112 protein-coding genes and 4 tRNA genes (1 of these 116 only partly in view) are annotated in these 112885 nt (G+C 70.5%); 47 read left to right on the plus strand and 69 right to left on the minus strand.

Annotated elements, in window-relative coordinates; genetic code table 11:
* Positions 1–340 precede the first annotated feature (340 nt).
* From ACZ7CF_RS13500 to ACZ7CF_RS13530, 7 genes are all read right to left on the minus strand, one after another.
* Positions 341–413 (minus strand) — tRNA-Arg (locus ACZ7CF_RS13500).
* A gap of 41 nt (positions 414–454) precedes the next feature.
* A tRNA-Ser gene (locus tag ACZ7CF_RS13505) sits at positions 455–544 on the minus strand.
* A 155-nt stretch (positions 545–699) separates the two neighbouring features.
* Positions 700–2643: an acetoacetate--CoA ligase gene (locus tag ACZ7CF_RS13510; RefSeq protein ID WP_470369697.1), complete on the minus strand. Its 1944-nt coding sequence runs from the start codon at positions 2641–2643 to the stop codon at positions 700–702.
* 77 nt (positions 2644–2720) lie between these two features.
* Positions 2721–3473, minus strand: a complete 753-nt coding sequence (locus ACZ7CF_RS13515) for an ESX secretion-associated protein EspG (protein ID WP_360396931.1) — start codon at positions 3471–3473, stop codon at positions 2721–2723.
* Positions 3470–4774 (minus strand): PPE domain-containing protein, encoded by a 1305-nt coding sequence (locus tag ACZ7CF_RS13520; RefSeq protein WP_360396932.1) that lies wholly within the window; start codon positions 4772–4774, stop codon positions 3470–3472. Before ACZ7CF_RS13520 ends, ACZ7CF_RS13515 begins: the two co-directional genes overlap by 4 nt.
* The gene (locus ACZ7CF_RS13525; protein ID WP_360396933.1) at positions 4768–5280 is read right to left on the minus strand and encodes a hypothetical protein; all 513 of its coding nucleotides are present in this window, start codon (positions 5278–5280) and stop codon (positions 4768–4770) included. The genes ACZ7CF_RS13520 and ACZ7CF_RS13525 overlap by 7 nt, the downstream gene beginning before the upstream one ends.
* 134 nt (positions 5281–5414) lie before the next feature.
* Entirely contained in the window at positions 5415–6056 is a 642-nt protein-coding gene (locus ACZ7CF_RS13530) for a dienelactone hydrolase family protein (protein ID WP_360396934.1), read from the minus strand.
* 75 nt (positions 6057–6131) lie between these two features.
* Between ACZ7CF_RS13530 and hisC the strand changes: the two genes are divergently transcribed.
* Entirely contained in the window at positions 6132–7199 is a 1068-nt protein-coding gene (gene hisC, locus ACZ7CF_RS13535; protein WP_470369698.1) for a histidinol-phosphate transaminase, read from the plus strand.
* 53 nt (positions 7200–7252) lie between these two features.
* Here the strand turns inward: hisC and ACZ7CF_RS13540 are convergent, their stop codons facing one another.
* Together ACZ7CF_RS13540 and ACZ7CF_RS13545 are read right to left on the minus strand one after the other, a co-directional pair.
* On the minus strand, positions 7253–8002 hold the full coding sequence (locus tag ACZ7CF_RS13540) for a sulfite exporter TauE/SafE family protein (RefSeq protein ID WP_470369699.1): 750 nt from the start codon (positions 8000–8002) through the stop codon (positions 7253–7255).
* Positions 8003–8131: 129 nt separating this feature from the next.
* A complete protein-coding gene (locus tag ACZ7CF_RS13545) occupies positions 8132–11305 on the minus strand; it encodes a hypothetical protein (RefSeq protein WP_470369700.1) in 3174 nt (1057 codons plus the stop codon).
* Positions 11306–11624: 319 nt separating this feature from the next.
* Here ACZ7CF_RS13545 and ACZ7CF_RS13550 point away from each other — a divergent pair, with 319 nt between their 5' ends.
* Positions 11625–12335 carry a class I SAM-dependent methyltransferase gene (locus tag ACZ7CF_RS13550; RefSeq protein ID WP_360396938.1) on the plus strand — a complete coding sequence of 237 codons (711 nt, stop codon included), beginning with the start codon at positions 11625–11627 and terminating at the stop codon, positions 12333–12335.
* A gap of 18 nt (positions 12336–12353) precedes the next feature.
* Here the strand turns inward: ACZ7CF_RS13550 and ACZ7CF_RS13555 are convergent, their stop codons facing one another.
* The 3 genes from ACZ7CF_RS13555 to ACZ7CF_RS13565 all read right to left on the minus strand — a co-directional run bounded on the left by ACZ7CF_RS13555 (position 12354) and on the right by ACZ7CF_RS13565 (position 16145).
* Positions 12354–12866 carry a hypothetical protein gene (locus ACZ7CF_RS13555; protein WP_360396939.1) on the minus strand — a complete coding sequence of 171 codons (513 nt, stop codon included), beginning with the start codon at positions 12864–12866 and terminating at the stop codon, positions 12354–12356.
* A gap of 3 nt (positions 12867–12869) precedes the next feature.
* Positions 12870–13772, minus strand: a complete 903-nt coding sequence (ypfJ, locus tag ACZ7CF_RS13560) for a KPN_02809 family neutral zinc metallopeptidase (RefSeq protein ID WP_360396940.1) — start codon at positions 13770–13772, stop codon at positions 12870–12872.
* Positions 13773–14429: 657 nt separating this feature from the next.
* Positions 14430–16145: a bifunctional metallophosphatase/5'-nucleotidase gene (locus ACZ7CF_RS13565; protein WP_470369701.1), complete on the minus strand. Its 1716-nt coding sequence runs from the start codon at positions 16143–16145 to the stop codon at positions 14430–14432.
* Between the two features lie 166 nt (positions 16146–16311).
* Here ACZ7CF_RS13565 and ACZ7CF_RS13570 point away from each other — a divergent pair, with 166 nt between their 5' ends.
* Positions 16312–16743, plus strand: coding sequence for a MarR family winged helix-turn-helix transcriptional regulator (locus ACZ7CF_RS13570; protein WP_360397101.1), 432 nt, complete (start codon positions 16312–16314; stop codon positions 16741–16743).
* Between the two features lie 51 nt (positions 16744–16794).
* Positions 16795–16879 (plus strand) — tRNA-Ser (locus ACZ7CF_RS13575).
* A 308-nt stretch (positions 16880–17187) separates the two neighbouring features.
* Here the strand turns inward: ACZ7CF_RS13575 and ACZ7CF_RS13580 are convergent.
* Positions 17188–18708 (minus strand): M28 family metallopeptidase, encoded by a 1521-nt coding sequence (locus tag ACZ7CF_RS13580; protein WP_470369702.1) that lies wholly within the window; start codon positions 18706–18708, stop codon positions 17188–17190.
* A 77-nt stretch (positions 18709–18785) separates the two neighbouring features.
* Positions 18786–19418: a GNAT family N-acetyltransferase gene (locus tag ACZ7CF_RS13585; RefSeq protein ID WP_360396946.1), complete on the minus strand. Its 633-nt coding sequence runs from the start codon at positions 19416–19418 to the stop codon at positions 18786–18788.
* Positions 19419–19463: 45 nt separating this feature from the next.
* Between ACZ7CF_RS13585 and ACZ7CF_RS13590 the strand changes: the two genes are divergently transcribed.
* Entirely contained in the window at positions 19464–20429 is a 966-nt protein-coding gene (locus ACZ7CF_RS13590; RefSeq protein WP_458429747.1) for an NAD(P)H-quinone oxidoreductase, read from the plus strand.
* On the opposite strand, the gene ACZ7CF_RS13595 is transcribed toward ACZ7CF_RS13590, so the two are convergent.
* Together ACZ7CF_RS13595 and ACZ7CF_RS13600 are read right to left on the minus strand one after the other, a co-directional pair.
* Positions 20413–21063, minus strand: a complete 651-nt coding sequence (locus tag ACZ7CF_RS13595; protein ID WP_360396948.1) for a class I SAM-dependent methyltransferase — start codon at positions 21061–21063, stop codon at positions 20413–20415. The genes ACZ7CF_RS13590 and ACZ7CF_RS13595 overlap by 17 nt on opposite strands.
* A gap of 18 nt (positions 21064–21081) precedes the next feature.
* A complete protein-coding gene (locus ACZ7CF_RS13600) occupies positions 21082–22281 on the minus strand; it encodes a cysteine desulfurase-like protein (RefSeq protein ID WP_360396949.1) in 1200 nt (399 codons plus the stop codon).
* A gap of 91 nt (positions 22282–22372) precedes the next feature.
* Between ACZ7CF_RS13600 and ACZ7CF_RS13605 the strand changes: the two genes are divergently transcribed.
* The 8 genes from ACZ7CF_RS13605 (at position 22373) to ACZ7CF_RS13640 (ending at position 30583) form a co-directional block, all read left to right on the plus strand.
* Positions 22373–22858 carry a bacterial proteasome activator family protein gene (locus ACZ7CF_RS13605; RefSeq protein ID WP_458429749.1) on the plus strand — a complete coding sequence of 162 codons (486 nt, stop codon included), beginning with the start codon at positions 22373–22375 and terminating at the stop codon, positions 22856–22858.
* A 102-nt stretch (positions 22859–22960) separates the two neighbouring features.
* Positions 22961–23881 carry a galactan export ABC transporter permease subunit Wzm/RfbD gene (gene wzm, locus ACZ7CF_RS13610; RefSeq protein ID WP_470369703.1) on the plus strand — a complete coding sequence of 307 codons (921 nt, stop codon included), beginning with the start codon at positions 22961–22963 and terminating at the stop codon, positions 23879–23881.
* Between the two features lie 15 nt (positions 23882–23896).
* Positions 23897–24703, plus strand: a complete 807-nt coding sequence (gene wzt, locus ACZ7CF_RS13615; protein WP_360396951.1) for a galactan export ABC transporter ATP-binding subunit Wzt/RfbE — start codon at positions 23897–23899, stop codon at positions 24701–24703.
* A complete protein-coding gene (gene glfT1, locus ACZ7CF_RS13620; RefSeq protein ID WP_360396952.1) occupies positions 24700–25602 on the plus strand; it encodes a galactofuranosyltransferase GlfT1 in 903 nt (300 codons plus the stop codon). Before wzt ends, glfT1 begins: the two co-directional genes overlap by 4 nt.
* A gap of 41 nt (positions 25603–25643) precedes the next feature.
* On the plus strand, positions 25644–27584 hold the full coding sequence (locus tag ACZ7CF_RS13625) for a DUF6541 family protein (RefSeq protein ID WP_470369704.1): 1941 nt from the start codon (positions 25644–25646) through the stop codon (positions 27582–27584).
* Positions 27585–27690: 106 nt separating this feature from the next.
* Complete coding sequence (locus ACZ7CF_RS13630; protein WP_458434267.1) at positions 27691–28899, plus strand: ABC transporter substrate-binding protein; 1209 nt, start codon at positions 27691–27693, stop codon at positions 28897–28899.
* On the plus strand, positions 28896–29774 hold the full coding sequence (locus ACZ7CF_RS13635) for a carbohydrate ABC transporter permease (RefSeq protein WP_360396955.1): 879 nt from the start codon (positions 28896–28898) through the stop codon (positions 29772–29774). Before ACZ7CF_RS13630 ends, ACZ7CF_RS13635 begins: the two co-directional genes overlap by 4 nt.
* A complete protein-coding gene (locus ACZ7CF_RS13640) occupies positions 29771–30583 on the plus strand; it encodes a carbohydrate ABC transporter permease (RefSeq protein WP_470369705.1) in 813 nt (270 codons plus the stop codon). Before ACZ7CF_RS13635 ends, ACZ7CF_RS13640 begins: the two co-directional genes overlap by 4 nt.
* A gap of 53 nt (positions 30584–30636) precedes the next feature.
* On the opposite strand, the gene ACZ7CF_RS13645 is transcribed toward ACZ7CF_RS13640, so the two are convergent.
* Both ACZ7CF_RS13645 and glf read right to left on the minus strand, forming a co-directional pair.
* Positions 30637–32538 carry a glycosyltransferase gene (locus ACZ7CF_RS13645; protein WP_458429752.1) on the minus strand — a complete coding sequence of 634 codons (1902 nt, stop codon included), beginning with the start codon at positions 32536–32538 and terminating at the stop codon, positions 30637–30639.
* 184 nt (positions 32539–32722) lie between these two features.
* Positions 32723–33910, minus strand: a complete 1188-nt coding sequence (gene glf, locus ACZ7CF_RS13650) for a UDP-galactopyranose mutase (protein WP_360396958.1) — start codon at positions 33908–33910, stop codon at positions 32723–32725.
* 97 nt (positions 33911–34007) lie between these two features.
* Here glf and ACZ7CF_RS13655 point away from each other — a divergent pair, with 97 nt between their 5' ends.
* On the plus strand, positions 34008–35306 hold the full coding sequence (locus ACZ7CF_RS13655) for a hypothetical protein (RefSeq protein ID WP_470369706.1): 1299 nt from the start codon (positions 34008–34010) through the stop codon (positions 35304–35306).
* A gap of 70 nt (positions 35307–35376) precedes the next feature.
* Here the strand turns inward: ACZ7CF_RS13655 and ACZ7CF_RS13660 are convergent, their stop codons facing one another.
* Genes ACZ7CF_RS13660 through ACZ7CF_RS13670 form a run of 3 tightly spaced genes read right to left on the minus strand, consistent with a single transcriptional unit; the run spans position 35377 to position 37306 of the window.
* On the minus strand, positions 35377–36264 hold the full coding sequence (locus ACZ7CF_RS13660; RefSeq protein ID WP_360396960.1) for a glycosyltransferase family 2 protein: 888 nt from the start codon (positions 36262–36264) through the stop codon (positions 35377–35379).
* Between the two features lie 3 nt (positions 36265–36267).
* Positions 36268–36615, minus strand: a complete 348-nt coding sequence (locus ACZ7CF_RS13665) for a DUF2304 domain-containing protein (RefSeq protein WP_360396961.1) — start codon at positions 36613–36615, stop codon at positions 36268–36270.
* 1 nt (position 36616) lies between these two features.
* Positions 36617–37306, minus strand: coding sequence for a glycosyltransferase family 2 protein (locus tag ACZ7CF_RS13670; RefSeq protein ID WP_360396962.1), 690 nt, complete (start codon positions 37304–37306; stop codon positions 36617–36619).
* A gap of 195 nt (positions 37307–37501) precedes the next feature.
* Between ACZ7CF_RS13670 and ACZ7CF_RS13675 the strand changes: the two genes are divergently transcribed.
* Genes ACZ7CF_RS13675 through ACZ7CF_RS13710 form a run of 8 tightly spaced genes read left to right on the plus strand, consistent with a single transcriptional unit; the run spans position 37502 to position 45982 of the window.
* Complete coding sequence (locus tag ACZ7CF_RS13675) at positions 37502–38512, plus strand: Gfo/Idh/MocA family protein (protein WP_470369707.1); 1011 nt, start codon at positions 37502–37504, stop codon at positions 38510–38512.
* Positions 38513–38528: 16 nt separating this feature from the next.
* Positions 38529–39500: an SDR family NAD(P)-dependent oxidoreductase gene (locus ACZ7CF_RS13680; protein ID WP_458429755.1), complete on the plus strand. Its 972-nt coding sequence runs from the start codon at positions 38529–38531 to the stop codon at positions 39498–39500.
* On the plus strand, positions 39500–40633 hold the full coding sequence (locus tag ACZ7CF_RS13685; RefSeq protein WP_360396965.1) for a DegT/DnrJ/EryC1/StrS family aminotransferase: 1134 nt from the start codon (positions 39500–39502) through the stop codon (positions 40631–40633). The genes ACZ7CF_RS13680 and ACZ7CF_RS13685 overlap by 1 nt, the downstream gene beginning before the upstream one ends.
* Positions 40630–41322: an acetyltransferase gene (locus ACZ7CF_RS13690; protein ID WP_360396966.1), complete on the plus strand. Its 693-nt coding sequence runs from the start codon at positions 40630–40632 to the stop codon at positions 41320–41322. Before ACZ7CF_RS13685 ends, ACZ7CF_RS13690 begins: the two co-directional genes overlap by 4 nt.
* A complete protein-coding gene (locus tag ACZ7CF_RS13695; protein ID WP_360396967.1) occupies positions 41319–42410 on the plus strand; it encodes a DegT/DnrJ/EryC1/StrS family aminotransferase in 1092 nt (363 codons plus the stop codon). The genes ACZ7CF_RS13690 and ACZ7CF_RS13695 overlap by 4 nt, the downstream gene beginning before the upstream one ends.
* The gene (locus tag ACZ7CF_RS13700) at positions 42407–42994 is read left to right on the plus strand and encodes an acyltransferase (RefSeq protein WP_360396968.1); all 588 of its coding nucleotides are present in this window, start codon (positions 42407–42409) and stop codon (positions 42992–42994) included. The genes ACZ7CF_RS13695 and ACZ7CF_RS13700 overlap by 4 nt, the downstream gene beginning before the upstream one ends.
* Entirely contained in the window at positions 42991–44508 is a 1518-nt protein-coding gene (locus tag ACZ7CF_RS13705; protein ID WP_360396969.1) for a DUF2142 domain-containing protein, read from the plus strand. Before ACZ7CF_RS13700 ends, ACZ7CF_RS13705 begins: the two co-directional genes overlap by 4 nt.
* On the plus strand, positions 44492–45982 hold the full coding sequence (locus ACZ7CF_RS13710) for a DUF2142 domain-containing protein (RefSeq protein ID WP_458429758.1): 1491 nt from the start codon (positions 44492–44494) through the stop codon (positions 45980–45982). Before ACZ7CF_RS13705 ends, ACZ7CF_RS13710 begins: the two co-directional genes overlap by 17 nt.
* Positions 45983–46056: 74 nt before the next feature.
* On the opposite strand, the gene ACZ7CF_RS13715 is transcribed toward ACZ7CF_RS13710, so the two are convergent.
* A complete protein-coding gene (locus tag ACZ7CF_RS13715; RefSeq protein ID WP_360397102.1) occupies positions 46057–47142 on the minus strand; it encodes a class I SAM-dependent methyltransferase in 1086 nt (361 codons plus the stop codon).
* Entirely contained in the window at positions 47142–49787 is a 2646-nt protein-coding gene (locus tag ACZ7CF_RS13720; RefSeq protein WP_470369708.1) for an HAD family hydrolase, read from the minus strand. Before ACZ7CF_RS13720 ends, ACZ7CF_RS13715 begins: the two co-directional genes overlap by 1 nt.
* A gap of 206 nt (positions 49788–49993) precedes the next feature.
* On the opposite strand from ACZ7CF_RS13720, the gene lhgO reads away from it, so the two are divergent.
* Positions 49994–51181: an L-2-hydroxyglutarate oxidase gene (gene lhgO, locus ACZ7CF_RS13725; protein ID WP_360396972.1), complete on the plus strand. Its 1188-nt coding sequence runs from the start codon at positions 49994–49996 to the stop codon at positions 51179–51181.
* A gap of 42 nt (positions 51182–51223) precedes the next feature.
* Here the strand turns inward: lhgO and ACZ7CF_RS13730 are convergent, their stop codons facing one another.
* Positions 51224–52156, minus strand: a complete 933-nt coding sequence (locus ACZ7CF_RS13730; protein WP_360396973.1) for an NAD-dependent epimerase/dehydratase family protein — start codon at positions 52154–52156, stop codon at positions 51224–51226.
* Positions 52157–52173: 17 nt separating this feature from the next.
* On the minus strand, positions 52174–52977 hold the full coding sequence (locus ACZ7CF_RS13735; RefSeq protein WP_360396974.1) for an HAD family hydrolase: 804 nt from the start codon (positions 52975–52977) through the stop codon (positions 52174–52176).
* Positions 52978–53037: 60 nt separating this feature from the next.
* On the opposite strand from ACZ7CF_RS13735, the gene ACZ7CF_RS13740 reads away from it, so the two are divergent.
* A complete protein-coding gene (locus tag ACZ7CF_RS13740; RefSeq protein WP_360396975.1) occupies positions 53038–53910 on the plus strand; it encodes an LLM class flavin-dependent oxidoreductase in 873 nt (290 codons plus the stop codon).
* Here ACZ7CF_RS13740 and serS read toward each other — a convergent pair.
* From serS to ACZ7CF_RS13760, 4 genes are all read right to left on the minus strand, one after another.
* Entirely contained in the window at positions 53907–55163 is a 1257-nt protein-coding gene (serS, locus tag ACZ7CF_RS13745) for a serine--tRNA ligase (RefSeq protein WP_360396976.1), read from the minus strand. The genes ACZ7CF_RS13740 and serS overlap by 4 nt on opposite strands.
* A 142-nt stretch (positions 55164–55305) precedes the next feature.
* Positions 55306–55758: a DUF350 domain-containing protein gene (locus ACZ7CF_RS13750; RefSeq protein ID WP_360397103.1), complete on the minus strand. Its 453-nt coding sequence runs from the start codon at positions 55756–55758 to the stop codon at positions 55306–55308.
* A 23-nt stretch (positions 55759–55781) separates the two neighbouring features.
* Positions 55782–56945, minus strand: coding sequence for a glutathionylspermidine synthase family protein (locus ACZ7CF_RS13755; protein WP_360396977.1), 1164 nt, complete (start codon positions 56943–56945; stop codon positions 55782–55784).
* Between the two features lie 3 nt (positions 56946–56948).
* Positions 56949–57614 carry a hypothetical protein gene (locus ACZ7CF_RS13760; protein WP_360396978.1) on the minus strand — a complete coding sequence of 222 codons (666 nt, stop codon included), beginning with the start codon at positions 57612–57614 and terminating at the stop codon, positions 56949–56951.
* Between the two features lie 141 nt (positions 57615–57755).
* Between ACZ7CF_RS13760 and ACZ7CF_RS13765 the strand changes: the two genes are divergently transcribed.
* Both ACZ7CF_RS13765 and ACZ7CF_RS13770 read left to right on the plus strand, forming a co-directional pair.
* Complete coding sequence (locus ACZ7CF_RS13765; protein WP_458429763.1) at positions 57756–58838, plus strand: septum formation family protein; 1083 nt, start codon at positions 57756–57758, stop codon at positions 58836–58838.
* Positions 58835–59185 carry a metallopeptidase family protein gene (locus ACZ7CF_RS13770; RefSeq protein ID WP_360396980.1) on the plus strand — a complete coding sequence of 117 codons (351 nt, stop codon included), beginning with the start codon at positions 58835–58837 and terminating at the stop codon, positions 59183–59185. Before ACZ7CF_RS13765 ends, ACZ7CF_RS13770 begins: the two co-directional genes overlap by 4 nt.
* Before the next feature lie 51 nt (positions 59186–59236).
* Here ACZ7CF_RS13770 and ACZ7CF_RS13775 read toward each other — a convergent pair whose 3' ends face one another.
* Positions 59237–59833, minus strand: coding sequence for a histidine phosphatase family protein (locus ACZ7CF_RS13775; RefSeq protein WP_470369709.1), 597 nt, complete (start codon positions 59831–59833; stop codon positions 59237–59239).
* Positions 59830–60720: a prephenate dehydratase gene (gene pheA, locus ACZ7CF_RS13780; protein ID WP_360396982.1), complete on the minus strand. Its 891-nt coding sequence runs from the start codon at positions 60718–60720 to the stop codon at positions 59830–59832. The genes ACZ7CF_RS13775 and pheA overlap by 4 nt, the downstream gene beginning before the upstream one ends.
* Positions 60721–60855: 135 nt before the next feature.
* Between pheA and ACZ7CF_RS13785 the strand changes: the two genes are divergently transcribed.
* Positions 60856–61374, plus strand: a complete 519-nt coding sequence (locus tag ACZ7CF_RS13785; protein WP_360397104.1) for a macro domain-containing protein — start codon at positions 60856–60858, stop codon at positions 61372–61374.
* Between the two features lie 46 nt (positions 61375–61420).
* Here the strand turns inward: ACZ7CF_RS13785 and ACZ7CF_RS13790 are convergent, their stop codons facing one another.
* A complete protein-coding gene (locus tag ACZ7CF_RS13790; protein WP_458429765.1) occupies positions 61421–61855 on the minus strand; it encodes a GNAT family N-acetyltransferase in 435 nt (144 codons plus the stop codon).
* Positions 61856–61976: 121 nt separating this feature from the next.
* Between ACZ7CF_RS13790 and ACZ7CF_RS13795 the strand changes: the two genes are divergently transcribed.
* On the plus strand, positions 61977–62594 hold the full coding sequence (locus tag ACZ7CF_RS13795; protein WP_360397105.1) for a response regulator transcription factor: 618 nt from the start codon (positions 61977–61979) through the stop codon (positions 62592–62594).
* On the opposite strand, the gene ACZ7CF_RS13800 is transcribed toward ACZ7CF_RS13795, so the two are convergent.
* Genes ACZ7CF_RS13800 through ACZ7CF_RS13815 form a run of 4 tightly spaced genes read right to left on the minus strand, consistent with a single transcriptional unit; the run spans position 62572 to position 69178 of the window.
* Positions 62572–63678: a GAF domain-containing sensor histidine kinase gene (locus tag ACZ7CF_RS13800; protein WP_360396984.1), complete on the minus strand. Its 1107-nt coding sequence runs from the start codon at positions 63676–63678 to the stop codon at positions 62572–62574. The two genes, ACZ7CF_RS13795 and ACZ7CF_RS13800, sit on opposite strands and share 23 nt — an antisense overlap.
* Before the next feature lie 5 nt (positions 63679–63683).
* Positions 63684–66740 carry a thiol reductant ABC exporter subunit CydD gene (gene cydD / locus ACZ7CF_RS13805; RefSeq protein ID WP_470369710.1) on the minus strand — a complete coding sequence of 1019 codons (3057 nt, stop codon included), beginning with the start codon at positions 66738–66740 and terminating at the stop codon, positions 63684–63686.
* On the minus strand, positions 66740–67711 hold the full coding sequence (gene cydB, locus ACZ7CF_RS13810; protein WP_360396986.1) for a cytochrome d ubiquinol oxidase subunit II: 972 nt from the start codon (positions 67709–67711) through the stop codon (positions 66740–66742). The genes cydD and cydB overlap by 1 nt, the downstream gene beginning before the upstream one ends.
* 12 nt (positions 67712–67723) lie before the next feature.
* Positions 67724–69178: a cytochrome ubiquinol oxidase subunit I gene (locus ACZ7CF_RS13815; protein WP_470369711.1), complete on the minus strand. Its 1455-nt coding sequence runs from the start codon at positions 69176–69178 to the stop codon at positions 67724–67726.
* 330 nt (positions 69179–69508) lie between these two features.
* On the opposite strand from ACZ7CF_RS13815, the gene ACZ7CF_RS13820 reads away from it, so the two are divergent.
* Positions 69509–70087, plus strand: a complete 579-nt coding sequence (locus tag ACZ7CF_RS13820; protein ID WP_360397106.1) for a TMEM165/GDT1 family protein — start codon at positions 69509–69511, stop codon at positions 70085–70087.
* A gap of 1 nt (position 70088) precedes the next feature.
* On the opposite strand, the gene ACZ7CF_RS13825 is transcribed toward ACZ7CF_RS13820, so the two are convergent.
* Positions 70089–70538 carry a MarR family winged helix-turn-helix transcriptional regulator gene (locus ACZ7CF_RS13825; RefSeq protein ID WP_470369712.1) on the minus strand — a complete coding sequence of 150 codons (450 nt, stop codon included), beginning with the start codon at positions 70536–70538 and terminating at the stop codon, positions 70089–70091.
* 76 nt (positions 70539–70614) lie between these two features.
* Between ACZ7CF_RS13825 and ACZ7CF_RS13830 the strand changes: the two genes are divergently transcribed.
* Positions 70615–70965 (plus strand): cupin domain-containing protein, encoded by a 351-nt coding sequence (locus ACZ7CF_RS13830; protein ID WP_360396989.1) that lies wholly within the window; start codon positions 70615–70617, stop codon positions 70963–70965.
* A gap of 11 nt (positions 70966–70976) precedes the next feature.
* Here ACZ7CF_RS13830 and ACZ7CF_RS13835 read toward each other — a convergent pair whose 3' ends face one another.
* The 7 genes from ACZ7CF_RS13835 to ACZ7CF_RS13865 are packed head-to-tail and all read right to left on the minus strand — an operon-like array spanning position 70977 to position 78719.
* A complete protein-coding gene (locus ACZ7CF_RS13835; RefSeq protein WP_360396990.1) occupies positions 70977–71120 on the minus strand; it encodes a hypothetical protein in 144 nt (47 codons plus the stop codon).
* Between the two features lie 29 nt (positions 71121–71149).
* Entirely contained in the window at positions 71150–73282 is a 2133-nt protein-coding gene (locus ACZ7CF_RS13840) for a DUF5682 family protein (protein WP_470369713.1), read from the minus strand.
* Positions 73275–74360 (minus strand): ATP-binding protein, encoded by a 1086-nt coding sequence (locus ACZ7CF_RS13845; protein ID WP_470369714.1) that lies wholly within the window; start codon positions 74358–74360, stop codon positions 73275–73277. The genes ACZ7CF_RS13840 and ACZ7CF_RS13845 overlap by 8 nt, the downstream gene beginning before the upstream one ends.
* Complete coding sequence (locus ACZ7CF_RS13850) at positions 74357–75781, minus strand: DUF5691 domain-containing protein (RefSeq protein ID WP_470369715.1); 1425 nt, start codon at positions 75779–75781, stop codon at positions 74357–74359. Before ACZ7CF_RS13850 ends, ACZ7CF_RS13845 begins: the two co-directional genes overlap by 4 nt.
* Positions 75778–76353 carry a hypothetical protein gene (locus ACZ7CF_RS13855; RefSeq protein ID WP_470369716.1) on the minus strand — a complete coding sequence of 192 codons (576 nt, stop codon included), beginning with the start codon at positions 76351–76353 and terminating at the stop codon, positions 75778–75780. Before ACZ7CF_RS13855 ends, ACZ7CF_RS13850 begins: the two co-directional genes overlap by 4 nt.
* Positions 76350–77513, minus strand: coding sequence for an SWIM zinc finger family protein (locus ACZ7CF_RS13860; RefSeq protein ID WP_470369717.1), 1164 nt, complete (start codon positions 77511–77513; stop codon positions 76350–76352). The genes ACZ7CF_RS13855 and ACZ7CF_RS13860 overlap by 4 nt, the downstream gene beginning before the upstream one ends.
* A 33-nt stretch (positions 77514–77546) precedes the next feature.
* On the minus strand, positions 77547–78719 hold the full coding sequence (locus ACZ7CF_RS13865; RefSeq protein ID WP_360396996.1) for a homogentisate 1,2-dioxygenase: 1173 nt from the start codon (positions 78717–78719) through the stop codon (positions 77547–77549).
* A gap of 70 nt (positions 78720–78789) precedes the next feature.
* Between ACZ7CF_RS13865 and ACZ7CF_RS13870 the strand changes: the two genes are divergently transcribed.
* Genes ACZ7CF_RS13870 through ACZ7CF_RS13885 form a run of 4 tightly spaced genes read left to right on the plus strand, consistent with a single transcriptional unit; the run spans position 78790 to position 82584 of the window.
* Positions 78790–79653 (plus strand): hypothetical protein, encoded by an 864-nt coding sequence (locus ACZ7CF_RS13870; RefSeq protein WP_470369718.1) that lies wholly within the window; start codon positions 78790–78792, stop codon positions 79651–79653.
* Positions 79650–80813, plus strand: a complete 1164-nt coding sequence (locus ACZ7CF_RS13875; protein ID WP_458429783.1) for a fumarylacetoacetate hydrolase family protein — start codon at positions 79650–79652, stop codon at positions 80811–80813. Before ACZ7CF_RS13870 ends, ACZ7CF_RS13875 begins: the two co-directional genes overlap by 4 nt.
* A complete protein-coding gene (locus tag ACZ7CF_RS13880; protein ID WP_360396999.1) occupies positions 80813–81445 on the plus strand; it encodes an IclR family transcriptional regulator in 633 nt (210 codons plus the stop codon). Before ACZ7CF_RS13875 ends, ACZ7CF_RS13880 begins: the two co-directional genes overlap by 1 nt.
* A complete protein-coding gene (locus ACZ7CF_RS13885) occupies positions 81442–82584 on the plus strand; it encodes a VWA domain-containing protein (RefSeq protein ID WP_458429784.1) in 1143 nt (380 codons plus the stop codon). The genes ACZ7CF_RS13880 and ACZ7CF_RS13885 overlap by 4 nt, the downstream gene beginning before the upstream one ends.
* A 4-nt stretch (positions 82585–82588) precedes the next feature.
* Here the strand turns inward: ACZ7CF_RS13885 and ACZ7CF_RS13890 are convergent, their stop codons facing one another.
* Positions 82589–83041: a hypothetical protein gene (locus ACZ7CF_RS13890; RefSeq protein ID WP_360397001.1), complete on the minus strand. Its 453-nt coding sequence runs from the start codon at positions 83039–83041 to the stop codon at positions 82589–82591.
* Positions 83038–83502, minus strand: a complete 465-nt coding sequence (locus ACZ7CF_RS13895; protein WP_360397002.1) for a hypothetical protein — start codon at positions 83500–83502, stop codon at positions 83038–83040. Before ACZ7CF_RS13895 ends, ACZ7CF_RS13890 begins: the two co-directional genes overlap by 4 nt.
* A gap of 78 nt (positions 83503–83580) precedes the next feature.
* On the opposite strand from ACZ7CF_RS13895, the gene ACZ7CF_RS13900 reads away from it, so the two are divergent.
* The 4 genes from ACZ7CF_RS13900 (at position 83581) to ACZ7CF_RS13915 (ending at position 87137) form a co-directional block, all read left to right on the plus strand.
* A complete protein-coding gene (locus ACZ7CF_RS13900) occupies positions 83581–84345 on the plus strand; it encodes a DUF2470 domain-containing protein (RefSeq protein ID WP_470369719.1) in 765 nt (254 codons plus the stop codon).
* Positions 84346–84439: 94 nt separating this feature from the next.
* Positions 84440–85138 carry a CPBP family intramembrane glutamic endopeptidase gene (locus ACZ7CF_RS13905; RefSeq protein WP_458434269.1) on the plus strand — a complete coding sequence of 233 codons (699 nt, stop codon included), beginning with the start codon at positions 84440–84442 and terminating at the stop codon, positions 85136–85138.
* Positions 85139–85285: 147 nt separating this feature from the next.
* On the plus strand, positions 85286–86473 hold the full coding sequence (locus ACZ7CF_RS13910) for an arginine deiminase (RefSeq protein ID WP_470369986.1): 1188 nt from the start codon (positions 85286–85288) through the stop codon (positions 86471–86473).
* A gap of 103 nt (positions 86474–86576) precedes the next feature.
* A complete protein-coding gene (locus ACZ7CF_RS13915) occupies positions 86577–87137 on the plus strand; it encodes a ferritin (protein ID WP_360397006.1) in 561 nt (186 codons plus the stop codon).
* A 97-nt stretch (positions 87138–87234) separates the two neighbouring features.
* Here ACZ7CF_RS13915 and ACZ7CF_RS13920 read toward each other — a convergent pair whose 3' ends face one another.
* The 5 genes from ACZ7CF_RS13920 to ACZ7CF_RS13940 all read right to left on the minus strand — a co-directional run bounded on the left by ACZ7CF_RS13920 (position 87235) and on the right by ACZ7CF_RS13940 (position 90743).
* Complete coding sequence (locus ACZ7CF_RS13920) at positions 87235–88044, minus strand: hypothetical protein (protein WP_470369720.1); 810 nt, start codon at positions 88042–88044, stop codon at positions 87235–87237.
* Position 88045: 1 nt separating this feature from the next.
* On the minus strand, positions 88046–88567 hold the full coding sequence (locus ACZ7CF_RS13925; protein WP_470369987.1) for a SigE family RNA polymerase sigma factor: 522 nt from the start codon (positions 88565–88567) through the stop codon (positions 88046–88048).
* Positions 88568–88652: 85 nt separating this feature from the next.
* Positions 88653–88991 carry a DUF952 domain-containing protein gene (locus ACZ7CF_RS13930; RefSeq protein WP_360397009.1) on the minus strand — a complete coding sequence of 113 codons (339 nt, stop codon included), beginning with the start codon at positions 88989–88991 and terminating at the stop codon, positions 88653–88655.
* A gap of 49 nt (positions 88992–89040) precedes the next feature.
* Positions 89041–89976, minus strand: a complete 936-nt coding sequence (locus tag ACZ7CF_RS13935; RefSeq protein WP_470369721.1) for a DUF5926 family protein — start codon at positions 89974–89976, stop codon at positions 89041–89043.
* Between the two features lie 26 nt (positions 89977–90002).
* Positions 90003–90743, minus strand: a complete 741-nt coding sequence (locus ACZ7CF_RS13940) for a glycerophosphodiester phosphodiesterase family protein (RefSeq protein WP_470369722.1) — start codon at positions 90741–90743, stop codon at positions 90003–90005.
* An 88-nt stretch (positions 90744–90831) separates the two neighbouring features.
* Here ACZ7CF_RS13940 and ACZ7CF_RS13945 point away from each other — a divergent pair, with 88 nt between their 5' ends.
* Complete coding sequence (locus tag ACZ7CF_RS13945; protein ID WP_360397012.1) at positions 90832–92019, plus strand: cytochrome P450; 1188 nt, start codon at positions 90832–90834, stop codon at positions 92017–92019.
* Positions 92020–92059: 40 nt separating this feature from the next.
* Here ACZ7CF_RS13945 and ACZ7CF_RS13950 read toward each other — a convergent pair whose 3' ends face one another.
* The 11 genes from ACZ7CF_RS13950 to ACZ7CF_RS14000 all read right to left on the minus strand — a co-directional run bounded on the left by ACZ7CF_RS13950 (position 92060) and on the right by ACZ7CF_RS14000 (position 102001).
* Positions 92060–93031 carry a glycerophosphodiester phosphodiesterase family protein gene (locus ACZ7CF_RS13950; protein WP_470369723.1) on the minus strand — a complete coding sequence of 324 codons (972 nt, stop codon included), beginning with the start codon at positions 93029–93031 and terminating at the stop codon, positions 92060–92062.
* Between the two features lie 58 nt (positions 93032–93089).
* Complete coding sequence (locus tag ACZ7CF_RS13955) at positions 93090–93995, minus strand: DUF4328 domain-containing protein (RefSeq protein WP_458429789.1); 906 nt, start codon at positions 93993–93995, stop codon at positions 93090–93092.
* 2 nt (positions 93996–93997) lie between these two features.
* The gene (locus ACZ7CF_RS13960) at positions 93998–94345 is read right to left on the minus strand and encodes a rhodanese-like domain-containing protein (protein ID WP_458434273.1); all 348 of its coding nucleotides are present in this window, start codon (positions 94343–94345) and stop codon (positions 93998–94000) included.
* Positions 94346–94396: 51 nt separating this feature from the next.
* Complete coding sequence (locus tag ACZ7CF_RS13965) at positions 94397–95173, minus strand: hypothetical protein (RefSeq protein ID WP_470369724.1); 777 nt, start codon at positions 95171–95173, stop codon at positions 94397–94399.
* A complete protein-coding gene (locus ACZ7CF_RS13970) occupies positions 95173–95658 on the minus strand; it encodes a SigE family RNA polymerase sigma factor (RefSeq protein WP_360397017.1) in 486 nt (161 codons plus the stop codon). The genes ACZ7CF_RS13965 and ACZ7CF_RS13970 overlap by 1 nt, the downstream gene beginning before the upstream one ends.
* Positions 95659–95782: 124 nt before the next feature.
* Positions 95783–97375, minus strand: coding sequence for a solute symporter family protein (locus ACZ7CF_RS13975; protein WP_470369725.1), 1593 nt, complete (start codon positions 97373–97375; stop codon positions 95783–95785).
* Entirely contained in the window at positions 97372–97722 is a 351-nt protein-coding gene (locus tag ACZ7CF_RS13980; protein WP_360397019.1) for a DUF485 domain-containing protein, read from the minus strand. The genes ACZ7CF_RS13975 and ACZ7CF_RS13980 overlap by 4 nt, the downstream gene beginning before the upstream one ends.
* Before the next feature lie 268 nt (positions 97723–97990).
* Entirely contained in the window at positions 97991–99781 is a 1791-nt protein-coding gene (locus tag ACZ7CF_RS13985) for a sodium/solute symporter (RefSeq protein ID WP_470369726.1), read from the minus strand.
* A 1-nt stretch (position 99782) separates the two neighbouring features.
* Positions 99783–100211, minus strand: coding sequence for a hypothetical protein (locus ACZ7CF_RS13990; protein ID WP_360397021.1), 429 nt, complete (start codon positions 100209–100211; stop codon positions 99783–99785).
* Positions 100208–101074: a LytR/AlgR family response regulator transcription factor gene (locus tag ACZ7CF_RS13995; RefSeq protein ID WP_360397022.1), complete on the minus strand. Its 867-nt coding sequence runs from the start codon at positions 101072–101074 to the stop codon at positions 100208–100210. The genes ACZ7CF_RS13990 and ACZ7CF_RS13995 overlap by 4 nt, the downstream gene beginning before the upstream one ends.
* Before the next feature lie 63 nt (positions 101075–101137).
* Complete coding sequence (locus ACZ7CF_RS14000) at positions 101138–102001, minus strand: S49 family peptidase (protein WP_470369727.1); 864 nt, start codon at positions 101999–102001, stop codon at positions 101138–101140.
* 102 nt (positions 102002–102103) lie between these two features.
* Between ACZ7CF_RS14000 and ACZ7CF_RS14005 the strand changes: the two genes are divergently transcribed.
* Positions 102104–102271 (plus strand): hypothetical protein, encoded by a 168-nt coding sequence (locus ACZ7CF_RS14005; protein ID WP_360397024.1) that lies wholly within the window; start codon positions 102104–102106, stop codon positions 102269–102271.
* Positions 102272–102519: 248 nt separating this feature from the next.
* Here the strand turns inward: ACZ7CF_RS14005 and ACZ7CF_RS14010 are convergent, their stop codons facing one another.
* On the minus strand, positions 102520–103782 hold the full coding sequence (locus ACZ7CF_RS14010) for a sensor histidine kinase (RefSeq protein WP_360397025.1): 1263 nt from the start codon (positions 103780–103782) through the stop codon (positions 102520–102522).
* A gap of 111 nt (positions 103783–103893) precedes the next feature.
* On the opposite strand from ACZ7CF_RS14010, the gene ACZ7CF_RS14015 reads away from it, so the two are divergent.
* From ACZ7CF_RS14015 to ACZ7CF_RS14025, 3 genes are read left to right on the plus strand one after another with little or no spacing between them, the layout of a single operon-like run.
* A complete protein-coding gene (locus ACZ7CF_RS14015; RefSeq protein WP_470369988.1) occupies positions 103894–104601 on the plus strand; it encodes a (Fe-S)-binding protein in 708 nt (235 codons plus the stop codon).
* Positions 104583–106001, plus strand: a complete 1419-nt coding sequence (locus tag ACZ7CF_RS14020; protein ID WP_470369728.1) for a LutB/LldF family L-lactate oxidation iron-sulfur protein — start codon at positions 104583–104585, stop codon at positions 105999–106001. Before ACZ7CF_RS14015 ends, ACZ7CF_RS14020 begins: the two co-directional genes overlap by 19 nt.
* On the plus strand, positions 105994–106596 hold the full coding sequence (locus tag ACZ7CF_RS14025; protein ID WP_458429796.1) for a LutC/YkgG family protein: 603 nt from the start codon (positions 105994–105996) through the stop codon (positions 106594–106596). Before ACZ7CF_RS14020 ends, ACZ7CF_RS14025 begins: the two co-directional genes overlap by 8 nt.
* Here ACZ7CF_RS14025 and ACZ7CF_RS14030 read toward each other — a convergent pair.
* The 3 genes from ACZ7CF_RS14030 to ACZ7CF_RS14040 form a co-directional block, all read right to left on the minus strand.
* The gene (locus ACZ7CF_RS14030) at positions 106589–107455 is read right to left on the minus strand and encodes an Fpg/Nei family DNA glycosylase (protein ID WP_360397028.1); all 867 of its coding nucleotides are present in this window, start codon (positions 107453–107455) and stop codon (positions 106589–106591) included. The genes ACZ7CF_RS14025 and ACZ7CF_RS14030 overlap by 8 nt on opposite strands.
* A gap of 15 nt (positions 107456–107470) precedes the next feature.
* The gene (locus tag ACZ7CF_RS14035; RefSeq protein ID WP_360397029.1) at positions 107471–107908 is read right to left on the minus strand and encodes a DUF983 domain-containing protein; all 438 of its coding nucleotides are present in this window, start codon (positions 107906–107908) and stop codon (positions 107471–107473) included.
* 72 nt (positions 107909–107980) lie between these two features.
* Entirely contained in the window at positions 107981–109312 is a 1332-nt protein-coding gene (locus tag ACZ7CF_RS14040) for a sigma-70 family RNA polymerase sigma factor (protein ID WP_360397030.1), read from the minus strand.
* A gap of 159 nt (positions 109313–109471) precedes the next feature.
* Here ACZ7CF_RS14040 and ACZ7CF_RS14045 point away from each other — a divergent pair, with 159 nt between their 5' ends.
* From ACZ7CF_RS14045 to ACZ7CF_RS14055, 3 genes are all read left to right on the plus strand, one after another.
* Positions 109472–109870 carry a DUF7674 family protein gene (locus tag ACZ7CF_RS14045; RefSeq protein WP_360397031.1) on the plus strand — a complete coding sequence of 133 codons (399 nt, stop codon included), beginning with the start codon at positions 109472–109474 and terminating at the stop codon, positions 109868–109870.
* Positions 109871–109908: 38 nt separating this feature from the next.
* A tRNA-Gly gene (locus ACZ7CF_RS14050) sits at positions 109909–109984 on the plus strand.
* 228 nt (positions 109985–110212) lie between these two features.
* Positions 110213–110638: an OsmC family peroxiredoxin gene (locus ACZ7CF_RS14055; protein ID WP_360397032.1), complete on the plus strand. Its 426-nt coding sequence runs from the start codon at positions 110213–110215 to the stop codon at positions 110636–110638.
* On the opposite strand, the gene ACZ7CF_RS14060 is transcribed toward ACZ7CF_RS14055, so the two are convergent.
* Positions 110613–111653 carry a cytochrome P450 gene (locus ACZ7CF_RS14060; RefSeq protein ID WP_470369729.1) on the minus strand — a complete coding sequence of 347 codons (1041 nt, stop codon included), beginning with the start codon at positions 111651–111653 and terminating at the stop codon, positions 110613–110615. The two genes, ACZ7CF_RS14055 and ACZ7CF_RS14060, sit on opposite strands and share 26 nt — an antisense overlap.
* Before the next feature lie 159 nt (positions 111654–111812).
* Here ACZ7CF_RS14060 and ACZ7CF_RS14065 point away from each other — a divergent pair, with 159 nt between their 5' ends.
* On the plus strand, positions 111813–112205 hold the full coding sequence (locus ACZ7CF_RS14065) for a contact-dependent growth inhibition system immunity protein (RefSeq protein WP_360397035.1): 393 nt from the start codon (positions 111813–111815) through the stop codon (positions 112203–112205).
* A 250-nt stretch (positions 112206–112455) separates the two neighbouring features.
* Here the strand turns inward: ACZ7CF_RS14065 and ACZ7CF_RS14070 are convergent, their stop codons facing one another.
* Both ACZ7CF_RS14070 and ACZ7CF_RS14075 read right to left on the minus strand, forming a co-directional pair.
* The gene (locus ACZ7CF_RS14070; RefSeq protein ID WP_360397036.1) at positions 112456–112716 is read right to left on the minus strand and encodes a hypothetical protein; all 261 of its coding nucleotides are present in this window, start codon (positions 112714–112716) and stop codon (positions 112456–112458) included.
* Positions 112717–112789: 73 nt separating this feature from the next.
* Positions 112790–112885, minus strand: the 3' end of a protein-coding gene (locus ACZ7CF_RS14075; protein WP_470369730.1) for a PIN-like domain-containing protein. 321 nt of this gene lie beyond the right edge of the window; the window shows 96 of its 417 coding nt (coding positions 322–417); its start codon lies beyond the right edge, outside the window; its stop codon occupies positions 112790–112792.

Genomic DNA, 112885 nt, shown 5'->3' on the forward strand with positions numbered 1-112885 from the left:
GGATGGGACTGCATCGGCGCGCCAGCGCCACGCAGTCCGGGGGTCCGGGGGCGAAGCCGCCCGGCTGGGGTGTGGGGGCTCGGCCCCCACAAAAAAACCGAGAGAGCCCCTGTTTGCGCTTTCCGCAAACAGGGGCTCCCGCGATCACGAATGGCACGCTCCGCACCACGGGACCGCACGGACCCACCTCGGGGATGGGACTGCATCGGCGCGCCAGCGCCACGCAGTCCGGGGGTCCGGGGGCGAAGCCGCCCGGCTGGGGTGTGGGGGCTCGGCCCCCACAAAAAACCGAGAGAGCCCTTGTTTGCGCTTTCCGCAAACAAGGGCTCCCGCGATCGAGTGCGCTCGGCAGGATTCGAACCTGCAACCTTCTGATCCGTAGTCAGATGCTCTATCCGTTGAGCTACGAGCGCGTATCTTCAATTATAACCGATCCCCTAGAGGCTCGGCCTTGCGGAGGCTCCGGGATTTGAACCCGGGATGGGGGGTTACCCCAAACCGCATTAGCAGTGCGGCGCCATAGACCAGACTAGGCGAAGCCTCCCGGGACCATCCTCGGCCACGGGACATAGGTTACACAGGTCTTCAACCGAGTTGCAAAACGCCCCCCTCCTTGCCTGAAACCTGCTGGTCAGAGCATGTTCACCAGACCGGAGAGGGGCGTAAAACCGCTGGTCGCGCGGAACGGAGTGACCTAGATCATTCCGAGGCGAGTTCCAGGAAGGGTTGGAGGGACTCGGGATTGCGCAGGGCGTCGCGGCTGACGGCCTGGTCCGGGTCGGCGCCGGCGAGGATCTTCTTGACCGGCACCTCGCACTTCTTGCCGTTGAGGGTGCGCGGGATCTCGGTGACGGCGACGAAGCGGTTCGGGACGTGGCGTGGGGACAGCGAGGAGCGCAGTTCTTTGCGCAACAACGGTTCCACGTCCGCCAGGGTGACGCCGTCGAGGACGACGAAGCAGAGCAGTTCGCCCTCGGTGACGCCGGAGGTGTCGATCACCAGGGAGTCGACGACGCCCTCGACGGACTCGACGACGCGGTAGAACTCGGAGGTGCCCATGCGGACGCCGCCGCGGTTCAGGGTCGAGTCGGAACGGCCGTAGATCACGGCGGAGCCGCGCGGGGTGATGCGGATCCAGTCGCCGTGACGCCAGATGCCGGGGTAGGTGTCGAAGTAGGCGTCGCGCAGGCGGGTGCCGTCCTCGTCGCCCCAGAAGAAGACCGGCATGGACGGCATGGGCCTGGTGATCACGAGTTCGCCGACCTCGTCCACCAGCGCGGTGCCGTTCTCGTCGAAGGCCTGGACGGCGGCTCCGAGGGCGCGGCAGGACAGTTCGCCGAGCCACACCGGGCGGTCGGGCGAGGCGGCGACGAAGGCCGTGCAGAGGTCGGTGCCGCCGGAGACGGAGGCGATCTGGACGTCCTTGCCCACGGCGGAGGCGATCCAGCGGAAGCCCTCCGGGGTCAGCGGGGCGCCGGTGGAGCCGACGACGCGCAGGGCCGTCAGGTCGTAGTGCGCGGCGGGTTCCAGGCCTTCCTTCAGGCACGACTGGACGTACGGCGCGGAGGTGCCGAAGTAGGTGACCCGGTGCTGTTCGGCCAGGTGCCACAGCGTGGACAGCGACGGGTGGGCCGGGCTGCCGTCGAACAGGACGATCGTGGTGCCGACCAGCAGGCCGGACACCAGGTAGTTCCACATCATCCAGCCGGTGGTGGTGAACCAGAAGAACCGGTCGCCGGGGCCGAGGTCGCTGTGCAGGGCCAGCATCTTCAGGTGTTCCAGCACGATGCCGCCGTGGCCGTGCACGATGCCCTTGGGCAGGCCGGTGGTGCCCGACGAGTAGAGCACCCAGAGCGGGTGGTCGAACGGCACCGGCGTGAACTCCAGGGCGGCGCCCTCGTTGGCGGCCAGCAGTTCCGCGTACGACAGGGTGTCCGGCAGGGTGGCGCCGTTGTCCAGGTAGTCGATCAGCACGGTCGCGCGCAGCGACGGGATCTGCGAGCGGATCTCCTCGACGACCGGGCGGCAGTCGAACGACCGTCCGTTGTAGACGTAGCCGGAGACGGCGACGAACACCACCGGCGAGATCTGGGTGAAGCGGTCGGCGACGGCGCGGGAGCCGAAGTCCGGGGAGCAGGACGACCACGTGGCGCCGAGCGAGGCGGCGGCCAGGAAGGCCACCAGGGCCTCGGGGGCGTTGGGGACGAGTGCGACCACCCGGTCGCCCGCACAGACGCCCAGGGAGGCCAGTGCGGCGCGGAAGGCGGCCACCCTGGACCGCAGCTCGCCGTACGTCAGCGAGTGCGTCAGGCCGTCCTCGCGGTGGAAGATCACGGCGAGGTCGTCATCACCGCCGCGGCGCAGCGCGTGCTCGGCGTAGTTCAGGGTGGCGCCGGGGAACCAGGACGCGCCCGGCATCTCCGCGGCGGCCAGCACGCGTTCGGCCGGCGAGTGGAACGACACGTCGAAGTACGCGGCTATGGCGCCCCAGAACCCCTCGAGGTCGGAGACGGACCACTCCCACAGCGACTCGTAGTCGGGGAAGTCGTGGCCGCGGTCGCTCAACCACGACCTGAAGGCGGTCATCCCGGTGGCCCTCGTGGGGTCCGGGCGCCACAGCAGTTCGACGTCGGTGTCGGTCATGCCCCAATGTCTAGCTGGTGGAACGCGCCTCGTCCATGTGGTGTTCGCGGACAAGGACGCGGCCGGCGGTGTGGGGCTCAGCCGGCCAGCAGCTCGTCCACGGCCGAGGTCAGGCGGGCCTGGTCGGCGGGGGCCAGCACGAGCCAGCCGTCGTGCTTGCGCAGCAGGTAGCGGCCCTCGCGGGTGTCCAGCCAGGACACCGAGCGGCCGGTCGGGCGGGGCACGCCGTCGCGGTTGCGGGCGGTGAGGCCGAGCTCGCCGCCGCCGATGCGGGAGGTGACGATGCGCATCAGCGTGTGGGCCTCCGGTTCGCGGATGCCCGCGTCGCGCAGGACGTCCAGGAACGCCTGCACGCCTTCGCGTTCACCGGCCTCGCCCGCGCGCAGGTAGTCGTCCCAGCGCACGTTGACCGAACGGCCGCTGCCCGGTGCGAGGCCGGGCAACGACGAGACGGTGGCCGAGGCCAGCGCGTTGGGGCGGAACTCGCGCAGGTGGACCTGGTCGCCCACCCGCGCGGCGAACGACCCGCTCCAGCCGGCGCACGCGAGTCCGCGCGCCAGCTCGGTTCCCTTGAAGTACGCGATCTCGAGCGCCCGGTCGAACTCACCGAGGCCGCTGACCAGCGTCCGCAGGTAGTCGTCCGGGCGGTCGATGGTGCCGAGCCCCCTGGCGTAGAGCGTCTGGGAGCTCTGCTCGGCGAGCCGCCGCCGGGCCGCTCGGGTGGCCCCGACGTGGGGCGTTCCGAGCGGCACGACGCGGTCCTCGCCGTGCACGGCCTGCCACAGCAGGAAGAACTCCTGCGTGCTGACCGTGAAGCGTCTTTCGTTCACTGACCGATCACCGGCGGGGCCGCCTTGCGGTCCAGGCCGAAGACGTTGTCGTCCTCTTCCAGGTAGCTCGCGCTCTTGTGCTCGCGCTCGTCGTTCTGGCCACCGGCCCCCGGCGCGCCGGCCGCCATCGGCGCGGCACCCATGGCGAGCGGGTTCTGGAACGCCCTCGTCTGGTTGCCGGTCGCCGCGGACGACGCCGCTGCCGCGGCACCCGCACCGGAACGGCCGTCACCGACCACACCGGCTCCGCCACCGGACGACATGCCGCCGCCGGTGCCGGTACCGGCACCGGTCTGGTTGCCCTGGTTCGCGGCGGGCACGCGGCCGAAGCCCATGCCACCGGTGAAGCCACCGCCACCGCCACCACCGCGGCCGCCGCCTCCGAAGCCACCGCCGCCACCACCGCGTGACGGGGTGGTGTTGCCCCGGTTCGGCGCGGGCGTCGGCGCGACCGCTCCGGCACCGCCGGCCCCGGCGGTCGTGGCGTCCGGGGTCGAGGGCGTGCGGGTGCCGGTCGTGGAGTCGGCGAGCACCGGGTTGACCGGGTTCACGGGTGGCGTGAACTGCGACGGCACGGTCTGGTCGACCGCAGCCGAGTTGCGCTGGAACGCCGCCATCACGTCCGCGGCACGCCGGTGCGACGCGTCGTTGGCCGCGAGGGCGTCGACCGCGCTGGTGCCGACGGTGCCGAAGCCCGCGAACGACCCCTGCTGGGCGAGGAGCCGGTTCTGCTCAGGCGTGTACATGCTCTGGTCGGCGACCGCGTGGAACTCCTGCGGCTCGCGCAGCCGCGAGACCAGCGCCGGACGCGGCTCCACGACCGCGTCCGTCGGGACCGGGGGCTCCGGTGCCTTCGGCGGTGGCGGCATCGCGGCCCGCGCGGCCTCGACGTTGCTGGTCTCGGTGGTGATCGCCGACGACACCTTCTGCGCGTAGCTCGCGGTGTCGTGCACCCAGTTGGTGACCTCGGTCAGGCCGTCGCGGGCCAGCCGCGCCGACTCGCCCTCCCAGCCGACCGTGGAGTCCTCGACGGCCTTGAGGAGGTTCTCGCGGACGCCCGCGATCTCCTCGCCGATCTTGTTCCAGCTGGTGGCGGCGGCGTTCGCGCTCTCCAGGTTCACGCCGGTGTGCACCATGTTGTAGAGCTGCTCGTGGGTGTAGGTCATCCAGTCGACCGGCTCGTGGATGTCCTCGCGGTCCCACTTGTCCTTGCCGTCGTGGCCGTGACCGCCGTTGCCGCCATGACCGTTCCCGCCGCCATGGCCGCCGTTGCCGCCGCCGTGCCCTCTCTGGCTCACCACGAACCCCCGTGCTTCTTCATCTGCCGCTCGGCCTCTTCGTCGGCCCGCTGGGTCTCGTCGCGGTTCTTCTTCAGCGCGTTGCTGATGTCGCCGAGCACGTCGTAGAGGTCCAGCAGCGCCTTGACCGCACCGGAGTCCTCACCGACGGCGATGTCGCGGAACCGCGCGCTGATCGCGTGGGCGACCGGGTTGTCGCCGAACTGCAGCGGCGTCGCCAGCTGGTTCTTGGCCCGTTCCCACAGCGCCATCACCTGGTCGCGCGCGTCGTCGACGGCCTTGATCAACGCCTCTGCCGCGCCGGCGTCGAGCTGCAGCCGCCCGCTGTCCGCGGCGTGGTCCAGCTTCGCCGCCGCGTAGCTCGCCGCGGCCTTGTCCACCAGCATCTCCGTCTGGAGTGCCGGTTTCGCCGCCGCGAGCTGGTCCGCGGTGATCGGTGTGGTCGTCGCCGTGCTCACAGCGGGCGTCTCCGCGCCCGTCTGCGTGCCTGTCCCGGTGCCTTCAGCCATCCTCACAACCCCCTGCACTGCTTGGTCGTCACCGCAGCACTGGGTGTTACGCAGCGCTACACCCAGTCAGCCGTCCGAAGCACTCCTTAGATGTACCCGGACGACGGTTCGGTTCCAATCCGCCGTAAAGACTCTTACCTCATATGTGCGTCGAACCAGTTCAACGCGCGAGCCCGCGCTTCGTCACTCGATGCCCCGAAACGGACCACGTCAGACGCGGATTCCGAGCTCGCTACGGCATCCCGCAGCTTGTCGACCTCCTCGGACTCGCCTTCGCGGTAGATTCCGAGCCACGGGCACGAGAGGTCGCCGGCCACGTCGACGAGCGCGGGCAGGCCGTCCGAGAGCGGTTCGAGGACGCCGGGCGCCTGCACGGTGACGGCCGCCCCGATCGTGCGACTCGCGGCCACCACCATCGCGACGGTGCCGCCGACGTCGAAGCCGAGCACGCCCATCCGGTCGGCGCTCACGCCCTGCTGGCCCAGCCAGACGAACGCGACGTCGGTGTCCTCCAGCAGCCGGTCACCGGAGAGCTTGCTGACCTGGTCCCTGATGTCGTCGCCGTGCACGCGGTCGGCCTCGTACAGGTGCGGTGCGACGGTGAGCCAGCCCTCCGCGGCGAGACCGCTGACGAGCGACTTCACCCGCGTCGTGATGCCGCGGGCCTCGTGCAGCACCACCAGACCGCCCCGGACGGCACCGTCGGGTTCGGCGATCGTCACCCGCAGCTCACGGCCGTCGGTCAGGGCAAGCGTCTCGACACGGGTAGTGGTCATGAACCCACCCTCGCACGACGGGGTGAACTCCAGTCAACGTGACCAATCGGACGGAGCAATGCGAGGATCGGGAGCATGACCGTGCGAACCCGCGCTGACCTGGCGTCCCTGCCCTCCTACGTGCCCGGCAGGACCATCCCCGGCGCCATCAAGCTCGCGAGCAACGAGGTGTCCGCCGGCCCGCTGCCCAGCGTGGTCAAGGCCGTCGCCGAGGCCGCCACCGGCATCAACCGGTACCCGGACTCCGGCTGCGTCGAGCTCACCGGCCGCCTCTCCGACAAGCTCGGCGTCCCTGCCGACCACCTGGCGATCGGCTGCGGCTCGGTGACCCTGTGCCAGCAGCTCATCCAGGCCACCTGCACCCCGTCCGACGAGGTGCTGTTCGCGTGGCGGTCGTTCGAGGCGTACCCGATCGTCACCCACGTCGCGGGCGCGCGGCAGGTCCGGGTCCCGCTGACCGCCGGGCACGTCCACGACCTGGACGCGATGGCGGCGGCGATCACCCCGGCCACCCGGATGGTGTTCGTCTGCAACCCGAACAACCCGACCGGCACGGCGCTGCGCACCGAGGAGATCGAGGCGTTCATCGACCGCGTGCCCTCCGACGTGCTCGTGGTGATCGACGAGGCCTACAAGGAGTTCGTCGACGACGCGCACATCCCCGACGGCGTCGAGCTGGCCAAGCAGCAATGGGCGCAGGGCCGCGACAACGTGGCGGTGCTGCGGACGTTCTCCAAGGCCTACGGTCTCGCCGGTCTGCGCGTCGGCTACGCGGTGGCGCCGCCGGCCGTCGCCGAGGTGCTGCGCAAGGTGTACGTGCCGTTCTCGGTGAACTCGCTGGCCCAGGTGGCGGCGATGGCGTCGCTCGACGCCGAGGACGAGCTGATGATCCGCTGCCGGGCGATCGTGGCGGAGCGGACGCGGGTGCGCGGCGAGCTGCTGGCGATGGGCCACGACGTGCCGGAGTCGCAGGCGAACTTCGTGTGGCTGCCGCTCGGCGAGCGCACGGCCGCGTTCAACGAGCACTGCCTGGCGCACAAGGTCGTCGTGCGCGCGTTCGTCGGCGAGGGCGCTCGGGTGACGATCGGTGAGCCGGACGAGAACGACGCGTTCCTGGCCGCGGCACGCGCGTTCGTGGCGTGAGCTGCCTGAACTGACCGGGCCACGGGCTCCTGCCGTCCGGCGGGGGCCCGTGGCTACTTCGTGAGCAGCTGCACGATGGCCGCCACGCCGACCACGACGATCACGCCGCGCAGCACCATCGGCGACAGCTTGCGGCCCACCTTCGCGCCGATCTGACCGCCGACCACGGAGCCGATGGCGAGCAGCAGCACGGCTTCCCAGGCGACGTCGGCGATGAAGATGAACAGGACACCGGCGATCAGGTTCACGAACGCGGTCAGCACGTTCTTCAGCGCGTTCATCCGTTGCAGGTGCTCGTTGAGCAGCACGCCCATCATGCCCATGACCAGCACGCCCTGCGCCGCGCCGAAGTAGCCGCCGTAGATGCCGGCCGCGAAGACACCGAGCCACAGCAGGACGCCGCCGTCCCCGTTGCCGCGCCGGTCGGCGAGCTTGCGGTTGAGCCACGGCTGGATGACCACGAGCACCAGCGCGATGACGATCAGCACCGGCACGATGGCGGCGAAGGCCTTGTCGGGGAGCGTCACCAGCAGGATCGCGCCGACCACGCCACCGAGGATCGACGCCGGGAGCAGGCGGGCGATGCGGGACCTCTGCCCCTTGAGCTCCTCGCGGTAGCCCCAGGCACCGGACAGCGAGCCGGGGACGAGGCCGAGCGAGTTGGAGACGTTGGCGACCACCGGCGGGTACCCGACGGCGAGCAGCACGGGGAACGTCACGAGCGTGCCGCTGCCGACGACGGTGTTGATGCCGCCTGCGAACACACCCGCGATGACCACCACGACTGCTTCCCAGACCGTCATGCCACCCCCAGGATCAGAAACGTTTAGCGACGCTAACACTCCGTCCCGGAAGACGCGTTGTGGCTCTCACGACAACGGGGCGGTGCTCCGAAGAGCACCGCCCCGTTGTTCCGCGTCAGAACGCCCGGCTCAGCCCAGGGCGGGCTTGCGCCGCAGCGCCGCACCGGCGAGCACGAGCAGCGCACCGAACAGCACGAGGCCGAGCACGCTCACGCCCGTGTCGGCGAGCGCGGCGGTGTTGCGGGCAGGCAGCGCGGTGGCGTTCCCACCCGTCGCCGCACCGGGACCGGCGCCGGCTCCCGTTCCGTCACCACCGGTGGTGGTGGCGAGGTCGGGGTCGGCGACCTCCTGCCCCGGCTCGACCCACAGCCACGCCGGGTACTCCTCGCCCTTGACGTTGGCGAACGGCGGACTCTCCGACCAGTCGTTGAGCAGGCGCCACGGGCCGACCACGACCGGCGTGTACGGACCGACGGGCAGGTCGGGGAACACCCAGCCGCCCTCGGCGTCGGTGGTGGCGCGGGCGACCGGCTGGTTCGTCCACGGGTCGAGCAGGACGACCTTCACGTTCGCCACCGGCTTCTGGTCCGGGTACTGGCCGGTGACCACGACACCGCGGAAGGTGTTCGTCTCGCCGACGACCTTCACCGAGGCACCCACGAACGGGTTGCCCTGGGCCTGCTCGGGACCGAACGAGCAGCTGGTGGCGACCTGGCCGTGGTTCTCGGCCCCGGCCGGCATCGGCGTGCTGACGTGCACCTGCTGCGTTGCTCCCGGCGCGAGCGCGACGCCCGCCGCGCCCTCGGCCAGCGCACCCCAGTCCGCGGAGGCGTTGCCCAGGTACGGGCTCGAACCGCCGTAGCACCAGGCCTTCACCTGGAGCGCCTGCGTGCCCTCGTTCCTGAGCGACACGGTGAGGCCGACGCGCTCGCCGCGCTGGAAGGACGGCTGATCGAACGTGATCGACGCCTTCAGCGCGTCGGACAGCGGGCGGACCATCCTGATCTGCGCGGTGCCCTCGTCACCGGGGTTCACGACGAAGTCCGGGTCGCCGTCGGCGACGACCCAGTCGGTCTCGTTGTTGAACCGGTTGCTCGCGTTGTACCGGCCGGCTGCCAGACCGGTGAACCGGACCCGGCCGTCGGCGCCGGTGGTGCCCTGCACGTTGCGGTACGGCTTGCCGCCACCGACGTTGACGTTGCTGCCCGCGAGCTCCTCGCCCGCGTCGAGCTGCCCGTTGAGGTTGCGGTCGCCGTAGACGGTGACGGTCGCGGACCCGGTCGCCCAGGTGACGGCGGCCGAGGCCTCCGCCTCGTTGTTCGCCGGGTTCTTGTCGCAGCACCAGCCGTTGGCGACGCGCACCTTGAACGCGATCCGGTCGGCCGGGCCGTTCTGGCCGTAGTCTTTGATGGTGCCGGTGAGCGTGATCTGCCTGCTCTCACCCGGCCACAGGCTGAAGCGCTCGTTCAGGAACTTCGGCAGCGCGATGTGGTCGAAGCTCGGCTCGCCCTGGGCCCAGTCGTGCAGCAGCCAGCCGGGCACGGGACCCGTTCCGGTGCCGGCGTTCTCGACCTTGATCGTCATCTGCACGGGGTCGCTGAAGTCGTAGGTCGCCTTGTCGAAGGTGACCGAGACCTTGAGGTCCTGGGCGTCGACCGACGGGTCGGCGACCTGCGGGCCGGGAACGACGGTGAGGTCGACGACCACGTTCTCGCCGCCGACCACGGTGACCGGCTTGCTCGTGCCGCCGTCGGCGAACGACCACGGGCCGACGACCCGGATCGCGACCGGGCCCTGCCGCAGGTTCGGGAGGGTGTAGGAGCCACCGGTCAGGGTGGTGCCCAGCACGCGGCCGTTCGCCGGGTCGACGGCGACGAGCTTGACCGAGTCGTTGCCCGGCCGGTTCAGCCAGCCGCTGACCGACCCGAACGCGCCCACGACCTCGGCGCCGAAGGTGAGACCGGGGTCGCCGGCGACCGGTCCGCCGGACGGGACGTCGACGTTGCGGCCGTCCACGCTGAACGCGCAGGCGAAGTAGACCTTGCCGGCCTGGAAGGCGGCGTCCGGCACCACGTCGGTGACGGTGACGGTCCTGCTCTGCCCGGCCGGGATCGAGATGCCCTGGCCGTCGGGCGAGACCTCGGCCCAGCCGGGGCCGGTGCCGTCCAGCACGGTCGGGTCGTTCTCCGGGTCGCAGACCCAGACGAGGTGCTCGATCGGCGCGGTGCCCGAGTTCGTCAGCGTGACCGAGACGGCCAGCTGCTCGCCCTTCGCGTACTTCGGCTTGTCGAAGCGGTAGCCGGTGAGCCGCAGCGACCGCGACAGCGGCGGCGCGGTGACGAGTGCGGTCTCCGTGGTCTGACCGGACCTCACGGCGATGGTCTGGCCGGCCTTGAGCTGCTGGCCGCTGATGTCGTTGCTGCTCAGCCTCGCCTGGTAGGTGCCTGCGGGCAGGCCGGAGATCCAGAAGCGGCCGTTCTGGTCCGTGGAGAAGGTCGGGAACGGCAGGGACGTCGCGCCGGTCAGCTTCAGCTGCTTGTGCGCCAGGCCCTCGCCCGCGTCCGCGACACCGTTGCCGTTCTTGTCCTCGTAGACGACGCCGGTCGCCGTGCCGCCGTTCACCGCGATCCTCGCGGTGTCGGTCGCGTAGTTGTCGTTCGGCGTCGGGTCGGTCGTGCCCTCGGCGTAGGTCCGCATCCCGAGGCGGACCTGGGTGCTGTTGTACTGCGCCGTGGCCCCGAGCTTGATGGTCTTCGTCTCCCCCGGCGCCAGGTTCGGGCGGGAGACCAGCTCGTCCACGCCGGTGGTCAGCCACATCTCGCCGGGCTCGCTCGCGAACCGGACCTGGTTGGCGGGCGCGGTGCCGGAGTTGCGCACCGTCACCGTGATGGCGAGCGGCTTGCCCAGCTCGTACTCGTCGCGGTCGAAGTCCACGGTGAGCTTGAGGTCCGGCGTGGCCGCGGCCTGTTCGGCCTTCTGCTCGGCCTGCGGCTGCACCGCGGGCGGCTGCGCGTCACTCGACGGCGGCGTGGCCGTCTCGGACGGTGCCTCCACTGGCTCCGGCTTCTCGGTCGGCTCCGGCTTCGCGGTCGGCTCCGACGGCGGGGTCTCGCTCGGCGTCGACGACGGCGTGGTCGTCTCGGCAGGTGGTGGCGGTGTGGTCGTCTCCGACTGGGTCGGAGCGGTGCTCGTCGGCTCGTCCTGCGCGGACGCGGTGGCGGCCGAACCGCCGAACGCGAGCACGGCTGCGGTGGTCAGCGCCGTGAACCTGAGCAGGGCACGGCTGACCGATCTTTCGGACAATGGATCCCCCAAGACCCCATGTGATGAGTGGTCCGCCGGCGTCAGAGCCCCCGCACGCGCCCGCAGGACGACGGGAAAGTACCCCAACGTCCGGTGTGGTGGGAAGTGTTCGCCACGACACGGCCCGCCATGCGCACCCGGAGCCGTGCGCCGCTCGGTAAAACCGCTTCGCTTCACGGCGTGGGCGTGGTTGGGTGGGGTCACTCCACGAGCTCTACGAGACAAGGTCGATGCCATGGGCAGCCCCGGACACACCGGGCCGCTCCGCAGTGCCCGGTGACATTCGCTCATCTTCCGTGCGATCACCAGGAGCATCACCTTGACGTGGTACACCACCTTCTTCACCGATCTCGCCAACACCTTCTGGCGCGGTGCCGTTCCCCCTTCCGCCACCACCGCGGAAATCGACTTCGTGACCCGGTTCGCCCCGGCCGGCGCACGGGTGCTGGACGCGCCGTGCGGCAGCGGGCGGCACAGCGTCGAGCTGGCCGGCCGCGGCTACCGGGTCACCGGGCTCGACATCTCCGCGGAGGCCATCGCGCACGCCCGTTCGTCGTCCACGGCCGTGGACTGGCGGCTGGGCGACGTGCGGGACCTGGCAGCAGAGGGCGTGGTCGCCGACCTCGCCCTCTGCATGGGCAACAGCCTCGGGTACCTGGAGCACGACGAGAACGCGCGGTTCCTGGCCGACCTGGGCCGGGTGGCGCCCGTGCTCGTGGTCGACTACAGCTGCGCGGCCGAGTCGTTGCTGCCGTCGCTGCCGGGCGAGATCCGGCTCGCGGCGGACGGCGTCGAGATGGTCGCCGTCAACACCTACGACGTGGCCTCCGGCCGGTTGCTGATCGACTTCACCTTCACCTCGGGTGAGCGGACGCAGCGCTCGACCGCGGTCCAGCACGTCTACACCGCGGCCGAGCTGACCCGGATGCTGCACGCGGCCGGGTTCTCGTCGGTCGAGCTGTGCGGCGACGTCGACGGCAGCGCGTTCCGCCTCGGCGACCACCGCCTGCTGGCGGTGGCCCGCCGCTGAACCGGAGCGGGGCGGTGCTCAGTCCTCGTACGCGGGGTCGGGCACCGCCCTGCACCACGCGTCCTCGAACTCGCGTTCGGGGATCTCCATCGGCACGTACTGCGGGTCGTGCAGGTCGATCGGCGGGTTGATCGGCCAGCCCTCCATCGTGGAGCTGAGCAGCGTGCCGTCCGCCTTCACCTCGACCTGCCGCAGCTGCCGGCCGTCCTCGCCGATCTCCAGCAGGTAGGCGGTGCCCTGGTCGAACGTGCGCAGGTACACCCGCTCTCGCCCGGCCAGCACGCCGAACCCCGGCTGGTCGCGCTGCCGCAGGCGGTCGTCCCGCATGCGGCGCAGCACCGGGTCGCCGTCCACGTCCCTGAGCTCGAACTCCTCGAGCCCCCACTCCTCCGCCTGCCGCACCGCGTCGGGGTTCGTGATCACCTCGACCTCGGCGAGCGTGCGCACGATCTGGTCGGCCGAGTCCGCCCAGATCCACCACGACAGGCCACCCATGCCGTAGTCGTGCAGGACGAGGAAGCGCTTCTGCAAAGCTCAGCCCAGGTTGTTGGTGTCGAACGTGTTGCAGCGGGCCGGGTCGCCGGTCTGCAGGCCGGTCGTGAACCACTTCTTGCGCTGCTCGGAGCTGCCGTGGCTGAACTTGGTCGTGTCGACCTGCCCGCCGCCGAGCTCGCGCTGGATGAAGTCGTCACCGATGCGACCGGCCGCGTCGAGCGCGGCGTCGACGTCCTCCTGGGTGATGTTCGTGATGAGCGGCTGGCCGTTGGCGGTCGGCGTCTTGGTGGCGGCGTTGCCCCACGCGCCCGCGTAGCAGTCGGCCTGCAGCTCCAGGCGCACCGAGTCGGAGGTCGGGCCGGTGCGGGTGCTCACCCGGTCCGAGGTGCCGAGCTGGTTCTGCACGTGGTGGCCGTACTCGTGGGCGAGGATGTAGGCCTCGACGAACGGACCGCCCTTCGCGCCGAAGGTCGTGCGCATCTCGTTGAAGAAGTCCAGGTCGATGTACACCTGGGAGTCCGCGGGGCAGTAGAACGGGCCGACCGCGGAGGTCGCGTTGCCGCAGCGGGTGTTCACGCTGCTGCGGAAGAAGTTGGTCCTGGTGACCTGGTAGGTGCGGCCGGAGCGGGAGAACTGGTCGGTCCAGAAGGCCTGGATCGAGTTGATCGTGGCCAGGACCCGGCAGTCGCTGTCGCGGTTCGCGTCGGCGCCGGTCTTGCACTTCTCCGCCAGCTGACCCGACTCCACCTGCGTGCCGGGGTTCACGTTGCCGCCCTCCAGACCGCTCGTGGGCAGCTGGATGCCGGTGAACTGCTGGATCAGGAAGAAGACGATCAGGCCGACCACCCCGAGGCCACCGCCGACGCCGGCGACGCGGCCGCCCACCCCCCGCTGGTCGGAAACCTGCGAAGCGTCGAGTTCCGCACCTTCGTTGAACTGCACCGCGCGCCTCCTGACAAGGACCCCGTGACGCGGCAAACGATAGAGCACCGGGCGTGCTCGGGGGATTTACGCGCCCAGGAGCTGAACGTGCCTCGGTGCGGCGCCCGACATCGGGGCACCGCACCGAGGACTTCCCATGTGGTTGCAGCGACTACGGCCTACGGCGGTTGGCGTGGCGCCCGACCGGTGACGCCATGAGACGAAACCGAAGTCGAGCTCAACAGCGTCGAGATGCGCCGAGCGACACCTGAATGGTGCCTGGGCACCCGAAACCCCGTTCGGAGTTGCTACACGGTCGCGATCGGTCCGGTTACGGCCGGGCCGCTCGCGGGGATGCAACAGACCGCGTTTCGCCACAGCGAGGAGATACCTGCACAGCACCACCTACCCCTTCTGGGCGTGGCCTCCGGTTCAGATCTTCACGTACCGGCTGCCAGCTCATATTCGACTATGCGCTTGATCGCCGCATTTCTCAACACCTCACGACGAACCTGAATTGGTGAAGTCGGACGGGTGACCTGCGGAGATCGACACTGCGGAACGCAATCGGCCGCAGCCGGAAAAGGATCAGGAAATGATCAGGACTGATTTCTGGGCGGCCCGCGAAAAGGCCCTCCCGGCGGCGTGATCGCCACCGGGAGGGCCTTCGGCCGTGCCTTACGGGAGCTGCGTGATGCGGTCGAGCACCGGGGCGCCCTGACCGGGGTGGGCCACCAGGTACGCGGAGAACGCGTCCAGGTCGATGCCACCGCCGGTGATGTCCTTGCCGAGGGTGAACTCGCTGAAGCCGTCACCGCCGCCCTGCAGGAAGCTGTTGATCGTCACGCGGTAGTTCGCGTTCGGGTCGAGCGGGGCGCCGTTGAGCGTGACGCCCGAGACCTTCGAACCGAACGGCGCGGTCTTCGACCAGCTGTACTTCAGGCCCGCGGAGGGCTGCAGCACGAACGTCCTGGCGGCGGTGAACTGCTGCTCCAGCACGTTCTTGAGCTGCGCGCCGGTCAGCGTGACCGTCTGCAGGATGTTGCCGAACGGCTGGACGGTGAACGCCTCGCCGTAGGTGACCACGCCATCGCCCTCACCGGCCGGGGAGGACTTGTAGGTGAGGTCGGCGCGCACGCCACCGGGGTTCATCAGCGCGAGCACGGCACCGTTGCCCTTGGTGGCCTCCAGCTGCCCGTCCGCGATGAGGTTGCCCAGCGGCGACTCACCGGCGGGGTTCTGCGCGCGGAGGACGTCCGAGCTGATGTCGCCGATCTTCTTGTTCGCGATCGGGCCCGACTTCTGCTTGGCGAGGTCGATGATCGCCTGCACCTCGGGGTCCGGCGCGACGGTGCGGGTGACGATCTTGTTGTCGGCCTTGGTCTCACCGCGGACGACGTCGCGGGTGCGGCGGTCGATCTTCAGGTCGACGACGCTGAGCTCACGACCGAACGCGAGCCCCTCGATGAACGGCCGCGGGTTGCCGGCCGGGTCCTTGACCACGCAGTTGTAGTGCTGGTGGCTGTGGCCGGAGAACACCGCGTCGATCTTCGGGCTGACGTTGGCCGCGATGTAGCTGCCGGGGTTGTTCGCGGCGACGTTGCAGGCGTTGGGCCCACCGGTCGACGCGGTGACCTGGTCGCCCTGGTGCACCAGCAGCACGATCGACTTCACGCCGATCGCGTCGAGGAGGTTGGCGTACCTGTTGGCCGCCTTCACCTCGTCATCGAACTTGAGTTCTTTGATGCCGTTGGGGTCCACCAGGAGCGGCACGTCCTTGAGCGGCATGCCGATGAAGCCGATCGGCATCCCGTCGCGGAACTCCACCCAGAACGGCGGCAACGCCGGCAGCCCCGTCTTGGCGTGCGTGACGTTCGCGCCGAGGATCGGGAAGTCAGCACCCTTGTACTTGTCCCGGAACTGGCAGCCGTCGACCGGGTGGCAGCCGCCGTGCTGCATGCGCAGCAGCTCCTTGTACCCCTCGTCGAACTCGTGGTTGCCCGCCGCGGTCGTGTCCATGCCGACCTTGTTGAGCACCTCGACCGTGGGCTCGTCGTGGAACAGCGCCGACACGATCGGGCTCGCGCCGATCAGGTCGCCCTGCCCGACGATGACGGAGTTGCGGACCTCCTTCTGGAGGTTCTTGATGTGCGTGGCGTTGAACGCGGCACCGCCGGCGTCGACGGTCGTGCCGTCCGCCAGCACGACCCGGCCGGAGCTGCCGGTGGGCGGCTCGATGTTGCCGTGCAGGTCGTTGATCCCGATCAGGCGCACGTCGACCGCGCCCCGACCGCGCAGTGACTCGACATCGGCCTGGGCAGGCCCGGTAGCGCTGATGACAGTGGCCGCGGCGGCGGTGATCGCCAGAACGGTGAGCCGTCTGAACGACTTCATGGGTTACAGGCCTCTCAAGGGCGTGGTTAACGCGCGTGTACGGCCCGGGAGTCTGCCTTTTGACCGCCTGGTTTTCCAGAGGGATGACTCGATCGTCATGAGCCGGTTTAGCCTTGTTGGCGTGACATCAAGTGAGCAGGAGCCGCACTGGCTCGACGAGGGTGAGATGCGCGCGTGGCGCACCTACGTGAACGGCTCCTCCATGCTCATGGACCGCCTGCACCGAGAGCTGCAGGACGCCCACGGAGTGTCACTCGCCGACTACGAGATCCTCGTGCGCCTCTCCGAACAACCGCACCACCGCATGCGCATGACCCAGCTCGCCGAGGACGTCGCCTCCTCCAAGTCCCGCGTCTCCCACCAGGTCGCGCGGATGGAGAAGGCCGGCCTGGTGCTGCGGCGCGAGTGCACGGAGGACGGCCGCGGCGTGCTGGCGGAGCTGACCCCGGCCGGTCTCGCCCAGCTGGTCACCGCCGCCCCCACGCACCTCGCCGGGGTGCGGGCGCACATCGTGGACCTGCTGTCGCCCGAGGAGGGTGAGGTGCTGGCCAAGGTGTTCGACCGGGTCATGACACACCTGCGGGACTCGAACGGCTAGGCTGCTCCGCTGACACCTCCGGTGGGTGTCGGTGACGCCTCCGGGCGTCGGGGAAGCGTGGCAGAGCGGCCGAATGCACCCGCCTTGAAAGCGGGAGACGGGCAACCGTCCGGGGGTTCAAATCCCTCCGCTTCCGCAGTCTGAACTGCGCGAACAGGGTGGTTCACCAATTGGTGAACCACCCTGTTCGCGTCCAGTCCCATTCACAGGCCCCAACACGGGCGTCTCAGCAGCGCCGCGAACTCAAGTGGAGTTCGCGGCGTGCGATCCAGCCTGGCCACCGTCGCTGCGATCCATGCCCTGCCAACCCACGCACACCAGCCGGGCGCCGGTAGCGGCCCCCCTCTCTGGATCGTCGAGCAGCAGCGACCAAGTCGAGCACCGGCACGCGAAGGGGCCCGGCACGCGCGGTGCCGGGCCCCTTTTGTGCAGCGGGAAAAGCGATTACGCCACGGCGTCGTGCGAGTGCGCGTGGTCGTCGGCGTGCGCGGCGGAGGACACCTTGGCCGCCGACAGACGGGCCTCGGCACGCTTGGCGCGCGGGGGCACGCCGTTGACGTCCTCGGTGGACACGCCGTAGGCGGCGGTCACGAACGCGATGGCGCCGGCGTTGCGGCCGAGGGCGACGCGGTCGATGTTGCCGAGGTTGTCGCACGCCGAGTGGTAGCACGGGTCGTAGGCGACGCCGGCCGTTCCGCCCCACTTGGCGGCCTGGGCCGCGGTCTTGACGCCTTCCGCGCCGGTGAACAGGCCGCCGGCCGGGATGCCCTGGGCGATGAACTCGCCGTAGTCGGAGCGGCCGGAGAAGTCGGTGCCCTCGGTCGGGACGCCCTTGGCGGCGAAGTAGTCGGCGAAGGCCTTCTCGATCTGCGCGGAGCCGTAGGGGCCGGGGCCCGCGCCGACGCCGTCGGAGTTGTCGCCGTCGTAGATGAAGTAGGCGGCGTTCGGCGAGCCGACCATGTCGAAGTTCAGGTACAGGGCGATGTCGAGCTGCTGCTCGAACGTCAGGGACTGCACCCACTTCGTCGAGCCGATCAGGCCGCGCTCCTCCGCGCCCCACCAGGCGAAGCGGACGGCGTTGTCGACCTTCGGGCGGGAACCGAGCTGCAGCGCGGTCTCCAGGAGCGCGGCCGAGCCGGTGCCGTTGTCGTTGATGCCCGCGCCGACCTCGACGCTGTCGAGGTGCGCGCCGGCCATGACGACGTTGTTCTTGCGGCCGGTGCGGGTCTCGGCGATGACGTTGCGCTCGGTGCGGACCTCGGTGTGGAAGCGCATGTCGACGGTGACCGCGGAGCCGGCCTTCCCGGCCAGCGTGGTGCCGTCGGCCTGCGAGATGCCACCGGTGGGGATCTTGCCGGGGTTGGTCAGCGTCACGTTCGACAGCGGCCCGGCGGTGTTGTTCGACACCAGCACGGCGATGGCACCGGCGGCGGCCGCGTTGAGGTGCTTCTGCTCGAACGTGCAGCCGCCGCGGCGGATCAGGGCGACCGAGCCGGTGAAGTCCTGGCCGGCGAAGTCGGTGGCCTCGCAGCCGGTGGTGGCGTCCTCCGGCACGACGCGCAGCGGGCCGGTCACGCCGCCGACGGGCGTCTGCGGGGACGCGGTCATGATCAGCGCCTGGTAGTTCACGCCGGCGACGGTGGCGCGCTCGGCGTCGGTGACCATCACGTCGAAGTTGAACGTCGGCGTGCTCACGATGAAGCCCTCGTCGCGGAGCTTGCCCGCGACGTAGTCGACGCTCGCGCCGTAGCCGGGGGTCAGCGCGGCGCGGTTGCCGCCGTTGCGGTCCGAGATGCGCTGCAACGCGATCAGGTGGCGGTTGACGCCCTCGACGGTCACCTTCTTCGCGAGCTTCTTGGCGAGGGCGGGACCCGCGGGTTCAGCCGCGGCGGACGCGGTGGCGGTGGGGGCTGCGACGAGTGCCGAAATGGCCAGCACTGCCGCCAGCCTGGATCTGCCTGACATGAACGTTCCCCTTCGTCCGAGTGGGGCCACCCTCACAAAGAGGAGACACGGGCCACAATCCGTCGGTCGGTGGGAGTTCAGCTGGTGATCAGTCGAACACACTCAGCGAGCCCCGCGACCTCGGTGTGCCACGCCGGCCGCGCGAAGTTCGCCACGTCCAGCCGCAGTCGCACGTGCTCAAGCCGTTCGCCGCGCGGTGCGGCGGCGGTCGTGCCGTCGTGCACGTACCCGAGCTTCTCACTGACCCGGTTCGAAGCCCGGTTCCCGACCCACGCGGCCGATCGGGCGATGCGGGCACCCAGGTGGTCGAACGCGAACTGCAGCACGGCGACGCGCATCTCGGTGCCGAAGCCGTTGCCGTGGAACTTCTGCCCCAGCCACGAGCCGGTGGCCACCTCGCGCAGCACGGCGAAGTCGCGCGCACTGAGCTCCTGCACGCCGATGACCTTGCCCTCGTGCCGCACCAGGAACGTGATGGCCCAGCTGCCCGGCGCCACCTTCGCGCGGTTGGCCCAGAAGAACTGGACCATGCTGCGCCCGCCGTCGTCGGACAGCTGGTCGGTCCACGGCACGTTGAACGGCATCTCGTCCGGCGCGTGCACGCCCTCCTTCGCGACGTCCACGAGCTCGAAGAGCCCTTCGTCGTCGTCCGGGCGCAGTTCGAGGCGCGGCGTGGTGAGCACGAGGTTCCGCAACGGCCAGGCGTTCATGCTCTGATGGTGCCGGGGCTGTCGAATGTGATTACGGTCGATCACATGCATGCGATCACTGTGCGCGAACCCGGCGGCCCGGAAGTGCTGGAGTGGACCGAGGTCCCCGACCTGTCACCGGGTCCCGGCGAGGTGCTGGTCGACGTGGCCGCCTCGGCCGTCAACCGCGCGGACCTGCTGCAGCGGCAGGGCCTCTACCCGCCCCCGCCGGGTGCGTCGGACGTCATCGGCCTGGAGTGCTCCGGCACGGTGCTGGCGCTGGGCGAGGGCGTGACCGGTCTCTCGGTCGGCGACGAGGTGTGCGCGCTGCTCGCCGGCGGCGGCTACGCGGAGCAGGTCGTCGTGCCCGCGGCCCAGGTCCTGCCGGTGCCCGCGGGCGTCGACCTGGTCACCGCCGCGTCGCTGCCCGAGGTGGCGTGCACGGTGTGGTCGAACGTCGTGATGGACGGCCGTCTGAAGGCCGGTGAGACCTTCCTGGTCCACGGCGGCGCGGGCGGCATCGGCACGCACGCGATCCAGGTGGCGAAGGCCCTCGGCGCCACGGTGGCCGCCACCGCCGGTTCCGACGAGCGCCTGGCCCGCTGCGCCGAGCTGGGCGCCGACATCACCGTGAACTACCGGACGCAGGACTTCGTGGCCGAGGTCGGGAAGGCCGACGTCGTGCTCGACAACATGGGCGCCTCCTACCTGCCGCGCAACATCGACGTCCTCGCCCCCGACGGCCGGTTGATGATCATCGGCATGCAGGGCGGCGTGAAGGGCGAGCTGCCGATCGGCAAGCTGCTGGCGAAGCGCGCGTCGGTCATGGCGACCGGGCTGCGGGGACGGACCGTCGAGGGCAAGGGCGCGATCGTCGCGCAGGTCCGCGAGCACCTGTGGCCGCTGGTGGAGAGCGGTGCGGTGAAGCCGATCGTCGGGCGGGTGGTGCCGATGTCGAACGCGGCGGAGGCGCACCGGCTGCTGGACGAGGGGGACGTGTTCGGCAAGGTGGTGCTCAAGCGAGAGCGGTGACGGTCGCCGACGCGATCGAGGTCCGGGGAGCGGTGCGGAACTCCATGCCGAACTCCTCGGACCACCGTCCCAGCACTGCCTGCTCGTCCGCCCGGTCGGCGTCGTCGACCAGCACGGTCGCGCCCGGCGCCAGCACTCCGCGCAACACCGGTAACGCCGGGTACCGCAGGTCGCCGAGACCGGGGCCGTCCACCAACAACAGGTCCACGAGCCCGCACGAGTCCACGTAGCCGAACACCTCGGCGTGCACCTGCTGCGGCGCGTACCACTGGCCGTGCCGCGACAGGGCCGCCGGATGACGGGACAGCGGCGCGTGGACGACCCGCGCCACGCCGCCGAGGCCCTCCCGCCGCAGCTGGGAGGCCACGAACGCGGCGGTGCGCTCGTCGTGCTCGATCGACAGCAACCGGCCGAAGCCGCGCTGGGCGAGCAGCCGGGCCAGCAGCACCGAGGAGGAGCCGCAGCCCAGTTCCACCAGCACGGTGCGGGCGCCGAGCACGATCTCGTCCAGCACCGCGACCAGGGCTGACGGGCGCAGCTCGCCGGAGGTGCGCGGGAGGTACCCGGTGCACAGCGGGCTCAGCCGCTGCAGGGCCGTGAGGTCTGCCAGCTCGCGTGCGAGCGAGTCGTCCAACCAGGTCTCCCGAAAGCCTCAGGCCAGCTCGGCCACGGCCCGCACCAGGTCGTCCACCTCGACCGCGTTCGTGTAGTGGGCGAGTCCGACGCGGATGGCGCCGCCGACCTCGCCGACACCGAGCACCGAGAACACGCCGTGCTGGCCGGGGTCGGCGAACGCGCAGACACCGCGCGAGGCGAGGTGTTCGACGCCGTCCTCCGCCTTCACCCCGGCGATCGTGAACGCCAGCGCGGGGACCCTGCGCATGGCGTCGCCGATCACCATCACGTGGCGCAGCGAACGCAGTTCGTGGATGAGGTTGGCGAGGAGCCCGGCCTGGTACGCCTTCACCGAGCCCAGGGACGTGAGCAGGCGCTCCCGGCGGGTGCCGGTGGCGGCGTCGTCGAGCTCCGCCAGGTACTCCACGGAGGCGACGAGGCCGGCGAGCAGCGGGTAGGCGTGCGGGCCCAGCTCCAGGCGTTCCGGGCCGCGGGCCTGCGGGTCGACCGAGCAGGACGGCAGGCGTTCCAGCACCGACGGGTCTCGGAACACCAGGGCCGCGACCGGTGGGCCACCCCACTGACCAGCGGAAAGAGCCACCACGTCTGCGCCCATGCCAACGATGTCCAACGGCACGAACGGCGCGGCCGAGGAGGCGTCGACCACCACCACGGCGCCGTGCGCGCGGGCCACCGCCGAGATCTTCGCCAGGTCCGGGCGGGTGCCCACGACACCGGAGGCGGCGGTGATGGCGATGAGCTTCGTGCGGTCGGTGACGAGCTCGTCGTACTGCCAGCTCGGCAGCTCGCACGTCTCGATGTCGACCTCTGCCCACTTGACCGCGCTGCCGGTGCGCTGGGTGGCGCGCAGCCAGGGTGCGATGTTCGCCTGGTGGTCCAAGCGGGAAACCAGTACCTCGTCGCCCATGAACCAGTCGTCGGTCATGGCGTCGGCGAGGCGTTGCAGCAGCACTGCGGAGGAGGGACCGAGCACGACACCCGCGGGGTCCGCCCCCACCAGGTCGGCGACGGCACGGCGGGCAGCGTCGACGATCGCCTCCGCCCGCTGGGAGGCGGGGAAGAGCCCACCGGGACCGGAGACGGGGGCGCGCAGGGCGGTGGAGACCGCCGTGGCCACCTGCTCGGGCACCTGCATCCCGGCCGGTGCGTCGAGGTGCACCCAGCCGTCGCCGAGCGCGGGGAAGAGCCCTCGTACCCGTGCGACGTCGAACGCCATGCCACACACCGTACGTATGAGGGCAAACTCGGTGTTGCCCAGCCCCCACCCGACTAATGTCAAAAACGTCGACAGGACCAGGATGGAGCGCATGAACCAGGAGCAGCAACCAGTGGTGGTCGTCGGTGCGTCGGACGGTGGTGACCTCACCGACCTGGTCGAGCAGCCGGCGAAGGTCATGCGGATCGGCACGATGATCAAGCAGCTCCTCGAGGAAGTGCGGGCCGCTCCTCTGGACGAGGCGAGCCGCAACCGGCTCAAGGAGATCCACAAGCGGTCCATCGACGAGCTCGAGGACGGTCTCGCGCCCGAGCTGCGCGACGAGCTGGAGCGCCTCTCCCTCCCGTTCACGGAGGAGGGCACGCCCTCGGACGCGGAGCTGCGGATCGCGCAGGCGCAGCTGGTCGGGTGGCTGGAGGGCCTGTTCCACGGCATCCAGACCGCGCTGTTCGCCCAGCAGATGGCCGCACGCGCCCAGCTGGAGCAGATGCGCGGCCGTGCGCTGCCCGCGGGCAGCAGCGGGAGCGACGCCGCGGACACGGGTCTCGGTCCCAAGGGGACGGGTCAGTACCTCTGAAGGTTGCCTCGATCGGATGGTGACCTACATCCGGGCGCGGTGACCACTCCGTGACGTACCGGCGTCCAAGGGCCTCCTCAGGCGCCGGTACGCTCAGTCCTCGTGCAAGCCACCAGTACGCTCGACCAAGCTGAGGCGCCCCCTGCCGTCAAGTCGCGCAGCTTCAAGCGCGCGTTCGCCGACGTGCGGGAAGCGTGGGACCACCGCGAACTGTGGGGCCACCTCGGCTGGCAGGACATCAAACAGCGCTACCGCCGGTCGGTCATCGGTCCGTTGTGGATCACCATCTCGATGGGGACCACAGCGCTCGCACTCGGTCTGCTGTACTCGGTGCTGCTGGACGCGAAATTGCCGGCCTTCCTGCCGTACATCACCGCGGGCTTCATCATCTGGAACTTCATCCTCGGCTGCGTCACCGAGGGCACCGACGTGTTCATCGCGAACGAGGGGCTGATCAAGCACCTCCCCGCGCCGATCACGATCCACGTGATGCGCATGGTGTGGCGCCAGGTGCTGTTCCTCGCGCACAACCTGGTGATCTACCTGATCGTCATGGTGATCTTCTTCGGCACGCTGTCGGAGCCGTATCAGATGACCGACGACGGCACCACGCAGCCCGGCATCAGCTGGACCATCCTGCTGGCGATCCCCGGCTTCGTGCTGCTGGCCGTCAACGCCGTGTGGGTGTCGCTGCTGTTCGGCGTCATCAGCACCCGCTTCCGCGACATCCCGCCGGTCGTGAACAGCTTCATCAACCTGGTGTTCTTCATGACGCCGATCGTCTGGGATGCCGACATCCTCACGAAGGTCACCAAGACCGCCGGCAGCGACTCGCAGTGGCGCGTCCTGATCGCCGAGCTGAACCCGGTGTACCACTTCGTCGAGGTCGTCCGCGCGCCGCTGCTCGGCCACCACGTCGACTGGCACCACTGGGTGGTCGTCGGCGGGTTCACGGTCGTCGGCTGGCTGGCCGCGCTCGTCATCCTGCGCAACTACCGCGCTCGCGTCTCGTACTGGGTCTGAGAGGGAGGCCGAGACATGGTCAGCATTGACGTCTGGAACGCATCGGTCGACTTCCCGATCTTCGACGCGAAGTCCCGTTCACTGAAGAAGCTCGCACTCGGCAAGGTCGGCGGCAAGATCGGCTCCGAGGGCAAGGTGCCGATCATCGAGGCACTGCACGACATCACGCTGTCCCTCAAGGACGGCGACCGCGTCGGCCTGGTGGGCCACAACGGCGCGGGCAAGTCCACGCTGCTGCGCCTGCTGGCGGGCATCTACGAGCCGACCCGCGGCCAGTCGCGGATCGTCGGCAAGGTCGCTCCGGTCTTCGACCTCGGCGTCGGCATGGACCCGGAGATCTCCGGCTACGAGAACATCATGATCCGCGGTCTGTTCCTGGGCATGAGCCGCAAGGAGATGGAGAAGCGGGTCGACGACATCGCGCAGTTCACCGAGCTCGGTGACTACCTGTCGATGCCGTTGCGCACGTACTCGACCGGCATGCGCGTCCGGCTGGCGCTGGGCGTCGTCACGTCGATCAACCCGGAGATCCTGCTGCTGGACGAGGGCATCGGCGCCGTCGACACGGCGTTCCTGGCCAAGGCCCGCGACCGCCTCAAGGGCCTCGTGGCCCGCTCCGGTCTGCTGGTGTTCGCGAGCCACTCCGACGAGTTCCTCGCGGAGTTCTGCAACACCGCGATCTGGATGGACGAGGGCCACGTCAAAATGCACGGGGACCTGAGGGAAGTGCTCATCGCGTACAAGGGTTACGACCCGTTCGAGCGCATGCACCTCTCCCACGACGCGCCCGTACTCAGCGGAAATGGTGGCGAGAAGCAGTGAACACCGAGGCACTGCCCAAGGGCTCCGTGGTCGCGGTGGTGGTCACCCGCCACCGCAGGGAACTGCTGGCCGAGTCGCTGAAGGCGCTCTCGACCCAGACGCGCGTCCCCGACCACCTGGTCGTCGTCGACAACGGTCCCGACCAACCGGTCGACGACCTGGTCGAGCAGTGCCCGCTCCCCACCACGTACCTCGCCTCGCACCGCAACCTCGGCGGTGCGGGCGGGTTCGCGCTCGGCATGCTGCACGCGTTGTCGCTGGGTGCCGACTGGGTGTGGCTGGCCGACGACGACGGCCGGCCCGCCGACGAGAACGTGCTGGAGGTGCTGCTGGAGGAGGCGGAACGGCGCAACCTCGCCGCCATCTCCCCCGTCGTCACGAACATCGACCGGCCGGAGAAGCTCGCGTTCCCCCTGCGCCGCGGGCTGACCTGGAAGCGCTCGGCCGCCGAGCTGGGCACCGACTTCCTGCCGGGCATCGCGTCGCTGTTCAACGGTGCGCTGTTCCGCGCGACCACCCTGGACGTCGTGGGCGTGCCGGACTACCGGCTGTTCTTCCGCGGCGACGAGGTGGAGATCCACCGCCGCCTGGTGCGCTCGGGCGTGCCGTTCGGCACCTCGCTGCGGGTCGCGTACGTCCACCCGGACGGCTCCGACGAGTTCAAGCCGATGCTGGGCGGCAAGTTCCACGCCCAGGACCCGGAGAACCCGGTCAAGCGCTACTACACCTACCGCAACCGGGGCTACCTGCTCTCGCAGCCCGGCATGCGCAAGCTCGGCCTGCTGGAGGTCTTCCGGTTCGGGCTGTACTTCCTCGGGGTCAAGCGCGACCCGAAGGGGTTCGTGGAGTGGCTGAAGCTGGTGCGGCTGGGCCAGAGGGAACGCTTCTTCCGCAAGTGAGGCCGCGGGCGGCGCCGCCCTGGTGAAGGTGTAGGGATTTCATGCTCGACGCGGTCGCGTTGTTGGCTGCACTGGTCACGGTAGTGCTGCTCTGGGTACCGGGGCTGGCGCTGGCGGCGACCGCAGGTCTGCGGGGCTGGCTGCTCATCGGAGCGGCCCCGGCCGTCACCATGAGCCTCGTCGGCATCGCGGCGCCGCTGTTCCCGCTGGTCGGTGTGCAGTGGAACCTGTGGACGTTCATCGTCTGGTGCGTCGTCATCACCGGTGTCATGGGCGTGGTCGTGCTCCTGCTGCGCCGCCGCGGCCGTGAGCTGACCTTCCCGCAGGGTCCCTGGTCCACGTCCGGCCACCTCACGGTGGTCGTGTCGGTCGTCGTCGCGGCGTGCGTCGCGGTGCTGGTGCTGCGCGCCGCCACGCACGGGCTGGCCACCGTGCCGCAGGGCTGGGACGCGCCGTTCCACGGCAACGCGATCCGGCTCATCGCCGAGACCGGCAACTCCAGCCCGCGGGCGCTGGCCTGGATCGACGCGCCGGACAACCCCGGCGGCAGCTTCTACCCGAACGCCTACCACTGCTTCGAGGCGCTGGTCTACAACGTGAGCGGCGCCGACATCCCGCGGATCCTCAACACGGGCATGCTCGTCACCACCACGCTGACCATCCCGCTGGGCACGATCGCGCTGGTCAGGGCCTTCGGTGGCGCCGCGGGGTTCGCCGCCGCCAGCGCGCTGGTGTCCACGTCGTTCGCCTACTACCCCTGGGACCTCTACCAGTGGGGGCAGCTCTTCCCGTACGCGGCGGCGCTCGCCATGGTGCTGCCGTTCTTCGCCGTGCTGGTGCGCTGGCTCGACACCCGCGCCGACCGGCTCGGGGTGCTCGTCGCGTTCCTGGGTGCCGGTCTGACCGCCACGCACTCGGCGTCGGTGTTCGTCGCCGCCGGGCTCGGCGTGTTCCTGGTGCTGCAACGGCTGCTCGCCGACCCGCGCGAGTGGGTCCGCAGGGAGCTGCCGCGGCTCGCCGTGGTGGCGGTCGCGATCCTCGTGCTCGCCTCGGCGTACCTGCTGGGCGCGAGCAGCATGGCCGGTGCCACCGCCGCGTACAACTGGCCCGCCGTCACCACGGTCTCGCGGGCGTTCGGCGACGCGGTCCTGTTCGGCAGCGACGCGCCGTGGCCGCAGTGGCTGCTGGCGCTGTGCACGCTCGCCGGCCTGTTGCTGCTGTGGCGCGACGGCACCTGGCGCTGGATGGTCGCGGGCTACGCGCTGTTCCTCGGCCTGCTCGTCGCCGCGGCCGGTCTGGACGCCCCGTGGGTCCAGACGATCACCTCGCCGTGGTGGAACGACCGGTTCCGGCTCGCTGCCGTGATCATCCTGCCCGCCACGCTGGCCGCGGGCTGGACGTTGCAGACCGCGGCGCGCTGGGTCACCGAGAAGGTGCTGCAGCGCGTGCCGGAGACGACCAGGTCGCGCCGCACCGCCATCGCCGTGCTCGCGGTCGTCGCGATGGTGCTGGCCGGTGGCTACTTCGGCCAGAGCCACGGTTACGCGGCGCGCAACGCCGACCGCATGACGTGGACGTTCGACAGCCCGGTGCTCACGCCGCTGGAGCACCAGGGCCTGCTGGAGACCGGCAAGATCGTCAAGGACGGCGAGCTCATCATGAACGACCGCGGCGACGGCACCGTGTGGTCATACGCGATCTCGGGGCGGCGTCCGGTGATCGGCCACTTCCAGGGCAGCGTGGCCACGCCGAAGCGCGAGCTGCTGCTGAACAGGTTCAACCGCTTCGGCAAGGACCCGCAGGTCGCCGAGGCCATCCGCTCGCTCAACGTGAAGTACGTGATGGTCGGCTGGGGCATGATCGCGGAGTTCAAGCGCGCGGAGGGCCTGCAGAAGCTGGACCTGGTCGACGGGCTCACCCCCGTCTACCGCAACCCGGAGTTCCAGCTGTACCGCATCGACTGGGACGAGCTCGCCAAGTGAGCTGCTGACGGCGGAACCGCCGCTTCCGCCGCGCACTTCGAGTAATCCCTCGCGCACCTCGGGTGATCGGAGTAAGACGGGGTGGGTGATTTCCCGACGCAGACTTCTGTCCTTGGCAGGCGCGACGGCGCTGCTCACCGCGTGCGGTTCCAACACCGGCAGGGGCGGTAGCGGCCAGGCCCTCAAGCAGTGGTACCACGCCTACGGCGAGCCGGGTGTGCAGCAGGCGGTGGAGCGGTACGCCCAGTCGTACGGGAAGGTCCCCGTCGACGTGCAGTGGAACCCCGGCGACTACGACTCCAAGCTCGCGACGAGCCTGCTGTCCGACGGCGGACCGGACGTCTTCGAGTCCACCCCGCAGATCAGCTCGGTGCGGGCGGGTCAGCTCGTGCCGCTCGACGACGTGCTCGGTGCCGCCAGGGACGACTTCACCGCCTCGATCCTCGCCGGGCACACGGTCGACGGGAAGCTCTACGGCATCCCGCAGGCCGTCGACATGCAGATGTTGTTCTACCGCAAGAGCATGCTCAGCGCGGCCGGGGTGCAGCCACCGTCCACTGTGGATGAGCTGGTCGCCGCGGTCCGCACGCTCACGACCGGCGGGGTGAAGGGGCTCTTCGCCGGCAACGACGGCGGCGGTGCGGTGCTGGGCGGGCCCGCGCTGTGGTCGGTGGGCCTCGACTACGTGCGCGACCACCAGGTCGGGTTCGACGACCCGCTGGCGGCGCAGGCGATCGGCAAGCTGCGCGAGCTCTACACCAGCGGCGGTCTGCTGCTGGGCGCGGTGAAGGACTGGGCGGAGCCGGACGCGTTCACGCAGGGGCTGGTCGCCATGCAGTGGACCGGGCTGTGGGCGGTGCCCGCCGTGCAGAAGGCGCTGGGCGACGACTTCGGCGTGCTGCCGTTCCCGAAGCTCACCGGCGGCGGGAAGCCGAGCGTGCCGGTCGGGGCGTTCGGCGCGATGGTCAACGCCAAGTCGAAGCGGGTCGACGAGGCCAAGGAGTTCGTGCGCTGGCTGTGGGTCGAGCGGACCGACTACCAGGAGGACTTCAACCTGAGCTACGGCTTCCACGTCCCGCCGCGCGACAGCATCGCGGCGAAGGCGTCGAAGCTGTCGGCCGGACCGGCCGCCGACGCGGTGAAGTTCGTGCGGGACAACGCGAAGGCGTCCAACCCGCCGGACTGGACCTCGACGATGCGGACGGCGTTCAACGACGCGGTGTCGCGGGTCGTGCGGGACGGCGCACCGGCCGACGCGGAGCTGCGGGCCGCTGCCGCGAAGGCGCGGGACGAGCTGAAGCGTCTCTACGGATGAGGCACGGCAGGGCGTTCTGGCTGTTCGTCGGCCCGTTCGCCGCCGGACTGCTCGTGTTCGTGTACGTGCCGATCGGCTGGAGCGTGCTGCTGTCGTTCTTCGAGGCGCGCAACACGGTGACGCCGACGGAGTTCGTGGGGCTGCGCAACTACGCCGACATGCTGACCGACCAGCCGTTCCTGGCGAGCCTCGGGACGTTCAGCGTGTTCGCGGCGTTCATCGTGCCGTTGACGTTCGTGCTGGCGCTGGCGCTCGCGTTGCTGGTCAACCAGATCAGCTTCATGAAGGCGTTCTTCCGGTCGGTGTTCTTCCTGCCGACGGCGTGCTCGTACGTCGTGGCGTCGCTGGTGTGGAAGCTGTCGATCTTCAACGGGGTGCGGTTCGGGCTGGCGAACACGGTGCTGGGCTGGTTCGGCGCGGAACCCGTGGCGTGGACGGTGTCGACGTCACCGCCCTGGTACTGGCTGGTGCTGGTGACGCTGCGGCTGTGGTTGCAGCTCGGGTTCTACATGATCCTGTTCATCGCCGGCCTGCAACGGATTCCGCAGCACCTCTACGAGGCGGCGTGGATCGACGGGGCGTCGCGCGGCTGGCAGTCGTTGCGGTACGTCACGATGCCGCAGCTGCGCACGACGTCGGTGGCGGTGCTGCTGTTGCTGCTCGTCGCGGCCTACCAGGCGTTCGACGAGTTCTACAACGTGCTGGGCACCGACCGCGGCTACCCGCCGTTCGCGCGGCCACCGTTGATCTACCTCTACTACACGGCGCTGGGCAGCGGTGGCCAGGACTTCGGGCACGGCAGCGCGGGCGCGGTCATCCTGACGTTGCTGATCGCGGGAGTCACGTTGGTGCAGGGGCGGGTGTTCACGCGATGAGGGTGCTCCGGTACCTCGCGCTGTCGGTGGCGGCGGTGCTGTTCCTGGTCCCGTTCTACCTGGTGCTGCGCAACGGGTTGGCCACCGAGGCCGAGCTGACCGCGCCGACGTGGACGTTCTGGCCGGAGCGGATCCGCTGGGAGAACTTCGGCGAGCTCTTCGCGAACCCGGCGGTGCCGCTGCTGCGCAGCATGGTGAACTCGCTGGTGGTGGCGGTGCTGCAGACCGCGGGGCAGCTGCTGCTGTGCGGGCTCGCGGGCTACGGGCTGGCGCGCATCCCGTACCGCTACTCGAACGTCGTGCTGGTGCTGGTGGTCGCGACGCTGATGATCCCGGCGGCGGTGACGTTCGTGCCGACGTTCGTGGTGGTGTCGACCCTGGGCTGGGTGTCCGACCTGCGCGGGCTGGTGATCCCGGGCCTGTTCAGCGGGTTCACGACGTTCCTGTTCCGGCAGTACTTCCTCAACTTCCCGCGCGAGGTCGAGGAGGCGGCGCGGATCGACGGGCTCGGACACTGGGGCACGTACTGGCGGGTGGTCGTGCCGAACTCCAAGGGGTTCTTCGCGGCGCTGGGCGTGATCGCGTTCGTGACGAGCTGGAACCAGTTCCTGTGGCCGCTGGTGATCGCGCAGGACCAGGACTCGTGGACGGTGCAGGTGGCGCTGTCGACGTTCCTGACCGCGCAGTCGATCGACGTCGTGCAGCTGTTCCTCGCCGCGGCCGTGTCCATCACCCCGCTGGTGGTCGTGTTCGTGGCGCTGCAACGGTTCCTGGTGCGCGGGGTCACCGAGACCGGTGTGAAGGGCTGAGAACGGCGACGGGCCCCGCTGCACACCAGCGGGGCCCGTCGCCGTTCAGCTGATCAGTTCTCGAAGACCTTGCGCCACGACTCGACGGAGGTCAGCTCCGGCAGCGCGTCGCGGTACATCTTCTGCATCCGCGGCCATTCCGCGGACAGCCGGCGGTAGTTGGCGACCGCGCGCTTCATCAGTGCGCGGAACTCCTTCGGGTCGCGCTTGCGGAACGCGACACCGCTGCCGTCCGGGTGCGAGACCGTCGCGCTGTCCAGGTTGCCCAGCAGGTACCAGCGCGCGTTCGCCGACGGCACGTTGACCTGCGGGCGGGCCGTGGTCGACGGCTGCGGGCTGCGCAGGTTGTGCAGCACGGCCTTGCCGGCCTCGCGGGCCATGACGACCTTGTTCGAGGGCCTGCTGAGCATCTGCTCGGTGCGGACCATGTCGAAGGTCGGCGGCGGGAACTCGCGGGCCGACGGCAGGGTCTGCGCGTCCTGGAAGTTCTTGCGCAGCTCGCGGATCTCCGGCAGGGCCGTGCGCAGCGACTCGAACAGCTTCGACGGGCCCGCGAGGAAGTCCTCCAGCGCCTTCTGCTGGATCGCGACGGTCGAGTACTCCATCGACAGCAGGTGCACCAGCGACTGCTTCAGACCCTGCTTGAGCAGCGTCTTGCGCACGTCGTACGGGCTGTGCAGCGCGGCCAGGACGAGCCGGTTGCGGGTGTGGAAGTACGCCTGCCAGTCGGTGGCGTCGTTCTTGTCCGTCCACGGCATGTGCCACACGGCCGAGCCGGGCAGCGACACCGTCGGGTAGCCGCGGTCGAGCGCGCGCAGCGAGTACTCCGCGTCGTCCCACTTGATGAACAGCGGCAGCGGGTAGCCGGTGCGCTGCACGACCTCACGCGGGAACAGGCACATCCACCAGCCGTTGTAGGTCGAGTCGATGCGGGTGTGCATCTCCGCGGTCTCCCGCAGCGAGGACGCGCCGAAGTCGTGGTCGGTGAGCGCGCCGGGGGCGGCCCGCCAGAAGCAGGTGCCCAGGTCGACGACCTCGCCCATGCTGTGCAGCCGGGAGCGGGCCTGCAGGTTCAGCATGTGGCTGCCGACGATGACCGGCTGGGCGGCGGCGCGCGCGAACGCGTTGGACCGCAGCAGCGCGTCCGGCTCCAGGCGGATGTCGTCGTCCATGAGCATGATCTGGTCGACGTCGGTGTGCTCGATCGCCTCGTACAGGCCGCGGGTGAAGCCGCCGGAGCCGCCGAGGTTCTCCTGCTCGATGACCTCCAGGCGGTCGCCCAGCACCGCGGCGGCCTCGGCGAAGCCCTCGGTGTCGCGGACCTTCACGGCGCCCTGGTCGGCGACGAAGACCTTCTGCACGACGTCGAGCACGGCCGGGTCCTCGCCGAGCGTGCGCAGCGCGATGACCGCGTCGACCGGGCGCATGGTCGTCATGCCGATGGCGACCTTCTGCGCGGGCAGGTCCTGCTCGGTGGTCCACGCCGCGTGGTCGATCTCCAGCGTCGAGTCGTCGGTGAAGACGTCGAACCAGATCCAGCCGCCGTCCTCGTACGGCTTCAGGTTGATCTTGAAGGTGACCTCGGTCGCGGTCTTGGGGCTGCGGACCGTGGTGCCTTCGAGGTGCACGATGTCGCCGCTGGGCTTGGAGCGGTAGACGTCGATGCGGCCGGCGCCGCGCACGGACATGCGCAGCACGACGTCGTCGATGACCGTCCAGCGCCGCCAGTAGGCAGCGGGGAACGCGTTGAAGTACGAGGCGAACGAGACCCGCGCGGACTGCGGGATGGTGACCGCCTGGCGCGAGGACACGTGGCTGTGCACGTGCTCGGGCTCGTCGAGGTACAGCGGTCGGACGTCGAGCGGGTCCTCGTCGCGCGGCAGGATCACGCGCTGGAGGACCTTCGTCGGGTCGATCGTCTTAACGGCGGCCTTGGCCTTGGCCTGCTCAGTCACGTGCTTCCTCCGGCGAACCGCCACGGGTGCGTCGACGGTTCGAGTCAGCTCAGTCGATGGCGACGACGGCACCTGCCACACCAGGTGAACGCGGCGTGCGTGCCGTCGGGTTGCATGGTAGGAGATGGGCACGGAAAAGCCCGCCTGAACCACAGGTTACCGCAGGTCAGGCGGGCTAATCACATCAGTCGAGTGAACCGTCGAGCGCGGCGCCCCCGCTGAGGTGCGGGGCGATCTTGTTGTCGAACACGCTCAGCGCGGAACCGATCGCCATGTGCATGTCGAGGTACTTGTACGTGCCGAGGCGGCCGCCGAAGATCACGTTCTTCTCCGCGGCTTCGGCCTTCGCGAGCTCGCGGTAGCGCTCGAGCTTCTCGCGGTCCTCGGCCGTGTTGATCGGGTAGTACGGCTCGTCGTCCTTCTCCGCCGACCGGGAGAACTCGCGGACGATGACCGTCTTGTCCGACGGGTAGGTGTCGCGCTCGGGGTGGAAGTGCCGGAACTCGTGGATGCGGGTGTACGGGACGTCCGCGTCGTTGTAGTTCATGACCGGCGTGCCCTGGAAGTCGCCGATCGGCAGGACTTCCTGCTCGAAGTCGAGCGTCCGCCAGCCCAGCCAGCCCTCGGAGTAGTCGAAGTACCGGTCCAGCGGGCCGGTGTAGACGATCGGCGTGCCCGCGGGGATCTCGTCGCGCACGTCGAAGAAGTCCGTCGACAGCTTCACGTCGATGTTCGGGTGGTCCGCCATCTTCTCGAGCCACGCGGTGTAGCCGTCGACCGGCAGGCCCTCGTAGGTGTCGTTGAAGTAGCGGTTGTCGAAGGTGTAGCGCACCGGCAGGCGGGTGATGACCGCCGCGGGCAGCTCCTTCGGGTCGGTCTGCCACTGCTTCTGCGTGTAGGCCTTGATGAACGCCTCGTAGAGGGGGCGGCCGATCAGCGAGATCGCCTTCTCCTCGAGGTTCTTCGCGTCCTTGGTGTCGATCTCCGCGGACTGCTCGGCGATGTAGGCCTTCGCGTCCTCCGGCGACATGTACCGGCCGACGAACTGCGAGAGCAGGCCCAGGCCCATCGGGAACTGGTACGCCTGACCGTTGTGCATCGCGAACACGCGGTGCTGGTAGCCGGTGAACTCGGTGAACTGGTTCACGTACTCCCACACGCGCTTGTTGGACGTGTGGAACAGGTGCGCGCCGTAGCGGTGCACCTCGATCCCTGTCTCGGGCTCCGCCTCGGAGTAGGCGTTACCACCGATGTGGTCACGACGATCGAGCACCAGGACCCGCTTGTTCAGCTGGGACGCGGTGCGCTCGGCGACCGTGAGACCGAAGAACCCGGAACCGACGACAATCAGGTCATAACCTGCGAAGCTCACCCACAAGAGGGTAGCCGTGACGGCGGCCACCGCTGCCGACGCCCCCTCAGCGCCGCCTTCCGCTCAGGCGTGCGCGGGCACTGTCTAAGGTGGCCGGGTGCTGTCCTCGGTACGTCCCAAGCTGCTCAGCCCTCCTGTCCTGATGGCGGCCGGGCTCGGCGTCTTCGGCCTGGCCGGGTACCTGTTCGTCACGCTGACCAGCCGCACGCTCGTGACGAGCGAGGCGCTGCGCGCGACGAACTTCTACTTCGTGGTCAACGTGGTCGGTCCCGGCATCTTCTTCGCGCTGGAACAGGTCACCAGCCGGTCGGTGAGCGCGGCCGTCGCCTCCGGGCACGCGCTGCGCCCGGTCGTGCGCAAGACGTGCATCGGCGGCGCGGCGCTCGTGGGCGTCGTGATGGCGGGCCTGCTGCTGATGTCGCCGTACCTGCTGCCCAACACCCTGTACGGCGACTGGTGCCTGTTCCTGGGGGTCCTGGCCACCCCGGCGATCCTCGCGGCGCTGAGCATCGTCCGCGGCGCGCTCGGCGGCCTGCAGCGGTTCACCGGCTACGCCGTGTCGCTGATGGTCGAGGGCGGCGCGCGGATCGTGGTCGTGTCGCTGCTGGTGTTCGGGCACGTGTCGTCGGCGTGGGTCTTCGGCATCGGCTACCTCGCGAGCTCGCTGGTCGCCGTGGGTGCCGGCCTGCTGTGGCTGCGCGCCGCCCCGAGCGGGGGCGACGACCGCGTCCCCGGCGAGGTGCCGCTGCTGACCAAGGCGCTCGCCGCGCTCGCGACGGCCAGCCTGCTGGCCCAGCTGCTGCCGAACCTCGCGCCGCTGATGGTGTCCTCCCGCCTCGGCGAGGGCAGCGTGGTGGCGCTGGCGTTCGCCCAGGCCGTGGTGGTCGCCCGCATCCCGCAGCTCGCGTTCTTCCCGGTGCAGACGATGTTGCTGCCCGCCCTCACGGCCGCCGTGACCAGGGGCGACTTCGCCTTCGTCAAGCGCCGCATCATGCTGACGCTCGGCGCGGTCACGGCGGTGGGCCTCGTCTACTCCGTGCTGTTCGTGCTGGTCGGCTCGTGGGTGCTGCGGGTGTTCATGGCCACCGACACCTCGACGCTGACCGCGCTGGTCATGGGCCTGCTGGCGTTCGGCACGGTGGTGCTCATCGGCGTGTTCGCCGTGCAACCGGCGCTCGTCGCGATGGGCCACGACCGCACCATCACGATCGCGTGGGCCATCGGCACCGCGTCGACGTTCGGCTTCGCGCTGCTGCCGGGGGACGTGCCCACGATGGCGGCCGCCGCGCAGGTCGTGGGGCCGGCGCTGACGCTGCTCGTGATCTTGGTCAGCTTCTTCCGGTTGTCCGCCGCGGCGCAGCAGCGCAGCGACGCGGTCGCCGCCGCCGAACGCTGAGAACGACCCGAACACGAAGCGGCCCCCGTCGGTGACGGGGGCCGCTTCGGCGTTCAGCGTGCGGAGCGGGTCAGCTCAAGCCGCGCTTGGCCAGCGCCATCGTCCGCTTCACGTCGCCACCCTTGAGGGCGTCCAGAGCGGACTGCATCGCGTGCAGGCGGCTGAAGACGTGCAGGCGGGCCGCGCGGGCCGCCTTCGTCCAGCCCTTCGCCTCCAGGCGCTTCGCGGCGTCGAGGTAGAAGTGCTTCTCCTCGTCGAACCGGATGACGTCCTTGGCGTGGTTGGACGAGTGGCTCGCCATGTGGCGGCGGTAGCGGAACACCGGCGTCGGGTCGAGCGCCAGGGTGCCACCCTCCAGCAGCAGGTCCGTGACCCAGCCGAGGTCGCCGATCGAGCCGAAGTCGTGGCGGATGGTGGTGCCCGCGACGACGTCCTGGCGGAAGGCCATGGCCGGCACGTACAGCCAGTTGCCGTTCATCAGGCTGGCCAGCGCCTCGGGGCCGTCCAGCTCGCGCTGCTTCCACGCGTTGCGGCCCGCGAAGACCTTCACGCGGTCGGCCAGCGGCAGCGGGTCGTGCGGCTTGCTGTTGTCGTCGACCACGATCACGCCGGGGTGGGCCATGATCGCGTTCGGGTGCCGCTCGAACATGCCGAGCACGACCTCGACGTAGTTCGGCTCCAGCGCGTCGTCCGCGCCCAGCACGACCAGGTACGTGCCCCGGCCCATGGACATGGACCTGGTGACGTTCTCCGTCGCGCCCAGGTTGACCTCGTTGCGCACGTACTCGATGCGCGGGTCGCCGATCTCCCTGATGTAGTCCTCGGCCGCGGTGCCGGGGTACTGGTCGTCGACGACCGTGAGCAGCCACTCGTCACGGGTCTGCGCGCACACGCTGTCGATCATCTCGAAGAGGATCTTCGGCTCGAGGTAGTACGGCGCCACGAAGTGGACGGTCATGACTTACTTCCCAGCTTCCTCGGTCGGCGGCTCGGCCTGGCGGATCGCGATCGCCCTCGCCAGCCGCGCGTAGCGCAGCTCGAGCTCCTTGAACCGCAGGTAGGTGTTCAGGGTCGCGGCGGTGAACACGATGACCACGCCGTACAGCAGCAGGTCGGTGCCGCGGCCGACGCCGAGCCAGCCGGCGATGACCGTGAGGTCGCTCGGCCGGAGCACCGAGTAGACGCCGAAGACCACGAACAGGATGAACGCCAGCTTGACGCTCGCCGCCGACTTCGCGTTGCCCCGCTTGCGCACGAAGAGGATCAGCAGGCCCGCGACGAGGAGGACGAGGATGTACTGAATAGGCATGTCAGTGCGCCCGGCCCTTCAGCATCGTGTCGAAGAGGATGTTGACGCCGTTGATCAGCGACTGGCCCTTGGACATCGAGTACTCGGTGTAGAGGATCGTCACCGGCTCCTCGGTCACCCGCCAGTTCCGCACGGCGATGAGCTCGACGATCTCCGACGCGTGCCCCATGCCGTTGAGGGTGATGTTCATCTCGTCGGCGACCTTCTTGTTGAAGACGCGCAGCCCGTTGTGGGCGTCGGTCAGGCCGAGCTTGCGCGTGCGCGGGCTCAGCAGCACGACCGTCTTCAGCACGATCCGCTTGATCAGCGGGACGCTCTCCTGCACGTCGCCGCGGAAGCGCGTGCCGACGACGATGTCGACGTCCTCGGACCGCAGCCGCTCCAGCATCGTGAGGACGTCCTCGACGCGGTGCTGGCCGTCGGCGTCGAAGGTCACGAAGTACTTGGCGCCCGGCTGCTTGCGGGCGTACTCGATGCCGGTCTGGATGGCGGCGCCCTGACCGAGGTTGACCGGGTGCTGCACGAGGTGGGCACCGCCGGCGCGGATGCCCTGCGCGGAGTCGTCCTTGCTGCCGTCGTCGACGCACACGATGTTCGGGAACGTCTGGCGCGCGTGGCGGACGACCTCTTCGATGACCTGCCCCTCGTTGTAGCAAGGGACGATGAGCCACACGTCTGGCCAATCGGTCACAACGGAACTCCAAAGAAGCCGCTACATGGGGGACGGGGTCGTCACACGTCGCACGCACGACCCGGCCGGAGCGTACTGCAACGGCACCCCTCTACACTGCCTCGGGTACTGCCCCGGCCACCACCGCGGTACCCGCGCGACCCGATCGGTCTGCGCCTTGGTCAGGGGTTTTCCGATCTTGGAGAGGACTTCTCGATGGTTGGTGTGGCCGTCGTCGGCGCCGGTTACTGGGGCCCGAACCTGGTGCGGAACATCCAGGCGACCCCGGACTTCCGGTTGACCACCCTGTGCGACCTGAACGTGGAGCGCGCCCAGCAGGTGCTGGGCAAGTACAGCACGGTGAAGGTCAGCGGGTCCCTGGACGAGGTGCTGGCCGACCCCGAGGTCGAAGCCGTGGCCGTGGCCACCCCCGCCGCCACCCACCTCCCCGTCGCGCTCGCCGCGATCGAGGCGGGCAAGCACGTGCTCGTCGAGAAGCCGCTGGCGTCGTCCTACGCCGACGGCCTGAAGCTGGTCGAGGCCGCTGAGCAGCGCGGACTCACCCTCATGCTCGACCACACCTTCGTCTACACGCCGGTCGTGCAGCACCTGCGCGAGCTCGTGCGCGGCGGTGAGCTCGGCGAGCTGCAGTACGTCGACTCGGTGCGCATCAACCTGGGTCTCGTGCAGCCCGACATCGACGTGCTGTGGGACCTCGCCCCGCACGACCTGTCGATCCTCGACGCGATCCTCCCCGACGGCGTGCGCCCGGTCGCCATCGCCGCCCACGGCTCCGACCCGGCGAACCTGGGCCGCGCCTGTGTGGCGTACCTCTCGGTGCAGCTGTCCAACGGGGCGATCGCGCACGCGCACGTGAACTGGCTGTCCCCCACCAAGATCCGCACGATGATCGTGGGCGGCTCCGGCAAGACCGCCGTGTGGAACGACCTGGACCCGACGCAGCCGCTGGCCGTCTACGACCGCGGTGTCGACTGGCCGACCGACGAGGAACGCCGCATCTCCTACCGCATCGGCGACGCCGTGGCGCCCGCCCTCAAGGGTGGCGAGGCCCTGCGCGCCGTGATGGCGGAGTTCGCCGCGGCGATCATCGAGAAGCGCGCGCCGCTCACCGACGGGCGGGCGGGCCTCCGCGTGCTCGCGCAGCTCGAGGCCGCATCCCAGAGCCTTGCCCAGGGCGGCACTTTCGTGCCCGTAGTGAACGCATAACTGAGGAGCACCGAAGATGGAGTTGACCGACCGGCGGATCGTGGTCACCGGCGGTGCCGGCACGATCGGCTCACACGTGGTCGACCAGTTGCTGGACGCGGGTGCCGCGAAGGTCGTCGTCATCGACGACCTGAGCCGCGGCCGCGTGCAGAACATCGCGGAGGCGCTCGAGCGGGCGCCGGAGAAGGTCGAGCTCGTCGAGGGCGACATCCGCGACATCCCGCTGGTCAAGAAGACCGTCGCGGGCGCGGACGCCGTCTTCCACCTCGCCGCGCTGCGCATCACGCGCTGCGCCGCGGAGCCCCGCGTGGCGCTGGAGGTGCTGGTCGACGGCACGTTCAACATCATCGAGGCGGCCGTCGAGGCGAACGTCGAGAAGGTCATCGCGTCGTCCACGGCGTCGGTCTACGGCCTGGCCGAGGAGTTCCCCACCACCGAGCGCCACCACCCGTACAACAACGACACCTTCTACGGTGCTTCGAAGGCGTTCAACGAGGGCATGCTGCGCAGCTTCAAGGCGATGCACGACCTCGACTACGTGGCGCTGCGCTACTTCAACGTGTACGGCCCGCGGATGGACGCGCACGGCAAGTACACCGAGGTGCTCATCCGCTGGATGGAGCGCATCGAGGCCGGCCAGCCGCCGCTCATCCTCGGCGACGGCAAGGCCACGATGGACTTCGTGCACGTCAAGGACATCGCGCGCGCGAACATCCTGGCGGCGCAGGCGGACGTCACCGACACCGTCTACAACATCGCCTCGGCCACCGAGACCTCGCTCATCGACCTCGCGCGTGCGCTGCAGGAGGCCATGGGCGCGACCGGTGACCTGGAGTTCGGTCCGGAGCGGTCGGTCAACGCCGTGCCGCGCCGGCTCGCGGACATCTCGGCCGCCGAGCGCGAGCTGGGCTGGAAGCCCACCATCTCCATGCACGACGGTCTCGTCGAGCTGGTGCAGTGGTGGCGCAGCGTGAAGGGCGACGTCTGATGATCCCGGTTATCAAGCCCTTCCTCGGTGAGGAGGAGGCGCTCGCCGCGGCGGAGGTCGTCCGCTCCGGCTGGGTCGCCCAGGGCCCGCGGGTCGCCGAGTTCGAGAAGCAGTTCGCGCTCGCCCAGGGCGCTGGTCACGGTGTCGCGGTCTCGAACTGCACCACCGGCCTGCACCTGGCGATGCACGTGCTGGGCCTCGGCCCCGGCGACGAGGTCGTCATCCCGTCGTTCTCGTTCATCGCGACCACCAACGTCGTGCGCTACGTCGGCGCGACGCCGGTGTTCTGCGACGTCGACCCGGCCACGGGCAACGTCACCGCCGAGACGGTCGAGGCGGTCATCACGCCCAGGACGCGCGCGGTCATCGCGGTGCACCAGGGCGGCATGCCGTTCGACGTGGACGCGGTGCAGGCGGTGTGCGACAAGCACGGCGTCCAGCTGGTGCACGACTCCGCGTGCGCGGCGGGCTCCACGTACAAGGGCGGTCCGGCCAGCGCGTCGGCGAACCTCGCCGCGTGGTCGTTCCACCCGCGCAAGCTCCTCACCACCGGTGAGGGCGGCATGGTCACCACCAACGACGCCGACCTGGCCGTCCGCCTGCGCAAGCTGCGCGAGCACGGCATGAGCGTCTCCGCGGCCGACCGGCACGCCACCAGCAGCGTCAAGCTGGAGGCGTACGAGGAGCTCGCGTTCAACTACCGGATGACCGACATGCAGGCCGCCGTCGGCATCATCCAGCTGTCCAAGCTGGACGGCGTCATCGCGAAGCGCCGCGAGCTCGCCGAGCGCTACCACAAGATGCTCGCCGAGATCGACGGCCTGACCTGGGTGAGCGACCCGGAGTACGGCACGACGAACTACCAGTCGTTCTGGGTCGTGCTGCCGGACTCGGTGGAGAAGTCCGTCGTGGACGTCCTCACCGACCTGCTCGGCAAGGGCATCTCCGGCCGCCGCGGCATCATGGCCGCGCACCTCGAACCCGCCTACGCGGGTGCCGAGGAGGCCGAGCGCGCCGAGCTGCCGGTGACCGAGCACCTGACCCGGCGCTCGCTGATCCTGCCGCTGTTCCACCAGATGACCGAGTCCGAGCAGGACCAGGTCGTGTCGGCACTGGCGGAGTCGCTGAGGTGACCGCGGCTCGCCCGTTGCTGCTCGTCGGTGCGGGCGGACTGGCTCGGGAGGTGTTGGGCGCGGTCCGCGCGCTCAACACCGCCTCGCCGGCGTTCGAGGTGCTGGGCTTCCTGGACGACAACCCGGCCCGGCACGGTGAGCTCGTCGACGGCCTGCCGGTGCTCGGTGGCGCCGACACGGTCCACGAGCACCCCGACGCGCAGGTCCTGATCTGCACGGCCAGCTCGCGCAACCAGGCGTCGCGGCGGACGATCTCCGCCCGGCTCGGCCTGCCCGACGAGCGCTACGCCACCGTCGTCCACCCCCTCGCGAGCGTCGCCCACGGCGTCGAGATCGGCCACGGGTCGGTCCTGCTCGCGTTCGTCGCCGTCACTGCTCCGCAGCGGATCGGCGCGCACGTCGTGGTGATGCCGCACGTGACCATCACGCACGACGACCAGATTTCCGACCACGTCACGTTCGCGGCCAGGGTCGCCCTGGCCGGCGGCGTGACCGTGGGTGAGGCCGCCTACCTGGGCAGCGGTGCGCTGGTCAGGGAAGGCCTGTCCGTCGGCGAGCACGCGCTGGTCGGCATGGGCGCGGTGGTGCTCGAAGACGTTCCGCCGTACGAGGTGTGGGCGGGTACCCCCGCGCGCCGCCTGCGGGTTCTCCCGCAGTCCGACGATCTCATGAGGACGAACAAGCGATGAAGATCCCTCCCGTTGACCTGAAGTTCCAGCACGCCGAGATCGCCGACGAGGTCGCCGCGGGCTGGGAGCAGGTGCTGGCCAACACCGCGTTCATCGGCGCGCCGCAGATCGCCGAGTTCGAGAAGGCGTACTCCGAGTACAGCGGTGTCGCGCACACCGTCGGCGTCGGCAACGGCACCGACGCGCTGGAGCTGGCCCTGCGCGCGGTCGGCGTCGGCCACGGTGACGAGTGCATCGTGCCCGCCAACTCCTTCATCGCGACCGCCGAGGCCGTGGCCCGCGCCGGCGCCACCCCGGTGTTCGTCGACTGCGACCCGGACACCTACCTGATCGACACCAAGGCAGCGGTCGCCGCGTTCACCGAGCGCACCAAGGCCGTCCTGCCGGTGCACCTCTACGGCCAGATGGCGCCGCTGGAGGAGCTCAAGCCGGCGTGCGACGAGCAGGGCATCTTCCTGATCGAGGACGCCGCGCAGTCGCAGGGTGCCAAGCGCAACGGCGCCATCTCCGGCTCGGTCGGCCACGCCGCCGGCACCAGCTTCTACCCCGGCAAGAACCTCGGCGCGTACGGCGACGCCGGTGCGGTGACCACGCAGGACGCCGACCTCGCGCAGAAGGTGCGCCTGCTCTCGCAGCACGGTTCGCCGACCAAGTACGTGCACAGCACCCTGGGCTTCAACAGCCGCCTCGACACGCTGCAGGCCGTCGTGCTGCACGCGAAGCTCAAGCGCCTCAACGCGTGGAACGTCATGCGCCAGGAGGTGGCCGCGTACTACGGCGAGCTGCTCGCGGGCGTCGAGGGCGTGCGGACGCCGGTGACCCTTGAGGGCAACGAGCACGTGTGGCACCTCTACGTCGTCCGCGTCGCCGAGCGCGACCGGGTGCTCAAGCACCTCCAGGACAACGGCGTCGGCGCGCAGATCCACTACCCGACCCCGATCCACAAGACCGAGGCGTTCGCGACCGCCGGCTCGTTCCCCAACGCCGAGCAGACCGCGGGCGAGATCCTCTCGCTGCCGATGTACCAGGGCCTGACCCGTGCGCAGCAGGAGCGCGTGGTCGAGGTCCTCGCGGAGGCGGTCAAGTGACCGGCGTCTTCGTCCACCCCAACGGTCTCTGCGAGAGCGAGACCGTCGGGGAAGGCACTCGGGTGTGGGCGTTCGCGCACGTGCTCAAGGGCGCGCGCATCGGGCGCGACTGCAACATCTGCGACGGCGCGTTCGTCGAGAACGAGGCCGTGCTGGGCAACAACGTCACGGTGAAGAACAACGTGCTCGTGTTCAACCTCGTGACGTGCGAGGACGACGTGTTCCTCGGGCCGAACGCGGTGTTCACCAACGACATGCGCCCACGCGCGCACCAGAAGCTGGGTTCGGACGCGCTGCTGCCGACCCTGGTGAGGTCGGGCGCGACGATCGGCGCGAACGCGGTCGTGGTGTGCGGCACGGTGATCGGCGAGAACGCCTTCGTCGGTGCCGGTGCCGTGGTCGCCCGCGACGTGCCCGCGCACGCGTTCGTCGTCGGCAACCCGGCCGTGCAGAAGGGCTGGGTGTGCCGGTGCGCCACCCGCCTGGACGAGGACCTGACCTGTCCGCAGGACGGCACCCGGCACCGGTTGATCTCCGAGACCGAGGGCCTGGCAGCCGTTGCCGTGACTGAGAGCGCACCGTGACCGTGTCCCGGTCGTCCGCCCGGCTCTGGCTGTTCGCGTTCCTCGGGTTCTTCCTGCTGAGCGCGTCGTGGGCGATCGCGGCACCCTATGAGGGGCCGGCGGACGAGTCGCGGCACACCGTGCGTGCCGCGGGCATCTTCGAGGGCCAGGTCATCGCCGAGCAGGACGCGGCCGGTGCGGTCCAGGACGTCCCGGCGAGCCTGCTGGTCAACTGGTGCTTCCAGCAGCAGGTCACCGTGCCGGCGGACTGCCTGCACGCGCGCTACCCCTCCGAGGGTGAGGCGCTGCACGAGGAGTCCACGCCGGCCGGGCGCAACAACCCGGCCTACTACGTGGTCGCCGCCTGGCCGCTCGCGTTCTGGCCGAACTGGACCGGTGTCGTGCTGAGCCGGCTCGTCACCAGCGCCATCGCCTCCGCGCTGCTCGCGAGCACGGTCGTGGCGGCGGCGCGCTGGAACCGCAGCAGGGCGATGGCCGCCGGTCTGATCGTCGGGGCCACCCCGATGGTGTTCCACGTCTACGGCTCGGTGAACCCGCAGAGCCTGGAGATCCCGGCGGGCGCGGCGCTGTTCGCCTCGATGATGGCGCTGGTGCAGGCCGAGAAGGCCGGTGCGGGCGTCAACCGGGCCGCGGTCGCGCTGGCGGGCATCTCCGCCGCCGTGCTCGTGGTGCCGCGGTTCACCGGCATCATGTGGCTGGTCGGCATCATGCTCGTCGCGCTGGTGCCGTCCTCGAAGGACCGGTTGCGCGAGCTCTGGCGGTCGGCGACGGTCAAGCGCTGGTCGGTGTTCGTGGCGTTCGCGACGGCACTCGGCCTCTCCTGGACCGTGCTGGTGAAGCCGGCGGACCCGTCGGGCTACGACCACGGCTGGACGTTCGGCTACATGGCGAAGTTCGTGATCGCCGACCTGTGGCCGAACATCGCCTACCAGATGGTCGCGGTGACCGGCTGGAACGAGACGCTGATGCCGCGGCTGGTCTACGTCGCCTGGTTCATGGCGGCCGGACTGCTCGTGCTCGGCGGTCTCGTCGTCGGCAACCGCACCGACCGGTGGCGGCTGCTCTTCCTGTTCTTCGGCACGTTCGCACCGCTGCTCGTGCTGGAGCTGCTGAGCGCCAACCAGATCGGCTGGTTCAACCAGGGCCGCTACTTCCTGCCGGGAGCGATCGCGCTGCCGATGCTCGGGGCGTGGGTCATCTCCCGCAGGGCGCTGAACGACGAGCAGATGGGCCGGATCGCCCGCCTGCTCGCGGTGTTCCTGCTGCCGATCCACCTCGTGTGCCTCGCGTACACGATGACCCGCTGGCAGTCGGGCCTCGCGTCGATCAACCCGTTGCGGGGCAGCTGGTCCCCGGCGTACGGCTCGGTCCTGCCGCTCGTGCTGGCCGTGGCCGGGATCGCGATCACGCTCGTCGTCCACTGGCGGATCTCCCGGGTTCCCGCGGCGGCCGAGCCGAAGCCCGTGACCGACGAAGAACCCGTCAAGGAGCCGATCCGTGCCGCCAACAGCTGAACGTTCCGGAGTGCGGCTGTGGCTGGTGTCGTTCGTCGGCTTCGCCGCGCTGTTCGCGGGCTGGGCGTTCGCCACGCCGTACAACGGTCCGCCGGACGAGTCGCAGCACGTGCTGCGCGCGGCGGGGGTCGTGCGCGGCGAGATCATCGCCAAGCAGGACATCAACGGCGGTCTGCAGCTCGTGCCGGACAGCCTCTACCCCGGTTTCTGCTTCCCCACCAAGGCGACGGTGCCCGCCGACTGCGAGCCGGAGCCCGGTGGTGACGAGACGCTGCGGGAGCTCGACACGACCGCGGCGCGGTACAACCCGGTCTACTACGCGGTGACGGGCTGGCCGCTGCTGCCGTGGCCGAACTGGACCGGGATCATGCTCACCCGCCTGCTGACCGGTGCCGCCGTGGCTGCGCTGCTCGCCGGCACGGTGGTGGCCGCGGTGCGGTGGACGCGGCACCGGGCGCTCCTCGCCGGTGTCGTCGCGGCGACCACGCCGATGGTCGCGCACCTCGCCGGTGCGGTGAACCCGCAGGGCGTCGAGATCGCCGCCGGTGCGGCGCTGTTCGCGAGCCTGCTGGCCCTGGTGCACGAGCAGCGGGCCGGGGTGAACCGCGCGGCCGTGGCGCTGGCGGGGATCTCGGCGGCCGTGCTCGTGACGCCGAAGTTCACGGGTGCCATGTGGCTGTGCGTGATCTTCGGTGTGGTGCTGCTGCCGTCCTCGAAGGACCGGTTGCGCGAGCTGTGGCGGTCGGCGTCGGTGAAGCGCTGGTCGGTCCTCGTCGTGCTGGCGACCGTCGCGTCGCTCGCGTGGACGCTGGTCGTCAAGCCGGCCGACCCGACCGGGTGGGACCGCAAGCAGACGCTCGCGATGGTGCTGAAGCACGCGTTCGTCCACGCGTGGCCGAACAACGTCTACCAGATGATCTCCGTGCCCGGCTGGGCCGAGCTGGAGATGCCCCGCCTCGTCTACATCGTGTGGATCATGGTGGTCGGGCTGCCGCTGCTGGCCGCTTTCGCGCTCGGCGACCGGGTCGAGCGGTGGCGGCTGGGAGCGCTGGCGTTCGGCGCGTTCGTGCCGTTGCTCGCGCTGGAGGTGCTGAGCGCCAACCGGATCTGGTTCTTCAACCAGGGCAGGTACTTCCTCACCGTCGCGGTGGCGTTGCCGATGCTCGCCGCGTACGTGCTGGTGCGGCACGGTTTCACCGCCCGGCACATGCGGACGATGACGCGGTTGTTCGCGGTGCTGACGCTGCCGGTCCACGTGGCGTGCCTGCTGTACGCGATGACGCGCTGGCAGTCGGGGCTGAAGTCGCTCAACCCGCTCGAGGGCGAGTGGACGCCGCCGCTGGGTTCGGTGCTGCCGATCGTGCTGGGGGTGGTGGGGGCCGGTGTGCTCTTCGCCGCCTACTGGTGGGCGTCGAGGGTTCCGGAGCGGGTGCACGTCCAGTCCGAACCGGAGCAGGTGACGACGTCCGTCTGACGCAACCGCGGGCCTGACAACGCGAAGAGGCCCTCCCGGCACAGCGCCGGGAGGGCCTCTCGTCTTGAGTCCGGTCAGGACCCGTTGCGCGCCTTGCGGATCTGCTTGCCGGCGACGCGGCTGAGCTGGTGCAGCACGGTGCCGATGTTGGGTTCCCCCGCCAGGTCGGGGTCGCGCAGGTGGCGCTGCAGCTCCGCGTTCTGCGTGCGGAGCACCCCGAGTTCGTGGTTCCGCCGTGCGAGCTCGCCGTGCAGCCGCTCGATCTCCACGCGCTGCCGGGCCACCTCCTCGGCGAAGCGGTCGTGGTTCTCCGCGGCGGCCACCGCCTCGTACTGCAGCTGCAGCACGCGCGTGTACATGGCGACGCGGTTGTTCTCCATCATCGCGAGCAGCTTCGACGACGTGTACGGCTTGAGCGCGTCGAGCAGCTTCTTGGCGAACGGGGCGTCCTTGCGCACCATCACGCCCATGCCGAACACGGCGGGCACGATGACGAACAGCCAGTCCTCGTCGGCCTCCGCGATGGCGTCCTCGATCGCGGTCAGCACGCCGTTGCGTTCGCCGCCCGCCTCGACGGCGACGCTGTACGAGCCGTGCCCGACGAAACCGGCGGGCGTGAGCTCGTCGTGCCAGATCGTCGGTCCGTCGACGAGTGACACCTCGTGCTTGGCGTCACCGGACAGCAGCGACGGCTCGTAGTACAGGTCGCGGCGCGACCAGGGCCACAGCACGTCGTGCAGCGCGATGACCGCGTCCGGCGTGTTCTTGAGCAGGTACGTCAGCTCGCCGTGCAGCACGGCGTAGTTGTGGTCGCCGTCCAGCACGTACAGGTCGGCGGCCGGCAGCTCGGCCAGCACCTGCGGCGACGGCCGTTCGACGAGCTCGAGCTTCGGGTTCTTCGCGAGCGTCTCGCGCAGCTCCGCGGTCGGGTACGGGTCGATGCAGTAGACCTTCGACGCACCCAGCTCGGTGTAGATCGAGCTGACCTGACCGGACTCGACACCGACCTCGAGGACGCTCTCGATCTTCTTGTAGGTGAAGAGGATCTTGAACATCTCGTGGAAGACGGACATCGAGTGCAGCAGGAAGGGCTGCTGCCGCGCGGTCCTCGCCTGGGCGTGGGGATCGGTTCTGTCGCCGGTCATCGCCGGGTCGAGCATCACGTGTTACCTCCCAGCTTGCGGATCGCGATCCGCGCCGCGCTTGCCGCGAGTCCGGCCGGACCGCGAGTCCTGTACTCCTGCTTGAGGCGACCGGACACCCGCGCGAGCTTCTTCGCGGTCGGCAGGTGCGGGGAGAGGTGCGAGATGGACTGCGGCAGCACTGCGAACCCGACGGTGACCTGACCCGACGACACCCAGCCGCCGGCGCGCTGCGCGATCGGCAGGATCAGCGCGGAGTGCTCGTTGTCGAACTCGACCATGTTCGCGCCGAGCCAGCGGCACTCGCGGTAGCTCATGCCGGCGAAGTCGTCGTGGCCCTCCCAGCGGACGGTGACCTTGCGGCCGCCCGCGGCGACGACCTCGGCCTCGATCCAGTCGACCCGCACGATCGCGGGACGTCCGGGCAGTGCGAGGGAGAGGTCGATGGTGTCGTGGTGCTCGAACCGCAGCCGGGCGAACGACAGGCCGTTGTGGTTGATCCGCACGCGCTTGCGCCCGGCCTCGCGCCACTTGTCCTCGGCGGTGCGGTAGTACAGCGCCGTCTCCATCGGCTCACCGCTGGACTCGAAGACCGACGGCTCGATCCGGCCGGTGGCGAGACCGCGCGCGGCCGCACCGAGACCGGTGTCGGACGCGGCGAGCAGGGCCGGCCAGAACGAGTCGCGCATGTGCAGGTCGTCGAGGTCGGCCGGCGAGAGGTACGGCAGCACGGCCTTCAGGTCCTCCGGCACGATCCTGGTGACGACCGAGGAACCGAAGTTGTCCTCGTGCGCCCAGTTGCCGAACACGGCCGCCTCCTCCGGCGTCGGCGCCTTGAGGGCCGACACGAGGATGTTGGCGAGCCGGTCCTTCGCCGCCGGGGAGGTGGTGAGGTCCGCCCACCGGCCGTCGAAGTGGGTGACGTAGCGGTTCCACTGCGCCTGGAACGCCTTGATGCCGTCCTGCACGGCCCTGCGCTCGTTGTTCTGCGAGGTCGACTCGGAGACCGGGCCGAGCACCGGCGCACCGTCCTCGGTGAACCCGATGAGCGAGCCGCAGATCGAGTTGACGCACTGCTCGAACACCTCGGGGCTGCGCACGATGGTGGCGCAGGTGTCCTCGGGGTGACCGGCCTGGGCGAGGTAGCCCTCGACCTGGAGCCCTGAGAGGTACGCGCGGGCGGCGCGGTGGTCCGTGGCGATGTAGAGACCGGCCGGGACGATGTCGCTGCCCGCCGCCTTCAACGCCTTGGCCAGCATGTACTGGATCGTGCCGCCCCAGCCGAGGTCGACGAGGGTGATGTCGTCGCCGTCCAGCGCGCCCGCCTTGCGCAGCGAGAGCATCAGCCGCTCGCGGGCGGCGGTGAGGTTGCCCTTGAGGCGGTTCTGGATGTGCGGGGTCTCGGTCAGCGCGATGCTGACCCGCTCCGCGATGCCGCCGTTGTCGATGACCGTGTTCAGGTCGCCGGCGAGGCTCGGCACGTCGCCCGCGCGCAGGCCCATCGTCGACAGCACCTGGCGCACGTTCAGCTGGTAGCTGCGCCGGATGAACTCGTGGATCGAGTCGGTGTCGAACTCCGTGACACCCGCGATCGACGTGACGTGGCGGGACAGCCAGATCGGCTTGGCCGTGACGTCCCAGCCGCGGGCCCTCGCCGCGTTGTTGACGAGCTCGGAGAGCAGCTCGCCCTCGCGCATCGGGCACCAGAGGACCTTCTTGCCCGCCGTGTGCGCCTTCCACGCCACCCACTCGGCGAAGCCGGTGAGGACGGGGCCGAACACCGAGGCGCCGTACCGCCACGCGGTGTCGACGGCCGAGTTGGACTGGTGCCGGCCGGCCTGGATCGTCTTGGCGCGCAGGCTGGTGATGCCGAAGTCGCCCTCGACGGCGTCGAAGTGCGGCGCGTACGGGCCGAAGTGCTCGACCGTGTCGTTCTCGCGCTCCAGCACGTTCGTCAGCTCGTCGTCGAGGCGGCGGAACAGCACGGTCCGCACGCCCATCTCGCCGGGCACCTCGATGTCGGCGACCACGTTGTCGCCGATGTGCACGACCTGCTCCGGCTCCTTGCCGATCTCCTTGAGCACGATCTCGAACAGCCCGCTCGCCTTGTCCAGCCCGTGCTGGTGCGAGCGGAAGATCTTGACGTCCTTCAGGCTGCCCAGCTCGGGGCGGTCGAGCAGGTAGTTGAGGTGCTCTTCGGTGAAGTAGGTGTCGGAGACGAAGATGACCTGCACGTCGTGCTTGAGCGCGCTCTTCACCACCTCGGCCATGTCGAGGTCGACGACCGTGTACTCGCGCTCGGTCTCGATCTCGGCCTTCACCAGCTCGTCGAGGCGCTCGCGGGGGAACACGTTCGACGGCATCGCGCGCCAGATGTCGAACAGCGAGACCTCGGTGCCCAGCGCCTCGCGGCCGTTGCGCGCCTTGTCCTCCGCGACCACGCGCATCCGGCGGAACGTGGCGTCGGTCACCCACTCCGGCGCGAGCCCCGCGGCGCGCAGGCGGGCGCCGAGGATGCCGAACACGTCCGCGGGCCGGGGCACGCGCCGCCACAGGATCGTGTCGAAGATGTCGAACGAGAGGACGGAGCACGACCGGTCCTCGATGATCCTGTGCACGTCCTCCAACAGCGGATGACGTCGTGCTGCCGCGACCTGAGTCATCGCGGTGCCCCCTTTTCCCCACCGCGGTGACACCGCACCGGCGAATGGCTCATACCACGGAGTTTCTGCGTGCTGCCCAGATGACACAGCGGCCGTCACCATACCGGGGCCGACCGCGCCGATCCCGGCCGGACGTATCCTTGTCGGCCGTACGCGCGGTCCACCGGAGCGGGCGTGCGGTCCACGAGGTGAATGAGGGAGACGTCTTGCGGCACGCGATCGTGATCGGTGGCGGCATCCTCGGTCTGGCAACGGCGAACGAGCTGGTCAGCAGGGGTTACCGGGTAACGGTTCTGGAGAAGGAGGGCCACTGGGCGGCCCACCAGAGCGGCCACAACTCCAACGTGGTGCACGCGGGGCTGTACTACAAGCCCGGCTCCTTCAAGGCGCGCATGAGCGTGGCGGGCAACCGCTCGATCATCGACTTCGCCCGCGCCAACGGGGTGGCGCACGAGGTGTGCGGCAAGCTCGTCGTCGCCACCTCCCCCGACGAGCTGCCCGCGCTGAACGTGCTCGCGGAGCGCGCGGAGGCGAACGGCGTGCCCGCCAAGCTGATCTCCCCCGCCGAGGCGCGCGACTACGAGCCCGAGGTCTCCTGCGTGGCCGCCCTGCGCGTGGAGAGCACCGGCATCATCGACTTCCCCGGCATCTGCGGCGCTCTGGTCCGGTCGCTGAACGCGGCCGGCGCCGACCTGCGCCTGTTCACGCCCGCGCTGGGCATCCGCCCCGGCCGCACCGGCGGGGTCGAGGTCGCCACCGGCACCGAGGTGCTGCGCGCCGACCTGCTGGTCAACTGTGCCGGTCTGCAGTCCGACCGCGTCGCCCGCCTCGCCGGCCTGGAGCCGCGCGCGACGATCGTGCCGTTCCGCGGCGAGTACTACGAGCTCGCCCCGCAGGCGCGCCACCTGGTCAAGGGCCTCATCTACCCGGTGCCGGACCCGACGCTGCCGTTCCTCGGCGTGCACCTCACCCGCATGCTCGACGGTTCCGTGCACGCGGGCCCCAACGCCGTGCTCGCGCTGCGCCGCGAGGGCTACCGGTGGACCCAGATCTCGCCCGCCGACCTCTGGGACGTGGCCCGGTTCCCCGGCATCTGGAAGCTCGCCCGCAAGTTCGCGAAGACCGGGGCCGAGGAGGTGCTGCGGTCGTTCTCGAAGAAGCGGTTCGCCGCCTCGCTGGCCCGGCTCGTGCCGGCGGTGCAGGAGTCGGACCTGGTCAGGTCCGAGGCCGGCGTGCGGGCGCAGGCGATGCTGCCGGACGGCTCGCTGGTCGACGACTTCCTCATCGAGACGGCACCGGCCCAGGTGCACGTGCTGAACGCGCCCTCGCCGGCGGCGACGTCGTCGCTGGAGATCGCCCGGTACGTGGCCGACCAGGCGGTCGCCCAGGCCTGACGGGCGGCCGGGCCTGACCTTCCGCCAGGCCCGGCCGGTCGCTCAGAGCTGAGCGCGGAAGTAGTCGACCGTGCGGGACACGCCCGTCGCGATGTCGACCTCCGGGGTCCAGCCGAGGTCGCGCTCCGCGGCACTCGCGTCGAGCGCGGAGGCGCGCAGGTCGCCGAGGCGGGCCGGGGCGTGCTCCGGGTCGTCCGCGGCACCCGCCGCCTTCGCGACGAGCGTGTGCAGCTCGCGGTCGGACACCTGGTGGCCGGTGCCGATGTTGTAGCGCTGCCCGCCGCCGGCCTCACCGGACGCGGCGACGAACGCCGAGACGACGTCCTCGACGTAGACGTAGTCGCGGGTGTTGCCGCCGTCGCCGAAGACCTTGGTCGGCTTCCCGGCGAGCAGGGCGTTGGCGAAGATCGCGATCACACCCGCCTCGCCGTGCGGGTCCTGGCGGGGGCCGTAGACGTTGGCCAGCGCCAGGTGGGTGCACTCCAGGCCGTAGAGCTGGCGGTAGGTGTTGAGGTACACCTCGCCGGAGACCTTCGACGCCGCGTAGGGCGACTTCGGGTTGATCGGCACGGCCTCGGACACCGGGAGCACGTCCGGGGTGCCGTAGATCGAGCCACCGGAGGAGGCGAAGCAGACCTTGCGCACGCCGGCGCGGCGGGCGGCCTCCGCGAGGTTCACGGTGCCCAGGACGTTCTGGGTCGCGTCGTCCAGCGGCCGCTCGACGCTCACGCGCACGTCGATCTGCGCGGCCAGGTGGTAGACGACCTCGGGAGCGGCCGCCGCGACCACGTCGGCCAGCTCCGGCGAGGTGACGTCGAGCTGCGTGAACGAGTAGCGCTCGGCGTGGGCCTCGGGCGCCGTGCGCTTGCCCCGCCGCAGGTCGTCGACGACGTGGACGGTGTGGCCGTCGCGCAGGAGGCGGTCGACGAGGGTGGAGCCGATGAACCCGGCACCGCCGGTCACGAGAGCACGCATGGCGCCAGCCTACGAGGTCAGAACCAGCGCTCGAGGACCAGGGCGATGCCGTCCTCCGAGTTCGGAGCGGTGACCTCGTCCGCCGCTTCCAGGGCCGACGGGTGCGCGTTGGCCATCGCCACGCCGTGCCCCGCCCACTGCAGCATCGGGATGTCGTTGGGCATGTCGCCGAACGCCACCACGGCGCTCGCGGGGACGCCGAAGCGCTCGGCGGCGTCGGCGAGACCGGTGGCCTTCGTGACGCCCTTGGCGGACAGCTCGATCAGCCCGTTGTTCGTGGAGAACGTCACGTCGACGTGGTCGGTGACCAGGCCCTCGCACGCCTCGACCATCGCGGCGCTGGTCATGCCGGTGTGCCTGACCAGCATCTTGACGGCGTCGAACCCGAGCACGCGGGCGCGGTGGACGTCCTCGGACGGTCCCTCCGGCCAGGCGTGCTCGTAGCCGTGCTCGGCGACGAAGTCGGAGTCGGCCGCGGTCTCGCCGAGGCGTTCGACGGCGAGCGCGCAGCCGGGCAGGACGCGGTCCAGCGTGCTCGCGATGTCGCTGAGCAGGACCGGGTCGAGGCCCCTGCGCCACAGGACGCGGTCGGCGGCGATGTCGTAGAGGGCGGCGCCGTTCGCGCAGACGGCGAGACCCGTCGTGCCCGCCTTGGCGGCCGGCGTGGGGATCCAGCGCGGCGGACGGCCCGTGACGAGGACGAAGGGCACCTTCGCCGCGATCACCCGGCCGACCACCGCCGCGGTGCGGGGTGACACCTCGTCGGTGGGCGTGAGCAGGGTTCCGTCGATGTCGGTCGCGACCAGCAGAGGTTGTTCCACGTCCACCATGTTGCCTGGTGTGGTTCGTCCGGCGGCAGAACAGGTCGTTACGGTACGGGTGTGCGCACAGGCATAGTGATCCTTCCCGAGCACCGCTGGTGGATTGCCGAGCCCAAGTGGAGGGCCGCCGAGGAGTACGGCTTCCACCACGCGTGGACCTACGACCACCTCGGGTGGCGCACGCTCGTCGACGGACCGTGGTTCGGTTCCATCCCCACGCTCACCGCCGCCGCGATGGTGACGACCCGGATTCGCCTGGGAACGCTGGTGGCCAGCCCGAACTTCCGCCACCCGGTGTCGTTCGCCCGCGAGCTGCTGGCCGTGGACGACGTGTCCGACGGCCGGTTCACGCTCGGCGTCGGCGCCGGTGGCCCCGGCTACGACACGACGGTGCTGGGCGGCAAGCCGCCGTTGCCGAAGGAGCGCACCGAGCGGTTCACCGAGTTCGTCGAGCTGCTCGCACAGCTGCTGTCGCAGGACGAGGTGAGCTACGACGGCCGCTACTACCAGGCCGTGGAGGCCCGCGGCTTCCCCGGCTGCGTGCAGCGGCCGCGGCTGCCGTTCGTGGTGGCGGCGAACGGGCCGAAGGCGATGGAGGTGGCGGCGCGGTTCGGCACCGGCTGGGTCACGATGGGCCCGCCGGCCGAGGACCACGAGGAGTGGTGGCGCGGCGTCGCGCGGATGGCCGCGCAGTTCGACGAGACGATCCTGCGCACCGGCCGCCGCACGCGCGTCGACCGGTACCTCAACCTCGACTCGGCACCGGTCTACTCGCTGTCGTCGGTGCAGTGCTTCACCGACGCCGTCGGCCGCGCGGCCGAGCTGGGCTTCACCGACGTGGTGTCGCACTGGCCGCGGCACGACGGCGTGTACGCGGGCAGCGAGTCGGTGGTCGAACAGGTCGCCGCCGACGTGCTGCCCGCGCTCGGTTAGCCCTTCGGGACCAGCTTCTCGACGCCGCCCATGAACGGCCGCAGCGCCGCGGGCACGGTGACCGAGCCGTCGGCGTTCTGGTGGTTCTCCAGGATCGCGACGATCCAGCGCGTGGTCGCCAGCGTGCCGTTGAGCGTGGCCGCGATCTGCGACTTGCCGTTCTCGTCGCGGTAGCGGACGTTCAGCCTGCGCGCCTGGAACGTGGTGCAGTTCGACGTCGAGGTCAGCTCGCGGTACTTGCCCTGGGTCGGCACCCACGCCTCGCAGTCGAACTTGCGGTGCGCGGACGTGCCCAGGTCGCCGGTCGCCGTGTCGATGACGCGGTAGGGGACCTCGATCTTGGCGAGCATCTCCTCCTCCCACGCCAGCAGCCGGGCGTGCTCCGCCTCGGCGTCCTCCGGCTTGACGTAGGAGAACATCTCGACCTTGTTGAACTGGTGCACGCGGATGATGCCGCGGGTGTCCTTGCCGTACGAGCCGGCCTCGCGCCGGTAGCACGACGACCAGCCCGCGTAGCGCCGCTCGCCGTCGAGGATCTCGTCGGCGTGGTAGCCCGCGAGCGGCACCTCGGACGTGCCGACCAGGTACAGGTCGTCGTTCGGCAGGTGGTAGATCTCGCTGGAGTGCGCGCCCAGGAACCCGGTGCCCGCCATGATCTCCGGCCGCACCAGCGTGGGCGTGATCATCAACGTGAAGCCGTTCGCCGTCGCCTGCGCCGCCGCCATGTTCAGCAGCGCGAGCTCCAGCTGCGCCCCCACCCCGGTGAGGAAGTAGAACCGCGACCCGCCGACCTTGGCGCCGCGCTCCATGTCGATCGCGCCCAGCTTCGTGCCCAGGTCGAGGTGGTCGACCGGCTCGAAGTCGAACTCGCGGGGCTCGCCGACGGTCTTGAGGACCACGAAGTCGTCCTCGCCGCCGACCGGGGCGTCCGGGTGCACCAGGTTCGGGATCTTGGCCAGCAGCTCGTCGACCTCGGCCGCGGTGGCGTGCTGCTCGGCCTCGGCGGCCTTCACCTCGTTCGACAGGTCCTTGGCCTTCACCAGCAACGCGGTCTTGTCGTCGCCCTTGGCCTTGCCGACCTCCTTGCCGAGCACCTTCTGCTCGGCGCGCAGGGTGTCCGCGCGGGAGATCGCGGAACGCCGGCGCTCGTCAGCGGACAGCAGGGCGTCGACGACACCTTCGTCCTCGCCGCGGGCACGCTGCGAAGCGCGCACGATCTCCGGGTTCTCGCGCAACACCTTGAGGTCAATCACCCTGAGAAGGGTAGACCAGCCCGTACCACGCCCCTCACCGAGTTCCGCCCACCCGCCCACCGACCGGGCACGCGGGGGCCCCGCGTTCCCCCAGGGGGAACGCGGGGCCCCCGCGTGACTTCCGTGATGCGGAAAGGTGGGGCTAGCTGATCGCGACCGCCACCACGAGGCCGAGCGCCAGGTGCGCGGAGGCGACGACGACCGAGGCCGGGGCGAACCGGTCCGACTCGATGATCGAGCCGATGTCCAGGCGGGTGATCCACTCCAGCAGCCGGACCGCGGCCACCTGCACGATGATGCCGAAGAAGCCGTAGATCAGGGCCGAGAGGAGGCCCTCGTCGAGCTTGCCGACCGAGCTGGTGATGGCGACGACCACGATGAAGGCCATCGACAGCAGACCGGAGGCGGTCACGATGACGGCGTTCGGTGCACCGTTGCGGACGAGGGTGGACAGCTTGCCCGGGGTCGTCCAGTCGATCGCGTAGAAGCCGAACACCATGAGGACCAGACCGACGACGGCGTACAGCGCGATCGCGCCGATGCCCCGGCCGATGGCCGAGCCGAAGCCGGGGTCCAACGCGAGCTGCGTCGTGATCATGTGCTGTTCCCTTTCGGAGTTCACTCAACAATGCGGTGCGGCACGAACGCCGCGCCATCGTCGGTCACCAGACCGACTGTTTCCCGGATGCCCAGTCCCGCCGACGTGTCGCCGACGACCCAGGCTCCCAACGCGGGGCGGTAGCCGTCGAAGTCCGGAAGCGGGTCGAACAGCTGGTACACGAAGCCTTCTTTGCCGTACACGCCGCCGGTCTGCGTCTCGTAGCCGGGCGCGACGATCTGGATGTTCGACCCCTCACGGCCGAGCAGCGGCTTGCGCACGTACTCGGTCAGCATGCCGGGGTTGTTCAGGTACGCGGGCAGCAGGTTCGGGTGGCCCGGGTACATCTCCCACAGCACCGCGAGCAGCGCCTTGTTGGAGAGCAGCATCTTCCACAGCGGCTCGATCCACAGGGTGGCGGGCAGCGACTCGACGGCGTGGCGGCCGAACTGCTCCTCGACCACCCACTCCCACGGGTAGAGCTTGACCACGGTGTTCATCGGGGCCTCTTCGAGGTCGACGAACCGGTTGAGCAGCGTGTCCCAGCCCAGGTCCTCGATCGCGAGCCCGACGGTGTTCAGCCCGGCCTCCGCGGCCGTCTCCTGCAGGTAGGCGGTGGTGAGGTGGTCCTCGCCGGACGGTTCCGCGCCCGACCAGGTGAAGTGGACCTCACCGGAGGGCAGCTTCGCGCCGATCTGGGACCAGCGCTCGACCAGCTGCTCGTGCAGCGAGTTCCACTGGTCGTCGTCGGCGAACACGTCGGTCTTCCAGTTCCACTGGATGATCGCGGCCTCGAGCAGCGAGGTGGGCGTGTCGGCGTTGTACTCCAGCAGCTTGGCCGGGCCGGAGCCGTCGTAGCGCAGGTCGAAGCGGCCGTAGAGGTGCGGGTCGTGCCGCCGCCACGACTCGGCGATGTGCGGCCACACCCACTCGGGGATGCCGAAGTCGCGGTAGCGCTCGGTGGTGACCACGTTGTCCACCGCGTCGAGGCACATGGAGTGGAGCAGCTCGACGTCGGCTTCGAGCGAGAGGATCTCGCTCATCTCGAACACGTAGTGCACCGACTCGTCCCAGTACGGGCGGTCGGAGCCGTTGGCGTACTTCGCGGGCAGCCCGAACACGAGGCCCTGGTCAGAGACCGTCCGCTGCCAGTTCGGCCGCGGTGAGGAGGTTTCACGACGCAACTGTCAGCTCCCGCTGCTGGACTTGCCGCTGCTGACGCCGAACCCGCCGCGCTGCACGGTCGTGCCCGACTTCGTGGACACGTTCGCACCCTTGGGGATGGTGTAGCTGCCGCCGGTCACCTTCTGGCCGACCGCGCCCGAACCGCCGTAGTTGTAGCGGTACTGGCTGCCGCCGATGTAGATGAACCCGCCGCTGCTGTACCCGCCGTGGCTGCGGTAGTAGCTCTCGTCGCAGTAGTCGTCGTCGACGATGACGTTGTTCTTGTCGGTGCACTGCGCCGTGACGTTCTTGGGGCTGGCGGCTGCGTACCAGATCGCGATCAGCGCGACGACACCCACCGTGACGCCACCACCGATGAGCAGGCGTTTGCGGGTCTTGCGGCGCTTCTCGAACGCGGCGGACTCGGCGGCGAACCGCTCCTGCTGCGCCTTCTGCGCGGCGGCACGGGCGCGCTGCTCCGCGACCGACGGCTGACGCGCCTTGGTCACACCGGCCTGCTGCTGGCGCACCTGGCCCTTGCCCTTCTGCTGGGCGGGGGGCTGGGCCGGTCCCGGCTGCGGCACCGGCACCTGCGGCGGCAGCTGCTGGTACGGCGCCGGCTGTTGCGGCTCTTGCGGCTGGCCGGGAGGCCCCTGAGGCGGCATCCCCTGCTGGTTGTTGTCAGTCATCACCACTCCCGCGGGCAAGGTACCTAGCGATACGACCATTTGACGGCCAATCAGGTGACGAGTGTCCTAATAGCAACACTCGCCCCCTTTGGTCCAACCCGGCCGACAGCCGTCTCACACAGCACAGGCATCATGGATGAGATGTCTCCGAGCGCCGGTTGGTTGAGTCGATCAGGTCACATCCGCGACACGCGGCTGGTGATGCTGGGCGCGTTCGTGGGCGCGTTCGGCCTGCTGATGGTGTCCGCGTTCACGTCCGTGCTGGCAGGAGGCCCGCTGACCACCAAGCGCGAGCTGGTGAACGCGGCCTACCAGGCCGTGGCGGGCGACTGCCTGAACTGGGCGAAGACCGACCTGTCCGACGCGCAGAAGGTCGACTGCACCGCCGCGCACAGGTTCGAGGTGACCGGCACGGCCGACATCGCGGCCGGCTACCCGAAGGAAGCGCCGTTCCCGACGCCCGAGGCGTGGGAGAAGATCGCCCAGGACAACTGCGCGCAGGCGGCGACCACGTACATGTCCGGCAAGCTCGACCCCAAGGGCAAGTACGGCGTGAGCTCGCTCAACCCGGACGAGAACCGCTGGAAGAACGGCGACCGCCAGCTGCGCTGCGGCCTCCAGGTCACCGCACCCTCCGGCGCGCCGCTGCCCTCGTTCGGCAGCGCGAAGACCCAGGACCAGTCGAACGTGTACGACCCCGGCGTGTGCGTCGCGCTCGGTGAGAACAACACGGTCGGCGACCCGATCGAGTGCGCCCAGCCGCACGCGTTCGAGATCATCGGCGTCTTCGCGCACCCCGAGGGCGAGTACCTGGCGCCCGAGAAGCAGGACGCCGTGATGTCCGAGCAGTGCGCGGCGATCGCGGTCGAGTACACCGGTGGCGCCGACCTGAAGGCCAAGGGCCTGCTCGTCACGTGGGACGTCCGCGCCCAGGAGAGCTGGGCCGTCGGCTCCCGCAAGGCCAACTGCAAGATCGGCGCCGTCCCCGAGGGCGAGAAGCTCGTCGCGTGGAAGGGCAGCGTCCGCAACCCCGACGGCGCCCCGCTGACCACCTCGAACCCGCCGCAGACCACCTCGGTCAAGCCGCAGGACGAGCCCACCGGTGCCCCGCTGCACTCCCAGTCCGGCCAGCCGTCCGGCAGCGCGGAACCGTCCGAGTCCGGCAAGCCCGACAAGCCGTCCAGCAGCCAGCCCACCACGACGACGACAACCGAGAACCGATGACTGTGGAGATGACGCGCGCCCGGTTCGACGAGCTCGTCGAGGAGGCGCTGGACCTGGTCCCACCCGACTTCCTGCACGCCATGAACAACGTGGTCGTGCTGGTCGAGGACCGCAACCCGGACGAGCCGTCACTGCTCGGCCTCTACCAGGGCATCGCGCTGACCGAGCGGAACACCGACTACGGCGGCACCCTGCCCGACCACATCTTCATCTACCGCGAGGCGATCCTCGACATCTGCACCACCGAGGACGACGTGGTCGAGGAAGTGATCGTCACCGTGGTCCACGAGATCGCGCACCACTTCGGCGTGGACGACGCAAAGCTCCACGAGCTGGGCTGGGGCTGACCCCTCCCCCTGCTGCTCCAGCATCTTGCAGATGCCGGTGGAGCAAGGGGGCTAGACGTCCACGCCTGCCCACGAGCGGCACAGCCAGCCGTCGCCGTCGCGCTCCAGCACCACCACGCCGGTGTTGGGCAGCAGGTTCTCCGCCAGTTCCACCGGCACGTTGTCGGCGAGCGCCAGTGCGCCCATGCGGCCGGCGCCGCCGTGGGTCACGACCATGACGGTGCCGGTGTCGCGGTGGATCGACCCGATGGCGCCGAGGAACCGGTCCAGCACCTGCTGCCCGGTCTCACCGCCGCCGGGGAACGCCACGTCGAGGGCGCCCTCCGCCCACTTCACGACGGTCTCCAGGTAGGTCCGGTAGGCCTCGGTGTCGTTGCGGCCCTCCAGGGAACCGACCTGGATCTCCTCGATGCCCTCCAGGACCTGGACGGGCAGGCCGAAGCGTTCGGCGGTGGGGGCGGCGGTCTGCTGGGCACGCAGGCCGATGCTCGCGTAGACGGCGGTGATGTCCTCGCCGGCGAGCGAGTCGGCCAGTTCGCGGGCCTGTTTGTGGCCCAGTTCGGTGAGCGGGGGGCCGGGCATGGCCGTGTCCAGCCTCCGCTCGATGTTCGACGCCGTCTCGCCGTGCCTGACCAGCAGCAACCTCACCCGCGCTCGCCCTTTCTGACAGCATCGACCCAGGAGGCTGCCGCGGCGAACTCGTCGTTGTGAGCGGTCACGGGTTCCCGGTCGGCCTTCGGGAAGGACCCCAGGAACCGGATCTCGTGCGAGTGCCGGTGCAGCGCGGCCAGCGCGTCACCGATCCTCGGTTCTGCGATGTGCCCCTCGACGTCGATGTAGAAGCGGTACGTCCCCAGTTTGCCCTTCGTGGGACGCGATTCGAGGCCGGTGAGATTGATCCCACGCAACGCGATCTCGGTGAGCAGCTCGGACAGCACGCCGACGCGGTTCGGCGTGGTCACGACGACGCTGGTGCGGTCGGCACCGGTCGGCTGCGGCAGCTCACCCGGCTGGCGCAGCAGCAGGAACCGGGTGCGCGCGTCGGCCACGTCGAGCACGTCGACCGCGTGCTCTTCGAGCCCGTAGTGGTTGATCGCCACGGGGGCGGTGACGGCGGCGTCGAACTCGCCGCGTTCCACGGCGGCGGCCGCGGCGGCGGTCGAGGAGGTGGCGATGGAGGTGGCGCCGGGCAGGTTGGCCGCGATCCACTCACGGGTCTGGGCCAGTGCGTGCGGGTGCGAGGCAACGGTCGAGATCGACGTGGTGCCGGGCCGGACCAGGACGCTGAACCGGACGTCGAGCACGGTCTCGGCGACGGCGACCACGGGCGTGTCGCGGATCAGGACGTCCAGCGTCGCGGGGACGGCGCCCTCGACGGAGTTCTCGATCGGGACGCACGCGAACTCGGTGTCACCGGACCGGACCGCCGCGACGGCGAGCGGGATCGTGTCGACCGGGACGAGGTCGGAGCCGAACCGGAGCGCTGCCTGCTCGGTGAAGGTCCCCTGTGGTCCGAAGTACGCAATGCGAGGCACCCGCTCACAGTAGAGGTGAGGATCACGCCTGTGTCAGCGGCCGAACCTGGGTTCCGCCGGGGCCGTGCGAACTGGAATGCTTGGGGCGTGCCCGCTCTAGCGCCAGAACTCGTGTTGTGCGCGGTCGACGAACCGATGGCGAACGCCTGGCTCGCCGTGGCTGCCGGGCGGAGCGGTGTGCGGGTGCACCGCGGGTCCGTGCTGGACATCCACGCGCAGGCCGTGGTCAGCCCGGCGAACTCGCAGGGCTGGATGCGCGGCGGCATCGACGCCGTCTACGCGCAGGCGTTCCCGATGGTCGAGAACAACGTCCGCAGCGCCGTGCTCGCGTTGCACGGCGGTGAGCTCCCGGTCGGTGACGCGCAGATCGTGGCGACCGGCGAGACCGAGCCGGCGTGGCTGATCAGCGCGCCGACCATGCGCATGCCGGGCGAACTGCTGCCGAACGACACCGTCCACCCCTACCTGGCCGCCCGCGCCGTCCTGCGGCTCTGGCTCGAGGGCAGGCTGGAGGACGGCACGCCGGTGCGCGACGCCGTCCACACCATCGCGATGCCGGGTCTGGGCACCGGGGTGGGAGGCGTCGCGCCGACCACGTGCGCGCGTCAGGTCGCCGCCGCGTGGGACGAGGCGTTCAACCCGCTGCGCGTGTAGTCCACTTGTGCACAACCCTGTGGACAGAGTTGTGGACACCTGTGGACTACTGGCGGGGTGCGACCCATCGTTCCAGGTCGAGCTCGTCCGTCATGGGGATGCCGAAGTCGCCGACGGTGGGGATCTCCGGTTTGAGCTTGCGCGCCTCGCGGACCGCGTCGGGCCGCAACGCCGTCATCTTGAACCCGCGGCGCTGGTAGAAGCGCAACGCGTCCAGGTTGTCGTTGGTGGTCGTCAGGCGGACGCGGTTGCACCCGAGCGTGCGCGCCTGGCGGACCGCGGCGTCGACGAGCGCGGTGCCGACGCCGCGGCCCCTGCGCAGCGCGTCGATCGTGACGATCTCCAGCTGGTGGTTCGCCACCGCGTAGGTCAGCAGGCCGAGCACGTGGCCCTGCTTCTCCACGAGGAAGCCCGGCAGACTCGCCGGGAAGAACACCTCTCCGTGCGCGACGGAGGTGTGCGCTCCCCATAGCTCAAGCACCAACCGAGCGACGACTATGCGATCTGCTTCCTCGATCGGTCGTACTGAGCCTTCTGCCATGCCAAGAACTGTCTCAATCCGAGTGACGCTCAGGAACACCCATTCGACGTACGGTGGATTCGTGCCAGTGCGCGTTTTGTTGGTTGACGATCACGAAGTAGTGCGCAGAGGACTGCGCGAGATGCTCGACGACGAGGAGGACATCTCCGTCATCGCCGAGGCCGGTTCCGTGGACGAGGCGGTGACGCGGGCCCAGAGGACTTCGCCCGACGTGGCCGTCGTGGACGTTCAACTGCCCGACGGCAGTGGTGTGGACCTGTGCCGGACGCTGCGGGACCTGGGCGTCCGCTGCCTCGTGCTGACCGCCTTCGACGACGAGGAGGCGCTGGTCGGCGCGATCATGGCGGGTGCGTCGGGATATCTGCTCAAGCAGGTGCGGGGCCAGGACGTCGTCACCGCGGTGCGCGAGGTCGCGGCTGGACGGTCCCTTCTGGACCCGGCCACGACGGCGCGCGTCCTCGACCGGATGCGGAATCCGGCTCCGGTCGGACTCACCGACCAGGAACAACGGGTGCTGGAACTGATCGGTGAGGGTCTGACAAACCGCCAAATCGGTGAAAGGTTGTTCCTCGCGGAGAAGACCGTGAAGAACTACGTGACGTCCGTGCTCGCCAAACTCGGGATGGAACGGCGTACGCAAGCCGCCGCATGGGTGGCTAAACGGGGACGGACCAGGTGAGCGTCGTCCCGTTCGGTGAACTCACGACGCGGAAATCGCCGCTCGCGGACTTGGCCCGTTCCGCGAGGTGCCGCAGTCCGCGTTGAGTCACGCCGGACGGGATGCCGCATCCGTTGTCCGCGACCCGCAGCAGCAGATGCTTCTCATCGCGCCGTACGTCGATCTGGACGTTCGTGGCACCTGAGTGCCGCACGACGTTCGACAACGCCTCCCGCAGGGCCGCTCGGGTGTCGTCGGCGAGCCTGCGCGGCACGTTCGCCAGGTCGCCGGCCACGTGCAGGCGCGGGCCGAACCCGAGCAGCTCACCGGCCGTGCGGACCTCGGCGTTGACCGAGTCGAGCAGGTCGGTGGAGTCGGCGGGGTCGGTGTTGCGCAGCTTGCGGACGGTCGCGCGGACCTCGGCGATCGTCTCGTCGACCAGGTCGACGGCCTCGTTGATGCGGGTCCGGTCGGTGTTGTCGAGCTTCTTGCCCAGCCGGCGTTCCAGCAGGCTGAGCTGCACGCCGGCGCCGTAGAGGCGCTGGATGATCACGTCGTGCAGGTCGCGGGCGATGCGTTCGCGCTCCTCGTAGACGGCGACCCGCTGGCGTGCGGTGAAGCCCTCCGCGAGCACGACCGCGAGCCCTGCCTGGGCGGCGAACGCGCTCAGCACGTCCACCGTCTCCTGCGTGAACGCCGGCTTGTCGCGCCTGCGGTAGACCGCGAGGGCGCCGATCTTGCGGTCGGACGTGCCGAACGGGGCCACCGCGAACGGGCCGTAGCTGCGCAGCGCGTGCGGCACGTACGGGGCAGTGCGCGGGTCGTTCGTCACGTCGCCGGCCATCACCGGGACGCCGGTGCGGGCGGCCTTTGCTGCGGCGCTGCGCGGGCTCAGGGTCGCGACGACCGGCTCACCGCTGGACGCCTCGACGGTGAGCGTGCCGTCGTCGTCGGGCGTGGCGAGCATGGCGAGGCCGAGGTCGGCGTCCGCGATCTCCGCAGCGGCCTCGACCACGAGCCGCAGCACGTTCTCGGGGTCTTCCAGCGCCGCCGACGTGATCTCGGTGGACGCGACGAGCACGCGCCGCGCCAGGGAGGGGTCCATGGTCCTCAACGGTAGGCGGGGGTGCCGAGGTCCAGCACGAGGTCCGCCCGCGCAGCCTCGTCGGGGCGGTGGGTGATGTGCAGGACCGACCTGCCGTCGCGGCGCAGCTCCTCCAGCACCTTGCGGGCGGTCGGTTCGTCGAGGTGGGCGGTGGGCTCGTCGAGCAGGACCACGTCGGCGTCGTGCAGCAACGCCCTGGCGAGCGCCAGCCGCTGCGCCTCGCCGCCGCTGACCTGGTCGGGCCGGATGACGGTGTCGAGCCGGTCGGTCCACTCGGGCAGGCACGCCCTCCGCAGCGCGTTCCTGAGCTGCTCGTCGTCGTGCGGGCCCGACATCCGCAGGTTCTCCCGGACGGTGGTGCTGACCAGCATCGGCTCCTGCGGGCACCAGGTCGCGCGGGGCAGCTCCACGATGCCGCGCTCCGGTGGCAGGAAGCCCAGGAGCAGCGCGAACAGCGTCGACTTGCCGGCACCCGACGGTCCGACGATCGCGACATGCGTGCCGGGCTCGACGTTGAGGTGCAGGTCGCGCAGCGTCGGCTCGGTCGCGCCGGGCCAGCGGACGTCGACGTTCTCCAGCCGGATCCGTTTACCGCGCCTGGGCTCCGGCCGCTCCGGCGCGTCGAACTGGAGCCGGGCGCTGGCCTCCCGCAGGGCCCTGCGCTGCTGGGCGGCGAGCGGCAGGGCGGCCAGCGGCTCGGCGAGCGCGAGCGGGACCAGGCCGAGGACCGGGTTGCCGGTCGTGGCGCAGAGCAGGGCGGCCGCACCGGTCGCGAGCAGCACGATCGCCGTGGCGGCGCCGGTGCCAAACGCTTGCCTGCGGGTCTGCCGCGCGAGCTCGGCGTCCTCGGCGTGCAGCTGCGCGAGCAGCCGGTGGTGGGCGTCGTGGGCGATGAGGTCCGGTGCGGCGGTGAGGGCGTTGATCGTGTCGGTCGCGACCTTGCGGCGGCCGCGGGCGAGCTTGGTGCTGGCCCGACGTTCGGTCCACACGGCGACGGCCGGTGCGGCGATCCCGGCCGCGAGCAGCAGGCCGCCGAGCGTGAGGGCGGCCGCCGGGTCGATGAACGCGAACAGGACCGTGGTTGCGATGCCGGCACCGATGGCGACGACCGGTGGCACGAGCACCCGCGGCACGAGGTCGCGAACGGTGTCCGTGTCGTCCACGAGCCGTTGCAGGCCGTCACGGCGTTGCGTGCGCACGAGCCGAAGCCACAGCTCGGCGCGGAGGTTGGTGGCGAGCTGGAACGCCTCGTGGTGGGTGACCAGGCGTTCGAGGTAGCGGAGCAGGCCCTTGCTCAACGCGAACGTCCGTACGCCCACGGTCAGCACCGTCAGCGTCAGGATCGGCGGCATCTCGGCGGCGCGGGCGATCAGGTGGGCGGCCAGGGCGGTCAGCGCGATGCCGGCGGCGGCCGCGGCGACGCCCAGCAGGGCGCCCTTCCACGGGATCGGCAGGCGCTTCGGGCGTTCCCGCTGCGTCTCCTCCGTGACGACCTTGGCGAACGTCTCCTCCTCCGTCGCCTCCTTGTCGCGGTGCGAGGCGAGGACGACGGCCGCGGTCCCACTGGCCTTCTTGATCGCTTTGTCGACTTTGCGACTTGTCACCGGGTCGAGGTGAGCGGTCGGTTCGTCGAGCAGCAGCACCGTGGCGCCGTGGCGGACCCTCAGCAGGGCGCGCGCGACTGCGACGCGTTGGCGTTCACCGGTCGAGAGGTCGGTGATGCGGCGGTCGAGCAGGTGCATGGCCACCACCTCATCGGCGACCTCCTCGACGTCCTCCGCGCTCGGCACCGTCAGCTCCAGCTCGGCGCGGGGCGTGGCGGCGGCGAACGCGGGCCGCTGCGGCACGTACGCGATCTCGCCCTCGACCCGCACCACCCCGTCCGTCGGTTCCACGAACCCGAGCAACACCTGGAACGTCGTCGACTTCCCCGCCCCACTCGCCCCCGCCAGCCTGTGAATCTCCCCGGCCTTCACCTCAAAACTCACCCCGTCCGGCGCGAACCCCCCACGCCGCAACACCCGCAAATTGTCGACATGTACCCGCCCGCCAAGTGCACGCGGGGAGCTTTCGTACTCTCCTAGCGCACGCGGGGGCCCCGCGTGCCCCCAAGGGGAACGCGGGGGCCCCGCGTGACCGTCGTTGTCGACGATGGCGGCTACGCGGCGGACGGACTCAAGGCCGTCCTCGCTGGCGTGGTGGGCGGCGCCGGCGGCGCGGAGGGGGAGGTAGCACTCCGGGGCGAGGATCAGCACGACCAGCGCGGTCATCAGGGTCATGTCGCCGTGGACGAGGCGGACGCCGACGCCGACGGCGATCAGCGCGACCGACAGCGAGGCGGCGATCTCCAGGACGAGGGCGCTGAGGAACGCGATCCGCAGCGTGCCCATCGTGGCCCTGCGGTGCTGGTCACCGATCTGGCGGACCGCGGCGGCCTGCTGCTTCGCGCGCCCGAACACGGTGAGCACCGGCAGCGCGCGCAGCAGTTCGAGCAGCTGGGCGGAGAGCAGCTCGGTGACGTCGGCCGCCTTCTGGACCCGCTTCTCGGTGTACCAGCCGATCAGGGCGGCGAAGACCGGGATCAGCGGGACCGTGATGGCGATCAGGACGGCCGACGGCCAGTCGGTGAAGAGGATCCAGGCACCGGCCAGCGGCGGCACGACCGCGGCGGTGACCAGCGCGGGCAGGTAGCGGGTGAAGTACGCGTCGAGCGCGTCGAGGCCCTTCGTCGCGAGCACCGACAGCTCGGCGGTGCCGCGGTCGGCGATCCAGCCGGGACCGCGGTCGAACGCACTGGCCAGCAGCCGGGTGCGCAGCTCCTCCTTGGCACCGGCGGCCGCACGGGCGGCGGCGCTCTCGGTCGCCCACGACAGCGCCGCGCGGGCGATGATCGCGCCGGCCAGCAGCGGGAGGCCCTCGCGGGTCGTGATCACCGACGCGAGCGCGACGGCCTGGGCGACGAGCGCGAGGGAGTTGAAGAACGCCAGCGCGCCCACCCCGACGAGGGCGCGCCGGGCGTTCTTCGAGAGCTGGGGCAGCGCTCCCAGCGGGCCGCGCTTCATCAGTGCGCCGCCGGGATGTGCCGCACGCCGATGCGCTTGCGGAACACCCAGTAGGTCCAGCCCTGGTAGACGAGCACGGCGGGCGTGCCGAACGCCGCCACCCACGTCATGACCTTCAACGTGTACGGGCTCGACGCGGTGTTGGCGATGGTCAGCGACCACGCGTCGTTCAGCGTCGACGGCAGCACGGCCGGGTACAGCGAGCCGAACAGGATCACGACGCTGGCCGCGATGGCGAGCCCCATCAGCGCGAACGACTGGCCGTCGCGGTTGTGCAGCAGCCGCCACATCGCCGCGGCCAGCACCAGCACGACCAGACCCGCCCACACCCCCGCCACGACCGCGAGCAGCGCGACCAGCGGCAGCAGGGCGACCGGCGAGAGCGTCAGGGCGACGCGGCGGGCCCGTTCGCGGATCTCGCCCTCGGTCTTGAGCGCGGTGAACACGGCGCCGTGGACCAGCGCGTAACCGGCGAACGCGAGCGCGCCGAGCACGGTGTCGAACCGGATCGCCGCGAACGCCGAGCCGACCCGGTCGCCGTTCTCGTCGATCGGCAGGCCCAGCACCGTCGTCGAGATCAGCAGGCCGACGCACAGGGTCGCGATCCACGAGCCGGCGACGATCGTGACGTCCCACGCCTTGCGCCAGCGCGGGTTGTCGACCTTGCCGCGGTAGTCGAACGCGACACCGCGCCCGATCAGCGCGACGAGGAACAGCGTGAGGGGCAGGTATGCGGCGCTGAGCAGCGCCGCATACCAGCCCGGGAAGGCCGCGAACGTGGCACCGATCGCGGTGATGAGCCACACCTCGTTGCCGTCCCAGACCGGCCCGATGGTGTTGATCATGACTCGGCGTTCGGCGTTGGTGCGCCCGAGGACGGGCAGCAGCATGCCGACGCCGAAGTCGAAGCCTTCGAGGAACAGGTAGCCGAGCCACAGCACGGCGATGAGCACGAACCAGAGCGTTTCCACGTCGTCCCTCCCCTAGTACGCGAACGCCAGGGCGCCGTCGTCGGACTTCTGGGGCAGCACGCCGGGGACACCGCCTCTGACGTACTTGCGGATCAGGTAGACCTCCACGACCGCCAGCACGCTGTAGACCGCGGTGAGCGCGATGAGCGAGGTCAGGATCTCGCCGGGCCGGCTGTTGCTGACCGCCTGCGCGGTGAACATCCAGACACCGTCCACCCCGGACGGGTTCGGCACCACCACGAACGGCTGCCTGCCCATCTCGGTGAAGATCCAGCCGAAGCTGTTGGCCAGGAACGGGGTCACGATGCCGGCGAGGCCGAGAGCCGGGAACCACCAGCCGGTGGGCGTCCGGTTCTTGCGGGTCAGCCAGAGCATGAAGACGCCCAGACCGGCCGAGATCGCGCCGAAGCCGATCATCAGGCGGAAGCCCCAGTACGTCACGGGAAGCGCGGGCACGTAGTCGATCGGCTTGCCGCTGAGCTCACCGAGCCGGTCGTCGACGGGGTAGAACTCCCCGTAGCGCTCCTGGTACATCGGGACGAGCTCCTCGATGCCCTTGACCTCGGTGTTGAAGTCGTTGTGCGCCAAGAAGCTCAGCAGCGCGGGCACGGTGATGCTCTTGACGTTCTCGCAGTCGGGCCTGGTGACGTCGCCGATCGCGAAGACGCTGAACGCCGCCGGCTCCTCGGTGTGGCACAGGGCCTCGGCCGCTGCCATCTTCATCGGCTGCTGCTCGAACATCAGCTTGCCCTGGAGGTCACCGGTGATCGCGAGCACGGTGAACGCCGCCACGCCGACCCAGGTGCCGAGCTTGAGCGAGCCGCGCCAGACCTTCTCCTCCTCCGACCTGCGGTGCAGGTGCCAGGCGGCGATGCCGACGAGGAACGCGCCGGCCACGGCGAACGCGCCCGCGATGGTGTGCGGGAACGCGGCGAGGGTGGTGTTGTTGGTCAGCACCGCCCAGATCGAGGTGAGCCGCGGCCTGCCCTCGTGCATCTCGACGCCGACCGGGTGCTGCATCCACGAGTTGGCCGCGAGGATGAAGTACGCGCTGGCCATGGTCGCGAGGCTGAACGCCCACACGCAGGCCAGGTGGACCTTCCTGGGCAGCTTGTCCCAGCCGAAGATCCACAGGCCGAGGAAGGTCGACTCGACGAAGAAGGCGACGAGCGCCTCCATCGCGAGCGGCGCGCCGAACACGTCTCCCACGAACCGCGAGTAGGCGCTCCAGGCCATGCCGAACTGGAACTCCTGCACGATGCCCGTGACGACGCCCATGGCGAAGTTGATCAGGAGGAGCTTCCCCCAGAACTTCGTCATCTTGTAGTAGCGCTCGTCGCCCGTGCGCACCCACGCGGTCTGCATCCCCGCGACCAGCAGGGACAGGCCGATCGTCAACGGCACCATCAGAAAGTGGTAGACGGTGGTGATGCCGAACTGCCACCGCGCGAGTTCGAGTACTTCCACGTCATCGAGCGTATGGACCGGACACGGCTCTCATCAGGTACGACGGTCCCGTCCCGGCTCGGGACCTTGGTCCCGTGCGCGAGGTCACGCTCGTGCGTTACCTGCGTCGGTTAGGATGGATGCGCCAGAGGGGAGTAGTTCCCACCGGAGCGTTCAGCCGGTGGCGTGGTGATCGACATACTGATCCGCCTTCGAGCGGATCCGGTGCCACACCCGTCTTGTACGGGCGAACGAGACCTCCGGCCGGGCTTTGCAGCATGCCCGGTCGGGGTCTGTTGCGCCTCCGTCCGGGTTCGTACTCGGACGTGGAGGACCCTCTTGACCACCTCACTGCTCGCGTTCCTCACCGCCTTCGCGGTGGTGTTCCTCGTCGAGCTCCCGGACAAGACCATGGTCGCGACCCTGGTGCTGACCACGCGCTACCGCGCCTGGCCGGTGTTCGTGGGCGTCATCGCGGCCTTCGCCGTGCAGACCGTCGTCGGTGCGGCGTTCGGGACGGCGATCACCCTGCTCCCCGACCGGCTGGTCGCGGGCATCGTCGCCACGTTGTTCCTCGTGGGTGCGTTCCTGCTGCTCAAGGAGGGGTTCTCGAAGGAGGAGGACTCCGCCGACGAGGCCGGGACGCGCACCGACGTGCCGTTCTGGCGCGCCGCGCTGACGTCGTTCGGCGTGCTGTTCGCGGCCGAGTGGGGTGACGCGTCGCAGCTCGCGACCGCCGGCATCACCGCACGCTACGGCGCCCCGCTCGCCGTGGGCCTCGGGGCGTGGCTCGCGCTGGTCGCTGTGGCGGGGCTCGCGGTGCTGGTCGGGCGCAAGCTCGCCGGCCGGCTGCCCACGCACTGGATCCAGCGGGTGGCCGGCGTGGTCTTCGCGGTGTTCGGCGTGATCGCCCTGACGCAGGTCTTCTGAGTCACCACACCGGTCGCAACCCGGGCTGGTCCTCACCGTGCACGTGCTGCAGGTACGCGGTGAGGCCCGCCTTGACGGTCGCGACGGTGTCCGCGCCGACCGCCTCCGCCATCTCGTTCTCCAGGTCGGTCCACAGGACGTCGGCGAACTTCAGGTAGTCGCGGCCCTTCGTGGTCAGCGTGACGTACTGGGCGCGTTTGTCCGTCGGGTGCGGTTCGCGCAGCACGTAACCCCACTCGTCGAGCTCGGCGACGATCTTCGCGGCCGCCTGTTTCGTGACGCCGAGGTGCGCGCCGATGTCGACGGTCGTGGCGCGGCGCTGGGCGAGGAAGCGGAAGACGTAGCCGTGGGCGGGACGCAGCGGCTCCAGGCCGATCTGGCGCAGGCGGTCGTGGAACTGGTCCCCCATGGCCCGGTACGTCATCGCCAGCAGCACGGGCACGGGTTCCATTGCGCACTCCTAGTAGACAACCTGGTTGACCATATTCTAAGGTCAGACAACTTGGTTGACCACTTTGGAGGTTGTCTTGCTGGTTACGGGGGACTCCGCTGCTCGGCACGAGTTCGGCGGGTTCGTGTTCAGGTCGCTCGCGACGCCGTCGACGGGCAGCGCGGAGATCGCGCTGTGGACGGTCGACGTGCCGGAAGGGGGCGACGGGACGCCGCACCGGGCGTCCAAGGAGGAGGTGTTCTACGTGCTGTCCGGGTCCGTGACGATCCAGGGGCAGACCGCCGGACCCGGCGACGCGGTCGTCGTGCCGCCGGACACCGAGCTCGCGCTGACCGGCGGACCGGCGCGCGTGCTCGTGGCGACCTCGGTGGGCATCACCGGGACGCTGGCCGACGGGCGGACGATCACGCCGCCGTGGTCGGTCTGACCCCGCGCCGCTCAGTTCGCGGGTGAGCCCTCCTCGGTCTTCGGCTCGGCGGGAGCCGGGTCGGGCGTCGTCTCGCGCAGGTCATGGGCGATCTTCTTGGCCTCGTCGATGAGCTGCTGGGACTCGTCGAGGCGGGCTTCGTCAGGTGCGGTCACGGTGCTGGGGTGCGCGGTTTCGAAGATCGTCAAACTCGGGCCAGCAGGCCGCGGACGTGGGCGGCGAGACGTTCGGCGATGCCGAGGTCCCACTCGCCGTCGGCCACCGGCTGCGGCGCGGCACCGGCGACGACCCGTTCCCCGAGCAGCCGCCGCTCGGCCGGGGTGAAGTCGGTGATGGCGCGGCGCAGCAGCGGCAGCGCGTCGTCGAACGCGTCACCGCGCAGACCAGTCAGCCACTCGTCGATCAGCCCGAACAGCCGCGGGTCGGCCGCCAGCAGCGTCGCCGACCCGCGCAGGAAGCCGGCGACGAACGCCGTCGCGACCGAGCGGTGCAGCTTCGCCGCGACGTCGTCGCTGGTCAGCTCCCCCGCCTCCCACAACAGGCGGGTGGCGCGGCCGGTGGGCAGGCCGTGCGCCTCCGCCTTGACCAGGGCGTGCAGGGCCCGCCACCAGGTGGCCTGGTGCTCCTCGTCGGCGGCGAGCCGGGTGGCCTCGTGGGCGCCGTCGACGGTGGCGAGCGCGTGCTCCGCCGTCTCGTCGTCGACGTTGCGGCAGGCCAGCGGCAACCCGACGGCGCCGCGGGTCAGCAGGCCGTGCAGGGCGACGCGCAGCAGCTCGGGGTCGGTGCCGCGGACGGAGCCGTAGCGGACGGTCCGCGCCAGGTCGGGAAGGGCGGCGAGCAGTTCGAGGGCGTCGGTGGCGAGCGCGGCGCACCGGTCGAGCGCGTCCCGGGCGGCGGCGACGGCACCCGGCAGCTCGCACCCGACGGCCTTGCCGAGCGTTCCCGCGGCTTCGGCGACCCGGCTCGCCTGCTCGGCGGCCTGGGTCAGCACGTTCTCCGCTGCCGTGTGGACGGTCGTGCCGTGCCGTGCGGCGACCGCGACGGACACCGCGAACACCGGGTCCCAGCGCAGCTGCCACACCTCGGCGAACGTGCCGAGCGAGTTCGACCGGTCCGGCTTCCCCCACGGCACGCCGAGGATCTCCAGCCGCTGCAGGAGCTTCGACCGTTCGCGGTCGGTGTCCTTGCGCAGGTCGAGCTTGAGCTGCTTGGGCTGCACGTCGGCGGGCAGGCGAAGTTTCCGTTGCAGGCGCTGGAGATCCGTCGCCAGCGGCGACCGCGGGACGGCTTCCCCGACCTCGCCGAGGCGTTCGCCGACGACGAGCTTGCGGTGGACGAGCTTGAGCGGGACCTCGTCGCCGCCGCACAGCACGGCCAGCGCGGCCTCGGTGACCTCGCTCAACCCGGCGGACGGCCGTTCCCGCAGCGCCGCAAGGGTTTCCGCGAGCCGGACCGCCTCCACCGCGCTCGCCGTGGACGCCGGCAGGTCCTCTTCCCTGAGCACCGCGGCCGCCTTGGCGAACCACCGCGGCACCACGTCCTCCTGGTGCTGCCACAGGTGCGCGTACCAGCCGGGCGAGTCGACCCCCGCGCCGTAGCCGGACTCCGCGGCCAGCTGACCGTGGCTCCACGGCACCCACGTGCCGCTGATCTTCCTGCGCCGCAAGCCCTTCAACAACGCCGTGTCGTGCGCGACCGTCGGTTTCTGCAACAACGCCGGCACGTGCCACGCACCGCAGACGACGACGATCGGCCCGTCGGTTTGCTTGCGCGCCTTGCGGATCGTCTGCCGCATGAACGCTTCCCTGCGCAACGTGCGTTCGCCGACCTCGCCTTCGAACTCGCCGCGCACCGCCACCATCGCCTCGCTGATGGCCGCGGCGAGGTCGAGCGGGTCCGTGGCGCTGTGCTCGACGACGTCCTCCCACCACCGCTCGGGGTCGTCGAACCCGGCGGCCTCCGCCAGCAGCCCGATGGGGTCGACGGTGCCGCTGGGCCCGTCGTCCCCGATCGACGCGGCCGCCGGCAGGTCGAAGAACCGCACCCCGACCCCGTTCGCGTCGGCGTACCGCAACGCCTGCCACTCCGGCGAGAACTCCGCGAACGGCCAGAACGCGGCGTTCTCCGGCTCCGCCTCGTCGTGCAGCAGGACCGCGACCGGCGGCGTGAGCGCGTGGACGTGCTCCAGCAGCGCGTCCGCCTCCGGCGGCCCCTCGACCAGGATCAGCGCGGGCCGCGTCTGCTCCAGCGCCCGCCGGACCATGCGGGCAGAGCCGGGCCCGTGGTGCCGGATGCCGAGGAGGACCGGCTCACTCACCGCCGGCGTCCAGGCAGGCCCGGTAGAGGTCACGCCACTCGGCCCGCTCCTTGAGCACGGTCTCCACGTACTCCTGCCACACGGTCGCGTCCGACACGCGGTCCTTGATGACGGCGCCGATCAGGCCGTTGGCGAGCTCGTCCGCCCCGAGCGTGCCGTCGCCGAAGTGCCCGGCCAGCGCCATGCCGTTGGCGACGACCGAGATGGCCTCCGCCGTGGACAGGCTGCCGCTGGGCTTCTTCAGCTGGGTCCGGCCGTCCACGGTGGACCCGTTGCGCAGCTCGCGGAAGATCCGCACCACCCTGCGCACCTCGTCGAGCGCCGGCGGCTCGGCGGGCAGCTGCAACGCCCTGCCGAGCTGCTGGGCCCTGGTGATGACGATCTCGACCTCGGCGTCCTCGGTCGCGGGCGGCGGGAGGACGACGGTGTTGAACCGGCGCGCGAGGGCGGACGACATCTGGTTGACGCCGCGGTCGCGGTCGTTGGCCGTGGCGATGACCGTGAAGCCCGGCACCGCCTGCACCTGCGTGTTGAGCTCCGGCACCGGCAGCGACTTCTCCGACAGCACCGTGATGAACGAGTCCTGGACCTCCGACGGCATGCGGGTCAGCTCCTCGACCCGGACCACCGCCCCCTGCTGCATGCCCCTGAGGACCGGGCTGGGCACCAGGGCGTTGTGGCTGGGGCCTTCTGCGATGAGCCGCGCGTAGTTCCAGCCGTAGCGGACCTGGTCCTCACTCGTGCCCGCGGTCCCCTGCACCACGAGGGTGCTGTCACCGCTGACGGCGGCGGCGAGGTGCTCGCTCAGCCACGACTTGGCCGTGCCCGGCACCCCCACCAGGAGCAGCGCGCGGTCGGTGACCAGGGTGCCGACCGCGACCTCGACCAGCCTCCGCGCGCCGACGTACTTCGGGCTGATGACCGTGCCGTCGGGAAGCGTGCCGCCGAGGACGTAGGTGACCACCGCCCGAGGCGACAACCGCCAGTTCGGCGGCTTCTCGCGGTCGTCGTGGGCCGCGACGGCAGCCAGCTCGGCGGCGTACTGCTGTTCGGCCGTCGGCCTGAGCACGGCGGTCACGGTGCCTCCTGGATCGGTGGTGCGAACGATTCGCGCAAGCGGATCCGGAGCCCGAGGACCTCCAGCTCCAGCGAGCTCTCCGGCCAGCGACGGGTCAGAGCCTCCCAGCTGGCGCCGAGCAGGTCCGCGTCACCCCTGGCCAGCAGCACGTTGGGCGGCCTGCCGGACCGCCAGCGCGGGTCGGGCAGCGCGGCGTAGCGGTGCAGCAGCGCCCTGGTGGTCTCCGGCGACCAGGGCGCCGGCAGCTGGGAGCAGGCGTGGTCGAGCAGGTCGTAGTGCCAGTTCTTCGACACGGCCACGACCGCCTGCTCGGCCACCTCGGCCGGCAACGCCGCCAGCATCTCGAGCTGCTCCATGCCGGTCAGCGTCTCGGCGGCGGCAACGGCCCACGGCCGCGGGTCCTGCGCGGCGGCGAGCTGGTCGGCCACTCCCCTGAGCAACGCGGCGGCCCACGGCCCCCTCCGCAGGATGCCGGCCGCCCTGGCGTCGTCGGCCTTGAGCGTCGAGGTCCAGTACGACGGCGGCACGCTCGCGGCCGCGGCCCGGATGCGCCCGCCCACGCCCTTCTCGGACCCGTCGCGCATGAGGTCGCGCAGCTCCGGTGGACCGGCCGGCCCGGTCCACAGCCCGTCGGGCCGGACGTCGAGCCCGTCCGCGGTGAGGCGCAGGCCGTGGCGCAGCCGGTGGGCGGCACGGGCGGCGAGGCGCGTCCGCCCCAGCTTCCGCAGGAGCCGGAGGGCCTCGTCGTGCACGGCGGCGGTCTTGTCGTCGAGCGCCGCTTCGAGCAGCCGCTCGTCCTGCTCGTTCAGACCGGTCTCCAGCGCGCTGACCAGCACCTGCCGGTCGGCCGCGCGGGGAGAGGCCGCGAACTCCGCCGCGATGAACGCGCCGACCCCGGCCGGATCCGCCTTGCGCTTGCGGCGCAGCGCACGGACCCGTTGGGCGCTGGGCAGGTCGAGGACCTCGTCGAGCGGCACCTCGTCGACGAGCGGCGCCGCCCCGCTGGCCCAGGCCCAGCCGGGACGGGTGTTCGCGAGCCAGCGGCCGCGCGTGCCGAGCACCTCGACCACGGCGGCCCGCAGGCCGGGGCGCGCGGTGCCGAGGGCGAGCAGCGCCGGGAGCATCCGGTGCTCCGCCACGACGCCGCCGGCCTTGGCCAGCGCGCACCACTCGGTCAGCAGCACCTCGTCGTCGAGGCTCATGATCGCTTCGAGGACGGCCTTGGCAGCCGGCCTGGGGAAGGCGGCGGTCTCCCGCGGGGCGGGCGGGAGCGGGTCGGCGGACGTCTCGGGCGGCAGGGTGGCACCGAACGCGGCCACGCCGAGGGCGGCGCAGTCGGAGAGCAGCTCGGCGGGGTCGCCGCCGCCCCTGGCCGTGCCGAGGAGGAGGTTCTGGACCGCGGCGGACCAGTCGGCCTTCACGCGGCCACCTCCGGGGTGGGGTGGGGGCGCGGCGCGGGGCTTGGGTGGTGGTGGCGCGCGGCGGGGCCGGGGTGGGGGCGTGGCGCGGGGCCGGAGTGGCGGACGCCGGACGCGGGGCTCGGGTGGTGGCGGCGCGCGGCGGGGCCGGGGTGGGCGCGCGGCGCGGAACCGAGGTGGTGGGCACCAGGCGCGAGGCTCGGGTGGTGGCGGCGCAGCGCGGAACCGAGGTGGTCGACGCGCGGGTGGCGATGTGGCGCGGAGCCGAGGTGGCGGGCGCGGAGCGTCGGAGGGGCGGCGAGGCCGTCGACGAGGTGCGGCGAGGCAGCCATGACGATCTGGCCGGGGTGGTGCGGGACGGGCGCGGCGACGGGCATGCCGAGGCGGGCGTACGGCAGCACGGCGACGAGCCCGCCGGAACGGGCGGGTGCCAGCGCAGCGGCGGCCACCGGCGGCCGTAGGGCGCGCCTCGGGGGCCAGGTCGGCGGCAAGGCGGCGAGCGCGCCGGAACAGGCGCGCGACAGCGCAGTCGCGGCCACCAGCGGCCGTCGAACGCGGGGCGGCGGCGTGGTCATGCCACCACCTCCAGGCGGCCGTCCACCGCGATCGCGCCCAGCCGCAGCACGTGGCCGTCCCACAGGCCCCACGCGTCGAACGGCTCGCCGCCGGTCAACGCCAGCGCCATGTCCAGGCCGGTGTCGTCGCGGACCGGCAGCGCGTGGCCGGAGGGGTCGGCGAGGGAGCTGCCGCAGAGGCGCACCGAGGCGCAGCCCAGCGGGAACAGGCGCTGCCACGGGTCGGCCAGCAGCATCGGTTCCAGGGAGGCCAGGGACGTCCGCCACGACGGCGGCGCCGGCACCGGGTCCGGCGCGCGGGAACCGGCCAGCTCCCCCAGCGCCACGCGGTCCGAGCCGGGGTACGGGTGCACCTCGGCGGAGGACTCCAGGCCGTGCGGCAGCAGCGGAACCGGCGCACCCACCGCGGAATGGCGGATTGCGACCACCCAGCGGCCCGTCTGACGGCCCCAGCACCACTGCCGGACGGTCCGGACCCTGCCGTCGTCGGTGTCGAGGCGCAGCAGCGCCACCCAGCGGTCGGACCAACCGGGTCCGGACCGCACGGTCTCCTCCGGCACCGTCACGCCGAGGCGCGACCGCGGCTGCACGGCGCACAGCAGGTGCAGGCCGCCCAGGCGGTCGGCGACGTCCGAGGTCCACGACGGGCCCGAGCGGGCCACGATCTCGTGGATCTCGCCCACCGCCGCGGCCACGCCGGGGACCTGCGCGTCGATCATGCGCGCGGTGAACGCCTGCCACCACGACGCGGGGCGGCCCGGCAGCGACGCGATCCCCGCGGAGGCGACGTCCAGCAGCCAGTCGCGCAGGCCGTCGATCCCGGACGACATCGCGGCGGCCCGGTTCGCCGCCGTCTTCTCCCGCGCGCGGACCCGTCGTGCGACGGCCTCCGGTGAGGCGTCCAGCTCACGGGTGGCGCGGCGGGCGGTCCACTCCTCGACCCACTCGGGTGGCAGCGCGTCGGGCAGGTCCAGCTCCTGCAACCCCACCGCGTGCTTGCACGGGAACTTCCGCGACGGGCACGTGCACTTCGCCGACCCCGCCGCGAGGTCGACGCACACGCGGTACGGCACGGAGCCGGAGCCGGTGTACAGCCCCCACAGCACCGGCAGGGCCTTGCCCAGGCCCTGCCAGCGCGTCGGAACGGCACGTGTCCTCACCCGACCAAACTAGCGAGCACCCCCGACAGAAAATCAGGCCGGACCCCGACGTGCCCACGTCCACGCGTAGGCCGGGTCCTCGCACGACTCCGCGGCCTCGCCGAGCTCCAGCGGGCGGAACGTGTCGACCATGACCGCGGTCTCGTCGAAGTAGTCGACGCCCAGGGAGGCCTCGACCGCTCCCGGCTGCGGCCCGTGCGTGCAGCCGGACGGGTGCAGCGACATCGAGCCGATGCCGATCCCCGAGCCCTTGCGGGCCTCGTAGTTGCCGCCCACGTAGAACATCAGCTCGTCCGAGTCGACGTTCGCGTGGTTGTAGGGCACCGGAACGGCCAGCGGGTGGTAGTCGACCTTGCGCGGGCAGAAGGAGCACACGACGAAGTTCGGTCCCTCGAACGTCTGGTGCACGGGCGGCGGCTGGTGCACGCGGCCGGTGATCGGTTCGAAGTCGCGGATGTTGAACGCCCACGGGTACAGGTGCCCGTCCCAGCCGACGACGTCGAACGGGTGGTTGGCGTAGGTGAACCTGGTCAGCCCGGCCCGGTGCCGCACGAGCACGTCCACGTCGGTGCCCTCGACCAGCAGCGGCTCGACGGGCCCGCGGATGTCGCGCTCGCAGTAGGGCGAGTGCTCCAGGAACTGCCCGGCCTTCGACAGGTAGCGCTTGGGCGGCCCGATGTGCCCGGTCGCCTCCAGCACCAGCAACGACATCGGCTCCGACGGCACGACCCGGTAGGTGCACGAGGTCGGGATGACGACGTAGTCGCCGTCGCCCACCTCCAGCGCGCCGTAGATCGTCTCGACGACGCCGGACCCGGACTGCACGTACAGCAGCTCGTCACCGGAGGCGTTGCGGTACAACGGCGACGGCGCGGAGGCGCGGACGAAGCCGATGGTCACGTCGGGGTTGTGGAACAGCCGGCGCCGCCCGGTCACCGCGTCGACCTCGTCGGAGGCCCAGGTCAGGTCCTGCGTCTTGAAGTGCCGCGGCTTCAACGGCAGGTTCGGCGCCACGGTCCCGCGCTCGTCCTTCACGGTCTCCGCGTTGACGATCGCCGTGGGCAGGTACCGGTGGTAGAGCAGCGCCGAGTCGGCGGAGAAACCCTCGACCCCCATCAGCTCTTCCGCGTAGAGCCCACCGTCCGGTTTGCGGAACTGGGTGTGGCGCTTTCGGGGGATCTCCCCGACCTGGCGGTAGTAGGCCATGACGTCTCTCCGGGCGTTCGACTATCGGACATCTTTGTTCACTTACCGATACCCGGCTAGCGTGTCAGCCGTGTCAAGCGCTGTCGAACTCCGTGCGCCCGGTCCGCGCGGTACTCCGCCCCTGCTCGCGAGGCTTGTGGACGATGCCGCGCTGTTCCCTCCGGGGAACGCGTCGATGCCCGACGCGGTGCGCGGTCACCTCGACGGACGAGTCGGCGAGTGGTCTGGCGTCATGGGTCTCTTCCTGTGCCCGGCCTCCCGGCTCGCCGAGCTGATCACCGAGCTGATCAAGGTCAAGCCCCCCAAACCGATCGCACTGAGCCTCGTGATCGACACCGGCCTCGGCGGCGTGCCGAAGGCCGTGTCGATCGTCGAGTCGCGCAGTGAGCTGCTCGCCCTGCGCATGGTCGAGATGCCCGCACCGTCCGATGTGGACGAGGTGTGGCTCGAACGCGTGTCGGAGTTCGTCCCCGAGGACGTCATCCGCGTCGTGGAACCCCGGCGCGGCGGGCCAGAGTGGCTCGACGGCGTGCGCAGGGTCATCGAGCACGGCAGCTGGCCCAAGCTCCGCTGCGGCGGGCTGAGCCAGGAGAACTTCCCGAGCGTCGAGGAGGTCGGTGACTTCCTGTCCGTCGTCAGCGGTGGCGGGGTCGCGTTCAAGGCGACCGCCGGCCTGCACCGGGCCGTCCGCTACACCGACGAGCAGGGCTTCACCCACCACGGCTTCCTGAACCTCCTCGTCGCCACGGCCCGATCGCTGAGCGGCCGGGACGTGCGCGAGGCGCTGGCGAGCACCGACGCCGCGGCGCTCACCGCCGAGGCCAAGGCGCTGAGCGACCAGGCCGCCCACGCGGTCCGCGGCGTCTTCGCGAGCTACGGCTCGTGCTCGCTCTCCGAGCCGGTCGCCGACCTCGAGGAGCTGGGACTGCTGTGAGCTGGATCAGCGACCCGAACTTCACCGAGGACCAGCCGTTCGGCCCGCAGACCCTGCCCTACGGCGTGGTGGCCGACGGTGTCGCCGTGCGCGTGGGCGATCAGGCGTTGCTGCTGAAGACGCTCGGGCTCGGCAAGTGCAGCGAGTACGTCCAGGGCGACTCGCTCGACGACCTGCTCAAGGCCGGCCGTCCGGTCTGGAGCGCGCTGCGGGCGAAGCTGCGCGAGATCGTCAGGGGGACGTCCGCTCCCAAGGGTGCGGAGCTCGTGCCCATCGACACCGCGAAGCTGCCGTTCACGGTCGGCGACTACGTGGACTTCTACAGCTCCATGCACCACGCGGAGAACGTCGGCCGGATGTTCCGCCCCGACGGCGACCCGCTCACGCCGAACTGGACGCACCTGCCGATCGGCTACCACGGCCGCGCGGGCACGGTGTACGTCTCCGGCACGGACATCAAGCGCCCGAACGGCCAGAAGCGCGGCAGCGACGGCCCGAAGTTCGGCCCGTCCGAACGGCTCGACATCGAGGCCGAGGTCGGGTTCGTCTGCGGTGGCCCGCAGGCGGCGAACGTGTCGACCAGCCGCGCGGCCGAGCACGTCTTCGGCGTCGCGCTGGTCAACGACTGGTCGGCGCGCGACGTCCAGGCATGGGAGTACCAGCCGCTCGGCCCGTTCCTGGCCAAGTCGTTCGCCACGTCGATCGGTGCCTGGATCACGCCGCTGGAGGCGTTCTCGGTGGCACGGGTGCCGACCCCGCCGCTGCCGAACAAGCTGCACGACTACCTGACCTGCGACCAGCCGTGGGGTCTGGACATCACCATCACGGTCGAGCTGAACGACACGATCGTCGCGCGGCCGCCGTTCCGCGAGATGTCTTGGTCGTTTGTGCAACAACTCGCCCACATGACGGTGAACGGGGCTACCGTGCGCCCAGGTGATCTGTTCGCCTCCGGCACGGTCTCCGGGCCGGAGAAGGACGAACGCGGCTCGTTCCTGGAACTGAGCTGGGGCGGCAAGGAACCGTTCAAGCTCGACGACGGCTCCACGCGGACGTTCCTGGAGGACGGCGACACGGTCAGGCTGACCGCGACGGCGCCCGGCGAGGGAGGTTCGGTGGTCGGTCTCGCCGAGGTGGTGGGCACAGTTCGGAGTGCGTGATGGTCGGAGCGACGAAGGAGAGCTCGCTGACCCTGGAACGGGGTCTGGCGCTCCTCCAGGCTGTCGCGGAGGCGGAGTCGGAGGCTCCTTCGATCTCCGAGCTCGCCACGGCCATCGGCGCCTCCAGGGCGGCCGTCTACCGGCTCCTGGTGCCCCTGCAGGCGCGCGGGCTCGTGCGCCGCGAGGGGTCCAAGGTCCGGCTGGGCCTGGGCGTGCTGCGGCTCGCGGCGAACGTGCTGCCGCAGCTGCGGATGGCGGCGAACCCGGCGCTGCGCGAGCTCGCGGAGAAGGTCGGCGCCACCGCGCACCTGACCGTCGCCGACGGCGGTGAGGCGCAGGCCGTCGCCGTCGTCGAACCGTCGTGGACCGCTTTCCACGTGGCGTACCGGGTGGGTTCCCGCCACCCGGTGCACCGCGGGGCGGCCGGCAAGGCCATCTCGCAGCCGGGCGAGCTGTGGGTCGTCTCTGCGGGTGAGCTGCAACCGAACGCGTACGGCGTCGCGGCGCCCGTGCGGGGCGTACCGGGCCTGCGGGCGTCCGTGGGTGTGGTGGCGCTGGAGAAGCTCGACGCGGACGTCGTGGGCCCTCATGTCGTGCGTGCGGCCGAAGAAGTGGCGGCCGCTCTCAAATGACCGAGGAGCGCCTGCGGCGGTGGCGTCTGCTGCTGGGACCGAGCGCCGAGGACGTGGCCCAGCTCGACGGTGACGACGAACGCCGCGACGGCGCGCTGACCGGTCTCTACGGCGGCGGCGGTGACCGCGGTGCGGGTCTGGGCGCCAGCTCGCCGCAGCTGCACCGGTGGCTCGGCGACGTCCGCAGGTACTTCCCCACCTCGGTCGTCCAGGTCATGCAGCGGGACGCGGTCGAGAAGCTCGGCCTGCGCCAGCTGCTGCTCGAACCGGAGCTGCTGGAGTCCGTCGAACCGGACGTGCACCTGGTGAGCACGCTGCTGCAGCTCTCCCGCGCGATCCCGGCCCGCACCCGCGACACCGCGAAGGCCGTGGTCCGCAAGGTGGTCGAGGACATCGAGCGCCGGATCGCCGACCGGCTCGTCGAGGCCGTGCGGGGTGCCGTGGACCGGTCGAAGCGCACGCACCGGCCGCAGCTGCCGGACGTCGACTGGGCGACCACGATCAAGGCGAACCTGAAGAACTACCAGCCGCAGCACCGGACGGTGGTCGTCGAGGACCTGATCGGCCACCGCAGGCGCAGCCGGGCCGCGGCGATGCGGGACGTGGTCCTGCTGGTCGACCAGTCGGGTTCGATGGCGGACTCGCTGGTGCACGCCGCCGTCCTCGGTTCGGCGCTCGCCTCGATCCGCTCGGTCTCCACCCGGCTCGTCGTGTTCGACACCGAGGTCGCGGACCTCACCGACCTGCTGCACGACCCGGTGGACCTGCTGTTCTCCGCGCAGCTGGGCGGCGGCACGGACATCAACCGCGCGGTCGCGTACGCGCAGACGCAGGTCCGCAGGCCGACGGACACGGTAGTGGTGATCATCAGCGACCTGTACGAGGGCGGGTCGGAGACCGAGCTGCAGCGCCGGGTGCGCGAGCTGGTCGCGAGCGGTGTCACGGTGGTGAACCTGCTGGCGTTGAGCGACAGCGGCACCCCGGCCTACGACCACGACCTGGCGGCGAAGCTGTCCGCGCTGGGAGCGCCCGCCTTCGCCTGCACGCCGGACAAGTTCCCGGAGCTGCTGGCGGCGGCGCTGCGCAAGGACGACCTCACGCAGTGGGCGGAGTCCGAGGGCATCGCGACGGGCCGTTAGCCCGCTAGCGGTCCACGACCCGGCCGCGCACCAGGAACGCGAGACCGCGGGTCATCGCCACGACCCGGCCGCGCTCGTCCGGTCCGGCGACCCAGATCCGGCCGGTGTGCCGGACCAGGACGCGGGCGCGTTCGGGGATCTCGGGCAGCCGCAGGTCGTTCTCCGAGCCGTCGACGCGCAGGTAGGCCTGTCGCCCGATGCGCTTGCCGGGCACGAACCGCACCCCGACCTGCCGCCACGGGAAGCGCTCGATGAGCTGGCGCGTGCCGCGGCGCTGGAAGAAGTGCCGCAGGCCGGGTGCGGCGAGCTCCAGCACGACCGGCACGGACAGCACGGTGAGCCAGATCCAGTCGACCCACAGCACGCCGCAGAAGACCGCGACCCCGAACAGGATGTGCCCGACCGCGCGGCGGTCGGCTCGCGCGAGGCAGGTGTCGCTCCACGTCCCGAGCATCATGTGTGCACGCGCGCAGGGATGAGCTGGGGAACTCCCCGGAAGGTGACGACGGTGTTGCCGGCCGCGTCCGGCGGGACGAACCAGACGCGCTTGTGCCGCGCGATCCGCCCGCGCAGGAACGGACCGACGTGCACGGTCAGCAAGAGAGGCGGTGACCCCATCACGACCAGACGCCCTCCTTCCCACTCCGCACGAGCGAAATGCCACGGTTCGCCTTCCGGTAAACGCACCGGTCGACGGCGTGTCACCCGCCAGAGCACGACTGCCGCGAAGAAGAGCAGCAGCAGCGCCACGGGCGACGACCACGACCACGTGAGCACCAGGACGAACTGGAGGACGAAGGCCGCACCGGCCAGGACGGTCCACACCAGGGCACGGCGGCTCGCCCGGTCGACGCAGTGCCGGGTCCACTGGTCATCGAGCGCCGTCACCTCGGTGGACGGCTTGTTGGGCACGACCACCTGTCCACCGTACAGGTGACGCTTCCCAGGACGAGCACGGCTAAGTTAGGCTTGCCTAACCTTCGAGGAGGTGCAGCGGTGACCGACACCCAGACAAGGCGCCCGCCGGCCCCGCATGCCGCCGAGCGCGCGCGCACGATCGCCGCTCGCGGTGGCAGCGCCGCGCTGCTCCCCCAGGCGGGAACGCGGACCAGTCCGCTGTTCCACCACGTCCACCCGTGCGGCACCGCGATCCTGCTGCTGGCCGACGAGCACCCGCTGGTCGGTCAGCTGTGGCAGGCCCCGCGCGCCGAGGTGACGGCGATGCTGGAGATCGCCGACCAGGCGCCGGTGGCGTTGCGCGAGCCCGTCCGCGGCCTGCTGTGGCTCACCGGCTGGGTCACCGCGCTCGACGGCCAGGAGGCGCGCGACGAGGTCCTCGCGGTCGCCGACGTGCGGGCCGACCACCGGCTGCTCGACGCGGGTCACGGCGCCACGGTGCTGCGGCTGACGCCCGCCTCGCTGGTGATCGCGGACGCCGAGGGCACGTCGTCGGTGCGGCCGGAGCAGTTCGCGAGCGCGACACCGGACCCGTTCTGCGGCAACGAGGACCACTGGCTGCGCCACCTGGAGGCCGCCCACCGCGACGTCGTCGGCCAGCTGGCCCGCCACCTGCCGGAGGAGCTGCGGAACGGGCACGTGCGGCCGCTCGGGCTCGACCGGTTCGGGCTGCGGCTGCGGGTCGAGGCGGAGTGCGACGACCACGACGTGCGGATCGCGTTCTCCAGGCCGGTCAGCACGCCGACCGAGCTCGCCGCCGAGCTGCGCCGCCTGATGGGTTGCCCGTTCCTCTCCCAGCGCTGATCACCGAGGTAGCGTCAGCCGGGTGACCGAACCTGCGCTCATCCCCGACGCCGAGAAGCGCGGCTACCGGATCGAGCTGCTGATCGTCTTCAGCATGACGCTGGGCCTGTCCGGCCTGCGCAGCCTCGTGCGACTGGTCGACAGCCTGCTCCAGCCGACCCCGCTCAACCAGCAGTCGGTCGCGATCAACGTCCCGCAGGCGCGTGCCGACCTGCTCGACCTCGTCGCCCAGCTGCTGAGCGTGCTGCAGCTCGCCGCGTGGGGCGGGATCGGGCTCTACCTGCTGTGGCGCACCGGGATCAAGCTGCGGGTCGTCGGCCTGGACGGCACCCGCAAGCTCGCCGACTCGCTCGGCGCGCTGGGTCTCGCCGCGGTCATCGGCATCCCGGGGCTCGCGTTCTACTTCGCCGCGTGGGGGCTCGGGCTGAACCTCGCGGTGCAACCGTCCACCCTGGACGACCAGTGGTGGATGAGCGTGGCGCTGGTCCTCGCCGCCGCCGGCAACGCCTGGGCGGAGGAGGTGCTCGTCGTCGGGTACCTGATCACCCGGCTCGAACAGCTGGGGTGGCGGCGGTACACAGCGCTGTTCGCGGCGGCCGTGCTGCGCGGCTCGTACCACCTCTACCAGGGCTTCGGCGGGTTCGTCGGCAACCTGGTGATGGGGCTGGTGTTCGGCTTCTACTGGCAGCGGACCAGGCGGTTGTGGCCGCTGGTGATCGCTCACACCATCCTCGACGTGGTGGCGTTCGTGGGCTACACAATGTTGCGCGGCAAAGTCAGCTGGTTGCCTTAATGATTCGACGGTAGTTGGCGGGATTGCACCGCATTCGTTGCCATTTCAGGCTCTGGAGCGGCGATTTGTGCTGTTCAGGGTTACGCTCGTCCGGTGACTGCGCACACGATCGCTGAGACCGAAGCACTCCCGGACGCCGCGCCGCGCGTGGACAGCGAGGTCGGCCCCCTGCGCACGGTGTTGCTGCACCGGCCGGGCAACGAGCTCAAGAGGCTCACCCCGCGCAACAACGACCAGCTGCTGTTCGACGGCGTGCCGTGGGTCGGCAGGGCCCAGGAGGAGCACGACGCGTTCGCCGCGACGCTGACCTCGCGTGGCGTCGAGGTCCTGCTGCTGTCGGACGTCCTGGTGCAGGCCCTGGAGGACAGCCGCGCGCGCATCGCGGGCATCCACAGCGCCGTCAACGAGCGCCGCCTCGGCATCGACCTGGCCGACGCGCTGCGCAGCCACCTCACCTCGTTGCCGGCCCCGCAGCTGGCGCAGGTGCTGACGACCGGCATGACGTTCGAGGAGCTGCCTGCCGCCGAGGGCGCGTCGCTGGTGCGCAAGATGCACCTGCCGATCGACTTCGCCGTCGACCCGCTGCCGAACCTGCTCTTCACCCGCGACTCGTCGGTGTGGGTCGGCGACCGCGTGGCCATCACGTCGCTCGCACTGCCCGCCCGCGACCGCGAGACGACGCTGACGGACCTGATCTACGCCTACCACCCGCGGTTCCGCCGCACCGGCCGCGCGTACGGCGCGCACTCGGCCCCACTGGAGGGCGGCGACGTCCTGCTGCTCGCGCCCGGCGTGATCGCGATCGGCGTCGGCGAGCGCACCACCCCCGCCGGCGCCGAGTCGTTCGCCCGCTCCGCGCTCGCGGACGGTCTCGCGCACACGGTGCTGGCGGTGCCGATCAAGCAGGAACGCGCCACCATGCACCTCGACACCGTGTGCACGATGGTGGACCGCGACGCCGTGGTGATGTACCCGGCGATCAGCGACTCCCTCACCGCCTACCCGCTGAAGTCCGACGGCAACGGCGGCGTGCGCGTGGACGGCCCGGTGCCGTTCCTGGAGGCGGCGGCCGAGGCGATGGGCATCGAGCGCCTGCGCGTGATCGACACCGGCCTGGACGTCGTCACCGCCGAGCGCGAGCAGTGGGACGACGGCAACAACACGCTGGCGGTCGGCCCCGGTCTGGTCGTGGCGTACGAGCGCAACGTGGAGACCAACGCGCGACTGGAGGACGCCGGCGTCGAGGTGCTCCGCATCGCCGGTTCCGAGCTGGGTTCCGGCCGCGGCGGCCCCCGCTGCATGTCGTGCCCGATCGACCGCGCTCCGCTGGTCTGATTTTTCCTTAGGAACGCCTAACCTTTGTTTGGATTACCTTTCCAAACAAAGGTTAGCTTTTCCTGGAATGCAGGAGCCGTTGTTTTCGGCTACCGTACTCCGCATGGCCTCGAACGTGAAGAAGATCCTGTCCAAGAAGTCGAAGTTCCACGAGCTGCTGCAGGCCCAGGTCGGTCACGAGTTCTCCGCCTCGCAGCAGTACACCGCGCTCGCGGTGTGGTTCGACAACGAGGACCTGCCGCGCCTCGCGGCGCACTTCTACAAGCAGGCCCTCGAAGAGCGCAACCACGCCATGATGATCGTGCGCTTCCTGATGGACAACGACATCCGGGTCGTCATTCCCGGCACCGAGACGCCGATCAACGAGTTCAAGGCGCCGCGCGACCTCGTCGACCTCGCCCTGCGCCAGGAGCAGCAGGTCACCGACCAGATCGTGGCGCTGGCCCAGGCCGCTCGCGAGGAGAGCGACTACATCGGCGAGCAGTTCCTGCAGTGGTTCCTGAAGGAGCAGGTCGAGGAGGTCTCCTCGATGAAGACGCTGCTCACCATCATGGACCGCGCGGACGGCAACATGTTCTACGTGGAGAACTTCCTCACCCGCGAGAACGTGGGCGACGAAGGCGCCGACCCGAGTGCTCCCACGGCCGCCGGTGGCGCGCTGTAGTTTTCCTCCGCACGTCTGAGTGCCTGATCTGAGGCCCGTCTCACCGAATTCGGTGAGACGGGCCTTTTCAGTTCTCCGCCGCTTCGGCCACGTCGGGTCAAGCTCCGGAACAGTCGCTGTCGGCGAGGCGCATGCGCACGGTCTTCACCGTGGTGCCGTCGTTCTCGAAGACGTAGAACCACTTCGGCGACGTGTTCATCTGCACGACGAGCTCCGGACCGTTCTGGGTGGCGGCCGGATAGGCGTTCCTGAGATCGGTGACCGTCGCCCCGGCGCCGATGTTCCTCGACGTCTTGGCGTACTCGGGCAACGTGATCCGGACGATTCCCCTGGCCGCGGAGATGATGACGGCCTTCGGGTCGTTCACCGACGTCATGGCGTAGTTCTTGCACGCCTCGTCTGCCTGGGGCTTCGGCGGGACCAGCATCTCGGTCTTCAGCGCGTCGGCCTCGGTCATCGTCAGCCGCAGCTTGTTGTAGACCGGTGCCGCCGCCTCCGGGGCGCGGGACGGCGTCGTGGTGCCCGTCGTCGACCTCGTGGTGCTGCCGCTGCCGGTGTTGCCGTTGCCGTTGCCGGGGTGGGTGCCGCTCGGGGGAGGCACGTCCGCCGGCACGGTGATCGTCTCGGTGATCACGGTGGTCGACGGCGGCGGGGTCGTCGTGGACGAGGCGGAGGTCGAGAGCGCCGACCCGGCCACGTCCGTGTCCACCGGGCCGTGCCTGAGCTGCACCAGGCCCACGCCGGCGCCGATCAGCACCACCACCGCGAACGCCCCGGCGGCGGTGCTGCGGCGGTGCCGGCGGCGCTGGGCACCGCGGACGACCGTCTCCTCCGCACGGGACGAGACGTGCAGATCGAGGCGTTCGTCGTCCTTGAAGAGCCGGCGCAGCTCGTCCTCGACGTTCACGTCAGTCCCTCCCCAGGCGTGTCCGCAGACTCGCCATCGCCTTGCTGGCCTGGCTCTTCACGGTGCCGCAGGAGATCCCCAGCGCGTGCGCGATCTCGGCCTCGCTGAGGTTCTCGTAGTAGCGCAGCACGACCACGGCGCGCTGCCTCGGCGGCAGGTCGCGCAGCGCCTGCCACAGCGGCTCGTGCTCGAGCCGGCTCAGGTCCGACGTCACCGGCGTGTCCGGGAAGTCCGCCACGAGGTTCTCGCGGCGACGCCGGCGCCAGGTGCTGATGTGCGTGTTCGCCATGGCCCTGCGCACGTACGCGAGCGGGTCGTCCCCCTTGCGCAACACGGCGGGCCAGCGCGAGCCCACCTTCTCCAGGACCGACTGGACCAGGTCTGCCGCGTCGTGCGGGTTGCCCGTCAGGGCGTGCCCGTACCGCAGCAGCCCCGGCATCGACATGCGCACGAACTCAGCGAAATCCCCCACGGTTTCCGCTCTTCCTCCGCCGCCGGCCGCGGCCCACTCAAGTTGCAGCACCGCGGTCACGGCACGTCCTCTCCCCCGAGCAACCTGGCATCGAGGAGATCACGCACGTCCGCGGCAACCGGTTGCCACCGCCGCGTCACGGAACGGCAACGGCCTCCGGCAGCACGAAAGACCCGTCCGGTGAGCACGGGAAGTCGTGGACCTGCACGACCGCCTCGACCGGGATCGGGCCGTACACGTGCGGGAACCACAGCGGCGAGTCGGGCACGGCCTCCCACCGCACCGGCACGCCGAGCCGTTCCGGGTCGACGACGAGCAGCAGCAGCCCGTCGCGCCCGTGGAAGAACTTGCCCGCCGTCACGTGCACGACGCCCCGGTCGGAGCAGTGCACGAACTCCTCGCCCGCGGCGGGCGTGATCGAACCCGCCGACCGGGCCGCGGCCCAGTCGGCGGTCGAGATGATGTGCAGCAGCACTTATCCACAGCTCCTTGTGGACAACCCTGTGTACAACTCGGTCCGAGCGTCAGCGCAGGGTGATCTGGCGGCCCCGGAGGCCGTCACGGGCCCGGCGCTCGGCGTCGGTCAGCGGCTCGTCCGAGGCCAGTGCCTCCAGCAGGCGCTTGCCCAGCGCCTCCGCCGGGTCGGCCCACTCGCGCGCGTGCATCTCGCGGTCGAGATCCCACACCGGCACCAGCAGGCCGTGCGCGCGGAACGACCCCGCGTACCGCGAGCCCTCGCCCAGGTCCAGCTCGCCGCGGGCGGCCAGCCGCGCCATCGCGGGGATCAGCTTCTCCTCCGGCTCCGGGCGGACCCAGCGCAGGTGCGCCTTGTCGCCCGCGTCCACCCAGTAGGCGGCCTTCACGCCGGGCGCGTCCACGCGGTCGGTCGGCAGGATCGCCGCGTTCGCGCGTTCGAGGGAGAGCGCCACGTCACCGGTCGGCTCGGTGCCCTCCGGCATCCACCAGATGAAGTCGGTGTGCAGCTGCGGCACGATCTCGGCCTCGGGGTCGAGCAGGTCCTGCAACCGGCCGGGGTGCTCGCCGTTGTCGGGGCCGATGACCGACAGCACCTCACCGGTCTTCGCCTGCTGCGCCCACAGCAGCGCCCGCGCGAGGTCGCGGCTGATGTCACCGGAGCGCGTCTGCACCTGCAGGCCCACGAACGGCACGTCGTCGCCGCGGATCAGACCGGCCGCCGCCGTCGGCAGCACCGTCGCCAGCGTGACCTCGCGACCGTCCTTGACCGGCAGCTTCGCGACGGCGGACGGCACGAACTCGCGCAGCGCGATCAGCTCGCACTCGGCGGCGAGCCCCTCGAACGGGCGGGACACGATCACGTCCGTCGCACCGCCGGGGGCACCGTGGCAGGCCTTGTACCGCTTGCCGGAGCCGCACGGGCAGGGCTGCTTCGGGTTGATCCCGTCCTTCGGTGCGTCCTTGACAGCGGTCCGCTTGGCCACCTCGGCCCTCCTCGTGCTCAGGCTTGTCAGGTCGCCAAGTTAACCGTCAGCAGGCGGCGCGTGTTCGCCGGGGCGTTCGTCGCGAGGTAGCGGACGCCCAGGTCACGGCACAACGCGATGTCGTCGGCGCCGTCCACCGTCCACACGTACGTCTCGTGGCCCGCCCTGCGGGCGCGGTCGACGTACCCGGGATCGCGGCGCAGCAGGTGGATGCCCGGTCCGGTGCAGTCGGCGAACGGCGGCAACGCACCGCCGCGGTACCGGCCGAGGCGGTCGAGCAGCAGGACCGTGCGGACGTCCGGCGCGAGCTCGCGGAACAGCCGCACGGCGCTCGCGGAGAACGACATCATGACGATCTGCTCCCGCAGCCCGTGCTCCTCCAGCGCGGCGGCGAGCTTGCGCTCGACCTCGTTGCGGTAGCGCACCGGGTGCTTGGTCTCGATGAACAGCTGCACGTTCGTGCCCTTGACCAGCTCCAGCAGCTCGTGGAGCCGCAGCAGCCCGGCCGGCTGACCGTGCCGGTGCCAGCTGCCGTAGTCGTGCCGCTGCAGTTCGGCCAGCGTCAGCGCGCTGACCGTGCCGCGGCCGTCGGACGTGCGGGTGAGCGTGCGGTCGTGCACGCACACGAGCTCGCCGTCCCTGGTCAACCTGATGTCGCACTCCAGCCCGTCCGCGCCTTCCTCCAACGCGAGCTCGTACGCCCCGATCGTGTGCTCGGGGCGGTCGGTGGAGGCACCGCGGTGCGCGACGACTGATGGCTGCTGCACACGTCGCACCTTAGTTCTCGAACAACAATTTGAGACGTCAATCAACTCACCGTGGACTTCGGCGCCACCTCGACTTACCGTCCGCGTTGTGACGTTCGACCAGCGCGATCCCGCGTTCATCGCCGACCCGTACCCGGCCTTCGCCTCGCTGCGGGCCGCGGGTGAGGTGCACCACCACGAGGGCATGGGCATCGCCGTCGCCGTCTCGCACGCCGCCTGCTCCGCCGTCCTGCGCCACCGCTCGCTGGGCCGCCTCTGGTCGGACGTGAAGCCGGTGGAGCGGTTCCTGTCGTTCAACCTCCTGCACCGCAACTCGCTGCTGGAGAATGAACCGCCGGTGCACACACGGCTGCGCCGCCTGGTCGCCGCCGCGTTCGGCCGCGGGCACGTCGAGCGGCTGCGCCCGTGGGTGGCCGAGCTGGCCGACCGGCTGGTGGACGAGCTGACCGCCAAGGTCTCCGACGTCGGTCAGGCCGACCTGCTCGCGCACGTCGCCGCGCCGCTGCCGGTCGAGGTGATCGCCGAGCTGCTGGGCGTGCCTGCCTCCGACCGCTACCTGTTGCAGCCGTGGTCGAACGCGATCGTGAAGATGTACGAGTACGGCCTGCCGCCCGAGCAGCAGGACGCCGCCGAGCGGGCCGCCACCGAGTTCGTCGCCTACCTGCGCGAGCTGATCGCGCTGCGCCGCGTCTCCCCCGGCGCCGACCTGGTGTCGGACCTGGTCGCGGTCACCGACACCGACGGTGCCCGGCTCACCGAGGACGAGCTCGTCGCCACCGCCGTGCTGCTGCTGATGGCGGGCCACGAGGCCACGGTCAACGTGATCGGCAACGGCGTGTACGCGCTGATGGAGCACCGTTCGGAGTGGGAGCGCCTGACGCCGGAGCTGCTGCCCACCGCCGTCGAGGAGCTGATCCGCTACGACTCGCCGCTGCAGCTGTTCGAGCGCACGGCCACCGACCGCGTCGAGATCGCGGGCCACGTGCTGGAGCCCGGCGAGAAGATCGCGGCACTGCTCGGCGCGGCCGCACGCGACCCGCTGGTGTTCGACCGCCCCGACGACCTCGACATCGGCCGGGAGAAGAACCAGCACCTCGGGTTCGGCATGGGCATCCACTACTGCCTGGGCGCGCCGCTGGCGCGGATCGAGGTGGAGGCGGCGCTGTCGGCGTTGCACCGCAAGCTGCCCGGCGCGGTGCTCGCGCAGCAGCCCGACCGGCGCGCGGAGTTCGTGATCCGCGGCCTGCACTCGCTGATGCTCGCCGACGGGGCCTGATCGGACGACCTGGGCACTTCGGCCGGTCCGTCGGGACCGACTAGCGGCGCGGGTAGCGCCGGGGGAGCGTGAACCCGCGCTCCGCGAGCACCGTCCGCAGCCGGTCGGGGTGGTCGGTGATCAGGCCGTCGACCCCGGTGTCGATCACCTCGTGCATCCGCGGCACCTCGTCCACGGTCCACGGGATGACGGCGAGGCCCTGTCCGCGGGCTTCGGTGACCAGCTCGCGCGTGGTCATCGTGTGCACGGGCGACAGGGCCTTCGCGCCGAAGCTCTTGACCGCCCTCGGCACGCTGCCGCCGAAGTCGGCGAGGTCGAGGCCGCCGGTCCACGGCGACCCCGGCCGCAGGAAGTCGGGCTGGGTCAGCGCCACCAGCGGGATGCGGGGCTCGACCTCGCGCAGGCGCATCAGGGTGCCCCAGTCGAACGACTGGACCGTCACGTTCGGCAGGAAGCCGGAGCGGCGGACCTCCGCGACGGTGCGGCGGACGAACTGCTCGCGCGGGGCGGTCTCGTGCGGCGCGGCGGCTTCGACCTTGGTCTCGATGTTGAAGCGGACGCCCCATGCGCGGTGGGCGCGGGCCAGTGCGAAGAGCTCGGCCAGGGTGGGCATGCGGGCGCCGGGCGAGAGTTCCTGGTCCGGGTACTGCGACCAGCGGGTGCTGCCGCAGTCGAGGGTTCTGACCTGGGCGAAGGTCAGGTCCTTCACGTACTTGCCCGCGTAGGGCCAGGCGGGGTCGCCGGGGAACGCCGGTGCGGTGTCGAGGCACTTGGCCGGGTTCGTCCTGCGGTCGTGGGTGATGACCTCGCGGCCGTCGCTGGTGATCTGGAGGTCCAGTTCGAGGGTGGTGACGCCGAGCGCGAGGGCCTTGCCGAACGCCTTGAGGGTGCTCTCGACGGTCAGGCCGATGCCGCCGCGGTGGGCCTGCACGTCGAAGTCGCGGTGCGGGTGCGCAGCCGCCAGGCCCGGTGTGGCCAGCGCGATCACCAGGGCCCCGATGAGTGTCCGCATCCTCCCAACCTGGCAGTCCCGCGCGACGCCGGGAAGGCCGCCGCGGGAACGGCGGAGGTCAGCGGGGCGAACCGGAGGGGCGGAAGGAGCGCAGCGGTGGTGCCGGGGCGTCCTTCACCTCGACGACGCGCATCAGCCGGACGGACGCGGCGTCCACCGGCAGCAGCAGGGTCGTGGTGCGGCGGATCACCAGTGCGGTCGTGACCTCGACGCCGGCGAGCACCAGGTCGCCGAGCGCGTGCAGCAGGACGCCGTCGGCCTGGGCCTGGGTGCCGTCGCGCAGCAGCCAGAGCATGGTGATCACGAACAGGACGCCGGAGGACGCCCACAGGCCCCACCACCACAGCAGCAGCCGGGACGGGCGGGGGCGTTCGCCGGCGGGACGGCGGGCGACCGCGTGTTCCAGCTCGGCGAGCACCGAGCCGGGCACGACCAGGTTCACGCCGGGGACGAACAGGCTGAGCAGCGCGGAGCGGTTGGAGCGGGACGGGCCGTAGCCGACGATCGTCGCGGCCACGTTCCTGGCGCGGCGCACCCACAGCACCGTCAAGATCAACGCCAGCGGCCAGCCGACCAGCAGGATCGCCGACGAGGACACGACCATCGCGTCCGACGTGGAGACCACGCCCGCCGAGAGCGCGCCGTAGCGGCTCATCGCGAGCAGCACGTACCGCCAGACCTCGGACAGCGCCGCCCACACCGCGACGAACGCGACGAGCCACAGCGTGTTCTGCGCGGTCCTGCCGATCCGGCGCACCCCGTCGACGGAGTCGCCGCTCTCGGCCGTGTCGAGCACGGCCGTCGGCCAGCGCCACGCCAGCAGCGGGAACCCCCACCGCGGCGGCACCGGGTAGTGCGGCGGACCGCCGTAGCGCAGCCGCTGCGACCGGCGCGAGGGCTGCGGGTACGCACCGGGTGGCGGTGTCGCGACCCAGTCCACGCGCATCGGCTGCAGCGGCTGCACGGTCAGATGACCTCGGGTTCCATGCCGTCGACGCCGCCCTCGAGCGGACGACCGTGGGCGTCCCAGTGCTGCATGCCGCCCTCGACGTTCACGGCCTCCCAGCCGTTCTCGTTGAGGTACTGGGTCACGCGGGCGGAACGGCCACCGGCCCGGCACACGACGTAGAGCTGCACGTCGTTCGGCACCTCGTCCAGGCGCGCACCGATCTCGCTCATCGGGATGTGCAGCGCGCCGGGGGCGTGGCCCGCGTCCCACTCGTCCTGCTCGCGCACGTCCAGCAGGACGGCGCCCTCGGGCAGCTTCTCGGGGACGTCGGCGATCTCGACGCTGGGAACAGTCACACCGTGAATGGTGCCATGCCGGAAGTTGCACCTCCGTGAACCTCCGGCACGGCCCCACCCTCAGGACACCTCCGCGACGGCGGCCCCGAGCCTCACGAGCTCCACTTCGGACAGCGGCACCGCCTCCCGCGTGGGCTGGGAGCTCATGCGGCCCGCGTTGACCTGCTCGACGCGGAACGCCAGCCGGTCGGCGCGGAAGACGTACAGGGTCTGCACCTGCAGCTCCGACGGTGCGTCGACGCCGGGCGCGTACAGCTGGAACACGGTGCCGTCGGCGCCGGTGAGGCGCCGGCTCGCGGCACACGTGCCGGTGGCCCACCGCGCGCTGTCCGCCGCCGCGGCCGGATCACCCTCGAAGCGGGCCAGCGCGAACCGCAGGCTCCCGGCGCCCTGTCCGTCGAGGACGTCGACCCGGAAGCCCCGGCGGTCGCCGTGGTGGACGCTCGCGGGGCCGTTGGCGTCCTCGGGGAGCTCCGAGTCGACGACCCGGTCGGGCAGCACCGCCTGGGCCGAGTCCCGCCAGGCCCGCATCTGGCCGGTCGAGGGCAGGAAGGCACCCATGTTCCGCACCACGTCCGGTTGCGGACCGGCCTCGCCGCAGCTCACCCGCGGCCAGTTGGCGGGATTGGTGGCGAGCGACAGCTCGGGTTCGACCGCTCCCCGCCAGACCGCACCGCCGATCCCGACCGCCGCCACCACGGTCAGCACGCCGCCCGCGAGCCCGGCCCTGCGCACGGCCACCCGGCGCCTGCCCCGCCGCAGCACGTCGTCCAGCGTCGTCGTCGGTGGTGGCGCGGGCACGTCGAGAGCTCCGCGCAGCTCGTCTTCGATCGTCATCAGGCACCCTCCGCGTTGACCGGCTCGCCGTACGCCTCGCGGAGCGTCGCCAAGCCCCTGGCCGTCTGGCTCTTCACGTTGCCCTCGGAGCAGCCCAGCTCGGCCGCCGTCTGCTCGATGGACAGGTCGTGCACGTACCGCAGCACCAGCGCGGCCCGCTGTTTCGGCGGCACCTTCCGCAACGCCGCGTGCAGCCGGGCATCGGGGTCGCCGAAGCCGCCGACGACGCCGTGGTCCGGCAGGTCGGCGACCGGGCGTTCGCGGACGCGGCTGCGGCTGTTGATGAACAACCGCGTCACGGTCGTGCGGACGTACGCCTCGGCGGTCTCGCGCCGGACGCTGGGCCACTTCGCGTAGGCACGCACGAATGCGTTCTGCGCGAGCTCTTCGGCCTCCGACCAGTCGCCGCACAACGCGTACGCGGTGCGCCGCACCCAGTCGAACCGGCTGGTGAAGAACTCCGAGAACTCCTCGTCTCGTCGCACTCCCGGTCCCCCATGCTCGTGCTGCGGTCATGTTCACTACACAGCCGGCACCAGCGGGGTTGCACGGAAACGCGGAACGGGCCGCCCCGGAAAACCCGGAACGGCCCGTTCGGCAGTGCGCGGACTAGTGCGCGGTGGCCTTCTCGGCACCCGCACCGGTGAGGGAGCGGACCTCCATCTCGGCCTGCTTGGCGGGGTCGGCCTTGTCCTTCGACAGGATCGTGCCGACGTAGCCGAGCAGGAACGCGATCGGGATCGAGACGATGCCGGGGTTCGACAGCGGGAACAGGTCGAAGTCGGCGTTCTTGAACATCGAGGTCGGCGTGCCGGAGACGGCGGGCGACAGGATGATCAGCGTGATCGTCACGATCAGGCCGCCGTAGATGCTCCACAGCGCGCCGGAGGTGTTGAACCGCTTCCAGAACAGCGAGTAGAGGATCGTCGGCAGGTTCGCCGAGGCGGCGACCGCGAAGGCCAGCGCCACGAGGAACGCGATGTTCTGGCCGTTGGCGATGATGCCGCCGCCGATGGACACGAGGCCGATGACGATCGCGGTGATGCGGGCGACCTTGACCTCGGAGTTCTTGTCCTCCTCCTGGCCCTTCTTGATGATGTTGGCGTAGATGTCGTGGGCGAACGACGCCGATGCCGTGATCGTCAAGCCGGCCACGACCGCGAGGATCGTCGCGAAGGCGACGGCCGCGATCAGGCCGAGCAGGATCGGGCCACCCAGCTCCAGCGCGAGCAGCGGGGCGGCCGAGTTGGCCTTGCCGGGTGCCGCGTTGATCTTGTCAGGGCCGACGAGCGCACCGGCGCCGTAGCCGAGGACCAGGGTGAACAGGTAGAAGATGCCGATCAGCCAGATCGCCCACACGACCGAGCGGCGGGCTTCCTTCGCCGTGGGCACGGTGTAGAAGCGCATCAGGATGTGCGGCAGACCCGCGGTGCCGAGCACGAGGGCCAGCGCCAGCGAGAGGAAGTCCAGCTTGCTGGTGTCGGTCTTGCCGTACTGCAGGCCGGGGCCGAGGAGCTTCTCGCCCGCCTTCGGAGCGGCGTCGACGGCGGCACCGAGCAGCGAGGACAGGTTGAAGCCGTACTTGCCGAGCACCCAGAGGGTCATGACGCCGGCACCGGCGATCAGCAGGACCGCCTTGATGATCTGCACCCAGGTGGTGCCCTTCATGCCGCCGATGAGGACGTAGGCGATCATCAGGGCGCCGACCACGGCGATGACGAGGGCCTGGCCACCGGTGCCCGTGATGCCGAGCAGCAGGGCGACGAGACCACCGGCACCGGCCATCTGGGCCAGCAGGTAGAAGAACGAGACCGCCATGGTCGACGTGGCGGCGGCGGCGCGGACCGGGCGCTGGCGCATCCGGAAGCTCAGGACGTCGCCCATCGTGTACTTGCCGGTGTTGCGCAGCAGCTCGGCGACCAGCAGCAGCGCGACGAGCCACGCCACCAGGAAGCCGATCGAGTACAGGAAGCCGTCGTAGCCGTTGAGGGCGATGGCGCCCGCGATGCCGAGGAACGAGGCCGCGGAGAGGTAGTCACCCGCGATGGCGATGCCGTTCTGCGGGCCGGTGAAGGCACGGCCGGCGGCGAGGTAGTCGGCAGCGGTCTTCGTGTTGCGGCTCGCCCGGATGACCACGAACAGCGTGATCAGGACGAAGACGCCGAAGATGCTGATGTTGAGGATCGGGCTCGACTCGTTCACTTGCCGTCCCCCTCGATCTCACCGCGGAGCTTCTCCGCCAACGGGTCGAGGTTCTTGTTGGCGTGCCGCACGTACAGCGTCGTGATGACGAAGGTCGACACGAACTGCAGCAGGCCGAAGAGGAGCCCGACGTTGATGTTGCCGATCACCTTGGTGGACATGAAGCCGTGCGCGTAGTCCGCGAGCAGCACGTACAGCAGGTACCAGGCGAGGAAGAGGGCGGAGACGGGGAACACGAACTTGCGCAGGCGCTGCTTCAGCTCGGTGAAGTCGGCGCTCGCTTGCACGTCGACCCACTTCTGCGCATCGGGGGACGACTCGCTCGGGGTGTGCTCAGTGGTGCTCACAGTCCCCTCCTCGCGGTACTCGGCGTAGGGCTCAGCAACGTGGCGGGCACGTCATTGCCTCCAGGTGCGGTCCGTTCTTGGTCGAGAACCGTATGGAGACTTGAGTCACTCAGGTAAGACTCTGTTCGTGCCCATGCGCCCAGCAGTCGGGTGAAGCGGCGAACGGTCAGTATTCGAAGACGAAGGGCACCGAGCGTGACCGGAATCACCGTTCACCGATTCGAGTGACCAATTTTCACCCGTTCGAACCGCTGACTACTCAGCGTGTTTACGCAGATCCCCTGCGCTCGTGACCGGCCATCCTGGCCTTCTCCTCCGCGGTCCCGAAGCGGGCGACGTCGCGGTCGCGGATGAAGCCGAGCGGGTCGGGGGCGTGCAGCCGCAGCAGGATCTGGTTCACGTCGGCGGGCGCGCGCCTGCGGGTCGCCTTGCTGACGACGATCATGGTCAGGAACGCGATCGGCACGGTGATCAGCGCCGGCTGGGTGAACACGGCGGGCGCCCAGCGACCGGTGTAGGAGCTGATCACGCTGACCACCTGCGCCGTGATGACCATGCCGCCACCGACGACGAGACCGCACACGGCACCGACCCACGTGAGCCCGCGCCACCAGATCCCGAGGACCAGGAGCGGGCAGAAGGTGGACGCGGCGAGCGCGAACGACATGGCCACGGTCAGTGACGCGTCGGCCCGCGGCAGCAGCAGCGCGAGGCCGATCGCGACGAGTCCGGTGAACACCGTCGCCCACCGGAAGTCACGAACCTTGCCCGGCATGATGTCCGTCGAGACCACCCCGGCGACGGACACGACGAGCCCGGAGGAGGTCGACAGGAACGCCGCGAACGCGCCGGCCGCGACGATCGCGCCGAGGATCTGGCCGCCCAGGTTCGGCACCATCGTCTCGGGCAGCATCAGCACCGCCGCGTCGGTCTTGCCGTTCACCAGCAGCTGCGGCAGGTACAGCCGCGACAGCACGCCCAGCACCGTCGGGAAGATGTAGAACAGGCCCAGCAGGTACAGCACGTGCAGCGCGGTCCGGCGGGCCGCCTTGCCGTCCGGGTTGGTGTAGAAGCGGACCAGGACGTGCGGCAGGCCCATCGTGCCGAGGAACGTCGCGAAGATCAGCGAGTACGTCCGGAACAGGTCGGACAGGCCACCGGTCTGCGGGCGCATCCAGTCGCGGTTGGTCGTGGGCGACCCCTCGACGACGGGCACCGGGGCGCCGGCCGTGAACTCCATGACCGTGCCGGGGCTGAGCTCGTAGACGCCGCGGCTCCAGTACACCGCGCCGTTCGCGTCCCTGCCGTCGATCCGGCCGCGCACCACCAGCTGCAGCGGCTCGTCGACGCGGACCTTGATGTCCTGCTCGGCCACGGTGATCGTCTCGGCGGCCGGGAACCTGACCACGCCACCGTCGCTGATCGGCTGCGTGCCCCGGTCCGGCGCGACGAGGAACACCACGAAGAGCACGAACGTGGGCGCGGCGATGGCGAAGAGCTTGCCCCAGTACTGGAACGCCTGCACGAGCGTGATGGCGCGCATGCCGCCGCCCAGCACGTTGACGACCACGATGGCCGTGACGACCAGCCCGCCGAGCCACGCGGGCAGGCCGGTGATCGTCGTGAGCGTCAGGCCGGCCGACTGCAGCTGCGGCACCAGGTACAGCACGCCGATGCAGACGACGAAGAACGTGCTGAAGTGCCGCACGTTCACCGACCCCAGCCGGGCCTCGGCGAAGTCCGGCAGCGTGTACGCGCCGGAGCGCCGCAGCGGTGCCGCGACGAACAGCAGCAGCGCCAGGTAGCCCGCGGTGAAGCCGATCGGGTACCAGAGCGCGTCGATGCCGTCCTTGAGCACGAGTCCGGCCACGCCCAGGAACGACGCGGCGGACAGGTACTCGCCGGAGATCGCGGCGGCGTTGCGGGTGGCGGGGATCGACCGCCGCGCCACCAGGAAGTCCGGGGTGGTGTTCGCGGTGCGGGACCCGACGTAGCCGAGCAGGAACGTCACCAGTGCGACGGCGACGATTGCGGTGAGGCTCCAGATGGTGGCGTTCACGTCAGCGGTCGACCATGTTCACGAAGTCGCGCTCGTGCCGTTCGGCCTGCCTGCGGAACACCCACCCGACCGCGTAGAGGGCCGGGAAGGGCGCGAGGCCGAGCACGAGCCAGGGGACGCCGATGCCGAGGACCTCGATGCCCCCGATCGCGGGGAACAGGTAGAAGGTGATCGGCAGCAGGCACATGCCGACCAGCACCGCGAACGCGAGCCCGAACGCGGACCTGAGCTGCTGCTTGATGAGGTCGCGGATCAGCTTCTCGCCGACGCTGGTCTGCTCCTCCAGCTCGATGATCGTGCGCGGTGCCTTGCTGCGCGACTTCGTCGAGTCCGCGAGCACCACCCTGCGCCTGCGCGGTTTGCGGGCCTGCTCACCGAGCCAGGCCTCACGGGCGGCCTGTTCGGGCTTTCCCGCGTCGTGCCTGCTCACCAGCCGCTCTTCGGCGGTCGCACGATCCGCTCCTTGAGCTCCTTGGTGTGCCTGCGGCTGACCGGGAGCTCCTTGGCGCCCTCACCGGTGCCGATCACGACCGCGTAGCCGTTCGCCGTCATCCGCAGCTCGCTCACCAGCGGCAACGCCACCAGGTACGAGCGGTGGATGCGCACGAAACCCGCGTTCGCCCAGCGCTCCTCCAGCTGCGCGAGCGGGATGCGCACGAGGTGGCTGCCCTCCTGCGTGTGCAGGCGGGCGTAGTCGCCCTGCGCCTCGACGTACCGCACGGAGGCGCGCGGCACGAGCTTGATGGTGCCGCCCAGCTCGACGGGGATGACCTCGTCATCACTCGGTTCGGCGGGGTTCTGCGCTGCCTGGCCCGTCGCGGCCGCGGGCGCCGCGGTGCGGCCCACCCGGTCGGCGACCCGGGAGATCGCCTTGAGGACGCGTTCCTCGTTGATCGGCTTGTTGATGAAGTCGAGCGCGCCGACGTCGAACGCCGTGACGAGCGCGTCCCGTTCCTCCACACCGGTCACGAAGACCAGCGCGGGCGGGTACCGGAACGCGCTGAGCACCCGTGCGAGGTCCATGCCGGAGAGCCCGGGCATGTTGATGTCGGCGAACACCGCGTCGACCGGCGGAAGGCCGGCCTTGGTGCGCGCCATCACCTCCTGCTCGTAGTCGCCCCGCAGGATCCGCAGCGCCTCCGCGGCGTCGAACGCCGTCAGCACGCGCCGGATGTGGGGGCTGCTCTCGAGGAGGAACTTGATCTCGCTCAGGCCGGGAGCCTCGTCATCGACTGCGAGGACGAGGAGACCGGCGTTGTCTTGGATACTCACTGTGTCGGGCATCTTGCCCATCAATGTGCGGTCATGTCTACGCCGGGACCGGCCCCGACACGCCCGGTGAAACCGAACTGATGCTCACAGCCCGAATCGGGACCAGCGAGCACGTTCTTCGAGGCTTGTCAGCACCTGCGTGACGAGATCCCCCGATCGGGTGGACGCCCCGGCCAGGCCCAGCTTGGCCAGCAAGGGCCTGCGCGGTTCGACGACCGTCAGCTCGGCGTCCGGGAAGCGCTTGGCGAGCACGGACCGGATCGTGCCGATGCCGTCCGCCAGGCCCAGTTCCACGGCCTTGGCGCCGGTCCACACCTCACCGGTGAAGAGCTCGTTGTCGGCCGCCTTGAGCTTCGCGCTCCTGCGCTCCTTCACCCACGCCTTGAACTGCTCGTGCAGGTCGGCGTGCAGCCCCTTGAGCCACTCGACGTCCTCTGGCTTCTCCGCCTGGAACGGGTCGAGCCGCACCTTGTTCTCACCGGCGGTGTAGACCCGCCGCTCCACACCCGCCTTGTCGAGCAGGCCGTTGAGCCCGAACCCGGCGCTCACGACACCGATCGAGCCGACGAGGCTCGTCCCGTGCGCGTAGATCTCGTCGCCGGCACACGCCAGCCAGTAGCCGCCCGACGCCGCGACGTCCTCGCAGAACGCGAGCACCGGCACGTGCTTCTTCGTCGCGAGCTCCCGGATGCGCTCGGCGATCAGAGCGGACTGCGTCGGCGCACCGCCGGGCGAGTTGATGAGCAGGGCCACCGCGATCAGGCGCTCGTTGTCGAACGCCCGGTTGATGGCCGTTTCCACGTTCTGGAGGCTGATCGTGTTGCGGGCCACCGGTGACGACTGCGGGGTGATGACCCCGTGCAACCGCACAGCGGCGACCACCGGCGGGCGTTCACCCCGGTCCATGACCCGCGGAAGACGGGCCGCGATCTTGTCCGTGACGCTCATGTGCTCGACAGTACGTGCGTTTCGCGGTCACGCGGGAGCCGAGCCGGGTGCAGGTTGCTCCCGCGTGACGTGGAACACGTGGTGCCGGGTTAGAGTCGACGGGTGACGTTCAACCCCATCCGCTGGCTGGAGCGCTATGTCGAGTGGTGGGACGACCGGGGCAGGCAGAACGCCGCCGGGCCGACACCGATGCACATCTACTGGATGTGGGTGAGCTGGAGCGTCTGCGCCGTCGCGCTGATCACGACCTTGGCCGTCGCAGCGCGCTGAGCTGCGGCGTTGCCGATCAGCACTTGCAGCTGGAATAGCCCTTCGCGGTGCACTTGATGCAGACGCGAACGCGTTCGGGTGCTCGTTGTTCCTGCAATTGATGATGCCCTTAGCTCGCGGCCGGCCTTCGTCGGTCCACCCGACCGGCTGTTCATTGGTCACCACCACAATCGGCAGGTTCGAGGGTGGGGTTGAGGATCGTTGCCAACACAAGTTGAGTTGGTCCGAACGGCTCTCCGCACGGTCGCTCAGGCGCGGACCACGGGCTGTTCCGCCGTCATCGGCTCGTCGGTCAGCTGCGTGCCGATGTTGAGGTTCGGCAGCACGTTCCGCGCGAACTTCGGCACCTTCAGGATGACCTTGGTGCCCGCGTTCGGGGCGGTCTCGACGACCAGCGCGTACTCGGCGCCGAACACCGTGCGCATGCGGTCGTTGATGTTGCCGATGCCGACGTGCGCACCGGTCTGGTGGGCGTCCTTGATGTCGTCGAGGCGGTCGGGGTCCATGCCGACGCCGTCGTCCTCGACGCTGATCAGCGCCTCGTTGCCGTTGTCCTCGGCGGTGATGGTGAGCATGCCGCCACCGGGCTTCCTGGCCAGGCCGTGCCGGACCGCGTTCTCGACCAGCGGCTGGAGCACGAGGAACGGCAGGACGACCTGGAGGACCTCGGGGGCGATGCGCAGGCGCACGTTCAGGCGGGAGCCGTAGCGGGCCTGCTCGATGGTCAAGTAGCGGTGGATGTTCGTCAGCTCGTCGGCGAGGGTCGTGAACAGGCCGTCGGTGCGGAACGAGTAGCGCGTGAACTCGGCGAACTCCTGCAGCAGCTCGCGGGCGTGGGCCGGGTCGGTGCGGATCAGCGAGGAGATCGTGTTCAGCGCGTTGTAGACGAAGTGCGGGGAGATCTGGGCGCGCAGGGCCTTGACCTCGGCCTGGGCGAGGGCCTGCCGCTGCTTCTGCACGACCTCCAGCTCGAGCTGGGTCGAGACGAAGCGTGCGGTCTCCTCGGCCATGCGGATCTGGCGCTTCGAGGCGACGCCGGAGACGACGATCAGGGTGCCGGCCACCTCGCCCTCGACAACCAGCGGGACCACGACGACGCTGTGCAGGGAGCACGGCCCCTGCAGCTCGCAGCCGAGCTTGCGGTGGTCGACGTGCTCCTTGTGACCGGTGTTGATCGCGCGGGCGACGGTGTCGTGGAGGTACTCGTAGTGGTCGTTGGCGCCGCCGTCCCACGACAGGACGGTGCCCTCCTCGTCGGTGATGGCGACCGCGACGCAGCGCAGCATCTCGCGCAGGTGGGGGGTGGCCTTGTTGGCGGCTTCCTCCGTCAAGCCCGCCCGGAGGTCGCTCGACGCCCTGGACATGCGGTCGAGCATGTCCATCACAGCGTCCTCGACGGAGGTGCTGACGCGTCGAGCGCGGCACAGCATCACGAAGAGGCCGAGAACGGCCAGGGTCGCGATGACGCCGAGCACAGCGCGCTCGGTCAACAGGTCGCCCACGGTGCACATGCTGTGCTGTGGGACGCCCCTATAGCAAGAGGCAGGCTTTGCGTACGCCCGTACGGTCCACCGGCCCGGGTAGACATCCGATGACTTTGGGGAGAGGGTGTGCCGGTGAAAGTGGCACTGTTCGCGACCTGCCTGACCGACACGCTCTTCCCGTCGACGGCACGTGCGGTGGTCCGTTTGCTGGAACGACTCGGCTGCACGGTCGACTTCCCGCTCGACCAGACGTGCTGCGGCCAGATGCACTTCAACACCGGCTACCGGGAGGAAGCCCGGCCGCTGGCGCGCAAGTACACCGACGTCTTCCAGGGGTACGACCACGTCGTTGCGCCATCCGGGTCATGCGCGGGCATGGTTCGGGAGGTCCACCCCGCGCTGGGCACGTCTCCCCCGCGCACGTTCGAGCTCGCCGAGTTCCTCGTGGACGTGCTGGGAGTGACGGACGTCGGCGCGTGGTTCCCCCACCGCGTCACCTACCACCCCACCTGTCACTCGCTGCGCTTGTTGGGAGTCGGGGACAAGCCGCTGGCGCTGCTCAGGGCGGTCAGGGGACTCGATCTGGTGGAACTGCCCGACGCGACGCACTGCTGCGGCTTCGGCGGCACGTTCGCGGTGAAGAACGCCGAGACGTCCACGGCGATGCTGGCGGACAAGATGCGGTGCGTGCTCGACACCGGCGCCGAGGTGCTGTCCGCCGGTGACAACTCCTGCCTGATGCACATCGGCGGTGGCCTGTCCCGGTTGCGGGCCGGCGTCCGGTCCGTGCACCTGGCGGAGGTCCTGGCTTCGACGGAGGAGGACCCGTGGCGCGCAACCCCGTGACGTGGCTGGGCAGCCCGACGTTCCCGAAGGCGGCCAAGGAGGCGCTGAACGACACCCAGCTGCGGCAGAACCTGCGCAAGGCCACCGGCACCATCCGCGGTCGCCGGGCCGCCGCGGTCGCCGAGCTGGATGACTGGGAGCAGCTGCGGGTCGCCGGCGGGCAGATCAAGGACGACGTGCTGGCCCGCCTCGACACCCTGCTCGTGCAGCTGGAGGAGTCGGTCACGGCGCGCGGCGGCGTCGTCCACTGGGCCCGTGACGCCGAGGAGGCCAACCGGATCGTGCTCGGCCTCTGCCGGGAGGAGGGCGCGACCGAGGTCGTCAAGGTCAAGTCCATGGCCACCGCCGAGATCGGCCTGAACGAGGCGCTCGAAGCCGGTGGCGTGCACGCGGTCGAGACCGACCTGGCCGAGCTGATCGTGCAGCTCGGCGACGACCGGCCGTCGCACATCCTGGTGCCCGCGATCCACCGCAACCGCTCGGAGATCCGCGACATCTTCCAGCGCCGCATGGGCGTCGAGGTGAGCGACGAACCCGCGGACCTCGCCGAGGCGGCGCGGCTGTACCTGCGGCAGAAGTTCCTGAGCACCAAGGTGGCGATCTCCGGTGCGAACTTCGCCGTCGCGGACACCGGGTCGATCGTGGTGCTGGAGTCCGAGGGCAACGGCCGGATGTGCCTGACCCTGCCGGACACCCTGATCACCGTGATGGGCGTCGAGAAGCTCGTGCCCACCTGGCAGGACCTGGAGGTCTTCCTCCAGCTGCTGCCGCGCTCGTCGACCGCGGAGCGGATGAACCCGTACACGAGCGTGTGGACCGGCGTGACACCCGGCGACGGCCCGCAGCGCTTCCACCTCGTGCTGGTCGACAACGGCCGCACCGCGGTGCTGCGGGACTCCGTCGGGCGCCAGGCGCTGCGGTGCATCCGGTGCTCGGCGTGCCTGAACGTCTGCCCCGTCTACGAACGCACCGGCGGCCAGTCGTACGGCTCGGTCTACCCGGGACCGATCGGCGCGATCCTGACGCCGCAGCTGGTCGGCGACCTGCACGACCCGCAGGCGGCCTCGCTCCCCTTCGCCTCCTCGCTGTGCGGCGCCTGCTTCGAGGTGTGCCCGGTGCGGATCGACATCCCGTCGGTGCTCACCCACCTGCGCGCGGAGGTCGTGGAAGCCAAGGGCCGCACCGCGGAGTCGGTGGCGATGGCGGCCGCGGCGTGGGTGTTCGCCTCGGCCTCGCGGTACGAGAAGGCGCAGAAGGCCGGATCGCTGGCCCGGTTCCTGGCGAAGGACGGGAAGATCAGCTCGTTGCCGTGGCCGGGGTCCAGGTGGACGTCCTCGCGGGACGTGCCCGCACCGCCCGCCCAGTCGTTCCGCGCGTGGTGGAGGGAGAACCGTGGCTAGCGCCAAAGAAGAGATACTGCGGCGCATCCGCGACGCGCGGGTGCCCGCCGCCGCACCGGTCGTGCGCGGGTACCACCGCGAAGGGCCGGGCGGCGTTGAGCTGTTCGCCGAGCGGGTCGCCGACTACCGGGCGGTCGTGCACGTCGTCACCGACGTCCCCGCGGCGCTGACCTCGTTGCGGGGCAAGCGGGTCGTGGTGCCCTCCGACGTGCCGGACGAGTGGCTGGCCGACGGTGTGGAGTGGCTGCGCGAGCCGTTGTCGATCGAGGACCTGGACGGCGCGGACGGCGTGCTGACCGGGTGCGCGGTCGCGATCGCCGACACCGGCACGATCGTCCTCGACGGTGGTGTGGCACAGGGCCGGCGCGCGCTGACGTTGCTGCCGGACCACCACGTGTGCGTGGTGCGGGCCGACCAGATCGCCGGGTCGGTGCCGGAGGCGTTGGCACGGCTGGAACCGACGCGGCCGCTGACGTTCATCAGCGGCCCGTCGGCGACGAGCGACATCGAGCTCAACCGGGTGGAGGGCGTGCACGGCCCCCGCGTCCTGGAGGTGCTCGTCCTCGTCCACCCCGGTCAAGGGGTGGTTATTTGAGCAGGCGCGACAACCGGCGGTCGGCCAGCGGCTTGCCGCCGGTCTGGCAGGTCGGGCAGTACTGGAACGCCTTGTCCGCGAACGACACCTCGCGCACGGTGTCGCCGCACACCGGGCACGGCAGGCCGGTCCGCGCGTGCACCCGCAGGCCGGAGCGCTTCTCGCCCTTGAGCCGGGCCGCGTCCTGGCCCACCGAGCGGGCCACCGCGTCCGTCAGCGTGCTGATCATGGCCTCGTGCAGCCGGTCGAGCTGCTCGTCGTCGAGGCGCCCTGCCGTGGCGTAGGGCGAGAGGCGGGCCAGGTGCATGATCTCGTCGGAGTAGGCGTTGCCGATGCCCGCGATCAGGCCCTGGTCGGTCAGCGCGGTCTTGAGCCGCTCGGTGCGCTTGTGCAGCAGGTCTTCGAGCTGGGTGCGGGACAGCTGCAACGCGTCCGGGCCGAGCCGCGCGACCGAGGAGATCGTCTTCGGGTCGTGCACGATCCACGCGGCGAGGCCCTTCTTGGTGCCCGCCTCGGTGAGGTCGAAGCCGGGGCCCTGGCCGGGCGGGCCGAGGTGCACGCGCAACGCGAGCGGGCCGCGGCCCTGCTTGGGCGGCGGGGCCGCCATGGTGTCCGCCCAGCGCAGCCAACCGGCCCGTGCGAGGTGCACGACCAGGTGCAGGCCGTCCGCGACCTCCAGGTCCAGGTGCTTGCCGTGCCGGTGCGCGGCCACGACCTCCTGGCCCTGCAGCGCGGTCCACGGCGGGTCGAACGTCTTCAGCACCTGGAGCGACGCCACGTCGACGCGGTGCACGGTGCGGCCGACAGCGTGTTCACGCAGGTGGTGAACCAGTGCTTCTACCTCGGGCAGCTCGGGCACCGCTCCAGTGTCGCATCAGTCGACGGGTTGCAACGGGCCTTCGACGTCGGGCAGCGAGTGCATCTCGATCGTCCTGGCCACCCGCGAGGCCTCCTGGCGCACGGCGAGCGGGCCGCGGACCTGGCCGATCCACCGCTCCGGCGGCAGCTCGTCGGCGGTCGCCTTGCTCTCCGCGACCAGCGTGTGCGGGCGGCGCAGCGCCCAGCGGACCGGGAAGAACAGGAACAGGAAGATCAGCGCGAGGACCAGCCACGAGGGCACGACGACCTCCTCGGGCGTCCACGCGATCAGCACGACGGTCATGACGAGCAGCAGGCCGGCCATCATGATGCCGGGCAGCGCACCGCCGCTCACGTCGTGCTCGAAGTCGTCGGACAGCACCGGGTTGCGCCACTCGATGCGGCTGTGCACAGTCCACATCCGCCCGTCCGCACCGCGTACCAGCCGCGTCATGACACCGTCTCCCACGCTCAGTCGGTCTTGGTCAAACCGTACCGGTCGCGGGGTGAGCCTTGTGGGTGAACCTCAGTCGGTCCGCGGTTTCGGGTAGAGCGTGATCGTCGTCGACGTCGTGGGCGGCGGCGTCGGAGGGTCGCACGGCGTGGAGCTGGAGGGTGCCGGCGACGACGAGGACGACGTGTCGAGCGACTTGATCCCGCGCGGCGTCGACCCGGCCGTCTCGACGTCGGAGGGGGCCGGGTCGGAGGACTTCGCGACCGGCTCCGCGCGTTCGGTGGCCGGTTCGCGCTGCTGCTCGGTGACCGGCGGCGGCGTGGCCGTGGTCCTGCGCACCGTCTCGGGACCGGACCGGTGCGCGGCGGGGGCGATCGCGTTGCCCGGCTGCTGCTGCTCCCGCCGCTGCTGCTGTTCGGGAGCGGGCGGGGCCTGGACGAGCTCCTGGCTGTTCCCGCTGGTCGTGCCGGACGGCAGCGACTGGACGACGGGGTGCTGGTCGGGTTGCAGCATCGCCACGCCGGGACCGTCGGAGAACACCGTGGCCACGGTTCCGACCAGGCCGATCGTCGCGACGGACGCGGCGGCGATGGCCAGCTTCGCCTTGCCGAGCAGCACCTTGCCCGCGAACGCGAGCCCGAGCGTGGACGGCACGACCAGGAACGCCGCGCTGGCCCGCAGCGTCGCGCAGACCTCGTTCAGCTCGGCGTGGAGCTGCGAGCAGGACGAGCAGGCGTCCAGGTGGGCGCGGATCCGGCGTTCCTCGACGCCCTGGACCCCGCCCGCGGTGTAGGTGCCGAGCTTCGCCCTGATCGCCGCGCACGACGACCGCCCGTCGTCCACGGCCAGGTGCGCCTGCAGGTAGGCGGCCCGCAGCCCCTCACGGGCCCGACGGGCCAGCGCCGACATGGCGTTGGGCGAAAGACCGAAGTGCGGTGCCACGGTGGCGGGGCGCTCGCCCTCCACCTCGACGCGCCACAGCACGACCCGCCAGCGTTCCGGCAGGCTGGAGAAGGCACGGGTGATCAGGTTGTGCTCGGCGCGCCTGGCGGCGTTGTCGGCCACCGGCTCGGCCCGCCGGTTCAGCTCCTCGTCCTCGACCGGCACGTCCCGCCGCCGGCCGCTCCACTCCCACGCCACCCGGCGAGCGACCGTCAGCAGGTAGGTGCGCACGTGGTCGGTGGGCCCGCTGCCGCGGCGGATCGCCTGCAACATGCGGAAGAACGCCTCGGCGGTGAGGTCGTCGGCCTCGGCCGCCTCGCGGACGTGCCTGAGTGAGAAACGGCGGACCGCGTCCGCGTGCCGGGAGAACAGTTCGCCGTAGGCCGAGTCGTCTCCGTCGCGCACCCTGGCGAGCAGGTCCCGGTCGACCTCGTTCTCGTCGACCATCACAGGGCTCAACATGCCACAAGGGGCCAGACCTGCCCCTGGATGAGAACAGGTCGATACACAAGACCATCCGATCGACGTGGGCTGATCAGCGCAACGCTTTCGGTGACAGGACGGTCACAGGTGGGCGTCGGGCCGTCGGAGGAAGAAGACCCACCGGTTACCGTTGCCCTCGTGGTGGACTGGCGGGAACGGGCGACGGCACTCGTGCCGGAACTTCGCGATGTCGCCATGACCGAGGAATGGTCCTGCCACGTCTTCTTCTCCGAGCTCTCCCAGCTGACCGCGGAAGCGCACCGCGAACAGGACGACGACGTGCTGCGGCGCGCGTACGGGTTCGCGCACTGGTGCTTCCACCAGCCGGAGCAGTTCCTGGAGAACGCGGCGCTGATCAGCTTCTACGAGCACGTGTTCGACGACTGGGACCAGCGCGAGGAAGTGGCGGCGTGGCTGCCGGTCGACGTGCTGCCGAAGGTGCGGGCGCTGTGGGAGTGGCGCTGGCCCAAGGAGCAGTTGGACGAGGTGGACCAGCTGCTGGCCGGTTTGGAGCCCCCCGGTCGAGACGCCGTTTGAGCCTGTTGTATAGTTCTCCACGTACGACAGCAAGACAGGCGGATGTAGCGCAGTTGGTAGCGCATCACCTTGCCAAGGTGAGGGTCGCGAGTTCGAGTCTCGTCATCCGCTCCACGCAGGACGGCTCATGCTCATCGAGAGCATGAGCCGTTTTGCGTTCCGCCATGATTTTGGGGGCCAAGCCCCCACACCCCCGGGCAGCTCGGTTGGCCGGTGCCCAGTGGGTACCGGCCTTTTGCGTTGTCCAGGTCCCGCCACGTGGGTTCTCGGGATGATCGGCGGCCGCTCACGTGGAAAGGTGGTCATCGTTCTCTCGCATCGAACGACAAGGACCCGGAGATCATGGCCATCACTCAGACGGCAAACGCGCACTGGGAAGGCTCTCTCGTCGAGGGCAAGGGCAACGTCGCCCTCTCCACGTCGAACGCCGGCAGCTTCGACATCGACTGGAAGGCGCGGGCCGAGGAGGCCGGCGGCAAGACCAGCCCGGAGGAGCTCATCGCGGCGGCGCACTCCTCGTGCTACTCGATGGCGCTGTCGCACGGCCTGACCGGTGCGGGTACGCCGCCCACCTCCATCGACACCAGGGCAGAGGTCAAGTTCCAGGCCGGCCAGGGCATCCTCGGGATCCACCTGACCGTGCGCGCGAACGTGCCCGGCCTGTCCGAGGAGGACTTCAAGACGGCCGCCGAGGGCGCCAAGGCGAACTGCCCGGTCTCCAAGGCGCTCGCGGCCGTCGAGATCACGCTGGACGCCGCCCTGGTCTGAACCGCAGCTCCGCGGGGCCGTGGCTGATCAGGTGCCTGCGCAGGCGGATGGGCTGCTCGACCACCTCGAACGAGCGGTCGAGCAGCTCTTCGGCCACGACGCGGCCCTGCAACCGGGCGAGGCCCGCGCCCAGGCAGTAGTGCGTGCCGTGGCCGAAGCCGAGGTGCGCGGGTGCGGCGGGGCGGCCGGGGTCGAAGGTCTCGGTGAACGCGCGCGGGTCGCGGTTGCCCGCGGCGAAGTCGAGGAACAGGTGCTCGCCCTCAGCAACCGTCGTGCCGCCGACCGACACCGGGCAGGTGGCCGTGCGGAAGAAACCGATGAGCGGCGCGTCCAGGCGCACGACCTCCTCCACCACCCCGGCGAGGCGGCGCTCGTCCCGGTCCAGCCGCAGCAGCAGGCTGGACAGCATGTTCGTGGTCGACTCGGTGCCCGCAACCACGAGCCCCAGGCAGAGCGAGAGCCGTTCCTGCTCGGACAGCTGACGGCCCTTGAACACGTCGGAGCGCCCGAAGTAGGCGCAGAACTCGTTCATGGCGGCGAAGTACGACCCGAGCACCCGTTCGCTGACCTCCTCGCCGCTGGTCAGCTCCAGCACCGGTGCCACGAACTCGCGGAACAGCGGGAAGTCCGCCTCCGGCACGCCGAGCACGTCGCCGAGGACACCCAGCGCGAACGGCGCCGCGAACCCGCTCACGAAGTCCGCCTCCTCCGGCAGGCCGTCGAGCAACGCCCTGGCGCGCAGCCGAATCGGATCAGCCATTCGGCGCACGGCCGTCTGAGTGAATTTGTGGTTCGCCGCCGCACGAATTCGCGCGTGCCCGGCGCCGTCGGTGGTGTTGATCGAGTACATCAATTCCAGCAACCGCCGCTGTTCGGGCGGCAGCGCGGCGGCGACGTCCGCTACCTGCGGACCTGTGGCGTGCCGGGACGAGAACGCGGCCGGATCAGCCAGAACGGCGCGCAGCTCGGCATAGGCGGTCACGCGCTGGGCGTTGATTCTCGGATCGAATTCCATTGCAGCATCTTGTCCCGTTTCCAGCCTTTCTCGGAGCCCTGTTGAGCCGAGCACCCGGCTGCGGAATGTCGACGCCCTGGGTGGGCCGGCAGTCGTCCAATGCCGAACCGTTGCCTCCATCCGCCCGCCAGGAGCCGGTTCTGCGGGCACGATGGGTGCGTGGACCGGGACGAAACGCTCACGCACCTGAGCGGCGACGACTGGCTGAGACCGGACTCGTCGTCCACCCAGCTCTACCGGGACCTCTGCGCGTTGCGGGACCTGCCCGTGCGGGAGCTGACACCGACCTCGCTGCACCTGCTGGTCACGCACCAGGTCGGGCTCGACGTGACGGCGGTGCTGGCGCTGGAGCACGTGGAGGCCGACCCCCTGCGGTCCGTGGCCCTCTACCCCGGCGACCTGCTGGCCGCCCTGCTGCGGGTGGACCACTCGTTCTGGACCGACCACCCGGTGCTGCTGGAGCGGATGTCGCTGGTGCTGGACCGCCTGCGCACGCTGCCCGACGGCGACTGGCAGCTGCTGGTCTCCGCGGCCGAGCAGTTCCCCGGTTAGCCGCGCATTTCGCGCTGTCACAGGGCGTGATCAACGCGAAGGATCACAAAAGTCCGACTGAGTAGAAAAGTCCCGGTTTGCTTGACCCAATCGAGTGAACCCGATAGGCAATCCCCGTGTTGGCGGCGATGAGCGGGCCGGGAAGGCTGGCAACCGGTGCGCTCATCGGTGCCGTAGTAGCGGCGTTGTCAGTGCTCGGACCGCTTTTCGGCTCGTTCGCGGCCGGCGATTCGGAGGACCCGCAGGATGCTTATCCGGCCCGCGTTTCCCTTCTCAACACGCCTTCTTTGATGCCGACGCAGACCGAGTCACAACTACAGACAGTGTCATCTGCGCCTTCTTCAGCCCCGTCGTCGTCCGCGCCGTCTTCTTCTTCCTCCACGACAACGACTACGACCACGACGACAACAACAACGCAGGTCGTCACCACTACGACGACCACGACGACGAAACCGCCGGCTCCCACCACGACGACCACACGGCCGCGGCCTACCACCACGACCACGACCACGCGGCCTTGCGGGATCATCTTCTGCTGATCAGGCGCGCACGACCTGAACGGTCCTGGTCGGCGGTTGCTCCGCCTAGGAAGGCTTGTACGAGTACTCGTGGCGGGCGTTCTTGGTCAGCGAGAGCCACCACGGCCCGTCGGGGCGGTCGTCGATGAACTGCTCCACGGC

The organism is Lentzea sp. NPDC036955 (genome assembly GCF_055608005.1).

Coding starts and splice junctions, on each gene's coding strand:
- ACZ7CF_RS13540 (WP_470369699.1), bottom strand. CDS start 8,002: ATGACGGTCTGGGAAGCAGTCGTGGTGGTCATCGCGGGTGTGTTCGCA.
- ACZ7CF_RS13675 (WP_470369707.1), top strand. CDS start 37,502: ATGGTTGGTGTGGCCGTCGTCGGCGCCGGTTACTGGGGCCCGAACCTG.
- ACZ7CF_RS13625 (WP_470369704.1), top strand. CDS start 25,644: ATGCTCGACGCGGTCGCGTTGTTGGCTGCACTGGTCACGGTAGTGCTG.
- ACZ7CF_RS13590 (WP_458429747.1), top strand. CDS start 19,464: ATGCATGCGATCACTGTGCGCGAACCCGGCGGCCCGGAAGTGCTGGAG.
- ACZ7CF_RS13585 (WP_360396946.1), bottom strand. CDS start 19,418: ATGAACGCCTGGCCGTTGCGGAACCTCGTGCTCACCACGCCGCGCCTC.
- ACZ7CF_RS13785 (WP_360397104.1), top strand. CDS start 60,856: ATGGCGAACGCCTGGCTCGCCGTGGCTGCCGGGCGGAGCGGTGTGCGG.
- ACZ7CF_RS13995 (WP_360397022.1), bottom strand. CDS start 101,074: ATGGGCAAGATGCCCGACACAGTGAGTATCCAAGACAACGCCGGTCTC.
- ACZ7CF_RS14055 (WP_360397032.1), top strand. CDS start 110,213: ATGGCCATCACTCAGACGGCAAACGCGCACTGGGAAGGCTCTCTCGTC.
- ACZ7CF_RS13950 (WP_470369723.1), bottom strand. CDS start 93,031: ATGCGGACACTCATCGGGGCCCTGGTGATCGCGCTGGCCACACCGGGC.
- ACZ7CF_RS13715 (WP_360397102.1), bottom strand. CDS start 47,142: ATGCTCGACCCGGCGATGACCGGCGACAGAACCGATCCCCACGCCCAG.
- ACZ7CF_RS13685 (WP_360396965.1), top strand. CDS start 39,500: ATGATCCCGGTTATCAAGCCCTTCCTCGGTGAGGAGGAGGCGCTCGCC.
- ACZ7CF_RS13640 (WP_470369705.1), top strand. CDS start 29,771: ATGAGGGTGCTCCGGTACCTCGCGCTGTCGGTGGCGGCGGTGCTGTTC.
- ACZ7CF_RS13800 (WP_360396984.1), bottom strand. CDS start 63,678: ATGGACCCCTCCCTGGCGCGGCGCGTGCTCGTCGCGTCCACCGAGATC.
- ACZ7CF_RS13530 (WP_360396934.1), bottom strand. CDS start 6,056: ATGACCACTACCCGTGTCGAGACGCTTGCCCTGACCGACGGCCGTGAG.
- hisC (WP_470369698.1), top strand. CDS start 6,132: ATGACCGTGCGAACCCGCGCTGACCTGGCGTCCCTGCCCTCCTACGTG.
- ACZ7CF_RS13770 (WP_360396980.1), top strand. CDS start 58,835: ATGACTGTGGAGATGACGCGCGCCCGGTTCGACGAGCTCGTCGAGGAG.
- ACZ7CF_RS14035 (WP_360397029.1), bottom strand. CDS start 107,908: ATGACGCGGCTGGTACGCGGTGCGGACGGGCGGATGTGGACTGTGCAC.
- ACZ7CF_RS13880 (WP_360396999.1), top strand. CDS start 80,813: ATGGTCGGAGCGACGAAGGAGAGCTCGCTGACCCTGGAACGGGGTCTG.
- ACZ7CF_RS13680 (WP_458429755.1), top strand. CDS start 38,529: ATGGAGTTGACCGACCGGCGGATCGTGGTCACCGGCGGTGCCGGCACG.
- ACZ7CF_RS13760 (WP_360396978.1), bottom strand. CDS start 57,614: ATGACTGACAACAACCAGCAGGGGATGCCGCCTCAGGGGCCTCCCGGC.
- ACZ7CF_RS13855 (WP_470369716.1), bottom strand. CDS start 76,353: ATGACCACGCCGCCGCCCCGCGTTCGACGGCCGCTGGTGGCCGCGACT.
- ACZ7CF_RS13660 (WP_360396960.1), bottom strand. CDS start 36,264: ATGACCGTCCACTTCGTGGCGCCGTACTACCTCGAGCCGAAGATCCTC.
- ACZ7CF_RS13905 (WP_458434269.1), top strand. CDS start 84,440: ATGACGCTGGGCCTGTCCGGCCTGCGCAGCCTCGTGCGACTGGTCGAC.
- ACZ7CF_RS13605 (WP_458429749.1), top strand. CDS start 22,373: ATGAACCAGGAGCAGCAACCAGTGGTGGTCGTCGGTGCGTCGGACGGT.
- ACZ7CF_RS13765 (WP_458429763.1), top strand. CDS start 57,756: ATGTCTCCGAGCGCCGGTTGGTTGAGTCGATCAGGTCACATCCGCGAC.
- ACZ7CF_RS13915 (WP_360397006.1), top strand. CDS start 86,577: ATGGCCTCGAACGTGAAGAAGATCCTGTCCAAGAAGTCGAAGTTCCAC.
- ACZ7CF_RS13525 (WP_360396933.1), bottom strand. CDS start 5,280: ATGGCTGAAGGCACCGGGACAGGCACGCAGACGGGCGCGGAGACGCCC.
- ACZ7CF_RS13510 (WP_470369697.1), bottom strand. CDS start 2,643: ATGACCGACACCGACGTCGAACTGCTGTGGCGCCCGGACCCCACGAGG.
- ACZ7CF_RS13695 (WP_360396967.1), top strand. CDS start 41,319: ATGAAGATCCCTCCCGTTGACCTGAAGTTCCAGCACGCCGAGATCGCC.
- ACZ7CF_RS13885 (WP_458429784.1), top strand. CDS start 81,442: ATGACCGAGGAGCGCCTGCGGCGGTGGCGTCTGCTGCTGGGACCGAGC.
- ACZ7CF_RS13635 (WP_360396955.1), top strand. CDS start 28,896: ATGAGGCACGGCAGGGCGTTCTGGCTGTTCGTCGGCCCGTTCGCCGCC.
- ACZ7CF_RS13665 (WP_360396961.1), bottom strand. CDS start 36,615: ATGCCTATTCAGTACATCCTCGTCCTCCTCGTCGCGGGCCTGCTGATC.
- ACZ7CF_RS13570 (WP_360397101.1), top strand. CDS start 16,312: ATGCGCGCGTGGCGCACCTACGTGAACGGCTCCTCCATGCTCATGGAC.
- ACZ7CF_RS13720 (WP_470369708.1), bottom strand. CDS start 49,787: ATGACTCAGGTCGCGGCAGCACGACGTCATCCGCTGTTGGAGGACGTG.
- ACZ7CF_RS14040 (WP_360397030.1), bottom strand. CDS start 109,312: ATGTTGAGCCCTGTGATGGTCGACGAGAACGAGGTCGACCGGGACCTG.
- ACZ7CF_RS14060 (WP_470369729.1), bottom strand. CDS start 111,653: ATGGAATTCGATCCGAGAATCAACGCCCAGCGCGTGACCGCCTATGCC.
- ACZ7CF_RS14000 (WP_470369727.1), bottom strand. CDS start 102,001: ATGAGCGTCACGGACAAGATCGCGGCCCGTCTTCCGCGGGTCATGGAC.
- ACZ7CF_RS13600 (WP_360396949.1), bottom strand. CDS start 22,281: ATGGCGTTCGACGTCGCACGGGTACGAGGGCTCTTCCCCGCGCTCGGC.
- ACZ7CF_RS13965 (WP_470369724.1), bottom strand. CDS start 95,173: ATGACGATCGAAGACGAGCTGCGCGGAGCTCTCGACGTGCCCGCGCCA.
- cydD (WP_470369710.1), bottom strand. CDS start 66,740: ATGAAGCGCGGCCCGCTGGGAGCGCTGCCCCAGCTCTCGAAGAACGCC.
- ACZ7CF_RS13565 (WP_470369701.1), bottom strand. CDS start 16,145: ATGAAGTCGTTCAGACGGCTCACCGTTCTGGCGATCACCGCCGCCGCG.
- ACZ7CF_RS13730 (WP_360396973.1), bottom strand. CDS start 52,156: ATGCGTGCTCTCGTGACCGGCGGTGCCGGGTTCATCGGCTCCACCCTC.
- ACZ7CF_RS13890 (WP_360397001.1), bottom strand. CDS start 83,041: ATGATGCTCGGGACGTGGAGCGACACCTGCCTCGCGCGAGCCGACCGC.
- ACZ7CF_RS13580 (WP_470369702.1), bottom strand. CDS start 18,708: ATGTCAGGCAGATCCAGGCTGGCGGCAGTGCTGGCCATTTCGGCACTC.
- wzt (WP_360396951.1), top strand. CDS start 23,897: ATGGTCAGCATTGACGTCTGGAACGCATCGGTCGACTTCCCGATCTTC.
- ACZ7CF_RS13865 (WP_360396996.1), bottom strand. CDS start 78,719: ATGGCCTACTACCGCCAGGTCGGGGAGATCCCCCGAAAGCGCCACACC.
- ACZ7CF_RS14010 (WP_360397025.1), bottom strand. CDS start 103,782: ATGTGCACCGTGGGCGACCTGTTGACCGAGCGCGCTGTGCTCGGCGTC.
- ACZ7CF_RS13825 (WP_470369712.1), bottom strand. CDS start 70,538: ATGGAACCCGTGCCCGTGCTGCTGGCGATGACGTACCGGGCCATGGGG.